Origin of the sequence: Pandoraea sp. NPDC090278 (genome assembly GCF_044772185.1) — a bacterium.
Classification (GTDB): domain Bacteria; phylum Pseudomonadota; class Gammaproteobacteria; order Burkholderiales; family Burkholderiaceae; genus Pandoraea.
Genome location: NZ_JBIVYJ010000004.1, coordinates 1 through 112783, shown reverse-complemented (window position 1 = coordinate 112783; position 112783 = coordinate 1). Strand labels below are relative to the sequence as shown.

The window sequence follows — 112783 nt, the reverse complement described above, 5'->3', positions numbered from 1 at the left end:
CATGGGCAGCAATACCTTGGAGGTCGGTGCGAGCGGACTGAACGAAACGTACAGCGGCGGCGTGATGGGCACCGGTAGTCTGGTGAAAATGGGGACTGGCGTCGAGACGATGACCGGATCGAACACCTTCACCGGTGGTACCGTCGTACAGGCGGGAACGCTCGCGCTTGGCGGGGCTGGCACGCTTTCCCCCATCGGCGCAGTCACGCTACAGAACGCGGGCGCAACACTCGACATTTCCGGCGCAAATGGCAATCGCGCGATCGGCGCGCTGACTGCACAGGCGGGTACCAACGTCACGCTCGGGAGCAATACGCTGACGTTCGGCGATGCGTCGAGCCACACCGTGAGCGGTACGATCAGCGGCACGGGCGGCATCGTCAAGCAAGGCAGCGGCGCGCAAACGCTCCTCGGTCAGCAGCAGTTCACCGGCACGACCACCATCGCGGACGGCACGCTCTCGCTCGGCGCAACCGGTCAGTTAGCCAACGGGGCGAACGTCGCGATCACAGGCGCCAACGCCACATTCGACATCTCGGCAGCGGGTAATCAAACGCTCGCGACGCTGGCAGGTACAGGTGGCACTGTGAACGTCGGTGGCAATACGTTGACGTTCGGAGACGCAACCAATCAGACGCTTGGCGCGGGCTTCGCAGGCACCGGCGGCATCGTCAAAGCCGGTGCGGGTACGCAGACGTTGACGGGACAAAGTACTTTCACCGGTGGCATCGACGTGGCGGGTGGCACGCTGGCGCTGGGAGCGGGTGGCGCGCTTGGCGGCGCGAACGACGTCACGCTTGCAGGCGGCACCGCGCTCGATCTCTCCGGCGCAACGGCACCGGTCACCGTCCGGGGACTGGATGGTGCCGCCAACACCACGGTCTCGCTCGGCGGGCAATCGCTCACGCTGGGGGGCACCGCGAACAACGCTTTCGACGGCAGCATCACCGGCACCGGCGGCATCACGAAGCAAGGGAGCGGCACGGTGACGCTTGGCGGGAACAACACGTTCTCAGGGCAAACAACCGTGTCAGGCGGCACGCTGAAGCTCGGCGCCTCCGGACGTCTCGGCAATACCTCCGGCATCTCACTTGGCAACGCTGGCGCCACGCTCGACGCATCCGCCACGATAGCCCCCCTCGTGCTTGCAACACTCAACGGTGGCACTGGCACACAGGTCATTCTCGGCAGCGGCGGACTCACGACGGGCGACACAGGCAGCCACGTCTTCAATGGCATGTTGTCCGGCGCGGGCGCGCTGATCAAGAACGGGAGTGGTTCGCTGTCGTTAGGAGCGGCCAATACGTTCACCGGCGGCACGACGTTGAACGCTGGCACGCTAACTGTCGGCAACAACGCTTCGCTCGGCACCGGCGGCCTTGCCGTCAACGGGAGTGGCGCACTCAACGCAAGTGCTCCGGCGACGCTCGCGAACGGCATCACACTCAACAACGGATCGACACTGTCTGTCGGCGGCACGGCCCCGCTAACACTTGGTGGAAACATTTCCGGTAACGGCGGGTTGTCGCTGAACAACCCGCAGGGCATCACGCTCGGCGGCACGAATACCTTCACGGGCGGCACGACGGTGAATGGCGGTGGCGTCACGCTCACGTCGCCTGGCGGGTTGGGCGTCGGCGGGCTGACCGTGGCACAGGGCGGCGTGACCACGCAAGGCATCAACGTCACACTGCCGTCGCTGAACGGCACAACACAAGGCGGGCTCACGATTAATGGCGGTTCGGTGTCGGTGGCGTCGGGCAATTTCCCCGGCAGCGTTTCCGGCACGGGCGGTCTCACGAAGACCGGCGGTGGCACGCTCACGCTGGGAGCGCAAAATCCGCTGTCGGGACCGACGACCGTCACGGGCGGTACGCTGAGTATCGGTGGACTGCCCAACTCCCCGGTCACCGTCCAGACAGGGGCCACGCTGACGACACCCGCACCGGCCAGCGCCGGTGGCTCCGGAGCAGGCGCACAGACCGGTCCCCTGACAGGCGCGAGCGGGAGTCAGATCGTGGTCAGTGCGCCGGGGTCGACGCTTAGCGTCGGTGGCAACCTCACGCTACCGCCGGGATCGACGTTGCAGGTCAACGCGGCCCCCGGTACCGCGCCGAGTCAGGTCAGCACCACGGGTAGTGCCACGGTCGGTGGCAGTAACCTCGTCGTCAATGCGGCACCGGGCACGCAACCGGCCGATGCATCGGGGGCCGTCATCGTGTCGGCGACGGGCGGCGTCGCCGGGCAATTCGCATCGACGTCCACCAACCTCCTCTACCTCACGCCACAGGTCAGCTATACGCCGACGTCCGTGTTGCTGACGTTCGCGCCAAACGGCACGCCGCTGCCCGCCGGGGCCGTCACGCCGAATCAGCGCGCGGTGGCCGCTGCGGTCGCATCGCTGGGCACGGGCAGCGCGACCTATCAGGCCGCACTCGGTCTGACGGCCGCCACCGCGCCCGCCGCATTCGAAAGCCTCGACGGGAGTCTGCACGCCTCGGTGGCGTCGATGTTGCTCAACCAGTCGCAAATTGCACGCGACGCGGTCTCACAGCGATTGCGCGAGAGTCTCTCGCTTGCACTGGAGTGTGACGCCGCGCAACCGAGCAACGAGCCCACGCGCACCAACATGACGTCACCGAATCAGAGCGACGATTGCCGCTCGCAACCTCGCGCGACACAGGCGTGGGCATCCGTCTACGGCAATGACGGGCAGATGCGTAACCGCGCCGTCAGCGATGGTGGCTCGGGCGCAGCGACTCTGCATCGCCGTGGCATGGGTGTGCTCGCCGGGGTGGATGCGCCCTTCGCCGACGCATGGCGCGCTGGCATGTTCGGCGGACTCGGTCACAGCACGTTCAACACGGGTGGCGCCGCTTCGGGCAACAGCAACGACGCGCAGATCGGCGCTTACGTGAATCGGCGCTTCGGACGTCTGGGTGCCACGGTCGGCGGTGCATATGGCTGGCAGCAGATCAGCGCGCAACGCGCCATCGCCATCGGTCCCATCGCACAGACGGCGCGTGCAACATACAACGCCGCTGTGTGGCAGGTGTTCGGCGAGGCGGCGTGGCGTCTCGATGCCGGGCGCGTCAGTGTCGAGCCCTTCGCAAACGTGGCTTACGCACGCGTACGCACCGACGCCTTCGACGAATCCGGCAGCATTGCCGGGCTCCATGCCGACGAACAGTCGCACGGCGTCACATTCTCCACCGCAGGCCTGCGTGGTGAGATCCTCTTCGCCACGGGGACCGGGTTTGCGGCATCGGGACGCTTACGATTGTCGGCCGGGTGGCGTCACGCTTACGGCGCGAACACGCCGGACATGCAACTGGCGTTCTCGGGGACGTCGGCGGCCTTCACCGTGGGGGGCGTGCCGATTGCCCGTGACGCAGCGGTCGTCAGCGCCGGTATCGATGCTTTCGTCAGCGATGGCGTCACGCTCGGCGTGAGCTATTCGGGGCAGTTCGGCGGCAAGGTCAGCGACAACTCGGTGTACGGCAACGTCAACTGGCGCTTCTGATGTGCGCTGGGATGGGGACTCGCCTGTAACGACGGCGTCCGGTAAGCTCCGAAGTATTGCGCGCCCGCTCAGCGCGAGCGGCGCGCGCTCACTCGATCAGCCCCGGAGGCCGTCCCCCATGCCGTCCTACAACATTCGCTTTAAGCGCGTCTACGACGCCCCCGACGCTGCCGACGGCCAGCGTGTTCTCGCCGACCGTCTCTGGCCGCGCGGGTTGGCCAAGGCCAAGGCGCAGATCGACTTTTGGGCAAAGGACGTCACGCCGAGCACACCGCTGCGCAAGTGGTTTCACGAGCATCCCGAGGCGTTCGCGGCGTTCCGCACGCGCTTCCTCGAAGAGCTTTCAGCGCTGGATGCCGACCACAACGCGATGCTCACCGAGTTGCGCACGCGTCTGACCGAAGGTCCGGTCACATTACTCACGGCCGCACATCGACTGGAAGACGACGAAGCACATACGCATCTTCACGTCCTCCGTGACTTTCTTGAGTCGCATTGAGAACCGACGAAGTTCGATAAATAAAACGCCATATCGCGGTGTGGCACGGCATTCCGCTGCTTAAAACGACACGACGCGTCGTCGGTCCCCCTGAAACCCGCATGACGCCTCGCTTCACCCGTCAACGGCACGAGCCGCACCGGAATTTGCTATAAACGCAGAAAGCGACACCTGCTACATCGTCTGCGCTTTACCTCAGTACCCCCGTGCTGCACCTCTTACCGTACCTCGTTCGCTTACTCTCGTTGCCGCGACGGCAACGTCATGCCTCATGCTCGTTCCACTGATAGTTGCCTGCGCGCTGTTCATGGAGAACATGGATTCCACCGTGTTGTCCACCTCCTTGCCGTTGATCGCGAAAGATCTCGGCGAGAGCCCGATCACGCTCAAGCTCGCCCTCACGACGTACCTCATCAGCCTCGCGGTCTTCATTCCGATCAGTGGCTGGATCGCCGATCGCTTCGGCACGCGTAACGTCTTTCGCACCGCCATCGGCGTGTTCGTCGTCGGCTCCATCTGCTGCGGCATCTCGACCAACTTGCCGGAACTGGTGATTGCGCGCTTTGTGCAAGGCATGGGCGGCGCGATGATGGTGCCCGTGGGACGACTCGCACTGCTCAAGTCCGTGGAGAAGCGCGACATGGTGCGCGCGCTCAACTACCTCACGATCCCGGCGCTGGTCGGCCCGGTGCTCGGTCCGCCGCTCGGCGGCTTCATCACGACGTACTGGCACTGGCGCTGGATCTTCTTCATCAACATCCCCATCGGCGTGCTCGGTTTCGTCCTCGCGACGAAATTCATTCCCGATCTGTACGAAGACGAAGTGCCGCCGCTCGACGTCAAGGGCTTCCTGCTCTCGGGCTTCGGTTTGTCGATCCTGATGTTGGGTCTGTCGACCATCGGCCGTCACCTGATTCCGACGCCGCTCGCCCTCGGACTGGTCGCCTTCGGCGCGGCGCTGATCGTCGCGTATCTGCGTCACGCGAAAGGGATTGCGCATCCGTTGTTGCGGCTCGATCTCTTTCGCATCCCCACGTTCCGCGCGGGTGTCGGTGGCGGCACGCTGTTTCGCATCGGCGTAGGTGCGACGCCGTTTCTCTTGCCGTTGATGCTGCAACTCGGCTTCGGCATGACGCCGCTGGAGTCGGGCGCGCTGACCTTCATCTCTGCGGCCGGTGCGATGTTCATGAAGACGCTCTCGCTGCGCATTCTTCAGCGCTGGGGGTTCCGCCGTGTGCTGATGACGAACGCAGTCATTGCGGCAGCGACCATCGGCGGGTATGGACTCTTCACCGACCAGACGTCGCATCTGGTCATTCTCGGCACGCTACTGTTCGGCGGTTGCTTCCGCTCGCTGCAATTCACGAGTCTGAATGCAATTTCCTACGCCGACGTGCCGGGGCATCGCATGAGTCAGGCGACGAGTCTCGCCAGCGTCGCACAACAAGTGTCGCTCACGCTCGGGATTACGATTGGCGCGGCCGTGTTGCAGACGTCGTCGTGGCTGCATGGGCGCGATCATGTGACGAATGTCGACTTCCCGTGGGCGTTCCTCGTCGTCGGCCTGATCGCCGTCAGCTCGACGATTTCGATTGCACGGCTTTCGCGCGATGCGGGCAGCGAGTTGGCGCAGCGCACCTGATACGTTTCACGCGCGAAAAAAAGCCCGAGACATCGCGTCCCGGGCTTTTTCTTTTGTGCGATGTGCCGCCTCTGGCGACACGGACTTCATCAACGCAACTTCAACGCCCGAATCCGCAGTAACGCGATCATGCTGATCACCGCCGCGCCCATCAGGTAGAAACTCGGCGCGAGTTTGCTGCCGGTGACCTGTATCAGCCAGGTGATGATGAACGGAGCAAAGCCGCCGAAGATCGTGACCGCCAGGTTGTAAGCGATCGACATACCCGTCGTACGGGTTTGCGTCGGGAACAACTCGCTGAGCAGTGCAGGCATGCCGCCGTAGTACGCCACGCTCACCAGTCCGATACCGATCTGCATGGCCATCATGGTGCCGAACGTGGCATGAAGGTCGAGCACGTAAAACGCTGGCCAGGAAAGCAGCAGGATCACCACGGCGGCACCGAGCATCATGCCCGTGCGTCCGTGCTTATCCGACAGGTGCCCCACGATCGGCGCGCCCACTGTCTGAATCACGCCGGTGGCGATGATGGCCGTAAAGACCGTCGACGCCGAAACACCGAGCTGCTTGACGGCATACGTCGGCATGAACAGGATCAAGTAGGCCGAAACGGTGGCAAGCACGACCACGCCGATAGCGAGCAACAGGCGTTCCTTCTGGCTCGAGAACGTATCGGCCAGCGGCGATTGCGTGGTCTCGGCCGCCACGAACTCGGGCGTCTCGTCCATGTGTGTGCGGATGTAATACGCGACGGGGCCGATCATCAAGCCGAACAGGAATGGGATACGCCATCCCCAGCTTTGCATCTGGGCATCGCTCAGACTGCTCGTGAGCACGGCCCCGAAGACCGATGCCAGCAAGGTCGTCATGCCCTGACTCGACGACTGCCAGCTCGCATAGAAGCCTCGCCGCGACGGCGCCTGCTCCGCGAGAAACGCTGTGGCACTGCCGTACTCCCCACCGGCTGAAAAGCCCTGGATCATCCGCGCGAGCACCAGACCGATCGGCGCAAGCACGCCAATGGACGCATAGGTCGGCATCAGGCCGATGATGAGTGTGCCCGCCATCATCAACGTGATCGACAACGTGAGTGCGGCCTTGCGGCCAGCCTTGTCGGCATAAACGCCGAGCACGATCGCGCCGAGCGGGCGCATGAAGAACGACACGCCAAACGTACCCAGCGTGAGCAGCAGCGACACGGTCGAGTCGCCCGCCGGAAAAAACAGCCTGGAGATCGTGACGGCGAAAAAGCCGTAGACGACGAGGTCGAACCATTCGAGGGCATTGCCGATGGTGGCGGCCGCGATGACCCGCCACGCAGGCGTGGCCGGTTTCGCATCGGCCGACATTGCGAGAGACGCATTGTTCATTGCGATTCCTTGAAGTGCAGAAGACTTGCCGAATCGAGGGCGACGCGACACCCGCAAGATGCCGCGCCAACCCAATGGATCATCAACCACGCGAGACGATGCGTGACGACGTACGTGCACCCGAAAGCGGGCGCAGCATCACGTCGCCGACAGCCCGCAAAGCGCCTGAAGCACGGCAACCCGGCTTTGGCCGAGCACCATGCCCTTCCACACGTCGTGATCGCAATAGAACGCGCCGCGCACACGCCGACGCAACGCCGTCGCGACGTCGGTCGGCGCATCCGGATGCGCGCGCAGCCAGGCTTCGCCGCGCAACGCGCCGACGACGGCCTCGAACGGCTGCGTGCCGTACTCCATCGCCATCAGGGTCGGGCGCGATTCGGGGCAACACGTGTAGATCGTCGAGGCAAGCTGGCCCGTCACGTCCACCAATGCCGACGTGCCCGCAAACGGCACCGCGATGTCCGCGCCCCACCATTGCCGGGCGCGATCGACTTCCTGCTCGTTGCGCCGACCCGCGAAGATCTTCTCGCCGTGTCCCTGCGGCCCGAGTCCGGTGTGGTAGTCGATCCAACCGATGTCGGCGAAGCTCGCGGCCTGCGTGCGCAGGACATGCGAGACAGTCTGCAACGAACGGCTTTGTGCCTGACCGCCGTAGAACAGGCCACTGGCGTGCGTGTATTGCCCGCTGGAAACCGCGTTGCGAAAACGTTGTTCGCCGTGACGTTCGATGTACTCGGCGATGGCGCGCTCGTTCTGCGGCGTGGGCGGCCATTCGGTCGGCACGAGCCAGTCGTGAACATCGGCATAGTCGGCGTTGACCGGTAGCGGTTGCGCGCCAAAGGCCTGCGCGTTGCGATTCAGGTCGATGTTGTCTTCGTTCGTTCGACTCCCCCACGAAAAGCCATACGGATTCACCGCGTGGATCAGCAACAGGGCCACACCGGCCTCGGCCGCGCGTGCGAGCATCGGCGCGTCGTCAAGCAACGCCACCTGGCAACCCGAGCCGCAATGCCCCTCGGCGCCGTGCGTGGCCGATGTCAGGATCAGCAGGCGGCGGGCGTTCGGCGGCGCGATCATCGCCACGTCGGTCGACAAGGCTTCGCCCTGCGCGCCAGTGGCGTCGACAGGGTACGAATCGATCTGGTCGGTGCGCCGTCGTGCTGCGCTCAGAAAACGCTCACGCGCCTCGGCGTAGGTCGAAGAAAAGTAACGCTCGGTGTCTTGCGATGTCGTCATCCCCATCCTCCTTGCCCGCACACCGGCCTGGCCGGTGCAGGTATCGGTTGTTGTCGTGACTCGTCTGCGTCGCCGTACCGTGCCACCGTAGAGGGCGGCACGTGACACGTCGGCAGACGGGTTACGGGGATCTTATCGCTGCGCCCCTATACCTAAAAGATAAGAAATATATTCTGGATATCAGCATTTCTTATCGCGTGGGTCGGACGAATCAGCGGGAGGTGAACGTCATGCGCAGCCGTCTCAGACGTCGGCCGCCGTGAGACTCGCCGCCGCTTCCGCGAGGCAGTTCATCAGACAGCGCGCCGCCGGCGTGGGCTGCGACCCTGGCCGTGTCGCGAGCGTCAGCCACGCCATCGGCAGCGGTTCGGCGGGGTGAAACAGGCTCAGGTTCGCGATGCGCTGACGCCGGTCGAGCACCACGCGCGAGAAGATCCCGAGCGCGTCGGAGTTCTCCATGATGCTCAACGCCGTCACGATCGAGCGACACGAGATCACGTCTTGCGGTGGGTTCAGGCGATAGTCCCGGAACACGCGACTCAGATAGTCGGTCGCACTGTCGCCAATGCCCGGCACGAGCCACAGGCTGTCACGCAATTCCGCAATCGACTTCGCGCCGCGCAGCGGATGCCGCTTGCGACCGACCACGACCAGTTGCATGGGCAGCAGAACAGTGCGCTCGAATCCGTCGGCGGCACCGCCTTCGAGTTCGGTCAACACGGCGAAGTCGAGACGCCCGGCTTCCAACTGGTCTTGCGTGTGGGGCGGAGCAGACTCGCTGATCGTGAGTTCGACGCGTGGCATGCGCTCGCGAAAGCGCTGCAACGCCGACGGAAACAGCGACAGCGCTGCGGTCGACGATATTGCGATGTTCAGGCTGCCGCCCGCACCGTCGCGCATCTGGTCGAGCTCATCTTGCGCCTTGCGCGCTTCCTCGAGAATCAGATGGGCGCGTTTGAGCAATGCCTGACCGAACGGCGTGAGTTCGATGCCCTTGCTGCCGCGATGCAGCAAGTGCGTATCGACGTTGCGCTCGAGCTCGCGCATGATGCGTGTGACCGCTGGCTGAGACAGACCGAGCACGCGCGCTGCGCTGCGAATGCTTTGCTGCTGGGCAACGATGGTGAAGGCGTGCAGATGCTGAAGGTTCATGCGGGCGTCTCGCGCGAACGTCGACCGGTGTTGGCTACCGGCCGACGCATCGTCTCTGTTTTGTTTCTGTTTTCCTGAGCGGCATCGAGATGCCGGTGATCAGGAAATGATATCGCGAGACGCGCGAGTCCCCGTTGTCTGTTGCACGCCGGTCGGGATCAGGCCGACACCGTTTCGCCCTCACGACGCGTGAGCTTCGGGCCGACGCCCGGCTTGACCTGCAGCATGGCGAACACGCCGACCGCCGTGGCGACGGCCGTGGCAATGAACATCGACGAATAGCCATACTTGGCCGACAGAATCCCGGCGAGCGTGGGGGCAAGCACCGAGGCAATGTTCGCGATGAAGTGCATCAGACCGCTGAACGTGCCCACGCGCGTGGGTGCCGTGTCGATCACCACCGCCCAGTAAACCGAGTTCGGCAGGGCATTCAACGCGTTGCCGAGCGTCATCAGCGCGATCACGGCCCACACGCTTTGTGCCTGCGACACCAGCAGGAAACACAGCGTCGTGCAGGTCAGCGCGGCAGCCGCGAACCAGCTACGCGCGATCACCAACTTGCCGGTCTTGCGATACAGCCAGTCCGAGATTCGACCGCCGAGCAGCACCGTCACACACGCGCCCGTCCACGGAATCATGCCGATATACCAGAGCGACGACAGCGTGAAATGAAATTCGTCGGCAAGATACTTCGGCGTCCACGTCAGCAGCATGAAGTTCACGTAGATGAAAGCAAAGTAACCGATCGAGTTGAACACCAGCGTCTTGCTCTTGAAGAAGCTCCACCACGGCATATCGCTCGCGGCGGCAGCGGCGGAAGTGTTCTGTGCCGGACGACCCGCCTGAATCAGCGCCACTTCAGCCTCGTTCACGCGCGGGTTGTCTTCGGGGCGATTCGTGTAGACGCGTGCGAACAGCGCAATCAGCACGAAACCCGCAATGCCGAGCACGACATACATCGTGCGCCAGCTATCGGTCAGCAACAGCAGGCCGACGGCCACCGGTGCCGTGAGCAGCGCGCCCAGCGGCGTGCTCAACAGGCCGATCGACACCGCGAAGCCGCGCTCCGACGGCGACGCCCATGTGGACATCGTCTTGTTGATGATCGAGTAGGCCGGTCCCTCGGCGAAACCGAACAGCACACGAATCGTGGCGAACCCGGTCAGTGCCGAGCCACCAAACACCGCGATCCCGATGTCGCCCGCCCAGATCATGGCAATGGCGAACGCCGACCATGCGATACCGGCAATCACCCATACCTTCTTGGCGCCCAGACGGTCCGCCAGTGCCCCGCCGAAGAGAGCCCCGAACATGTAGCCGTAGCCGAAATAGCCGAGCACGGCACCCCAGCCCGCGCGGTCGAAGCCGTATTCGGCCGTGATCTGCCCGGCGGAATACGAAATGGCGCCGCGGTCGATGTAGTTCACCAGGGCAATCACCACGATCAGTGCGAATACGGCGAACCGGTATCGCGTCGCTCCAGCGGCCGGATGGCCCACCGTTGTTGGTTGCATGACGTCTCCTCGATTTTGGATCTGTGCGAAGCACTCGATGCCCTTCGCAAACGATTGTCGATTATATATAATGCACAATGCATATCAACTGAAATCAAAAAACCCAGCCTCCACCATGTCCAATTCGCTTCCCGTGGTTGCCGTCGCCTCGCTTGGCGGCACGATCAGCATGACGCCCTCCGACGCCGCAGGCGGCGTCGTCCCCACGCTAGACGCCACGCAACTGGCGCGCTCAGTACCCGGCTTGTCGGAGGTCGCGACGATCACGACGGCATCGATTCGTCAGCTTCCCAGCGCGTCGCTGCGCTACGACGATCTGATGGAGGTCCTTGCCTGGGCCGAGCAACAGATCGCGGCGGGCGCCGTCGGTGTGGTGCTCACCCAGGGCACCGACACGCTGGAGGAGACGGCATTCCTGCTGGACTTGTTCTGGAAGCTGCCCGCACCGTTGATCCTGACCGGCGCGATGCGCGCGCCGCAGGCGGCCGGTGCCGACGGTCCGGCCAATTTGCTGTCGGCCGTGCGTACGGCGATCCATCCCGACAGTGCAGGCCGGGGCGTGTTGGTGGTGATGAACGACACGGCGCACTATGCACGCTGGGTCAGCAAGGGCGATTCGCTGGCGGTTCAGGCTTTCGTGTCGCTCGACGGCGGCGTTGCTGCGCGCCTGGTGGAAGGTCGTCCGACGTTTTTCCACGCCGCCCCGATGCGTGCGCAGCCGTTGGCACGACCGGTCCGTGCGTGGCCGAAGGTGGCTTTGGTGAGCGCCGTGCTGGGTGACGAGGGTGAGCTTGCCGAACTCGCAGTGCAAGCGGGTTATGAGGCCGTGGTGATCGCGGCGCAGGGCGCGGGCCACGTGTCGTTCGGCTTCGCCGAGCGTATCGGCGAGTTGACGCAAAAGGTCCCGGTGGTGATCGCAAGCCGAGCATCGGGTGGCTCGACGGCGTCGCAAACTTACGGTTACGTGGGGGCGGAAATCGATCTGGTCCGACGTGGGGCGGTGATGTCCGGCTGGCTCTCGGGACTCAAGTCACGGCTGCTCGTGACGGCGCTCCTTGCCTCGGGCGTGGCGCCCGGCGCCGTGACGGAGGCCCTGACGAATTGGAGTAAACTCACGCGTCGATAATCCTCACACCACACAGCTTTGAAAAGCACGTCCTCCGCTTCTGCCAGCGTGTCCGGTACGTCTGGCCGCCGCCGTCTCACGGCATATCAATATGCCATCGAGACACTGCGTACCGAGATTCTGCAAGGCAAGCTCAAGGCGGGCGACCGCCTGCGGCAGGACGACCTCGCGCGCCGTCTGGAGATGTCGACCACGCCGGTGCGCGAAGCACTGCGCACGCTCGTCTCCGAGGGGCTGGTGTTCTTCGACGTTCACCGCGGCGCGGTGGTGCGCGGTCTGACGGTCGACGACGTCAACGAGCTCTACCGATTGCGCAAGACGCTCGAACCGATGATGGCCGAGCAGGCGATGGCCACGATCAGCGAAGCGGACATTGCGCACGCGCAGGCGCTTCACGCGGAAATGCTCGCCACGCAGGATGTCGCCAAATGGACCGAGCTGAATCAGGCGTTTCATGCGGCACTGTGGGCATCGCAGGACGAGTCCCGCCTGGCGCATCTCATCAAGACGCTACGCGATGCGTCCGGCCCTTACATTGCGCTGTCGCTGTATATGCGGCCCGTGCACGTCGAGGTCAGTAATCACGAGCACCAGCAGATGCTCGACGAGTACCGTGCACGCGACGTGGCCGCCGCCAGGCGGCATACGGAAGATCACCTCGACGCCACGCTGCGCATCATCGTCAAGGCCATCGAGCAGAGCGAAGCCGAAGCGGCCGCCAACGACTGATCGCCTCGTCCGCGGCCAGGCATCGCCTGCGGCGGTGCCGCCCCGTGTTTTTGAACTGGCCGCTTAGCGGAAGATCACCGTCTTGTGGCCGTTCAGCAGAATGCGGTGCTCGGCGTGAAAGCGCACGGCGCGCGCGAGTGCGACACATTCCACGTCGCGACCGATGGCGGTCAGTTGCTCAGGGTCCATCGTGTGGTCGACGCGCTCGACTTCCTGCTCGATGATCGGACCTTCGTCGAGATCGGACGTCACATAGTGCGCCGTCGCCCCGATCAGCTTCACGCCACGGTCGAACGCCTGATAGTACGGCTTCGCGCCCTTGAAGCTCGGCAGGAACGAATGGTGGATGTTGATGGCGCGGCCCGCCAGCTTCTTGCACAGGTCGCTGGAGAGCACCTGCATGTAACGGGCCAGCACCACCAGATCGATGTTGTTGTCTTCGACCAGCGCGAACACCTTGGCTTCCTGCGCAGCCTTCGACTCGGGCGTCGAGTTCATGAGCGGCAGATAGTGGAACGGGATGTTGTAGCTCGCCGCCAGTTGGTAGAAATCCTTGTGGTTCGAGACGATCACCGGGATTTCGACGTTGAGCTGGCCGGTCTTGTAGCGGAACAGCAGGTCGTTCAGGCAGTGGCCGATCTTCGACACCATCAGCATGACGCGCGGCTTGATCGACGCGTCGACCAGTTCCCATTCCATCTCGAACTGCTCGGCCAGCGGTGCAAAGTCACGCTGGAGCGACGCCAGATCGGTCTGGCCCGGCAGTTGCTGAAAATGCACGCGCATGAAGAAGCCGCCCGTGAAGCGATCGTTGAACTGCGCCGAGTCGAGAATGTTGCCGCCGCGCTCGACCAGGAAACCGGCCACCGTGTGGACGATGCCGGGACGGTCCGGGCAGGACAACTTCAGAATGTAGCTATTTTCGATCGGTGCCATGATTGCTCCTGGGCAAAGGCTTGCAATGAGCGTTGCAGTGTTGAAATTCGGTAATTCGTCGATTCGGTCGATGCGGTCGATTCGATATCGGCAGGACGCGCACTCGGCATCCGGCGCATGTCGACGCGGGCTTACTCGTCCGCTGGCTTGAACAACGCCTCGATACCGGCGCAGTCCTTCACGCGAATCGCGCCCTCGCGCAGCAGGAAGTCGAGGCTCGCGAGGCTTGCATCGACCGTCATCTTGCCGCGCGCGATCACGTCGCGTACGTCGCCCGCCGAGCACAGCCAGTGCGCGCTTGCCTCGCCGTCCTGATTCTCGGGAACGAACCCGCGCGGCAGCGCAAGATCGTAGACGAAAATCTGCTCGGACTGCACGCCTTCGGGAATTTCCGCGAGGATGTGCAGCGTACGGCCCGGACGCGCTTCGTTGGCCAGATGCGCCGGAATACCCGCTTCTTCCCAGCACTCCTTGACCAGCGTATCGCCCACACCAATGCCGTTACCGATGCCGCCCGCCGACAGGTTGTCGAGACAGCCCGGATCGGTGGCCTTGAGCACGCTGCGGCGCGCGATCCACATCTTCGGCGCTTCGCCGACGAAGCGAGCGGGCACGTAGCCGTTCACATGCACGGCAAACGTGCGCGTGCCGAAAAAACGGGAGGCGGCGCGTTCGATCCACGCCAGCGGTGTGTCGTACAGACGCTGACGGATCGCGTAATGCTCGTTGCGCCAGCCGGTGATACGCCCCTCGGCGGCGAGGGCTTCGATCACGGGCGCCAGCGCCGCCGTGCGGGCTTCGCACGTATCGTGACGCGGATGAATGCGCACGGCGAGCGAGCTGATCTCGAACACGTCAGGCCAGCGGCACAGCGACTCGACGTCGCTACGGCGAATCCATCCAAAACGCTGCGAGCCGATCACGAGCGGCAGATGCGCTCGGTCGTCGAAGCGGCGCGCCGCCGCAATACAAGCAAAAGACATACGTCAGAGACCGGACGCGCGCCAGGCGTTGGCGCGCGAAATCGAGGCAAAAGCGGCATTTTACAGAAGCGGCGACGAGTTCGCCCGAAGCGCGGGTGATGAGTGGCGTTCAGCCCTTCACCCGCTCCCCCTTCGGGTCGTAAAGCGCGCGCAGTTGCACCCGCGCGTCGAGCAGCTCGCCCGCGAGATCGACCTGATAACGACCGGCCTCGATGTACTCGGTGGACACCGGGCCGTCCGGGTTCGTCAGATAGGCGAGGCCCACGGGCGCATCGATGGTGTGGCCGAAGGCCGCCGAGGAGATGAACCCGACAGGCTGACCGTCACGCAGCACCGCTTCGCCGCCCCACAGCATCTTGTCGCTCGCCCCGTCGAGCGCGACGCTGACGAGCCGACGGCGCACGCCTTTCGACTTCGCCAGTTCGACGGCGGTGCGTCCCGTGAAGGCGATGTCGCTCGCGAGCTTGCAGGCGAACGTCAAACCCGCTTCAACCGGGTTCGCATCCGGCGTCAGTTCGCGTCCCCATGCGCGATAGCCCTTCTCGATGCGCAACGAATCGATAGCGTAGTAGCCCGCGTCCTTCAACCCGAACGCGACGCCCGCCGCATGCAACGTCTCGTAGACGCCGACCGCGAATTCGACCGGCACGTACAGTTCCCAGCCGAGTTCGCCCACGTAGGTCAAACGTGTCGCGCGCACCGTCGCGTAGCCGAGATCGATCTCGCGGCTCGTGCCGAACGGGAACACCTCGTTGGAGAAATCGGCTTTGGATACCTGCTGCAACAACGCACGCGAGTTCGGTCCCATCAGTGCGAGCACGGCGTACTGGCCGGTGACGTCGACCACGGTGCAGCGCGGATCGTCGGGCAGGCTGGCAATGCGTCGCTCCAGATAGTCCATGTCGCGTGTGGTCTGCGCGGAGCCCGTGACCATCAGATACTGGTCCGGCGCGAGGCGCGTGAGCGTGAAGTCCGATTCGTAGCCGCCACGCTCGTTGAGCATCGCGGTGTAGACCGTGCGCCCCGGGGCAACGGCGACGTCATTACTGCACAACGTCTGCAACACGCGTTCGGCGTCACGCCCCTTGATCAGCAGCTTCGAGAACGAACTCATGTCGAACAGCGCCACGGCGTCGCGGCACGCATGATGCTCTGCCGCACTCCATGTGTGCCAGTTCTGCTGACCGAAGCTGTACTCGATGCTCGCCTGTTCGGGCGACGGTGCAAAGAAGTTCGGCCGCTCCCATCCCATCTTGCTGCCGAAGCACGCGCCCTTCGCGAGCAATGTTGCGTACAGCGGCGAGCGCCGGAACGGACGCGCCGTATCGAGTTCGCGATTCGGCCACGGCATCGCGTAATGCAGGCCCAGCGTTTCCTTCACGCGATCGTGCAGCCATGTGTCGTTGCCGTTAAAGCCCGCGAAGCGGCGGATGTCGACCGGCCAGAGATCCATCGTCGGCTCGCCCGCCACGATCCACTCGGCGAGCGCCATCCCTGCGCCACCGGCCGACGCAATGCCCATCGAATTGAAGCCCGCGCCGACATAGAAATTCCGAAGCTCGGGCGCTTCGCCGAGGATGAAATTGTTGTCCGGCGTGAAGGATTCCGGCCCGTTGTAGAACTGGCGGATCTGCGCCGTCTCCAGCGCGGGCACGCGAATGAGCGCGTTCTCCATGAGGATCTCGAACTGGTCCCAGTCGTCGGGCAATAACTGGAATTCGAAATTCTCGGGAATGCCGTTCATGCCCCACGGCTTGGCGTTCGGCTCGAACCCGCCCATCACGAGACCGCCGACCTCTTCCTTGAAGTAGATGTAGCCGTCGGGATCGCGCATGACCGGCAGATCGGTGTGCACGCCCGGGATACGGTCGGTGACGATGTAGTAATGCTCGGCGGAATGCAACGGCACGGTCACGCCGCACATGCGCCCCACGGCCTTGGCCCACTGACCGGCACAGTTGACGACGATCTCGGCGTCGATGCGTCCGTGCTCGCCGTCCTTGTTCTGCCACGACACCCCCGTCGCCGTACGAACGCCGTTGGGCGACGCCGTGTGAATCTGCGTGATGCGCGTGTTCTCCGCGATGCGCACGCCACGGCTGCGCGCCCCGCGTGCGAGTGCTTGAGTCAGGTCGGTCGGGTTGGCCTTGCCGTCGCCGGGCAGCCACACGGCGCCCACGAGATCGTCGGTCCGCATGACCGGCCAGAGTTCGCCCGCTTCGCGCGGCGAGATCACGTCGCATTGCACGCCGTAGGCGCGCGCTACGGCCGCTGTGCGCTTGAGCTGCGTCATGCGCTCGGCACTACGCGCGACCGACAACGAACCGCACTGCTTCCATCCCGAGCCAAGCCCGGTTTCCGCTTCCAGTTCGCTGTAGAGCTTCGTGGAATAGCGGATGAGTTTCGTCATGCTCTCCTGCGAACGTAATTGCCCCACCAGCCCGGCGGCATGCCATGTGGTGCCGCACGACAATTGCCCCTGCTCCAGCAACACGACATCGGTCCAGCCAAGCTTGGCCAGATGATAGGCAACGGAACAGCCGACGATCCCGCCGCCGACGATGACGACACGGGCATGAGTGGGCAAGGCTGAAGGCATGAATGGACTCCGGAAAGACTTGCACCGGCCAACGCCGGGCAATGACATGAGCGATGACGCGAGACTATCGAAACCTCAAAATCATTGCAATAATTTGCAACAATACAACACACAATACAACATAAAATCAACGGACACATTGACGACATCAACGCCGCATTCAGACGTGCAACTTGTGTTCGGTGGTCATTTGCGCAAAAATATACGCCGTATAAATAATGACGAACCACGCCATGACGACAGCTCATGCATTCATCGCCACCAGCCTTGACGGTTTCATCGCCCGGCCCGATGGCGACATCGACTGGTAATTGCAACGAGACGACCCCGCCGAGGACCACGGCTACGCCGCCTTCATCGCCGACAAGGACGCGATCGTGATGGGGCGCGGTACGTACGAGAAGGTGCTGACGATGGGCCCCTGGGCCTACGATCTGCCCGTGACGGTGCTGTCGACGCAACTGGCGAATACGCCGGTACCCGATGCGCTCAAGGGAAAAGTGCGCTTCTCCGACCTGTCACCCGGGGCGCTGATGCAGGCGTTGGCACGAGAAAACGTGAGCCGGATCTATGTCGACGGTGGAAAGGTGGTGCAGTCGTATTTGCGCGAGGGACTGCTCGCGGACATCGTCGTCACGACGGTGCCGGTGCTGATCGGTGCAGGCAAACCGCTGTTCGGCGCATTGTCGGATGACGTCGACTTGCAGTTGATCGACAGCCAGCGCTTTGCGTCGGGATTGGTGCAATCCACTTATCGGGTCGTGGCGTGAGACGGCCGCGTGGAAGGCCCGCACAGGGCACAGGGGTCACGCGAGACGCTATCCTGACAACGGCGCTCGCACTGCTCGACGAGAGCGAAAATGGTGGAAAGGGACTGAGCATGCGCGCGCTGGCCAGTCGGCTCGGCGTCACGCCCATGAGTCTTTACCATCACGTCGAGGATTACGCCGGGTTGGTACGCGCGTTGTCGGACGCGGTGTACGCCGACGTGCTCAGAGACATCGACGCGGGCCTCGCGTGTCACGAGGAAGTGCGCGAAATTCTGGTCCGGTATCACGCGGCCGTGCGTCGCCATCCGCAACTGACGCTCGCGATCTTCGCCACACCCGAGGCATTTGCCGGTGTGACGCGCGAGATCACCGACCGTCTGACCGGGCTGCTGCAAACCATGACGACGGAACCGCTCCTTTGGCGAGACATTCTGATCGATCATGCGCATGGCAGTGGCCTGCCCTTTGCGCGCGACGACGACGCGCCCGCCGTGCCGCCACCGGACGATGGCGACTATCGGCGAGCGCTCGACTGTCTGTTGTCAGCGCTGGGGCCGCGACGTCAATAGGGCGAGCAGCGTATCGCCCGCCGCTTCGAGTGCGCCGTCGTTATCGACGACTGAGAGCGGAATACCTTCGGGTGGCGTCCATGCCACGCTGTGCGCGACACGCTTGTCGAGCGCGTCGCCGGATTCGCGGCCACGCTTCGCCAGACGTTGCGCCCGCACTTCCGGGTCGACGCGAATCTCCACCAGATGCAGACGTTCGGCATAGCGTGCGACGACCTGTGCGAGAAATGCACGCGAGCCATTCACCACGACATTCGCGCCCGCGTGCATCCACGCATCGATTTCGACGCCGATGCCGTAGCGGTAATCGTGGCTTTCCCAGTCGAGTGCAAAGCAACCGAGCGAATGCCGCGCCGAAAATTCGGCGTGCGACAACGCGATGTGGTTCTCCCCCTCCGAGGGCGGACGCGTGATGTAACGATGCGCGAAGCACACCGGCGAACGGGGGGACGACGCGTGATCGAGCTTCGCTCGTGCGTACGCCAGCAACGAGTCCTTGCCCGCACCGGACGGCCCCATCACGTAAAACAGACGTGCGTGATTCATGCAGCTTCCCTGAAGGCAAAACGTTCGAACATGACGAAGGGCTCGTCCGGTGTCGGTTGCACGAAGACGGCGAGACTGTCGACGCGCATCGGCCCGAGTGCCTGCACGCGCGGCTGCCACCAGTCGGTGATGACCGTGGCGTCGCCCGCCGTCACGCGGTCGGAGAGCGTGACGTGAAAACGGAATTCGTCGAACACGTACGGATATCCCCACTGCGCCAGCCACTCGCGCTGACGCGACGTTAGCAGATGCGGATTTCGTTTGGCCAGTTCGGTGTCGTTCATCGGTGCACGCAGCGCGTCGAACGCCTGCACGCAATCGGCCGCCAGCGCATTCACCGCCTTCTCGTCGGAGGTGCCAGCCTTCGGACGCAACGCGACGAAGCCGGGCGACTTGCCGTTGTCGGTGCCGATCACGTCGGTATGGACCGTCAGATCGAACGGCACATGACGCGCCGCCACCGCCGCCGCAATGCCCGACAGATCGCTCAGTCGCGCCTCCGGTGCAAGCCGCATCGGGGCTTTGAGCGTGGCATGCAATCCATAGCGTCGCGGATCGACGGTGAGGTCGTGCAGCGAACGCGACAAGCCCTCCACCGTCGGCGCATGAAGCACGCGCGCGGCGATCGCATCGCGCCCGAGCCAGCGGCTGCCTTCGTGCCACCAGCAAGAGCCGGACGGCGGTGCGTAGTAGATCGCAAAACGCGCTACCGACAAGTCGAGTTGCTGTTGTTGCTGCTGCTGTTGCTGTACTTGGTTCATTCTGTCGCCCCCTGCACTACAAGCTGCATACGGTCTGCCGGGAAGTAGGCAATGCCGTATTTGATCGGCTTGCCTGCTTCGTCCACATCCGTACTTTCTACGCTTAGCACAGGCTGCTGACGGTTAATCCCAAGGTGGCGGGCAATGTCCGCGTCGGGCATGCGTGCGCCGATGCGACTCTCCAGACGCGTGTAGTCCTTCACGCCAAAGATAGCGAGCGTGGTGCTGATCGACTCGTGCTCTGCGAACACATCCGGAAAGTCGGGAAAGCGCGACGCCGGAAACCAGTTCTCGCTATACGCGAGCGGCAGTTCGATGCCTTGTGGATCGAGACTGCGCCGCGCCAGCTCCAGCCGATAGACCGGTGCGCCCGCACGCAGTCCGAGCGCGTGCGCGACGCTGCCTTCGGCCTTGAGCCTGTGCGCGGAAATGATCTGCTGCGCGGTCTTCAGATTGTTCTGCGACAGGTTCTCGGTAAAGCGCGTGCGGCGTCCGATCACATAACCGATGGCGGCCGCCTGCACGAAGGTGCCGCGTCCATGTTCGACGTTCACGAGCCCTTGCTCTGCCAGACCGAGAATCGCGCGGCGCACCGTGTGACGGTTCACACCAAAGCGCTGCGCGAGGTCCGTCTCGCTCGGCAGACGGTCGTCCGGCGAGCCTTCGCCATAACGACGCTCGCCGATTTCCGTTGCCAGAATCTGCGCGATCTGCCGCCAGACCGCAACACCGCCGCCACGTTCGAGTTGTGCTGTCATCAAATTGACACCCCGGAAAGTTGTAATGAGGCCGCGAGCAGTACCCCATCTGAAGTTATTGCGATCATACACACGTCTATACGACTAGACAATTATGCCAATCACATCTCCCGACACACCCCGTGACGAGGACGGCGCCGCCCCGCAGGAACAGGCGGACCGCGCCCGGTGGCTTGCGTTGTTTGCGCGTGCCACACGCGACGAACTCGACGACGCCATCGCCCGTTGCCCCGACGCCCCGCAATTCATCTGGCTGCGCGCCCCGCAGACCGGCCTCGTGCTGGTGCAGGGACGCGTTGGCGGCAGCGGCGACCGCTTCAACCTCGGCGAGACGACCGTCACGCGTTGCACGCTGCGCCAGCAGGACGGCGTGGTTGGCACCGGCTACGTGCTGGGTCGCGACGCAGAGCGCGCCGTGCGCGTGGCGCGTCTGGACGCCCTGATGCAAATGCCGCAGCACCGTGGCGTGCTTGCCGCCGGTCCGCTCGCGGCGATCTCTCAACGTCTGGCTGCCACCGCAGCACAGAACGACGCCGACGTGGCCGCCAGCCGCGTCGAGTTCTTCACCATGGTCCGGGAGGCCTGAATGTTGACGGCAACCATGCCCGACTGGTCGGAATTGCAACCCGGGTTCGACGATCCGGTTCACGACGCTCAAGGCGTCTTCCGCGCAGTGCTCGATGCGCTCGCCCGCCCCGGCCAGTTGCGCCAGGTCGGTCAGCGTCTTGGTCATAGCGACGAAGCCAGCGTTGCCGCGCGCGCCACGCTGCTCGCGCTGGCCGACGCCACGACGCCCGTCTGGCTCCAATCGCCGCTCGGTGAAGTGGCCAGCGCCCTGCGCTTTCACACAGGTGCACCGCTGCTCAGCGGCGAAGCAGATCTTGCACAGGCGCAATTCGCGTTGCTCACCGATCCCGCCAGTTGCCCGGCGCTTGAGCGCTTCGCCTTCGGCACGGCCGAATCGCCGGAGCACAGCGCCACGCTGATCGTCGATGTTTCGACGTTGAACGTCGGTCACACCAGCGAAGGACTGCACCTGCGTCTGCGCGGCCCGGGCATTCAGACGCACGCGGACGTCACCGTCGGTGGTCTGGACACCGCCTTCTGGCAGGCGCGCGCCGCACTCGCACCGCGCTTTCCCGCCGGTCTCGACCTGTTGATCGCCGCTGGCGACACGGTGCTCGGGCTGCCGCGCACCACGCATGTGGAGGTTTGCTGATGTACGTCGCAGTCAAAGGTGGCGAGCGCGCCATCGAACAATCCTGGGACCTGCTCGCCCGCGCGCGACGTGGCAATCCCGACATCCCCGCGCTCACCGTCACGCAAATTCGCGAACAGATGCGTCTCGCAGTCTCGCGCGTGATGAGCGAAGGCGCGTTGTACGACGAGACGCTCGCAGCGCTGGCCATCAAGCAGGCCTCGGGCGATCTGGTCGAAGCGATCTTCCTGCTGCGTGCGTATCGCACGACGTTGCCGCGTCTGGGCACCACGAAGCCGATCGATACAGCGTCGATGCGTCTGTCGCGCCGCATCTCGGCTACGTTCAAGGACGTGCCCGGTGGTCAGGTGCTCGGGGCAACGTACGACTACACGCAGCGTCTGCTGGACTTCGCGTTGCTTGCCGAAGGTGAAACGTCCGACGCACCGCTCGCTGGCGAACTTCGCACGAACGCCGCACCGGCCGCAGCGCCGCAGACATCCACCGCCGCCGATATCCCGGACGTGCCGCCCATCGCGGCCACCACGCGTGTCACCGACATCATGAAGCGCGACGGTCTGCTCGAACCACTGAACACCGACGGCGCCGACCCCGAGCCGCACGACCTCGTGCACTCGCCGCTCTTCACGCCAGCGTCGCGCACGGCGCGATTGCAAAATCTCGCACGCGGCGACGAAGGCTTCCTGCTCGCGCTCGGCTATTCCACACAGCGCGGCTACGGCAACGATCACCCGTTCGCGGGCGAAATCCGTCTGGGTCAGGTGTCCATCGAGATCGAACCGGAAGAACTCGGCTTCGCCATCGACATCGGCGAGATCGCAGTGACGGAGTGCCAGATGGTCACGCAGTTCGGTGGCAATCAGGACACTCCGCCGCAGTTCACGCAGGGCTACGGACTGGCATTCGGCCACAACGAGCGCAAGGCGATGGCCATGTCGCTCGTCGACCGCGCACTGCGCACGAACGAACTGGGCGACGAAGCCACCTCGCCCGCGCAGCAACAGGAATTCGTGCTTTATCACAGCGACAACGTCGAGGCGTCGGGCTTCGTGCAGCACTTGAAGCTGCCGCACTACGTCGACTTCCAGGCAGAGCTGGAACTGGTGCGCCGCCTGCGCGCCGAGCACGCCGCGAAATACGCTACATCCGGCACGCAAGCGAGCGACGACGCCACCGCCCCTGCCGCTCAGAACTCTCAGGAGGCAGCATGAACGACGCCGCCACGTTGCAAGACACCGCTCAACCGTCTGCGGCCAGCGCCGCCACGGCCGACGGCTACAACTTCGCGTTCCTCGACGAACACACCAAGCGCATGATCCGTCGCAGCCTGCTCAAGGCTGTAGCCATTCCCGGCTATCAGGTGCCGTTCGGCAGCCGTGAAATGCCGCTACCGTATGGCTGGGGCACGGGCGGCATTCAGGTCAGCGCCGCCGTGATCGGGGCCGACGACACGCTCAAGGTCATCGATCAGGGCGCGGACGACACGACCAACGCCGTGAACATCCGTCGCTTCTTTGCGCGCACAGCCGGTGTCGCCACCACGACGAAGACGTCGGAGGCGACCGTTATCCAGACGCGTCACCGCATTCCCGAAGTCTCGCTGCACGACGGCCAGATCCTCGTGTTTCAGGTGCCGATGCCCGAACCGATGTTCCGTCTGGAGCCGCGCATCGTTGAATCGCGCAAGCTGCATGCGCTCGGCGAATACGGCCTGATGCGCGTGCGCCTTTACGAAGACATCGTGCGTCACGGCGCGATCGCGACGACTTACGACTACCCGGTCATCGTCAACGGGCGCTATCTGATGTCGCCCTCCCCGATTCCGAAATTCGATAACCCCAAGCTGCATATGAATCCGGCGCTGCAACTCTTCGGTGCGGGACGCGAACGACGTCTGTACGCGATTCCGCCGTACACGTCAGTCGAGAGTCTCGACTTTGACGACCACCCGTTCGAAATCCAGAAGTGGGACGCGCATTGCGCGCTGTGCGGCGCAACCGACAGCTTCCTCGACGAAGTCATCACCGACGACGAAGGCACGCGCATGTACGTGTGTTCGGACAGCGACTACTGCGGAAACCGCTCGTCCGCAAACATGGCAGATGTGGCGCACGCCGCGAAGGAGCGCGCATGAACGCCGTGATTGATTCCGTGCAACCGGTCGAGCGCAATGTCGCGGCACTGGACGAACCGCTGCTGCGCGTAGCGGGACTGGGCAAGCACTACGGGGATCGCGTCGGCTGCGCCGACGTCGGCTTCGATCTGTGGCCGGGCGAAGTGGTCTGCGTCGTCGGCGAGTCCGGCTCGGGCAAGTCGACATTGCTTAACGCGCTGGCCCTGCGTCACGAGATCGACGCCGGATCGCTCCACTATCGCGGCACCGACGGCGTGCTGCACGACCTGAGCGCGCTGGACGAAGCGCACAAGCGTCGTCTGCTGCGCACCGAGTGGGGGTTCGTCGAGCAAAACCCGCGTGACGGGCTGCGCATGAACGTGTCGGCGGGCGGCAACATCGGCGACCGTCTGATGGCCGTCGGTGCGCGTCACTTTGGGGATATCCGCGAGAAGGCGCGTCACTGGATGGCGCAGGTCGAACTCGATCCGGCGCGCGTGGACGAAATGCCCGGCGCGTTCTCCGGCGGTATGCAGCAGCGTCTGCAAATCGCCCGCAACCTCGTGACCGAGCCGCGTCTCGTGTTCATGGACGAGCCGACCGCCGGTCTCGACGTGTCGGTGCAGGCGCGTCTTCTGGACCTGCTGCGCTCGCTCGTGGAACGCCTTCATCTTGCCGCCATCATCGTCACGCACGATATCGGGGTGGCGCGACTCATCGCGCATCGCCTGATCGTCATGCAGGCGGGGCGCGTGGTCGAAGCCGGGCTGACCGATCAGGTCCTCGACGACCCGCAACATCCTTACACCCAATTGCTGGTTTCCTCGGTACTGCCCGTATGAACTCCGGAACGAACCTTACTACGTCTGCAACGTCGCTCAGCGGCGCGGCACTTACGCTGGGCACGCGCGAAGGCGACGTCATGCTGCGCGCACAAGGTCTGCACAAGACCTTCCGTCTGCACGCACAGGGCGGTGCGGCAATTCCGGCACTCGAAGGTGTCGACCTCACGGTGCGACGCGGCGAATGCGTGGCGCTCGTCGGCCCTTCGGGCTCGGGCAAAAGCACGCTGCTGCGTTGCCTGTACGGCAACTATCTGGCGGGCGAAGGCCGTATCGAGATCCGTCACGACGCAGGTCAGGGCGAACACTGGGTCGATCTGACGACCGCGACCGCCCGCGAAGTGCTCTCCGTGCGACGCACCACGCTCGGCTACGTCAGCCAGTTTCTGCGGGTGATTCCGCGCGTCACCACGCTCGACATCGTGGCGGAGCCGCTGCGACGTCTGGGTCATGGCGACGCCGACGCCGCCGGTCGTGCGCGCGATCTGCTGGCGCGTCTGAACATCCCCGAGCGCCTCTGGTCGCTCGCCCCGGCGACGTTCTCCGGCGGCGAACAGCAGCGCATCAACATCGCGCGCGGGCTGATCGCCGCCGCACCGGTGCTGCTGCTCGACGAGCCGACGGCGTCGCTCGACGCACAGAACCGCGCCGTGGTCTCGCAACTGATTACCGAAGCCCGTGCAGCGGGGAGCGCCATCGTGGGCATCTTCCACGACGAGGCGACCCGCGACGAAGTGGCGACGCGAACGCTCGCCATGCGTCCGGTGCTTCGTCCCGCACATTGATCCCCCGGAGTCTGTCCATGCTTATCAAGAACGCTCGCATCGTCACGCCCGACACGACCTTCACCGGCGTGGTCGAGGTCCGCGAGGGTCTCATCCACGCGGTGGAAGAAGGAACGACGCAGTCCGCTGAAGCCGTCGACTGGGAAGGCGATTATCTGGTGCCGGGGCTTGTCGAGTTGCATACCGACAATCTGGAGAAGCACCTCGCACCGCGTCCCGGCGTGTACTGGAACACGCACGCTGCGTTTGCGATTCACGACGCACAGGTCGCCGCCGCCGGTATCACGACGGTGTTCGACTCGCTGGTCATCGGCGAGCGCGATGCATCGGGTCTGCGCAGCCGCAAGCTGCAAGCCGAGTGCGGTCAGGCGCTGCTCGACACCATCGAAGCGGGGCTGTTCCGTGCGGACCACTTCCTGCATCTGCGCTGCGAAATCGCGACGCAAGACGCCGCCGACACGTTTGCCGACATGTGCGATCACCCGTTGCTGCGTCTCGTGTCGGTGATGGATCACACGCCGGGTCAGCGTCAGTGGCACGACCCGGTGCTGCACCGTCAGTATCACGAGCGCAACGGCAAGGTGCCGGACGCGCAATGGGAAGCCATGCTGGCCGATCTGCGTGCGCAGCAAGAGATGTATGCGATTCCGCATCGCCGCACGATTGTGGAGATGAGCCGTGCACGCGGCTTGCCGCTCGCAAGCCACGACGACACCTCGCTCGAACACGTGGAAGAAGCGCAGCGCGACGGTGTGGCGCTGTCGGAATTTCCGACGACGCTGGTCGCCGCGCGTGCAGCGCACGACAAGGCGATTGGCGTGATCATGGGGGCACCGAACGTGGTGCGTGGCGGTTCACACTCGGGCAACGTGGCGGCGGCGGAGCTGGCACGTGAAGACGTGCTGGACATCCTGTCGTCGGACTATGTTCCGGCGAGCCTGCTGCAAGCCGCGTTCCAGTTGCATAACGATCACGCCGACTGCGGCTGGACGCTCTCGAAGGCCATGCGCACGGTGTCGTGGAATCCGGCGCAGTCGGCCGGTCTGACGGATCGTGGCGGCATCAAGCCGGGCCTGCGTGCCGATATGGTGCGCGTGGCCGTGCGCCCCGGCATGCCGCCGATTCCGCGCGAGACGTTCATGGTGGGACAGCGGATCGCCTGATGGCGAATCGGTTGCACCATTGAGAAAGGCCGCTAACGCGGCCTTTTTCTTTATGTGACGTGTGCGACCCCCTCAACAAGAAAGGGCGCCGAAGCGCCCTTTCTCTTTTCCACAGCGTCCACACTGCGTACCGCGTACAGCTACTGCACCAACATAAGTTTCGACAGATCAGTCCGATCCGTCAGATCACCATCTTGCGCACGCGGGCCGAGAAGACGTCGATACACGTCACCACGATCACCATGATCACCATCACTGCGCACGTCTGGGCGTACTGGAAGCTTCGAATCACTTCGTAGAGCACCACACCGATGCCGCCTGCGCCCACCATCCCGACCACCGACGCCGAACGCACGTTCGACTCGAAGCGGTACAGCGTGTACGAGATCCACAGCGGCATGACCTGCGGCAGCACACCGTACAGGATTTCGTCGATGGCGCGAGCGCCCGTCGCACGCACGCCTTCCACCGGACGCGGGTCGATCGCTTCGACCGCCTCGGCGAACAGCTTCGAGAGCGTGCCCGTCGTGTGCACCCACAGCGCGAGCACACCGGCGAAGGGGCCAAGACCCACCGCCACGATGAAGAGCATCGCGAAAACCATTTCGTTAATCGCGCGGCACGCGTCCAGCACCCGACGCACCGGCTGATACACCCACACCGGCACCATGTTCGACGCCGAGAGCAAACCCATCGGAATCGAGCAGATGACAGCGAGTGCCGTGCCCCACACCGCGATGTGAATCGTCACGAGCATCTCGTTGACGTATACGCGCCAGTCGCGGAAGTCGGGCGGGAAGAAATCGTGCGCGAACTGGCTCATGTTGCCGGAATCGCGAATCAGATCGAGCGGACGCATGTCGGCGCCGCTCCACGACCACACCAGGACCAGAAAGAAGATGCCCCAACTGATCAGGGACAGCCAAGAACGCTTGGGCGGCTCGCCCGGCAGGCGGCCATTGGCAGTGATTGATGCGCTGGTGTTCATGTCGAGTACCACGTGTCATACCGGCGCTGCTGCCACCGGCGAAATTTCGGACCGCTGAGGAGATGGCAAACCCGGCTCCCGGGTCCGCCATCGCTTGAATCGTTTTGCTTCGACCTGCGCGTCTTCCATCGTGACGAACGACGCGCAGGTCGGTTGCTACCTACCGCTTACTTCGTCTTGTTCAGCTCTTTGTCGAGTGCCGCCAGCTTGCCGTCGAGTTCGGCCAGTTGCGTCTTCTTCTTGGCGGCGTCGATGTTGGCGTCCGACTCAAGCTGCACCTTCTGCTTGAACAGTTCGAGCTGACGAATCGGCAGCAGCTGAGCATCCGACGACGCGCGGAAACCGCCGTAGTTGTAGATGTTCTTCAGCACTTCCTTCTCGTGTGCGTCCTTGCCGTAGGAGAGGAAGAAGTCGCGGATCTTCTTCTTCGTGCCGTCCGGCAAGTCCTTGCGCCACAGCAGCGGATCCGACGGAATCAGCGGCGACTTCCAGATCACGTGCACCAGCTTGGCCTTCTCCGGCTGCGTGGCTTCGAGCTTGTTCAGCTCTTCGGTGTTGTTCGTCGCAACGTCGACCTGATTGTTGATCACAGCCATCAGGTTCGCGCCGTGGTTCGAGCTACGTGCGGTCTTGAAGTACGTGCGCGGGTCGATGTTGTTCTTCGCGAACACGTAGTAGCCCGGCACCAGCGTGCCCGACGTCGACGTCGGGTCGCCCAGACCGAAGTTGATCTTCTTGCCGTTCTTGATCACGTCGTCGAGCGTCTTGTACGGGCTCGATGCATTCGAGATCAGCAGCGAGTAGTAGCCCTCGGTGCCGTCGGCGTACATGATCTTGGCGAAGACTTCGCCTTGCGAGCGATCAACGGCTTCCATCGCGCCCTTGTTGCCCATCCATGCGAGCTGCACTTTGTTGAAGCGCATGCCTTCGATCACGCCGGCGTAGTCGGTGGCGAAGAACGGGGTCACCTTGATGCCCGTTTGCTTCTCCATATCGTCGATCAGCGGCTGCCAGCGTTGGCGCAGGGCTGCGCTGGAATCCGTCGAGATGATGCCGAAGTTGATTTCCTGCGCGTTTGCCGCCGCTACCGAGGCGAACATGGCCGCGCCGGCCAGCAGGGTTTTCCACAGTTTCATGAGAGCAAGCTCCTGGTCAGATAGGACTTAAGTGAGGCTTAGGGACATCGAGGTGAGGAATGGGGCTTCCGCGTCGGCCGGCTTCGCTTCGCCGTTCGCCGGGGATTCGGAATCTTCCGAGTTTTCGTTCAGCAGTTCGCCTGCTTGCACGCCATACAGACGGCGCAGCAGGTCCGGCGTGAGCGCCGAGGACGGGCCGTCGTACACCACACGGCCCTGATGCAGCGCCACCGTGCGCACGCAGTAGCGCATGGCAACGTCCACCTGGTGCAGCGAGACGACCACCGTCAGTTTGTGATCGCGGTTCATGCGCGCGAGCATGTCCATGACCTTGCGCGCCGATTCCGGATCGAGCGACGCAATCGGCTCGTCCGCGAGAATGATCTTGGCGCCCTGCACAAGCGTGCGCGCGAGAGCTGCGCGCTGTTGCTGACCGCCCGAGAGCGTGCTGGCACGCTGGAAGGCAAAGTCGGCGATGCCCACTTCCGCCAGTGCCGTGAGGGCGGCCTGACGCTCGGCCGTCGTGAAGCGGAACATCAGGCTGCGCCACAGCGGCACGCGGGCCAGCAGCCCCGTGAGCACGTTGGTGATGACCGGCAGGCGGCCCACCAGATTGAATTGCTGGAAGACGAAGCCGATGTCGCGGCGAATCTGACGCACTTCGCGCACGATGCGGCCGTCGCGCTGGATCGGACGACCCAGAATCTCGATGCTGCCCGGCTGCTGGTCGGCAGGCACGAAGCCCGCGATGTGACGCATCAGCGTCGACTTGCCCGAGCCGGAGGCCCCGATCAGGGCGATCATTTCGCCCGGCATGACTTTGAGCGCCACTTCGTCGAGGGCACGGCGGCTCCCGAAGGTCTTGGTCAGTCGCTCGATTCGAATCGCTTCGTCCACGGTTCACCTGTGAGTCAGTTCGCCGGTCGGCCCCGATGCTCTGTGACTTGCGACGTCCCCCGGGGAGGAGACGTCGTCCGCATCGCTCGACTAGCTGTTTTGTGGCAATTTGTGCCAAAAGTGAACGCAGTCTAAAAAGCCCGGATGACAAGACAGTGACAATCGATCAGCTTTTTTTCGTACGGCCAAAACCCTTATATGTTCAATGGCTTGGCAACGTTTTCGGGGCGATGCAACGTGTCGGAGAAAAGCTGACTACGTCAGGATGGGTGACATGATGCGGGGACGCTGCCGCAGCCGCGCGGCAACTTTGTCTACATATTTTTGGCATCCTGACGAACACGTATCGACAGGAAAAACCACCGCATAAGGCCGTGCGACAAGCCCCTCGCGGCGCGTTTGGCGGGAAAGATTTTCAGGGAGCGAAACGGATCTTGGCGACGTGTGGCGTGCTGTGGCGACCTAAGGCACACGTGTGCAAGCACGCGCGGCGACGTGCGACTAAGTGACGGGACGAGAGAGAAAGATGACCGGTCCCGGGCGGACCGGTCGTCGTCAGGCGATGAGCAGTTCCGGGCCGCGCGCGCGAAGCTGGGCCAGCATACTCTTGTGCGGGGCAGCGTCGCTGATGAGGTAGCGGGCCGCTTCGAAATGACGGATACGCACAGGCGTCACGCGACCGAACTTGGTGTGGTCCGCGACGACAGCCGACACGTTCGCACACAACAGCATGCGTGCGCGCAGTTCGGCCGCAGCGCGGTTGAAATCGGTGATGCCGCCATCTTCGGTCACGCCACCCACCCCGATGAACGCGAAGTCGGCGTGATATTGCGAGATCTGGTTGATGGCGTCCCAGCCCTGCACGGCGTCTTCGTTGTCCTGCAACTCGCCGCCGAGCAGCGTCACGCGGTTGTCGTGATGGCGTCCGAGCAGGCGCGCGATCTGCCAGTCGTTGGTGTAGATGCGCAGACGGTGCTTGGAGAGCAGCGCCTGTGCGACAGCGCGCGTAGTCGTGCCGTAGTCGATGATGACCGACGCGCCGTCGGGCACCAGCTCTGCGGCGCGCACGCCGATGGCGCGCTTGCCGACTGCGTTGACGTTCTCACGTAGCGTCCAGTCGGGCTCACTCCGATCGGCGGCCAGCGCGCCGCCGTGGGTCATGAGCAGCAGACCGCGCGCGGCGAGCGTGTTGAGGTCGCGTCGCACGGTCTCGCGCGAGACACCCAGCTCCCGCACCAGATCGCTGATCGCCAGCGCCCCGGTCTTGGCAAGTTGTTCGAGCACGTATTGTTGGCGTTGTTCGGCGAGCATGATCGAGCAATATCAGTTGGACTACGAATGACGGGACGACGTCCACGAAGCTGCGAACGTCACGTGTCGTGCATTACCCCTGTAACGCGACACGCAATCCCAGACCGATGAAGATCGCGCCAGCCACGCGATCGAGCCAGCGCCCCACCCCCGGACGGCGCTTGAGCCACGTCCCCAGCACGCCCGCGAACCAGCCGTAGGCACTGAACACGACGATGGTCTGCGCCATGAACACGAGGCCGAGCAGCACCATCTGCCAGCCCGGATGGGCAGCGTCGGCGCTCACGAATTGCGGCAGGAAGACGAGAAAGAACAGCGTGACCTTCGGGTTGAGCATGTTCGCAAACACGCTCTGGCGGAAGACGGCACCGAGCGACTGCGGTTCGGTGTCGTTCGCCAGCGTCAACGCACCACGCGCACGCAGCGCCTTGATGCCGATCCAGATGAGATAGGCCGCACCGAGCAGCTTGATCGTCTCGAACGCCCACGGCGACGAGCGCAACACGGCCGCGAGGCCCACTGCCGCAATCGTCGTGTGGAAAAGGCAGCCGAAGGTGAAACCGGCCGCAGCGGCCAGTCCCGCGCGGCGGCCCTGCGCGATGCCGCGTGCGATGACCTGCATGTTGTCGGGCCCGGGCGCAAGCGTGATAGCCACCGAGGTCAGCAGGAACAGCCAGAGATTGGGCATCGGTGCGTCCGGGTCGGAGAGTCAGAAATCGGTCGGTGCGCTTATTGCGCTTCGTACGCTTAGTGCCCTTCGAACGAGCACAGCAGGAAGAGGTCCAGACCAGCATCGCGAATCAGCTTCGATCCGCCCAGCTCCGGCAGGTCGACGATGGCAGCACCCTCGATGACCGTCGCGCCGAGGCGCTCCAGCAGCTTCTTACCGGCGAGCATCGTGCCGCCCGTGGCGACCAGATCGTCGATCAGCAGCACGCGGTCGCCGGGACCGCAGGCGTCGGCATGAATCTCGACCGTCGCACTGCCGTATTCCAGCTCGTACTCTTCGGCAACCGTCTGATAAGGCAGCTTGCCCTTCTTGCGAATGGGGATGAAGCCGATGTTCAGCTCGTACGCGAGGATCGAGCCGAGAATGAAGCCGCGCGCATCGAGGCCCGCAATATAGTCGGGGCGTTGCGCCATGTAGCGATGCACGAACACATCGATGAGCACCCGCAAGGTACGCGGGTTCTTGAGCAACGGGGTGATGTCGCGGAACTGCACGCCGGGTGCCGGCCAATCCGGCACGGTGCGGATCTGGCTTTTGATGTAGGCGGCAGGGGACTCGTCGATCTGCACGGGGATCCTTCTTTCGGTACTGATAGGGAACACGCCACATTATGCCAAAAAGGCCCGGGCTCCCTGTGACGGTCCGACTTTGCGTGCAGTTTGTCGCTCTACTCGTGCCCCAGCAGCCGCGTCTCCGCTGCGACCAGCTTATCGGGCAGGCCGCGCAGCACCACGATGTCCTCGGCCATCAGACGCGTCTCCGCCACCGGCTCCACCCCGCGAATGCCGTGCCGACGGATCGCCGTCACCGTCACCCCGAGTTTGTCCAGCCGAAGCTCGCCGAGCGTGCGGCCCACCGCCGATGCATTGAGGGTGAGCGGCACCGATTGCAGGCGTACCTGCTCGCGCTCGCCGCCTTCATCCTCGTCGTCCAGCCCGTGGAAGTAGCCGCGTAACAGGCTATAGCGCTCGTTACGTGCCTGTGCCACGCGGCGCAACACCCGGCGCATCGGCACGCCCATGAGCACCAGCGCATGCGAGGCGAGCATCAGGCTGCCCTCCACGATTTCCGGGACGACTTCGGTGGCCCCGGCAGCGATGAGGTCGTCGATATGTGTGTCGTCGACCGTGCGAACGACCACGGGCAGCGTCGGCTCCAGCGCCTGCACCTGTGCGAGTACCTTGAGCGCCGCGGGGGTACTGTCGTACGTCACCACAATGCCCGCCGCCCGGTGAATCCCTGCCGCGACGAGCGCTTCGCGCCGTGCCGCATCGCCGAACACCACGGTCTCGCCGGAGCTGGCGGCCTCCATCACGCGGTCGGGGTCGAGGTCGAGCGCCACGTAACCGATGCCCTCCTGCTCCAGCATGCGCGCCAGGTTCTGACCGCATCGGCCGTATCCACAGATGATCACATGCCCCGACGTCTTGATGCTCTGCGTCGCGATCTTGGTCATCTGCAACGACTGCATCATCCATTCGTTGGCGACGAAGCGCAGCGCAATGCGGTCGGCGTTGATGATGAGGAACGGCGCGCACAGCATCGAGAGCAGCATCCCGGCGAGCACCGCCTGCGACAGCGACGGGTCGAGCAGACTCCGGTCGATCACGAGATTGAGCAGCACGAAGCCGAATTCGCCCGCTTGCGCCAGCCCCAGCCCGGTGCGGATCGCCGTGCCCGGCGGGCTGCCGAACAGACGCGCCAGCCCCGCGATGAGCGTGAATTTGACGATCAGCGGACCGATGAAGAACAACAACACGAGCAACGGCTGCTTGAGCACGATTTCCGGATTTAGCAGCATGCCGGTCGTGATGAAGAACAGCCCGAGCAGCACGTCGCGGAACGGCTTGATGTCGTCTTCCACCTGATGGCGGAACGGCGTCTCAGCGATCAGCATGCCCGCGATGAACGCGCCCAGCGCCATCGACAGGCCCAGATGCTCGGTGATGTAGGCCAGACCCAGCGTGAGCAACAGCAGGTTGAGCATGAAGAGCTCTTGCGAGCGTCGCGCGGCCACGATGTGGAACCAGCGCCCGACAAGCTTCTGCCCGATCCACAGCAACAACGCCAGTGCGCCGGTGATCTTGAGCGCCGCCAGCGAGAGCGCCAGCACCAGCGCCTTCGAGTTACCGCCGAGCGCGGAGATCACGATCAGCAACGGCACCACGGCCAGATCCTGGAACAGCAGCACGCCCATGATGTTGCGGCCGTGCTCCGTCTCCAGTTCGAGCCGTTCGGCAAGCATCTTGGTGACGATGGCCGTCGAAGACATGGCCAGCGCGCCGCCCAGCGCCACCGAGGCCTGCCATGAGAACGACCAGAACAGGTTGACGAGTGCGCCGATGCCGACGGCGACGAGCAACGTCCCCAGCACCTGTGAGACGCCGAGTCCGAGCACCACCCGCCTCATGCTCTTTAGCTTGGGCAATGAGAATTCGATGCCGATGGAGAACATCAGGAAGACGACGCCGAACTCTGCGAGGTACTGCACGCGCTGTGAATCGGCCGCCAGTCCCAGCGCATGCGGGCCGATGACGATGCCCACGCTGAGATAGCCCAGCATCGGCGGCAGATGGAGCATGCGAAACAGCACCACCCCGACGCAGGCGGCAAACAACAATACGAGAGTGAGTTCGAGCGGCGATGCCATCAGCTAGGGTCGGTTTCCTGAGTGATTCCGGGTGAGCGGGGTGCGTTGTCTTGCCAATGTCATGCAAGGGCCGTGCCAGCGTACGTCCGGGCGGCGGCCCCGGGAGAGGAAACCCGACCGGTTCGGGCGATGTCCCGAATGGCGCTGGGCGGGGCGCGGGGCCAGACGTGGCGCGGCTGTCCTTCGACGCCACGTCCGTTTTGATATACTCCGCGCATGATAGCGAAAATCAATCCAGGCCGGGCACTAGAGGTCGCCCGGGAGGTGTTGCGCACTGAAGCCGACGCCATCGAACGCGTGTCCGCGCACCTCGACGACAGCTTCTTCGAAGCGGTCTCGCTGCTGCTTGCCTGCCGCGGGCGCGTCGTCGTCACCGGGATGGGCAAGTCCGGCCACATCGGCCGCAAACTCGCCGCCACGTTCGCCAGCACCGGCACCCCCGCATTCTTCGTTCACCCGGCAGAAGCCAGCCACGGCGATTTGGGCATGATCACGGCCGACGACGTCGTCGTCGCCCTGTCCAACTCCGGCGAAACGGGCGAGCTCGTCAGCATCCTGCCGATGATCAAGCGCATTGGCGCGAAGCTCATCGCCATGACCGGCAACGCCGCATCGAGCCTTGGCCGTCTGTCCGACGTGCATCTCGACGCGCACGTCGAGAAGGAAGCTTGCCCGCTGGGCCTCGCGCCCACCGCCAGCACCACGGCCGCCCTCGCCCTCGGCGACGCGCTCGCCGTCACGCTGCTCGACGCACGCGGCTTCGGCGCAGAAGACTTCGCCCGCTCGCATCCGGGTGGTGCACTGGGCCGCCGACTGCTGACCTTCGTGCGCGATGTCATGCGTACCGGCGACGCCGTGCCGCGCGTGCGCTCCGACGCCAATCTCTCCGACGCCCTGATCGAGATGACCGCCAAGGGTCTCGGCATGACCGCCATCGTGGATGCCGACGATCGCGTCGTCGGTATCTTTACGGACGGCGACTTGCGTCGTTTGTTCAAGCGTACACTCGATTTCACCTCGCTGAAGCTGGCCGACGTGATGAAGGCCGATCCGCGCACCATCGATCCGGACAAGCTCGCCGCAGAAGCCGCCGAACTGATGGAACGTTTCGGCATCATGCAGTTGCTCGTGACGGAAAACGGTCGCCTGGTCGGCGCGCTGAACGTCCACGACCTGTTCGCCGCCAAGGTCGTGTGAGTTGTCTGCCCAGAGCCGTCTGCCAATGAGTCATCCGAGTCAAACGAATCCCCCCAACGCCTCCGGCATCGTCCCCTTCGACGCAGCGGCCGCCACGCTTCGCGCGGCGCGTCTGCGCGTCATGGTGTTCGACGTCGACGGCGTGCTGACCGACGGCGGCCTGCGCTACGGCCCGGCCGGCGAAGTCATCAAGACCTTCGATTCGCTCGACGGCCACGGACTGAAGCTGCTCGGTGAAGCGGGCATCGTCACCGCCATCATCACGGGACGCCAGTCGGATATCGTCGCCAAGCGCGCGGCGGATCTGCGTGTCGCACACGTCTATCAGGGCGTGCACGACAAGCGCACCGCGTTTGAAGACCTGTGTGCCAAAGTGGGCGTGACGGCCGACGTCTGCGGACATATCGGCGACGACTGGCCCGACCTGCCCGTGCTCACGCGCGTGGGCTTCGCCGCCTGCCCGGCCAATGCGCATGTCGAAGTGAAGACACGCTGTCACTGGATCGCGAGTACGCGCGGCGGCGAAGGGGCCGCACGCGAGTTGTGCGACTTCATCTTGCGCGCGCAGGGGCGTTACGACGCCCTGCTCGCCGAAGCCATCGCCTGACGCGCCGGGAGAGTCGATCCACTCATGGCCATCCAACGCGTCTCGCCCGCTTCGCTGATCGCGATCGCCGTCCTGGCAAGCCTTGCGGCTGGCACGTACTGGCTCGTGCAGCGCACGCTGCCGTCTGACGCCGACCGCGCGCCGTACGTGAAGCAGCACATCGCCGATTACTACGCCGACGACATGGTGATTTCCATGCTCGCGCCCAACGGCGTGACGCAGTACCGCGTCAACGCCGTCCACATGACGCACTTCGAAGACGACCAGACCACGGCCATGACGATGCCGGCCGTGCGCGCCTTCACGCCGGATCAGCCCGAAGTGACCGCCACGAGCAAGCGCGGCACGCTCAACGCAGATATGTCGATCGTCGATCTGTACGACGACGCGGTCGTGGTGCGTCAGCCGGGGCCGCGCGACCCCGAAATGCGTGCGCTGTCCCAGCACTTCCAGGTGCTGGTGAACGAAGACATCGTGCGCACCGAGCAGCCGGTGCAGCTGTTCCGCGGGTCGTCCGTGATGTATGGCGACGGCATGATTTTCAATAACATCTCGCGCGCCGTACAATTGCTCGGCAATGTTCACGGCACGATCCAGCCGGCGGAACTGGGCGCCAAGCGCCCGCCGCCGTCCGGCCAGTCCGCAGCGCCCACCGCTCCACGCGCGCCATCTCAGACTCCACAGGGCCCCAAAACCCCATGACCGATCGCCTTTCACTGCGACCCGCCTCTGTATCGCTGCGTGCGCTTCGCGCGCTGGCCGCCGCCTTCGCCGTCCTTGGCGCACTGGCCGCACCGCTGGCTCACGCGGAACGCGCCGACCGCGACAAGCCGCTCAATATCGAGTCGGATCACATGAGCTATGACGACCTCAAGCAGGTCAACATCTTCACCGGCAACGTGACGATGACCAAGGGGACGATTCTCCTGAAGGCCGATCGCGTCGAAGTGACTCAGGATCCGGAGGGCTATCAGTACGCCACGGCTTACTACAAGCCGGGCGGCCCGCTCGCCTACATGCGTCAGAAGCGCGACGGCATGGACGAGTACATCGACGGCTGGGGCCAAACCATCTATTACAACGGCAAGACCGAAGTCGCCACGCTCACCACGCAGGCCACGCTCAAGCGTCTGGCCGGTGGCACCAAGGTGCTCGACGAGATTCACGGCAGCGTGATCACGTACGACACCTACAATGAGGTCTACACCGCCAACAGCGGCGCCGATCAGGTCAACCCCAACAATCCGAACGGCCGCGTGCGCGCCACGCTCGCACCGCGCAACGCCACGGGCGCACAGGCGCCGGCGCCGGGCGCTGCCAGCAAGCCGGTCGCCGCGCCCAAGGGCGACCTGCCGCCGCTGTCGCCTTCCAAGAACATCGGGAATCCGCGTGAGTAATTCTGCCAATAGCAACGCCTCGACCATCAACCCGGGCGCCGGCCCGGTGGGCAAGCCCAGCGCGCTCGTCGTGCGCTCGCTCAAGAAGCAGTACGGCGCGCGTACCGTCGTCAAGGACGTGTCGCTCGACGTGAAGAGCGGCGAGGTCGTGGGTCTGCTCGGCCCGAACGGCGCGGGCAAGACAACGTCGTTCTACATGATCGTGGGACTGGTGCCTGCCGACGATGGTGAAATCCAGCTCGACGGCAACCTCATCAGCGAACTGCCGATCCACGAACGCGCCCGCATGGGTGTCTCGTATCTGCCGCAGGAAGCCTCGGTGTTCCGCAAGCTCACGGTCGAAGACAACATTCGCGCCGTGCTCGAATTGCAGGTCGATGCGCAGGGCAAGCCCCTCAAGCGCGACGAAATCGAACGCCGCATTGAAGCCCTGCTCGACGAGCTTCAGGTCGGCCATCTGCGCGAGAATCCGGCGATGTCGCTCTCGGGCGGCGAGCGTCGTCGCGTGGAAATCGCGCGCGCTCTGGCCACACAGCCGCGTTTTATTTTGCTCGACGAACCATTCGCGGGCGTCGACCCGATCGCTGTGCTGGAAATTCAGCGAATCGTGCGCTTTCTCAAGGACCGAGGCATCGGTGTCCTGATTACCGACCACAACGTGCGCGAGACGCTGGGTATCTGCGATCACGCATACATCATCAGCGAAGGCTCGGTGCTCGCCGCCGGCACGCCTGACCAGATCGTTGCCGACGAAAGCGTCCGCCGCGTCTATCTGGGCGAAAATTTCCGGATGTAAAGCAGATTTTTCGCATGTAAACCCTGCCTCCGATAGGAGTCAGGGACGGTTCCGTTGGCGTGACAAAGCCTCTACAATGAAGGCGAGACCGCTATGAAACCGACTCTTCAACTCCGCACCTCTCAGCACCTGACCCTCACGCCCCAGTTGCAGCAATCGATCCGGTTGTTGCAACTGTCGACGCTCGAACTTCAGCAGGAAGTCGAGCACGCCCTCACCCAGAACCCGATGCTCGAACGCGAGGACGATTGGCTCGCCGGTTCGGTACGTGTAGGCACGGACGGGTCGCTGCGCAACGAGCGGAGTTCGTCGTCGAGCAGTTCGAACGACAACGGCCCCGAAGCCGCCAACGGTCACGACGAAGCGCGTGAACTCGACGGCGAGGCCCGCTTCGACGACAACGCGTCGGATAACGGCAGCGACTGGAGCCTGAACGACTTCGCCCGCTCCGGCAGCGCATCGGACGACGACGACAATGCGCGTCCTCAGTTGCACGTCGACCATCCCAATCTCCGCGAACATCTGCTGGCCCAGTTGCGCCTGACCAAGGCTGCGCCGCGCGACCGCGCGCTGGTGGAGTTCCTGATCGAATCGCTGGACGAGGACGGCTACCTCGGCAGCCTGCTCGACGAGATTCAGGCTGAAATGCCCGAAGAGCTGGCGCTCGAAACGGAAGAGATCAACGCGGCGCTGGCGCTGCTGCAAAGCTTCGACCCGGCGGGCGTGGGTGCCCGGAGCCCGGCCGAATGCCTGCGTCTGCAGCTCCAGCGACTGCCCGCAAGCGGCGTACGTACCCTCTCGCTGCGCATCGTCACCGATCACCTGGAACTGCTGGCCGCGCGCGATTACACGCGTCTGCGTCGCCTGCTGGGTGTCGGCGAAGACGGCCTGCGCGCCGCGCATCAGCTGATTCGCTCGCTGGACCCCTTCCCGGGTGCAGCGTACGGTGCGCCTCAGGCCGACTACGTCGTGCCGGACGTGCTGGTACGCAAGCAGGGGAGCGGCTGGACGGCGGAGCTGAATCCGGAAGTGATGCCGCGTCTGCGCATCAACGAGATGTATGCGCGCATTCTCCGAAATAACCGGAACGATCCGGGAACCGGCAACCTCCAACAGCAGTTGCAGGAAGCGCGCTGGCTGATCAAGAACATTCAGCAACGCTTCGACACGATCCTGCGGGTCGCGCAGGCGATTGTCGAGCGTCAAAAGAACTTCTTCACGCATGGCGAAATCGGCATGCGGCCCTTGGTTTTACGCGAGATTGCTGATACGCTGGGTTTACATGAATCCACGATTTCACGGGTGACAACGAGTAAGTACATGCTCACTCCATTTGGAACCTTTGAGCTTAAGTACTTCTTCGGATCACACGTGGCAACGGAAGCCGGAGGCGCTGCGTCATCGACCGCTATCCGCGCACTCATCAAGCAACTCATAGGAGCAGAAGACCCGCAGAGCCCCCTTTCCGATAGCCGTATCGCGGAACTGCTGGCAGAGCAAGGTTTTGTGGTGGCGCGGCGCACTGTCGCGAAGTACCGCGAGGCCATGCGAATCCCCGCAGTGAACTTGCGCAAATCTTTGTAGGACAGTCCTGGTGCGCCATGTTGGCCGCTGGGGCATAACGCCGCAGTGCGACATTGCGTCACGTCAATGGCTCGCACCCTCGCTAGCCAGCGTCAACGTTGACGCGGCCTGCACTTCGGCATTTCAGCAAGGAGAGCAGCTATGAATCTGAAGATCAGTGGACACCATCTCGAACTCACGCCTTCGCTGCGCGAATTTGTCGTCAACAAGCTCGATCGAGTGTTGAGGCATTTCGACCAGCTAATTGGCGCCGAGGTGATCCTCTCTGTCGACAAAACCAAGGAGAAGAGCGGACGCCAGATCGCGAGCGTCACGGTGTTTCTCAAGGGCAAAGAAATTTTCGTCGAGAAGTGTGACGAGAATATGTACACCGCCATCGACAAGCTGATCGACATGCTCGACCGCAAGGTAGTGCAGTACAAGGATAAGGTTCAGGATCACGGTCGCGAGGCCATCAAGCACCACGAACTTCCTCCTGAGGCGGAACCGCTGCAATAGCATCGTTCAGGCGTGGTAATCGCACTGGCTGATACCGACGAAAACCCGCAAGGAACCACCCGAGCGCATATCCGTCTGTTGTAAGTCTGGCATCACCCACCGCGGGGCCGTTGAACGGCCCCTTTTGTATGGTTCGTCCCACTTCCGTGACTTGCCGCGAGCGCGGCGGCGAGTGGTCTATAATGCGAGGTCAATCGGGGGTTGGAGGGCGACTAAGCGTTCGCCCGCATTACAAGATGAACCGTTTAGCCAAACTCATACTCGAGTCCAACATCCTGCTTGGACTGTCCGTTACCAGCAAGAAGCGCCTGTTCGAACAGGTCGGCCTCCTCTTCGAGAACAACGCCGGGCTTTCGCGCGCTGTGGTGACCGACAATCTGTTCGCCCGCGAGCGTCTCGGCTCGACGGGGCTTGGCGAAGGCGTGGCGATTCCGCATGGACGCATCAAGGGCCTGAAGGTCCCGGCCGCCGCGTTCATCCGCCTGGAAGAGGCCATTCCGTTCGAAGCGCCCGACGGTCAGCCCGTCTCCCTCCTGTTCGTGTTGCTGGTGCCCGAGCAGGCGACGCAGCAGCACCTCGAAATCCTGTCCGAAATTGCCCAGTTGCTCTCGGACCCGGAGATGCGCAGTATCCTGATCAACGCGCCCAGCGCCAAGGATGTCCATACCGCGCTGACGAACTGGAAGCCCTGAGTCGTCCCGAGTCGTCTGCGCACCGGTACGAATCGCCGCGAACACACACGAATTCCGTAGCTCCCACACCCAACCGAACGAGGCGACGCGGTGGAACTGACCGGCATCAACGCGCAAAGCATTTTCGACGACAACGCCGCGACGTTGCGTCTGTCGTGGCTCACGGGCCATGAAGGTTGGGAGCGCGGCTTCACGCCGGAGAGCGTGGCCACGGCCACCTCCAGCGCTGACCTCGTGGGCCACTTGAACCTCATCCACCCGAACCGGATTCAGGTGCTCGGCGAAGCCGAGCTGCGCTACTACCAGCGTCTCACGGACGAAAACCGCAAGCGTCACATGGGCGAAGTCATCGCGCTGGAACCGCCGTTCCTCGTGGTGGCAGACGGCCTCGAAGCGCCGCCCGATCTGGTGCTCCGCTGTACACGCTCCTCCACCCCGCTGTTCACCACGCCGCTGTCGACGGCCTCCGTCATCGACAGCCTGCGTCTGTACATTTCTCGTGTTTTCGCACCGCGTTGCACGATGCACGGCGTTTTCATCGACATTCTGGGCATGGGCGTGCTGCTCACCGGCGACTCCGGTCTCGGCAAGAGCGAACTCGGTCTGGAACTGATCAGCCGTGGACACGGCCTGGTGGCCGACGATGCGGTCGATTTCGTGCGTCTCGGGCCGGATTTCGTCGAAGGCCGCTGCCCGCCGCTGCTGCAAAACCTGTTGGAAGTGCGCGGTCTCGGTCTGCTCGACATCAAGACCATCTTCGGTGAAACGGCGGTGCGCCGGAAGATGAAGCTCAAGCTGATCGTGCAGCTGGTGCGCCGTCCCGATGGCGAATTCCAGCGTCTGCCGCTCGAAGCGCAGACGGTGGACGTGCTGGGCCTGCCGATCAACAAGGTGATTCTGCAAGTGGCCGCCGGGCGAAACCTCGCCGTGTTGGTCGAAGCGGCCGTGCGCAACACGATTCTGCAACTGCGCGGGATCGATACGCTCAAGGACTTCATGGAGCGTCAGCGCCAGGCCATGCAGGACCCGGACGGCATGCAGGGCAAATTGCTCTGAGCGTCGTCAATTCGCGCATCGTCGGCCCGAAATCGCCGAATCCGCCGAAACCTTCCGGGTATACCGCTACTTTTGCGTTTTTCTGTCAACGCCGCGCGATTGCGGCGCGTTTTCTAACATGTTGTAATCGCAACGCGGTTCATCCCCGTGCCCGTGCGTCACGACCTTTTGGAGAGACGATCATGAAAAAAGCACTCGCTGCACTGCTTCTGGTATCCCCGCTGCTCGCATCGCCCGTGTTCGCTCAAACGGCCGCCGCCCCGGCATCTGCCCCCAAGGCGACCAACTCCCAACAAGACAAGATGAAGGCTTGCAACTCGCAAGCGACCGGCAAGACGGGTGACGACCGCAAGGCCTTCATGAAGCAGTGTCTGTCCGCAGGTGGCGCCGCACCGGCCGCCAAGCAGACGCAGCAGGAAAAGATGAAGACCTGCAACACGCAAGCCAGCGGCAAGAAGGGCGACGATCGCAAGGCATTCATGAAGTCGTGCCTGTCGAACGCTCCGGCAGCCTAAGTTTTACGCCGGGCGCTTACGCCCGACGAGCCTGACGGCGCCCCACGCGGGCGCCGTTTTCGTTTGCAGTTCGGGATATCTCGAAAATGCAGCGAAAGCGGCAGGAACGCCCTCGTTTTTGTCCACGCGACACCCGTACGACACAATCGCTTACCATGATGGCTGTATTCGGGAAATGTCATGAAGATCGTACTGATTACCGGCGTCTCCGGCTCGGGCAAATCGCTCGCCCTGAACGTCCTCGAGGATGCGGGTTACTACTGCGTCGACAATCTGCCGTCGCGCTTTTTGCCTGAACTCGCCGTCTACCTCGGAACACAGCACTACACCCGCCTCGCGGTCGCCATCGACGCGCGCAGCGGCGGCTCGCTCGCCGATCTGCCGCCGATCATTGGCGGCCTGCGCCGTTTTGGCCATGACGTCCGCGTGCTGTTCCTCAATGCGACCACGCAAACGCTGGTGCAACGCTTCTCGGAGACGCGCCGCCGTCACCCGCTTTCGTCGGCGGGCGACGACACGCTCTCGGCCACCGGCTCGCTCGTCGAAGCCATCGAGAAAGAGCGTGAGATGCTCAGCAGCGTCACCGAGCTGGGTCACCAGATCGACACCAGCAACCTGCGCGCGAGTGCACTGCGCCGCTGGATTCGCGAATTCGTCCAGCACGATCAGACCGGCCTCACGCTGATGTTCGAATCGTTCGGATTCAAACATGGCGTGCCGCTCGACGCCGACCTCGTCTTCGATGTCCGCTCGCTGCCCAATCCGTATTACGACGTGCAATTGCGCCCGCTGACCGGACGCGATCAGCCCGTCATTGATTTCCTGTCCGCCATTCCCGAAGTGGACGAGATGATCAACGACATCGCCGCCTATCTGCAAAAGTGGTTGCCGAGCTACATGCGCGACAACCGTAGCTATCTGACGGTCGCCATCGGATGTACCGGCGGGCAACACCGCTCCGTGTTCATCTCCGAGACGCTCGGCGCGCGCTTTCGCGACGAAGCGAGCGTGCTCGTGCGTCATCGCGAACTCGCCCCCATCGACACGAAGTGAAGGGTCGTCGACTCGCTCAGGCGGGCAGCGACAACTGACCGTCGCTCACGCCGTGCAGCGACAGCGCGTCGGCAATCTTGCGAATCGGTGACGGCAACCCGGCGGCCGCGACACCCTTCCCATCCAGCCATGCACGGTTTGCGTCGTTGATCGATGTTGCCGCTGTCGCTGATGATGCGGACAGCGTCACCATCCACGGTCGCAAATGCAGTTTGAAGTGCGTGAAGACGTGCGTGAGGCCATGCAGCGGCATGAGCGACTGCACCGCGCCAACCTTCGCGCCCAGTGCCGCCGCGTGCCCCGTCAGACGCTCGCGCAGTAACGCGTCGTCGGCGTCGCGCGCGTCGGTTGGCGGTGTGAGTTCCGGCAGACTCCACAGTCCACCCCAGATACCGCTGTCGGGACGTCGCTCGAACAACACGCGATCGCCCACGCGGACGACCAGCACGTCGACGTAGCGCTCCGGCTGCGCCTTTTTCGGCTTGGAAGTCGGCAATGTGCGCTCGCGTCCCGTCGCATGCGCGACGCAATCGCTGTCGAACGGGCACTCGCCGCAGCGTGGCTTGCCGCGAGCGCACAGCGTGGCCCCGAGGTCCATCATCCCTTGCGTGTAGGCTGGCAAGTCGCTTTGCGGCAACAGCGATTCCGCCAGCGTCCACATCTCTCGCTCGATCTTCGGCGTGCCCGGGAAGCCTTCGATACCGAACACGCGCGCGAGCACCCGTTTGACGTTGCCGTCGAGGATGGCGGCGTGTGCGTCGTACGCGAATGCGGCAATCGCCGCCGCAGTGGATCGGCCGATACCCGGCAGCGTGGCGAGCGTTTCGGGGTCTGATGGGAAACGTCCGCCGTGGGTCTCGACGACGACCTGCGCGCAGCGATGCAGGTTGCGCGCGCGCGAGTAATAGCCTAGGCCGCTCCACAGCGCCATCACATCGTCTTGCGGTGCGCTGGCGAGCGCGGCGACGTCAGGGAAGCGTTCGAGAAAGCGGCCGTAATACGGAATCACCGTGGCGACCTGCGTCTGCTGAAGCATGATCTCGGACAGCCAGATCCGGTAGGCGTCGCGTGTGTTCTGCCACGGCAGATCGTGACGGCCGTGTTCGGCCTGCCAGGCGATCAGACGCTGGGCGAAAGTGTCCGCGAGCGTGCCCGCAGTGATGTCGTTGGGGGCGTCTTTCATAGCGTTTTGGGGGAAGCTTTAATTTATTTCTGGCATTTTGGGCAGAAGAACGTGGAGCGCTGTCCTTGCACGATCTGCCGGATCGTCGTGCCACACACGCGACACGGCTGACCCGCACGATCGTAGACGAAATACTCCTGCTGGAAATAGCCGCTCTGGCCGTCGCTGCCGACGAAGTCTCGCAACGTGCTGCCGCCCTTCTCGATCGCTGCGGCGAGCACCGTCTTGACGGCTTGCGCAAGCTTCTCGGCACGCGGTCGCGACAGCTTGCCCGCTGCCATGCGGGGATGGATGCCTGCACGGAACAGGCTCTCCGAAGCGTAGATATTGCCCACCCCCACGACGATGCTGCCCGCGAGCAGCGCCTGCTTGATCGAGACGGTGCGCCCGCGCGTGCCCGCGTAAAGCCACGCGCCGTCGAAGTCGTCGGTCAGCGGCTCGACGCCGAGGCTGGCGAGCAGCGGATGCAGCAGCACATCACCCGACGTACGCGGATGGAAGAGGACTGCCCCAAAGCGGCGCGGGTCACGATAGCGCAGCGCGCAACGTTCGAAGACGAGGTCGATATGGTCGTGGACGCCCGCGCTCGGCAGCGACTGCGGTTCCGGCATGACGCGCAACGTCCCGGTCATGCCCAGATGCACGAGCAACCAGCCGGGCGCGTATTCGAGCAGCAGGTACTTGCCGCGACGGGTAACGCCGATGAGCGTTTCGCCGCGCAGGAGGGCGTCGAGCCCGTCGGGTACCGGCCAGCGCAACGACCCGTTGCGCACGTCGATGCGCGCGATACGCGTGCCAGCTACGTGCGGCGCGATACCGCGGCGGGTGACTTCGACTTCTGGGAGTTCAGGCATGCCTGCGAACGTTTGCTGAGGATTTAGACTCTATTGTATCGGGCGCGCTACAATCGCTCGAAACCTGCCGTGGATCCCTATGCCGAACACCCGACTCCAGTCCATTCCCACCGCTAACCGTACTGCGGAAGCCGTGGCACCCGTGGTTTTGCGCCTGCGCGGCGCCCTGGCTCGCGGGGCCTGGGCCGGAGCCACGGCGCTTGGCGTGACATGCGCCAGCGCAATCATGGCATTCCTGCCATCTTCGAACGCTTTCGCCCAATCCGGACCGGCGGCGCAGACTGCGCCCAAAGCGCCTGCCGCGCCCGCCAGTGCACCGACCGCCGCACCCGCCAAGGCCAGCGCACCGGGTGCCGCGAGCGGCGCGGATGCAGACGTCGACACTGAAGACGTCGCACCGAACGCGAACGTCCCGCGCGAGAAGCTGCCGAACGTTGCGCTCAGCAGCGAGATCGTCTTCGAAGTGATGGCCGCCGAATTGAGCCTGCAACAAGGCAATCTGGCCCCCGCTTTCAATACCTACGTCGCCCTCGCCAACCGCACGAAGGATCCGCGCATGGCGCGTCGCGCGGTCGAGATCGCGCTCGGCGCACGCCAGCTTGGCGACGCCCTGATTGCCGCCAAGCTGTGGCATCAACTCGACCCGTCGTGGCGTCCCGCGACCCAACTGCTGGCCAGCCTTGAAGTCGGTACCGGCCATCTTGCCGAAGCCGAACCGCTGCTGGTCGACGAACTGAACAAGGTGCCCGAAGCGCGTCGCGGTCAGGCCATTCTCGAATTACAGCAGATGATCGCCCGCAGTCCGGAGCGCGCCACCGGCATCGATTCGCTCAAGCGCATGCTGGCGAACGACATGCAGCGTCCGGAAGCGCAACTGGCCATCGCCCGTTCGCAGTTGGACGCAGGCGACACCGCCGGTGCTCGCACGTCGCTCGAAACCGCGCTCAAGCTCAAACCCGATTACGAAGCTGCCGCCCTGCTCTACGGTCAGATGGGCCCGGCGGAGCGCACCGGCGCAATTGCCAGTCTGAAGTCGTTCCTCGACCGGAATCCGAACGCCAAGGAAGCCCGCTTCGCCTACGCCAAGCTGCTGCTCGCCGACAATCAGCTCGATGCGGCGCAAAAGCAATTCGAAACGCTGGAAAAGCGTTACCCGCATGAGTTGTCGACGTTGATGGCGCTGGCGCTGCTGAACCTGCACGCCAACCATCCGGAACAGGCCGAACAGTATTTGCAGAAGTACGCGTCGGAAGCCGAGCAGCAGAACACCGACGGCGCGCAGGCATACGTCTACCTCGCGCAGATTGCGCAGGACCGCAAGGACTACCCGGCTGCCGACAAGTGGCTCTCGAAGATTCGCGAAGACAGCAACGCCTACCTGCCTGCGCAGATCGGCCGTGCGCAGTTGCTGGCCGATCAGGGCAAGCTCGACGAAGGCCGCGCGCTGTTGCATGGCATCAAGTCGAGCGACCCGCGTGAGCAACTTGCGCTCAAGCGTGCCGAGTCGGATCTGCTGGTCAAATCCAAGCGTTATGACGATGCGGAGAAGCTGCTCGCCGTCGAAGTCAAAAACAATCCGGACGATGCCGACCTGCTTTATCAGTACGGCATGGTGGCCGAACTGAACAAGCACTACGACGTGATGGAAAAGGCGATGCGTCGCGTGATGACGTCGCAGCCGGATAACGCGCAGGCGTACAACGCACTGGGCTACTCGCTCACGGAGCGCAATACACGCCTGCCGGAAGCGCTCAAACTGCTGCAAAAGGCGTCGTCGCTCTCGCCGGAAGATCCGTACATCATGGACAGCCTCGGCTGGGTGAAGTACCGCCTTGGCGACAAGTCGCAGGCACTCGAACTGCTGCGCCGTGCATACGGCATTCAGGCGCAGGCGGAAATCGGCGCGCATCTGGGCGAAGTGCTGTGGGAGTCGGGTCAGCAAGACGAAGCGCGCAAGACCTGGCGCGAAGCGCTCAAGCTCGATGGCGACGACGACACGCTGCGCTCGACGATGAAGCGTTACAACGTCGCACCGTAATGATCGTAATGACGTTAGTGCGTATGTTCGAAAAGTCTCAAATTGCGTCGCGCCCGGTGACACGCCGCGCCGACGCATCGAAGTTCGTTCGTGCAGCCGCCCTCGTGGTGGCCTGCACGGCGAGCGTCATCGCAACAGGCTGTGCCAGCCTCGCGCCGCCAACACCCGTTGAGCCGACCGCGGGCACAACTGTCGAACACTATCGCGGCCGCTTCTCAGTGCGCTACGAGCAGAACGGCGAAGCACGCAACACGTACGGCAATTTCGATTGGCAGCAGAACGGCGAGAACGCCACCGTCCAGTTGCTCGACCCGCTGGGGCAGACGCAAGCGATCGTGCGCGAAAATCCGCGAAGTGCCTCGCTGGAACTGCCGGGCAAGGCACCGCTCACCGGGCCTCGCCTCGAAGATGTGATGCACGACGCGCTCGGCTTCGCGCTGCCGGTGGGTGGTCTGCGTTACTGGCTGCGCATGCAGAGCGCACCGGGGTCGCAAGCGAACATCGAACGCGACCCGCAGACGCAGCGTCCCACCCATCTGAAACAGGATGGCTGGACCATCGACTATCAGGCGTATTTCGACGGCACACCGTTGCGCGTCAAACGCGTCGATCTGTCGCGCGATCTCGACGGCTCTCCGCTCGCCGTGCGACTCGTGATCGACGAATAAGCCCGCACCCTGTGCCAGCCCCCCCCCTTCACAGTCTTCCGTTTTTGCCTCGCCATGTACGAAATCCTGCGTGACTGCCCGGCCCCGGCCAAGTTGAACCTGTTCCTGCACATCGTCGGACAACGGCCGAATGGGTATCACGAACTGCAAACCGTCTTTCAACTGATCGACTGGGCCGACACGCTGCATTTCGAGCGCCGCGACGACGGACAGATCGTTCACACGAACCCGCTGCCCGGTGTGCCGCCGGAGACCGATCTGACGGTGCGCGCGGCGCGCCTGCTGCAAGAACACTGTGGCGTGCGCTTCGGCGTGGATATCGGCATCGAGAAGCGTCTGCCGGCCGGTGGCGGCATTGGCGGCGGCAGTTCGGACGCGGCGACGACCCTGCTCGCGCTCAACCGCATGTGGCAGCTCGATCTGCCGCGCGAAACCCTCCAGACACTCGCCCTGAAACTCGGTGCGGACGTGCCGTTTTTCGTTTTCGGCCGCAATGCCTTCGCAGAAGGCCTCGGCGAAGAACTGCAGGCCGTGGATCTGCCGCAGCGCCACTTCCTCGTGGTGAACCCGCGCGTGCACGTCGCGACCAACAAAATATTTACGGATCCCCTGTTGACAAGGGATTCGAAGATCGTCACAATGGCGTTCTTTCTTGAGCACGCCAACAAAAACGTGTTCGAAACGGATGAAGTTTTCCGTAACGACATGCAGGCGGTTGTCACTCGAGAATACGCGGAAGTCGCTGCTGTGATTGACTGGTTCAGAACCTTCACCACAGCACGCATGACGGGATCCGGCGCTAGCGTGTTTGGTGTATTCGATACGAAAGCAGATGCGGAAGCGGCATGTAAGCGATTGCCAGAGCGCTGGATAGGTCAAGTGACCACTAGCCTGGCCGAACATCCAATGTTCGCCTTCGCGTAAAAGGGTTTTACTTTGTTGCGTTTCCTACAACGCAGCGAAGGCATCGGTTAGTGTAGGGGAGTCGCCAAGTTGGTTAAGGCACCGGATTTTGATTCCGGCATACGAGGGTTCGAGTCCTTCCTCCCCTGCCAATTTCTTCTGTCGTAAAGTCTCAGCATCCAAACGTCCCGCAGGTAGCCAGATGAGTAGTGATAACCTGATGGTATTCACCGGGAACGCCAACCCCGCCTTGGCCCAAGCGGTCGTCGATACTCTCGGTATCCCTCTCGGCAAAGCCATGGCCAGCCGGTTCTCGGATGGTGAGATTCAGGTCGAAATTCAGGAAAACGTGCGCGGCAAGGACGTCTTCGTCCTCCAGTCGACGTGCGCTCCGACCAACGACAATCTGATGGAACTGATGATCATGGTCGACGCGCTCAAGCGCGCTTCTGCCGGCCGGATCACCGCTGCCATTCCGTATTTCGGCTATGCCCGTCAGGATCGTCGCCCCCGCTCGGCGCGCGTGGCGATCTCGGCGAAGGTCGTAGCCAACATGCTGCAAATCGCAGGCGTCGAACGCATCATCACGATGGACCTGCACGCCGACCAGATTCAGGGCTTCTTCGATATCCCGGTCGACAACATCTACGCTTCGCCGCTGCTGCTGCAAGACGTGCGTGCGCAGAACCATGAAAACCTGCTGGTGGTGTCGCCGGACGTCGGCGGCGTGGTTCGTGCCCGTGCCCTCGCCAAGCAGCTGCATTGCGATCTGGCCATCATCGACAAGCGTCGTCCGAAGGCCAACGTCGCTGAAGTGATGAACATCATCGGTGAAGTCGAAGGCCGTACCTGCGTCATTATGGATGACATGGTCGACACCGCCGGTACGCTGTGCAAAGCCGCACAAGTGCTGAAGGAACGTGGCGCGAAAAAGGTGTATGCCTACTGTACGCACCCGGTGCTTTCGGGCGGTGCCGCAGCGCGCATCAACGCCTCGGAGCTGGATGAAGTGGTCGTCACCGACACGATCCCGCTGCGCGATGACTCGAAGGGCGGCAAGATTCGCCAGCTGAGCTGCGCGAACCTGCTGGCCGAGACGTTCTCGCGTATCCGTCGCGGCGACTCGGTGATGTCGCTGTTCGCGGAATAAGCGTTCGGTAAAATTTTGCGACGGCGCCTGTGTGGCGCCGTTGTTATGTCGGCGGGGAGCCTATCCCCGCCTTTGTCGTTCCTGAAACCCGTGTTTTTTGGCGGGAATTTCAGGAAGAAATCGCTGCCTGGTCGCGGGCAGTTCAAGGAGTTGTTATGAAAGTCGTCGCTTTTGAGCGTAATCTGCAAGGTACGGGTGCGAGCCGCCGCCTGCGCAATGCCGGTAAGACCGCAGGCATCGTGTACGGTGGTGAAGCTGCTCCGCAACTGATCGAACTCGATCACAACGCGCTGTGGCACGCCCTGCGTAAAGAAGCTTTCCACTCGTCGATTCTCGAGCTGGAAGTCGCCGGCAAGACCGAACAAGTGCTGCTGCGCGATGTGCAGTACCACCCGTTCAAGCAACTGGTTCTGCACGTTGACTTCCAACGTGTCGACGCGAACAAGCCGATCCACGTCAAGGTGCCCCTGCACTTCCTGGGCGCAGAAAACGCCCCGGCCGTGAAGCTGGCTTCGAACGTGATCAGCCACACGCTGAACGACCTGGACGTTAGCTGCCTGCCGGGCAAGCTGCCGGAATTCCTGGAAGTCGACCTGTCGACGCTGGAAGCCGGTAAGACGGTTCACGCTAAGGACGTCAAGCTGCCCGCCGGCGTGACCCTGACGCTGCACGTCGAGCAAGAAAACCCGGTGGTCGCACAAGCCGTGCAACCGGCTGGCGCTGCTGCTGACGAAGCTGCTGCTTCGGCTGAAGGCGAAACGCCGGCTGCCTAAGCCTCGTTCGCCAGCATTCAGCGGCGACGCTGGACGCAAGACCCGCCGCGATGTCATGTCCGGCGGGTTTTTTTATGGCGGTACGCATGTCACCATGACGCGTACCAAGATCCTGATACCGAAATGATCAAGTTGATCGTAGGGCTCGGCAATCCGGGCGCCGAATACACTGCGACGCGTCACAACGCGGGGTTCTGGTTCGTCGACGCGCTGGCGCAGCAATGCGGCGCATCGCTCACCAGCCAGAAGAACTTCCACGGCTTCGCCGCACGTACACGCGTGGCCGGTCAGGAAGTGTGGCTGCTGGAGCCGCAAACCTTCATGAACCGCTCGGGGCAGTCGGTCGTCGCACTCGCTCGCTTCTACAAGATTTTGCCGGACGAGATCCTCGTCGTGCATGACGAACTCGATCTGTTGCCCGGCACCGTCAAGCTCAAGCGGGGCGGTGGCAGCGGTGGCCACAACGGCCTCAAGGATATTGCCGCGCATCTGACGACGCCCGAATTCTGGCGCCTGCGTCTGGGCATCGGACATCCCCGCACGCTGCAACCGGCCGGAAGCCAGCAGCAAGTCGCGGACTTCGTGCTCAAGCCGCCGCGCAAGGAAGAGCAGGAACAGATCGACGACGCCATGTCGCGATCGCTCGACATCGTCGACCTGGTCGTCAAGGGTGAGATGGAAAAGGCGATGATGCGTCTGCACGCAACGCCGGGAAAGTGATCCGGCGGGTGAGATCTGGAATCGTGGGCGAAGCAGGATGAGCGGTCAGGTGCCGCTCATGCCGCGCCCGCCACTCAGGCCGACTTGGCCGCTTGCAGATGGGTGTACTTCTCCAGCAGTTGGGTGGGCGTCTCGACATGCTCCGGATTGATGGGAATGCACTCCACCGGACACACCTGCACACACTGCGGTTCGTCGAAGTGTCCGACACACTCCGTGCATTTGTTCGGATCGATCTCATAGATCTCGACCCCCATCGAAATTGCGTCGTTCGGGCACTCAGGCTCGCACACGTCGCAATTGATGCATTCGTCGGTAATCATCAGTGCCACTGTTGACTCGCTTTCCTCTGGCCGTTCATTGACTTGCGTGAACCCCGGCGAACGGCAGCCGTGACGGTTCCTGGAACAATTCCTCAATTATACGAAAGTTAGCAGGTGTCCACTTGCTGTGGCCGCGCCGGATGCCCGGATGTCGTCCCGCGCCTCGTGATGCACCTCGCGTCATGCACCGGTTCGTCCACCGACCGGCTCACTTTGGTGCACAACGCACCGCCGCGCGGAATGCACTAGCGCACGCTAGTCTCGCGCATTGCTCCGTTTCGACTCCACGGCTATCCCCAGCAACGCTCCCGACCGTCTGGCACGGTTAGTGCTTTATCACTGAGCACCACTGGTCGTACCAGTTCGACCGCTGCGACCTGCGCGCGTTATCGCGTGCGCAAGCCCCTTTCACGTCATCGTCGTTGCCTAACGCCAAGGAGTTCGAGTCATGCCTGCGTTCCTTCATCAAGCCGGTCGCCGCCGGATGCTGCAAGCAGTTGTCGTTGCGTCGCTGGGAGGTCTCGCAGGCCTCGCCCATGCCGATGCCCTCCAGACCATTGCCAAGAACGGCGTCATCCGCATTGCCATCCCGCAGGACTTCCCGCCGTTCGGCTCGATCGGTACCGACCTCAAGGTGCACGGCTACGACATCGACATGGCGGAGCTGATCGGCAAGGAGATCGGCGCGAAGGTCGAACTCGTACCGGTCATCAGCACGAACCGCATCGCGTATCTGACGACAGGCAAGGTCGACGTTGTCATTTCCTCCCTCGGCAAGAACGCCGAACGCGAGAAGGCCATCGATTTCACGAAGGCGTACGCGCCATTCCCGAAGAGCGTCTATGGTCCGCAAGACATTGCGATCAAGGTGCCCGCCGACCTCGCCAACAAGACCATCGCGGTGACGCGCGGCTCGACGGAAGACCTCGCACTGACCGCTGTCGCCCCGCCGAGCGCGAACATCAAGCGATACGAGGACAACAACGCGACGGCGGCGTCGTATCTCGCAGGTCAGGTTCAGCTCGTGACGCTGGGCAACATCGTGGCGAACGCCGTGCGCGAGAAGAGCAAACAGCGCGCCTTCGATCTGAAATTCCCGGTTGAAGAAACGCCCTGCTACATCGGTGTGGGCAAAGGTGAAACGGCGATGGTGGCGAAGCTCAATGCGATCATCGACAAGGCGAAGGCCGATGGTCGGTTGAATGCGATGTCCGTCAAATGGATGCAGGCGCCGTTGCCGAAGGGCTTCTGATGCCCGTCGCGGACGAATGCCCGATCGGACAGTCGCTTCGATTCGCGACCTGAATCGCGACCTGAATCGCGGCCTGAACCCGCGCCGCGATGCGCCGCTTAAGTCATCGGACTTAAGTAATTGCGCTTAAACATGTGCGCAACAAAAAACCCCGCAGTGTCGAAACACGCTGCGGGGTTTTTGCTGACGTCGCGCGAAGCAACCGATAGCGACGTACGCCTGCTTAGCTCTTCGGCGTCATCTCGCCGACTTTCGTGACCAGCCACTTTTCGACGGACGGGAACACGAACTTGCTGACATCGCCGCCCAGTTGGGCGATCTCGCGCACGATGGTGCCCGAGATGAACTGGTATTGGTCGGACGGCGTCATGAACATCGTCTCGACGTCGGGCAGCAGGTAGCGGTTCATACCCGCCATCTGGAATTCGTACTCGAAGTCGGACACGGCGCGCAGCCCGCGCACGATCACGCGCGCCTGATGCTTACGCACGAAGTCCTTAAGCAGGCCGGAGAAGCCTTCGACGCTCACGTTCGGATAGTGACCGAGCACTTCGCGCGCGATGTCGATCCGCTCTTCGAGCGAAAAGAACGGCTTCTTGTTTCGGCTGTCGGCCACTCCGACCACGAGCTTGTCGAAGATGCCCGCCGCACGGCGGACCAGATCCTCATGGCCTCGGGTCAACGGGTCGAACGTCCCCGGATAGATCGCCACTACCATGCCAACGTCTCCTCGCGGCTGGGGACCGCTGCTGCGTACTTATTCATTGTGGTCTCTAGGTTTTCGGAATCGATTCAAGCAAATGATAATGCACCGCTCCGGCTTTCGCCCGGCGCAAGCACACGAGGCCCAGCTCGGCGAGCGCATCGTCCTCCAGGGGGACGTCCGACTCGGCATAGATCACGCCGTTCGGTGCGAGCAGGCGGGCGGCAGGCGCCAGCAGATCGTTCAACCAACCACTCGCGAACGGCGGATCGAGGAAAATGACATCGAAAACCCCGGGCGAGAGTGTGGTTATCAGGCGTCTGGCGTCCGCCTGGACGATCTCGATCTGTTTGGCGTCGAGTTTGGCCTGATTGGCGCGCAACTGACGAATCGCAGGTGTGGCGGACTCGACCAGCAACACGCGCTGCGCGCCGCGCGAAGCGGCTTCGAAGCCGAGCGCACCGCTGCCTGCGAAGGCGTCGAGGCACTGCATGCCCGTCAGGTCCTGTCCGAGCCAGTTGAACAGCGTCTCCCGCACACGATCGGGGGTCGGCCGCAGACCGTCGCCCGACGGCACCGGCAGCGGCGTGCGCTTCCACTGACCGCCGATGATGCGGACCTGCTGCGGCGCGCCGCGCGCCACGTTACCTGCACCGGACTTCATGGCGTCCTCCGCAATACGGCTTGACTGGGGGCACCGCTGACGGTGGAAAAATGGGGTCGCGCGCGTCGTTGCGCACGCAGAGAATCCAAAATCATGACAATTCACGCTACATTGTTGAGGCGAAACATACCACATCGCCCGCGCCTTATGCCCTAAAGGCCATGCCCCATAAGGGATGGCGGCGCCCGGCCACGTGACAGGAGACCGCAGATCCGCCATGACCGATGCCGCCATCGAGGTAACCGAGCTCTGCAAGGCCTATGACGGCCGCCCCGTGGTCGATCACCTCTCGCTGCGCGTCGCACCGGGCGAGTGCTTCGGCCTGCTGGGCCCCAACGGCGCGGGCAAGACGACGACGTTACGCATGCTGCTGGGCCTTGTCACGCCCGACGCTGGCGAGATCCGACTCGGTGGCCTGCCCGTCCCGAAGCTCGCACCGGAAGCCCGACGCCGCGTCGGCGTCGTACCGCAGTTCGACAATCTGGACCCCGACTTCACGGTGCGCGAAAACCTGGCGGTCTTCGGACGTTATTTCGGACTCGCCTCGGCCGATATCAAGGAACGCGTTCCCGCGCTGCTGGCGTTCGCCCGTCTCGAATCGAAGGCGAATGCCCGCGTCGCCCAGCTCTCGGGCGGCATGAAGCGACGCCTCACGCTCGCCCGTGCCCTCATCAACAATCCTGACGTGCTCGTGCTCGATGAGCCAACGACCGGGCTCGATCCGCAGGCTCGGCATCTGATCTGGGAGCGGCTGAAATCGCTGATGAACGAAGGCAAGACGATTCTGCTCACCACCCACTTCATGGAGGAAGCCGAGCGTCTGTGCCATCGACTGTGCGTGATCGACGCCGGACGCAAGATCGCCGAAGGCACGCCACCGGAACTCGTGGCGCGCGAAATCGGGTGCGATGTGGTGGAAGTCTTCGGCGACGTCCCACACGCCCTCCTCGCCAGCCTTGCCCCGTTCGCCGAGCGCATCGAAACCAGCGGCGAAACCCACTTCTGTTACGTTCGCGACGCCACACCGGTCGTAAATGCCTTGCAGGACCAGCCGGGGGTGCGGTATCTGCATCGTCGGGCAAATCTGGAGGATGTCTTTCTCAAGCTCACGGGACGGGAGATGCGCGATGACTGAGCAGCACATGACGCCAGATGCGCCTCGCTACCTGCCGGGCGTCACGCCGTGGATGGGTGTTTGGCGACGCAACTTCCTCGTCTGGCGCAAGCTCGCGATTGCTTCGATGTTCGGCAATCTCGCAGACCCGATGATCTACCTCTTCGGTCTGGGTTTCGGGCTGGGCATGATGGTCGGCAATGTCGACGGCACGTCATACATCGCGTTTCTCGCAGCGGGCACCGTCGGCTCCAGCGTGATGTTTTCTGCGAGCTTCGAGTCGATGTATTCGGGCTTCTCACGCATGCATGTGCAACGCACCTGGGAAGCGCTGATGCATACCCCGCTGACGCTGGGCGACATCGTGCTCGGCGAGGTCGTCTGGGCCGCCAGCAAAGCCGTGCTCTCGGGCGTTGCGATCCTGCTCGTGGCGAGCGTGCTCGGCTACGCGCGCATCGACAGTCTCGCTGTGGTCCTGCCAGCCGTTTTGCTCGCGGGACTCGCGTTCGCCAGTCTGGCGATGGTGATGACGGCACTCGCGCCGAGCTACGACTTCTTCATGTTCTACCAGACACTCGTGATGACGCCGATGTTGCTGCTCTCCGGCGTGTTCTTCCCGTTGTCGCAACTCCCGGCGGCGGCGCGTCATGTGACGGAGTGGCTACCGCTCGCGCACGCCGTCGCGCTGATTCGCCCCGCCATGCTGGGGCGTGCCATCGACATGCCGTGGCTGCATGTGGGCGCACTTGTCGTCTACACCATCGTGGGTTTCTCCGTCGCGCTTGTGCTGCTGCGTCGCCGGATACTTCGATAGCGTTCGCGAGCAGGTCCGGCACGTCGGCCGCAAAGCAAAACGGCACCGGAGAATCCCGGTGCCGTTTTTTTGAGACGTGATCAGACATGCGAACTACACGCCGTCGTCACTTCACAGGCTTGCTCGCTGTCGGCGTAGCGCTCGGTGCGGTAGCGCCTGCGCTCGCTGCGCCGAACACATCACTGGGTCCGACGACGACAGTCACGAGACGATCAGGCTGCACGTGACGCGCAAATGCGTCCTTCACCTGCGCCGCCGTCACGGCCTCGACCTTGGCGGTCCACGTGTCGAGGTAGTCGAGCGGCAGGTTGTAGAAGCCGATGGCCGCCACGTTCGCCAGCAGCTTACGGTTGCTGTCCAGACGCAGCGGGAAACCGTTGGTCAGGTTGTCCTTCGCTGCCTGCATTTCCTCGGCGGTGGGGCCGTCCTGAACGAATCGGGCCAGCGTCTCACGCACGACCTTGAGTGCCTCGGGCGCTTGTTCGCGACGCGTCTGCAAGTTGATCTCGAACGGACCCTCCTGCAACTGCGGCACGAAGCCACTGGATACGCCATACGTCAGACCGCGCTTCTCACGCACTTCCGCCGTCAGACGCGACACGAAGCCGCCGCCGCCCAGCACGTAGTTCCCCACGAGCAACGGGAAGTAGTCGGGATCGCTGCGCGCCATCGACGCCTGCCCGGTCGCAATATGCGCCTGCTCGGCCGGATGCGGCAAATCGATCTGCACAGCGCTGCGCAGCGCCGCCACCGGCGGCATCGTGGGCGGCGTAACGCCAGCGGGCATCGCGTCCGTCAACTGGGCGACCAGCTTCTCGGCCTGCGCGCGGTCGATGTCGCCAACAATGGAGACGACCGCCCGTTTCGGGCTGTACATATCGCGATAGAAACGCATCAGATCGTCGCGCTTCACAGCATTCACGCTTGCCACCGTCGGCGTTACGCCATACGGGTGGCTGCCGTAGATCGCGCTGCGAAACGCCTTCTCGACAATCGCCTCGGGCTTCGTATCCGACTCGGCAATCGCCGACGACAGACGTGCCGTCTCGCGCTTGAGCACGACATCGGGGAACGTGGGATGTTGCAGGAATTGCGCCAGCGTACTCACGGCCGCATCACGCTCGGCCGCCGACGATAGCGTGCGGATGGTGACGGTCGCGGCGTCGCGTCCGGCGCTCGTCGCTTCCATCGCGCCCACGTCGGCGAAGCGGTCGGCAATCTGCGCCTCGCTCAGCGCGGGACGCCCGCCTGCGGCCGCCGCGCCAGCGTCGAGCAACCCGGCCGTCAGCAACGCCAGCCCCGACTTGCCCTTCGGATCGTAGCGGCTGCCCGCATCGAAATCGATGTTCACGTCGATCATCGGGATCGAGCGGCTCTCGACCAGCATCACCTTGGCACCGGACGGCGCGACCCAGGTCTGGATCGGCAGTGCGGCGCTGGCCGTGAGCGGCAGACCGGCCGCCAGCGCGCCAGCGGCTGCGCAAGCCATGACACCCGTTCGCGCGGGCACGGAGAACGCACGCAGCAGTGCGGAAATTTTCATCATCGTGTGTGGCCCTCTCAGCGCATGTTCTTCAGGTCTTGCGCCCCTTGGGCGCGGCGCTTGCGTGTCGCCTCGTCGATCGGCTGCGGCACGAGCGTGGCAACCGTCAGCGATTCGTCGCCGAAGTACTTGCCCGCCACCGCCTGCACCTGCGCGGGCGTGACTGCCTTCACCTTTTCAAGCATGCGATCGATCTGACGCCACGAAATGCCCGACATCTCGTTCAGCCCGATTTCCATCGCCTGACCGAACACCGAGTCGCGCTTGTAGATCTGCGACGCCACCACCTGCGCCTTCACGCGCTTGAGCTCGGCCTCCGTCACACCGTGTGCCGCGATGTCGGCGATCTGCGCACGCAAGGCCTTCTCGATCTGCTCCGGCGTTTTCCCCTGCGCAGGCGTCGCGTCCATGATGAAGAACTGCGGGCCGCGGCCTACGCCGTCGTAGCTCGCGCCGACATCGTTCGCAATGCGCTGCTCTCGCACCAGACGGCTCGTCAGACGCGCGTTGCCATACCCGTCGAGCACGGCGGAGAGCACCTGCAATGCGTAGACGTCGTCGTCCTTCTCGACATCGTTCAGACGCGGCGCACGCCACGCGAGCATGACGTTCGGGTTCTCGGCCGGTGCTTTCACGAACACGCGGCGCACGCCCATCTGCGCCGGTTCGTTTTGCGGGCGGCGTTCCGGCAGCGTGTGCGACTTGATCGGGCCGTAGTACTTCTCGGCAAGCGCCTTGACCTGCGCGGGATCGACGTCGCCGCTCACCACGACCACGGCATTGTTCGGCGCATACCAGCGCTCGTACCAGTCACGCGTGTCCTGCACGGTCATGTGCTGGAGATCGTCCATCCAGCCGACGATCGGGCGACGATACGGATTCGCGACGAGCGCGGTGGCCATCAGTTGCTCATAGAGCAGTGCGCGCGGCTGGTCGTCCGTGCGCAGACGACGCTCCTCCATCACCACCTGAATCTCTTTCGCGAACTCATCGGCGGAGAGCGTCAGATTCGCCATGCGATCGGCTTCGAGACGCATCATTTCCGGCAGACGCGACTTCTCCGTCTGCTCGAAGTAACCGGTATAGTCCTTGCTGGTGAAAGCGTTCTCACGACCGCCGAGGGCGGCGACCTGACGGGAGAACTGGCCCGCGCCGACGGTCTTGGTGCCCTTGAACATCATGTGCTCAAGCGCGTGGGCGACGCCGGTGGTGCCGTTGAACTCGTCGAGCGACCCGGCGCGATACCAGACCACATGGGCGACCGTCGGTGCCCGGTGGTCTTCGCGCACGATCAGCCGCAGACCGTTCGAGAGCGTGAATTCCGAAGTGTTATCCGTTGTCTTGCTGCCGCCGGTGTCAGCGGCGTGGCCCAGGCTCATCACACCGGCCAAGGCCAGTCCGGCCAAGGCGTGTCGCCAGCGCATGGTTCCCGTCATGGATCCCCTTTCGCCCATCATGGACGTCGATTCGCGTCTGATAAAATACGTCGCATTTCCCGCGTCGGAAACAACGACCTGCCCATTGTAGGGGGTTTTGTGCGACGCGAATGGCAGGACAATTCATAGTCGCACGCCGATAGCGCGCCCCCACGTCGAGTTCCTCACCCCATGTTCAGTTTCTTCAAGCGCTTCAAGTCGGGCGGCAACAAGGCCGCCGAAACGAGCCCCGCACCGACCGAATCGCCCGAATCCGAAGCGTCTTCCGCAGCGACGCAGCAACCGGAAAGCCCGCAGGCACCTGTCACGCCCGTCGCGCCTGTTGCGCCTGTTGCACCGGCCGCTCCCGTCGCTACGCCGCAGGCGTCCACAAGCCAGCCGACGACGGTCCAATCTGCCGCACCGGCACCGGTTACGCCGCCCGCCCCCGCAGCTGCGCCGACGCAAGCAGTTCAGCCCGCTCAACCGGCCGTCAGTGCTGCCGAAAATTCGGCGCATTCCGAGCCGGCACGGGTCAATGTCCCAACGGCACGCACGCCGGTTGCGGCTGCACCGACGCCTGCCCCTCAGCCGACACCGGTCGAGCCCGTCATTCAAACCGCGGCCGTTGAACCTGCTGAACCTGCTGAACCTGCTGAACCTGCTGAACCCGTCGAACTCGTTGAGCCCGTCACCCCGGCAGCCCCGCCGCCCGCCCCGGTCGTCGTGAAGGACGCGCAAGGCGAAGCCATCGGCGAAATCGTCTCAGCTCCGGCCCCTGAACCGGCCGCCAAGCGTTCGTGGCTCACGCGCCTGAAGGCCGGGCTGTCGAAGACGAGCTCAGGCATCACGAGCATCTTCGTCGGAGTAAAAGTCGACGAGAACCTGTTCCAAGAGCTCGAAGACGCCCTCCTGATGAGCGACGCAGGTGTAGACGCCACGACCTATCTGATCGACGCCCTGCGCAAGAAGGTCAAGGCCGAGCGTCTGACCGAGGGCGAACAGGTCAAGCGCGCGCTGCACGACCTGCTCGTCGACCTGCTGCAACCGCTCGAACAGAGTCTCGTGCTGGGCCGCGAAGCGCCGATGGTCGTGATGATCGCGGGCGTGAACGGTGCTGGGAAGACGACCAGCATCGGCAAGCTCGCCAAGCACTTCCAGCACTACGGCCAGTCCGTGCTGCTGGCAGCGGGCGATACGTTCCGCGCGGCAGCCCGCGAGCAACTGGCGATCTGGGGCGAACGCAACAACGTCGCCGTCGTCGCGCAGGAAAGCGGCGATCCGGCAGCCGTCGTGTTCGACGCTGTGAGCGCCGCCCGCGCCCGCAAGATCGACATCGTGATGGCGGACACGGCAGGCCGTCTGCCCACGCAGTTGCATTTGATGGAAGAGCTCAAGAAGATCAAGCGTGTGCTGGGCAAGGCGGCCGACGGCGCGCCGCACGAAGTGCTGCTCGTCATCGACGCCAACACCGGCCAGAACGCGCTCACGCAGGTCAAGGCATTCGACGACGCCCTCCAGCTCACCGGTCTCATCGTGACCAAGCTCGACGGCACGGCCAAGGGCGGCATTCTGGCAGCCATCGCCCGTCAGCGTCCGGTCCCGGTGTACTTCATCGGCGTGGGCGAGAAGGTGGAAGACCTGCAACCGTTCTCGGCCCGCGAGTTCGCCGACGCCCTGCTGGGGTAAGCGCGAACAACACCGCGAAGCCAACGCATCAAAACAAACGGCCCGCACACTCACGTGGCGGGCCGTTTGCTTTTCGTCTGCGGAAAGACGTTACATCTGCTGAGCGACGAGCCCTGCGCAGAGCCCCCACATCATGAGGCCGACAACGCCGTCGAGAATCTGCCACGCGCGGGCACGCGAGAAGAGTGGTGCGAGCAAACGTGCGCCGTAACCGAGCGCCGTGAACCAGAGGATGGACGCGATCATCGCGCCACCCGCGAACCACATGTTGCCCGGCGACGGCTCGCGTGCGCCGATGCCGCCAAGCAGGATCACCGTGTCGAGATAGACGTGCGGGTTGAGCAGCGAAAGCATCAGCACGAGGCCGATGGCGCGTTGCCACGACATCTCCTGCGTCGCCGCGCGGCTACCGTCCGCCTGCAAGGCCCCTGCACCGCGAAACGCTGCGCGCCATGCGCGCAAGCCGTAGAGGAACAGGAACGCCGCGCCACCCCACGTCACGATCGTGATGAAGCGGGGATAAGCGGCAATCAGGCCGCCCATGCCCGCCACGCCCGCCGCGATCAGCGTCATGTCGCAGATCGCGCAGACCGTCACGACGATGCCTACGTGACGTCGCAAAATCCCCTGACGCAAGACGAACGCATTCTGCGCGCCAATTGCCATGATGAGGCTGGCGCCAAGCGCCATGCCCCGCCAGAAAGCCGGATCGATCATCGTGAGACTTACTCGGCGTCCGGTTGTGCTTCGGGTGCGGCGCGCTGGAACGCTTCGAGCGTCTGGCAATGCGCGTGGATGGCGGAGATACGCGGGAATTGCGTCATGTCGACCTTGAAGCGATTGGCGTTGTAGATCTGCGGCACGAGGCAGCAATCGGCCAGCGTCGGCGTATCGCCAACGACGAACTTGCCCGGCGACGTCTGTGCCGCGAGACGCGCTTCAAGCGCCTTGAACCCTTCCACGATCCAGTGCACGTACCAAGCGTTCTTCTGCTCTTCCGTCACGCCCATGTCGTGCTTGAGGAAACGCAGCACGCGCAGGTTGTCGATCGGGTGGATGTCGGCCGCGATGTCCAGCGCCAGTGCGCGGACCTGCGCACGCGTGGCCGGGTCGGACGGCAGCAGCGCGGGCGTGGGATGCACGTCTTCCAGATATTCGATGATGGCGAGCGACTGATGAATATTGACGTCGCCGTCGATGAACGTCGGCACCAGCGCATTGGCGTTGAGCGCTCGGTAGGCTGGCTTGAGATGTTCACCACCGTCGCGCACGAGATGCACCGGCACGATGTCGTAGTCGAGTCCCTTGAGGTTCAGGGCGATACGCACTCGGTAGGCCGCAGAACTGCGGAAATAGCTGTACAGCGTGAGCGTGGACATGGGGCTGACCTCGAAATCGAAAATGCGGGAAAAGCGGTAATTGGGGGAGACGCGGCGACCAGGGATCGTGAGAATCCGAGGGGGCCGCAAGCGCGCCCGAACACGAGATGGTACTGCAAGCGCTGGCCCCGATGACACCTGATTGCGTATGATGGATAGCGACTCTCCCACGAACCAGAAGCCGCATTCCACAGATAGCCGCGTCATGACCTCTGCCGCCCCCTTTGCCTGCGCCCCGCTGCTCAAGATCATCGCCCGTGGTGCGAAAGGCGCACGCGCGCTGAGCGCGGACGAAACTCGCACGCTGTTCGACGCCATCCTCGCCGACCGGGTCTCGCCCGCCGAGCTGGGCGGCGTACTGATCGCGTACCGCATCAAGGGCGAGACGCCCGTGGAACTGCGCGCCATGCTCGACGCCGCGCACGCCACGTTCACCCCGCTCGTCGCCCCGGCCGACGCCCCGCCGCCCGTGCTGCTGCCGAGCTACAACGGCGCGCGCAAACAACCGAACCTCACACCATTGCTGGCGCTGCTGCTCGCGCGCGACGGCATCCCGGTGCTGGTGCACGGACAACATCACAGCGGCGCGAATCGCGTCGGCACACAGGCGATCTTCGCGGAACTCGGTCATCCCGCGAGCCAATCGGCCGCCGAGGCGGAGGAAGCCCTGCGCACTCGCCGCGTCGCCTATCTGCCGATTGCGGCGTTGTCGCCTGCGCTGGAACGACTCCTGGAGATGCGTGCGGCACTCGGCGTGCGCAATTCCGGGCACACCGTCGTCAAGCTTTTGCAGCCCTTCGCCGGACCGGCGCTGCGGCTCGTGAACTACACACACCCGGAGTACCGGGAAACGCTGAGCGAGATGTTTGCCGACGCGACCAATAGCGCCGCCCCCGGCGTGCTGCTCGCACGCGGCACGGAAGGCGAACCGGTCGCGGATGCCCGTCGGCAGGCGGCGATAGATGGGTTTTCGGATGGGGCGTTCCGGTCGTGGCAGGAAGCGGAAGAAGGGGCTACCGGCGCACCGCCGTCCCTACCCGCAGCCGACGCCCCCGCCACTGCGCGTTGGATCGAAGCGGTGCTCGCCGGAGAGATGCCAGTGCCCGCCCCCATCGCCCGTCAGGTCGAAGTGATCCGTCAGACCATCGGACTAAGCGCGTCATCGACGCATTGAAACGAAATACGCACGCAACGTCGGATAACTCGCGCAAATTTCGTCACAAAATCGAAATGTCACCGAGAAATACGATATTTCCGGAACATTTCATCCCGAAACACATCAAATCTTCTGTTTTGGAGAGGACGCCCGGAGAGTACCGGGCGGGTCAGTCGGCCGACGCCATGCGGGTGGCCTGCCAGGAGATGACGAGCCACGCTTCGGCCAGCAGCTTGTGCACGGCCGTGTAGGTCATTTGCGACGCGAGCGAACCGGTCGCGGTTTCCAGTTCGACCTTGAGCTTGCCGGTGACGACCACCGTGTCGCCGAACTGGCGGAGTTCCTGCGCTTTCGGGTCAACGTCGATGTCGAGGTAACGGCGGCGGCCGGAGCTGATCGCGTCGAGAAACTCGCGCTTGGTCTCGCGTTTGCCATTCGAATGCACGTAGAACAGATCGTCCGCGAGGAGCTTTTCCAGCTCATCGACATCGCCTTCGATCATCGCTTCGAAGCGGGCCGATTCGAGTTGTCGTACCGCGTCAATGTGCTTTCCCGCCATGCTGACCTCCCATCCTTCGCCATCACTTTACGCTCGTGGCTTGGGTTGCAATTTACACCATCCGAGTCACGTTTGCGCCAGTGACTTCTCCCGTTTGACGGGGGGTGCTGGAAAACCCCAAGAAGCCGGAAACTTCCCGTCCGGTAAGGGTTCTAACGTCTTTAGCACTCATCGAAAGAGAGTGCTAAAATGCTTTCCCAGAGGCTAACCAGGAGTCCACCACTTGAGTACTGCCGCCAACAAGCATCCGACGACGCCGGCCACCGGCACGGCGCCGAATTCGCGTGCCCTCGCACTTGCCCCGTCGGCGCTGATGCTGCCGGGCAGTCTGGGCAATATCGACAGCTACATTCAGGCTGTCCATCGCATTCCCCTGCTCACCGCCGAGGAAGAGCAGTCGCTCGCCAAGCGTCTGCGTGAAAACGACGATCTCGAAGCCGCCCGCCAGCTCGTGCTTTCGCACCTGCGTCTGGTGGTCTCGATCGCGCGTAATTACCTCGGTTACGGTCTGCCGCACGCCGACCTGATTCAGGAAGGCAATATCGGCCTGATGAAGGCCGTCAAACGCTTCGATCCCACACAGGGTGTCCGGCTCGTGTCGTACGCCATGCACTGGATCAAGGCCGAGATTCACGAATACGTGCTGAAGAACTGGCGCACGGTCAAGGTCGCCACGACCAAGGCTCAGCGTAAGCTGTTCTTCAATCTGCGTAGCCAGAAGCAAGGCTTGCAGGCCTTCACGCCGGAAGAGATCGATCAGGTAGCACGCGATCTGAACGTCAAGCGTGAAGACGTCATCGAGATGGAAACGCGCATGTCGGGCGGCGATATCGCCCTCGAAGGTCACAGCGACGACGGCGACAGCGCGAGCTTCGCCCCGATCGCCTATCTGGCCGACTCCCATCAGGAGCCGACCGCCGTGATCGCCGCACGCGAGCGTGACCATCTGCAGAGCGACGGTCTGCAAACGGCGCTTGGCCGTCTCGACCCGCGCAGCCGCCGCATCATCGAAGCGCGCTGGTTGTCGGTCGCCGACGACGGCAGCGGTGGTGCCACGCTGCACGAACTGGCAGACGAATTCGGCGTCTCCGCCGAGCGTATCCGTCAGATCGAAGTAGCCGCTATGAAGAAGATGAAAGGCGCGTTGCAAGCCTACGCGTAATACCGGGATCGGGTGTCGAAGGCAGCGACAAATTGCCACACGACACTGCGATCCCCAAGTCGACGGAACATCGCCGACCGCCAAGCCCCGTGAAGCCCCGAGAGGTTCGCGGGGCTTTTTTATTGGACTTCGAAAGTTCATCCGCCATCTGATCGCGACTTGATGCATCGCAAGGTCCGCAACTGAGCCCGTCGATAGAATCGGCTCGTACGTAGCCATGCTGCGTGCGAAGGACGGCCCGGGGGCCGTTCGCCGCGCCGGACCCTTGTCTCGAATCCGCTTCTCATCTGCCGTTGCTCGCATTGGCAGATCCGCATCGAACCAGCGTCATCTGCGTGTCATCCGCCCCCGTGCGCTGCGGTTTGACATTTTCAAGCGATAAGGCAAAATGCGCCGAAAGTCGACGCTGTTCCCAACAACACGACTTTCGACGCCAGGAGCCGTCACGGATGGACACCCACTCTCCTAGCAGTCTGAAGCCTCACGCCACGGCCTCACCGGCAGCATCGGCCGCAGCGGTCCCGGCGCAGCCGACACCGGCAGCCACGGGCATCGTCGCCTGGACGATCCGGCGCTGGCGCACCCGCCCTTCCCGTTTTGCCCTCGAAATCCTAATCGTTCTCGCGATCAAGGTAGTACTCCTGTTCATTCTGAAGCACGCGTTCTTCGACGCTCCGATGGCCAAGCACATGCAATTGCCGCCGGACGTCGTGGCCCGCGCCCTGATAGGGCCGCAGGCCGTCGAAGCGCAGTCCCCCACCAAAAATCAAGGTGTCCGCCATGATCAGTAGCGAAGTCGTCGACCTCTCGCGCTTGCAGTTCGCCATAACGGCGCTGTATCACTTTCTGTTCGTCCCGCTCACACTGGGCCTGTCGTGGCTGCTCGTCATCATGGAATCGGTCTATGTGATGACCGGCAAGCAGATCTACAAGGACATGACCCAGTTCTGGGGCAAGCTCTTCCTGATCAACTTCGCGATGGGCGTGACCACGGGTCTCACGCTCGAATTCCAGTTCGGCACCAACTGGGCCTACTACTCGCATTACGTCGGCGACATCTTCGGTGTGCCACTCGCAATCGAAGGGTTGATGGCCTTCTTCCTGGAAGCCACGTTCGTCGGCCTGTTCTTCTTCGGATGGAACAAGCTCTCGCGCATCGGCCACCTCGCCACCACCTTCGCGGTGGCCCTCGGCTCGAACCTCTCGGCGCTGTGGATTCTCGTGGCCAACGGCTGGATGAATAATCCGATCGGGGCACACTTCAACTACGAGACCATGCGCATGGAGCTGAGCAGCATCTGGGAAGTGGTGTTCAACCCGGTCGCTCAGGTGAAGTTCGTGCACACGCTCTCGGCCGGTTATGTGACCGCCGCCATGTTCGTGCTCGGCATCTCTGCGTGGTACCTGCTCAAGCGTCGCGACGTGCCGTTCGCGCTACGCTCGTTCGCGGTCGCAGCGGGTTTCGGTCTGGCGTCCACGCTGTCCGTCATCGTGCTGGGCGACGAATCAGGTTACACCACGGGTGAAGTGCAGAAGGTGAAGCTCGCGGCCATCGAAGCGGAATGGGAGACGGCCAAGCCGCCCGCATCGTTCACGCTCTTCGGCTTCCCGAACCAGAAGGAACAACGCACCGACTACGCGGTGAAGATTCCCTGGGCGATGGGGCTGATCGCCACGCGCTCGGTCGACACGCCGGTCATCGGCCTCACGCAATTGCGCGACGAGCATAAGGACAACATCAAGCGCGGCATGATCGCGTTCGCAGCGCTCGAAAAGCTGCGCGGCGGCGATACGTCGCCAGCGGTGCGCGCCGAGTTCGACAAGTACAAGGACGACCTCGGCTACGGCCTGTTGCTCAAGAAGTACACGCCGAACGTCGTCGACGCCACGCCGGAACAGATCCTGATGGCGGCCAACGACACGATCCCGCCGGTCGCGCCCGTGTTCTGGTCGTTCCGCATCATGGTCGGCCTCGGCTTCCTGTTCCTCTTCACGTTCCTGTGGGCGTTCTGGCTGTGCGCACGACGCCGTCTGCTCAAGCCGCGTTCGGCGTGGTTCCTGCGCTGGTGCGTGTGGGCGATTCCGCTGCCGTGGCTCGCCGCCGAGTTCGGTTGGATCGTCGCCGAAATGGGACGTCAGCCGTGGACCATCGCCGGTATTCTGCCAACGCATCTCTCCACGTCGTCGCTGTCTGCCACCGATCTGTACATGAGTCTCGCGGGCTTCATCATCTTCTACACCGCGCTGCTCATCATTGAGATGTTCCTGATGGTGAAGTACGTCAAGCTCGGCCCGTCGTCGCTGCACACCGGCCGCTATCACTTCGAGACGGAAGGGTCGAGCGGGGCTGCGATTGCGAGCGACCGTCCGGCAACTTCGGTCTGATCGTCAGGGAGACACACATCATGATGATCGATTACACCGTACTCAAGCTGATCTGGTGGGTGCTCGTCGGCGTGCTGCTGATCGGCTTCGCCTTCTTCGACGGCTTCGACATGGGCACCGGCACGCTGCTGCCCTTCCTCGGCAAGACCGACGCGGAACGACGCGTCATCATCAACACCGTCGCCCCCACATGGGAAGGCAACCAGGTGTGGTTCGTGACGGCAGGCGGTGCGATGTTCGCCGCGTGGCCGCTCGTCTACGCCGCGGCCTTCTCGGGGCTGTACTGGGCGCTGCTGCTGGTGCTCTTCGCGCTGTTCCTGCGACCGGTCGGCTTCGACTACCGCAACAAGTTGCCGAGCGCACGCTGGCGCAACTCGTGGGATTGGGCGTTGTTCGTCGGCAGCACGGTGCCGTCGCTGGTGTTCGGCGTCGCCTTTGGCAACCTGCTGCTCGGCCTGCCGTTCTCGTTCGACAACACCTTGCGCTCGACCTACACCGGTTCGTTCTGGGCCCTGCTCAACCCGTTCGCGCTGCTGTGCGGACTGGTCAGCCTGCTGATGCTGGTCACGCACGGTGCCGCGCACCTTCGCATGAAGGCCGATCCGCTTGTGGCCGAGCGCGCCGGACGCATCATGCGTCTCACTGCACTGGGCACGCTACTGCTGTTCCTCGTAGCCGGGGTGCTGGTCGCCACGCACGTCGACGGCTTCGCCATCACGCAGATGGCGGCCACCGACGCACCGGCTAACCCGCTGATGAAGCAAGTCACTACCGGCCCGGGCTTGTGGCTCACGAACTATCACACCTACCCGTGGATGATTGCGGCACCGGTCGTCGCCTGTCTGTGTGCGTTGCTCGCCGCCCTGCTCGCCACGAGCCGTGCGTATGCGTGGACGTTCGTCGTCACCGGGCTGATGATCGCGGGCATCATCCTGACCGCCGGTTTCTCGATGTTCCCGTTCGTCATGCCGTCGGCCACTGCGCCGGGCAGCAGCCTCACGGTCTGGGACGCCACATCGAGCCAGCTCACGCTGCAAATCATGCTGATCGCCGTAATCGTCTTCCTGCCCATCATCCTGCTCTACACCGGCTGGGTGTACCGCGTGATCCGTGGCCGCGTGACGATCGAGACGGTCAACGACAACCCGCACACGATGTACTGATCAAGGAGTCGCGACATGTGGTACTTCTCTTGGATTCTCGGCCTTGGCCTCGCGCTCGCGTTCGGCATCATCAACGTGATGTGGTTCGAAGCGCACGACGACCTCGAACGTCGCAGTCAGGAAGGGTAGTTGAGCCTGACGACGCCGAGCCGTCATAGGTCGGCGTCAAAGTGAATGTAGAAACGAAAATCGCGCCTCCAGGGGCGCGATTTTTTATGCGGTGAGATCCTGCGACGGATCGAAGCCTTAGCTCAGCAACGTCTTCAGGTCCTTGGCCATTGCATCGACCGGCTCGTCCGGACGCATGAACAGGCGCAATTGCCCGTTCGGATCGAAGACGTAAATGCCAGCGGTGTGGTCGATGGTGTAGTTGTTGGGCGTCGACCCTTCCACCTTGTTGACCACCACGCGGAACGACTTGGTGACTTCCTTGAGCGCGGCGTCATCCGCAGGACGCAGCCCCACGAACGCCGGATTGAACGCTGGCACGTACTGGCCCATCAGCTCGGCCGAATCGCGCTGCGGATCGACCGTCACGAACAACACCTGCACACGTTGGGCATCGTCCGCACCGAGCTTCTGCATCACCTGATTGAGTTCCGCCATCGTGGTCGGGCAAACGTCCGGGCAATGCGTGTAGCCGAAGAACATCACCACAGCCTTACCCTTGTAATCGGCGAGCGTGCGCGTCTTGCCCTGCGGGTCCTGCAACGAGAAGTCCTTGGCGAATTCCTTGTTGCCGGTGATATCGAGGCTCGTGAACGTCGGCCCTTCTTTACCGCAGGCGGCGAGAAGCACCGTCAGCCCCATCAGCAACATCGCACGGCGCAACCAGATGACAGCAAGATTCATGAACGAATGACCCCAGAACGTATGGAAAAAACGCCTTCGGAAAACACAACAGGCGCGCCGGCGAAGAATACCGTAACGCGCCTGTCGTCGTGACTCAGCCTGTGACGGGCAAAGGCCCCGGAGGTTCAGCCCAGCAGGTAGATCTGCACGTAATGGTCGACCAGCAGCGCCGCGAACAGCAGCGAGAGGTAGACGATCGAATAGCGGAACATCGAGCGCGAGAGCTCATCGGAATACTTGCGCCACAGCTTGACCGCGTAACCGAGGAAGATGCCCGAGAGCACGACCGCTGACACGAGATACAGATAGCCGCTCATGCGATGCGCGAACGGCAGCAGCGACACGGCAAACAGCACGACGCTGTACAACAGGATCTGTAGACGCGTGTACTTCTCGCCGTGCGTGATCGGCAGCATCGGTAGCCCCGAATTCACGTAATCCTGACGGCGGTAGAGCGCGAGCGCCCAGAAGTGCGGCGGCGTCCAGACGAAGATGATGAGCACCAGAATCCACGCGTCGGCAGGCACTGCGCCGGTCGCAGCGGCCCAGCCGAGGGCCGGGGGCATGGCACCGGCCGCGCCGCCGATCACGATGTTCTGCGGCGTCGAGGGCTTGAGGATGATGGTGTAGATGAGCGCGTAGCCGACGAACGTGCCGAGCGTCAGCCACATCGTCAGGGGATTCGTGAACGTATAGAGCACCACCATGCCCGCAGCACCCAGAATCGTCGAGAAGACGATGATCTGCCACGGCGCGATCTCGCCGCGTGCCGACGGACGCCACGCAGTGCGGCGCATAAGCGCGTCGACGCGTTGCTCGATCAGGCAGTTCACGGCGAAGGCCGATCCGGCGAGCAGCCAGATACCGATGGTGCCGCCGATCAGCACCTGCCACGGCACCATGCCGCGCGTGGACAGGAACATGCCGATCACGGCACAGAAGACGGCGAGCTGCGTCACGCGGGGCTTGGTCAGCGCCCAGTATTGCGCGATACGGCTAGCCGGCGGATGGGGAAGGGTCGTGCTTTTCATACACTCTGAAGGCAATGCGCTACGCCGGGCCAGACGGGGCGCCGAGCGGTGCGGCAGCCGGCTCCGCTGCGGAGAAAGGCTTCTGGCGGGCCGGGACGTCTGCCTGATCTATCAGGCTGGCCGCAATGGGCGCCGCTGCGACTAGGCGGGCGGCGCGAATGCGGTAGTTTAACATGACAAGCAAAAGCAGCAGGACCGCCGCGCCGCCGTTGTGGGCGATGGCATTGAGCAGCGGCCATTGGAAAACGATGTTCGACAATCCGGTCGCGAATTGCACGAGCACCAGTAGAAATACCAGAATCGAGAGCTTTCTGAGCGCGGCATGACGTCGCAGGCGGCTCGCCAGCCACGCCAGATACAGCACCACGACCACGGCAAACGTCCGGTGCACCCAGTGGATCGCCACGAGCGCATCCATCGGAATCACCTCGCCACCGGCCGTCTTGCCCAGTTCTCGCCATAGCTTGAACCCGTTGTGGAAGTCCATCGACGGAATCCACTGACCCTGACACGTCGGGAAGTCAGTGCATGCCAATACAGCGTAGTTGGTGCTTACCCATCCGCCAAGGGCAATCTGGAAGACGAGCAACGCCAGCCCGATCAGCGCCGCCCACCGCCAGCGCAAGGCCCCGGCATCAGCCGCTACGCTGGCCAGCGGCATCTGCCGACATGCCAGCCATGCCAGCGACCCGAGCAAAGTGAGCGCCAACATCAAATGGATGGAGACGATCACCGGTTGCAGCTTCATCGTGACGGTCCACGCCCCGAACGCGCCCTGCACACACACAAGCACCAGCAGCCACGTGGCTAGCCACGGCGATTGCTTCAGCTCGCGGCGCTTCACCCATGCCATCACCATCAGGGTGATGATCAGCACGCCCACGGACATCGCGAAATACCGGTGGATCATCTCGATCCACGCCTTGACGAAGGTCACCGGGCCGCTAGGCAGCATCAACTGCGCGGCGTGGATGTCCGCATGCGCGGCGAACGGCGACGACGTGCCGTAGCATCCCGGCCAGTCGGGGCATCCGAGACCGGAATCCGTCAGACGCGTAAAGCCGCCGAACATGATCAGGTCGAGCGTGAGAAAGGTCGTCACCCAGGCCAGTTTGCGGTACTTGTTCGCGTCGCGGCGCAGCAGCACCCAGCCGAGCGGCAGCACCGCGATACACAGGCCGATGAAGCCCAGTTCCAGAAGGTAAAGCATCGGTTTTACGTCAGTTCTTCAATATGTCCGGGGCGCACGTGCGCCCCGGGGCCATTCGTTTCAATCATCGCGCGAGGGACATTCCCTCACCCCATCAACCCGTCCCCGACCACTTCAACAGTCGCGACAGATCGCTCTTGATCTTGCCCGGATCGGCGTTCTTCGGGAACGCCATCATCAGATTGCCCAGTGGGTCGACCAGATAGATGTGATCGCGCAGGCCTGTGCCGTCCTGCGTCGGCAGCCACGAGGCGAGTGCGACGGGATCGGCACGCAGACGGCGCGTATCGGGATAGGCATCGTCGATCTGTTGCGACACCTTCGAGGCGTCCGTCACCAGCCACAGCGTTTCCACCCGCGTGCGCTCGTTGCCCTGCAAGACGCGGATCTGCCGCATGTAGAACAGCTTGCTGACGCAGTTCTCATCACACGTGGCCGTGTCGGCGCTGATCATGAGCCATTTGCCCTTGAGCGACGACAGCGGCAGGTTCTCGCCCGTTTCGTCGTCGTGCACGACGAGCGCAGGCAACGGACGCTGCGGCTCGATCAGCTTGCCGTAGGCGGACGTGCCGCCCTGCGGCTTGAACACGAAATACATCAGATACGCCGCTACCGCAGGCGCGGCGCACACCACGAAGAGCAGCACGAGCATGCGCCTCGCGCGGCGTCGTTGCACCGGGTCGACGGCAGGACTTCCACTGCGATCCGTACTCACATTTGCACTCATGTTCGCCTTATGCGCGTCTTATGCCCGCGTGAATTTGTTGGTCACCGTCGCCATACGACGGCCGCGCCGATACGCCAGACGCAGTCCCAGCAGCGCCAGAATCAGCGACATGCCGAACCACTGCGCCATATAACCATAGTTGCGATCCGCGCCGCTTGCCGGTTGCGGCCAGTCGCGCAGCAGGTGATCGCCCGTGTCGTTCGTCTGCATGATGACGAACGGTTGCAGCGGCAGCGACGTCTCACGCGCATATGCCGCAACGTCGAGATTCTGACGAATCGACAGCCCCGCCGCCGAGCCGCCATGCCCCAGTTCAAAGGCGCGCGACGGGTCGGGCATGGCCAGGCCTTCGACCGTAATATCGCCCGCTGGCGTCGCATACGGCATGATCGACGCGCGGTCGCGCAGGTCGCGCGGCAGCCACCCTCGATTGACGAGCACCACGTGATCGGGCGCGACTTGCAACGCCATCACCACATAGAAGCCGGGCAGCTCGTTGCGCGGACGGTTATCGAGATACACCACGCGATTACGCAGGAACCGGCCCGTGACGCGCACGCGCCGATGGCCCACGTCGTCCAGCGAATAGGCCTGTGCGCCAAGCGCGATGACCGGTGCGCGCTCCGCCTGCTCGATCTGCGCCTGACGCGCCAGACGTAGTTGCGCACGCTGGTACTGCCACACGCCGAGTGCGGCGGTGAGCATCACGCCCAGCAGTATCAGCACGGTCGGCACAGGCCGCATGCCGCGCAAGAGAGTTTTCAACACGTACGTTCCTTGTCCGGCTGCCGCCCGATGTTGCGCAACACGGGCTGTCCACACTGCATTGCAGCGTGCCAGCGCGTGTGCGTTGCCCGATAATGACGAATTCCCGTCATCGGACAGATCATGCGCATCATCGTTGCCATCGCCTTCGTCCTGATTCTCGGCAGTCTGGCGTCCGCATTGTTTTTCATGATGCGGGACAAGGGCCGATCGAACCGCACCGTGCAATCGCTGATGGTGCGCGTCGGCCTGTCGGTGACGCTGTTTCTGCTCATCCTGTTCGCCAACTGGATGGGCTGGATTCACAGCACGGGCATACGATACTGAGTCCCGCGCCGGGCACCTGCGGCAAATCGCCGCACCCCATCCCTGCCACGCTGCTTTACGCCGAATAACCTTTACCGACATTCACCTCGGTGGCGCAATGCCGTCACCACCGGTGTCGCGACGTTCGTGCGACATAAGGCCGCATCCAAATGGAAACGCCGCCGGAATCCGGCGGCGTCCCCTAAGCATGTTCCCGTGCCGACGTCAGAGCCAGTAGACGACGACGTACAACCCCAGCCACACGACGTCCACAAAGTGCCAGTACCAGGCGGCGCCTTCGAAACCGAAGTGATGATCCGGCGTGAAGTGGCCCTTCATCAAGCGCACCAGCATCACGGAGAGCATGATCGCGCCCAGCATCACGTGGAAGCCGTGGAAGCCCGTGAGCAGGAAGAAGGTCGAACCGTACACGCCCGAGGTCAGCTTGAGGTTCAGTTCGGTGTAGGCGTGGTGATATTCGTACGCCTGGAAGCCGAGGAACACGAAGCCGAGCACGACGGTAGCGAACAGCCAGAAGATCGCGCTGCCACGATGGTTCGCACGCAATGCGTGGTGCGAGATCGTGAGCGTGACGCCCGAGGTCAGCAGCAGTGCCGTGTTGAGCGTCGGGATCGGCCACGGACCCATCGTCTCAAATGCATCGACCACGCCAGCCGGGCCGGCGTTCGGCCACACGGCGCTGAAGTCGGGCCACAGCAGCTTGTTATCAAGGTCGCCGAGCCACGGCATGGCCAGCGCACGCGCGTAGAACAGCGCGCCGAAGAATGCCGCGAAGAACATCACTTCGGAGAAGATGAACCAGCTCATGCCCCAACGATAGGACACGTCGATACGCTTGCTGTACAGGCCGCCCTCGGACTCGGCGATCGAGTCGCCGAACCAGCTGCGCAGCACCCACAGCACCCACAGCAGACCGGCCAGCGCCGTCCACGGGGCCCACGATTGTCCGTTGACCCACGCTGCGGCTGAGCCGAGCACCACCAGCAGGCCGACACTGCAGCTCACCGGGTGACGCGAGGGGGCCGGCACGAAGTAGTACGGCGCCGTTTGGTGTTGACCACTCATTCTTATCTCTCCAGGCTTGGTTCTCTTTGTCTGTACCAATCACGTCGCGAGCCGGATGGCGAGCTTCGCCAGAAACACCAGCGCCACAACGAACAGGATGCCCCCGATCAACCCCGCCACGATCAGATGCACAGGGTTGAGCTGTGCCATGTCGCGGTCGTGATCACGTCCCTTGCGCACACCGAAAAACGACCAGAACACCGCACCGATGGTCTGGAAGAAAGACAGCTTGCGCCGGGTCGCCTCCTTCAGGTCATCCATTCCCGCCCTTGCCTCCCTCTATCGTTCCTGCTCCCGCGCTCACCTCGCCAACCTGGGAACCCGTCGGGGCGTCCGCACGTTGACCGGCGTCGTTCTTGCCTAGATCGAAAAAAGTATAGGACAGCGTGATCGTATTCACATCTTTGGGCAGCTTCGTGTCGACCACGAACACCACCGGAAACTCTTTGGCCTCTCCGGCCCTGAGCGTTTGCTGCGTGAAGCAGAAACACTCGATCTTCTTGAAGTAGCTCGCCGCCTGTGCGGGCGCATAGCTAGGAATCGCCTGCGCGCGAACTTCATGCGGTTGCTGATTCGCCACTTCGTATTCGATGGTCGCAATCTCGCCCGGGTGCACCGTCAGACTGCTCTTCGCCGGTTTGAAGCGCAGCGGTCCCTGCGCATTGGCGTCGAACTCGACGGTGATCGTGCGGCTCTCGTCGACCTGCGAATTGCGTGCACTGATCTCGGTCGTGCGATCGCCCAACTGGTTGATGCCCACGAGATCGCAGAACGCGCGGTAGAACGGCACCATCGCGTACCCGAATCCGAACATCACCGCGACCAGCAGCAAGAGCTTGCTGAAGGTGCGCACGTTGAGGCGTCGCATACCAGCCATCAGATACCGCCTAACAATTTGGTCTTGATCATCACGCCGATGAAGAACACCAGCACCACCGAGCCGAGAATCAGCCCGGTGCGCAGGTTTCTCGCCCGCTGTTCAGGACTGAGTGCCATGTTCAATGCACCTTCGGCGGCGTCTCGAACGTGTGGAACGGCGCCGGGCTCGGCACGGTCCACTCCAGCCCTTCCGCACCGTCCCACGGCTTGGCTTCAGCCGCCGGACCACCACGCCACGTCGGAATCGCAACCCAGAACAGGAAGTACACCTGCATCAGGCCGAAACCGAACGCGCCGATGGTCGCGATCTGGTTGAAGTCCGTGAACTGTGCCGGGTAATCGGCGTAGCGACGCGGCATGCCTGCCAGCCCCAGGAAGTGCATCGGGAAGAACGTCACGTTAAACGTGATGAGCGAGCCCCAGAAGTGGAACTTGCCACGCCATTCGTTGTACATATGGCCCGTCCACTTCGGCACCCAGTAATAGAACCCGGCGAATAGTGCGAAGAGCGAGCCGGCCACTAACACATAGTGGAAGTGCGCCACCACGTAGTAAGTACCGTGCATCTGAATGTCGAGCGGGGCGAGCGAGAGAATCAGGCCCGTGAAGCCGCCCATCGTGAACACGAAGAGGAAGCCGACGGAGAAGAGCATCGGCGTCTCGAACGTGAGCGAGCCCTTCCACATCGTGGCGACCCAGTTGAAGACCTTCACGCCCGTGGGCACGGAGATCAGCATCGTCGCGTACATGAAGAACAGCTGGCCGGTGACCGGCATGCCCGTCACGAACATGTGGTGCGCCCACACCATGAACGACAGAATCGCGATCGACGCCGTGGCATACACCATCGAGCTATAGCCGAACAACGGCTTGCGCGAGAACGCCGGAATCACCTGCGACACGATCCCGAACGCGGGCAGAATCATGATGTACACCTCCGGGTGTCCGAAGAACCAGAAGATGTGTTGATACATGACCGGGTCGCCGCCGCCCGCTGCGTTGAAGAACGACGTACCGAAGTGACGGTCCGTGAGCAGCATCGTGATCGCGCCTGCGAGCACCGGCATCACAGCGATGAGCAGGTAGGCGGTGATGAGCCACGTCCACACGAACATCGGCATCTTCATCAGCGTCATGCCCGGTGCGCGCATGTTCAGGATCGTGACGATGATGTTGATAGCGCCCATGATCGACGACGCGCCCAGAATGTGCGCCCCGAAGATCGCCAGATCCTGGCCCGGCCCCATCTGCACCGACAGCGGTGCGTACATCGTCCAGCCTGCTGCGGTCGCACCGCCCGGCACGAGGAACGACGAGATCAGCAGCAGACCGCCTACCGGCAGCAGCCAGAAGCTGAAGTTGTTCATGCGTGCGAACGCCATGTCCGACGCACCGATTTGCAGCGGGATCATCCAGTTCGCGAATCCCACGAACGCCGGCATGATCGCGCCGAAAATCATCACCAGCCCGTGCATGGTGGTGAGCTGGTTGAAGAACTCCGGACGAATGAACTGCAAGCCCGGCGAGAACAATTCCGCACGGATCATCAACGCCATCACGCCGCCCGAGAGCAGCATGACGAACGAGAAGATCATGTACATCGTGCCGATGTCCTTGTGATTCGTCGCGAACAGCCAGCGACGCCATCCGTGCGGATGGTCGTGCGCGTGATCGTCGTGACCCGCCACGTGATCGTGAGCGATGGAACTCATACCCAATCTCCTTGCTTCGAACTGGTCGAACGACTTAACTGTTCTTCGCTGCGTCGGCCGCAGCACCGGCGGCATTCGCCGACTTGTTGCCGCGTGCTTCGCGCACCTGTGCCGGCTGAATCACGTCGCCGGTCTTGTTGCTCCACGAGTTGCGCTCGAACGTGATGACGGCCGCAAGCTCCACATCGTTCAGATGCGACCAGTTCGGCATCGCATTCTTGCCATGCAGCACGATGCTGATGTGATCGGCCACCGGGCCCGTGACGATCTTGCCGCCGTCGAGCGCCGGGAACGCACCGCCACCCTTGCCGTTCGGCTGGTGGCACACCGCGCAATTCGAGGCGTAGACCTTCTGGCCGCGCTCCATCAATTCCTGCACGGTGTAGGTCTTGTTCGGGTCGTCTGCCGAGGCCGCCATCTGCTTCTTCTGCGTGTCGACCCACTTGTTGTAATCGTCTTCCGAGACCACCTTCACCACGACCGGCATGAACGCGTGTTCCTTGCCGCACAACTCGGTACAGAAGCCACGGTACTCGCCGACCTTCTCCGCCTTGAACCAGGTGTCGCGCACGAAGCCCGGAATGGCGTCTTGCTTGATACCGAAGGCAGGCACGTAGAATGAGTGGATGACGTCGTTGGCCGTGGTGATCAGACGCACCTTCTTGTTGACCGGCACGACCATCGGGTTGTCGACTTCCTGCAGGTACGTGTTGCTCTTCGGCTCGGTGCCGTCGATCTGGCTGCGCGGCGTGGTGAGCGTCGAGAGGAACTTGATGCCCTCGCCTTCGCCCTTCAGGTAGTCGTAACCCCACTTCCACTGATAGCCGGTCACCTTGATGGTGATGTCGGCGTTGGTGGTGTCCTTCATGGCCACGACGGTCTTCGTGGCGGGCAACGCCATCAGAATCACGATGATGAACGGCACGACCGTCCAGATCACCTCGACCGTGGTGCTTTCATGGAAATTCGCCGGCTGATGGCCTTTGGATTTGCGGTGCTTGATGATCGAGTAGAACATCACGCCGAACACAGCAATGAAGATCACCAGACAGATGATCAGCATCATGGTGTGCAGGCTGTGAAGCTCTTCTGCGAGTTTCGTGACCGGCGGCTGGAAGTTGAGCTCGTTGACGGCCGGTCCCCCCGGCATGTCTGTGACGCCCGCCGCGATGGCCGGAGCGCCGGCGAGCAGTGAGGCGCCCGCAAGGAAAGCCGCCAAGGCGTGTTTCGTTTTTTTCATAGCTTCCTTACCCAAAATTACCATCCAAATCCTCCCTGGCGGTCGCCCGAGATCGTCTCCATCTCTCTCAGGCCTGTTGGGCAAGACAACGGCGCAGCTCGCGCGCAAACGTTTCGCGGCGATGCGGCGCAAGATAGGCACCGACAGTGACCGAGCGGCTACCCGAGCGCAAGACAATGCGCATTCGCGGCGGCTTCTCGATGTCGATGCGTACCCAGCGGGGATTGAACTCGAACTGCGTCAACCTCTGTGCTGAACGTTGCTCGACCACAAGGCTCACGGGCGACAACCGAATGACCTCGTAATCTGTGGCATGCCGGGCATGAATGACGAACGCAACACCCACCACGAGCAAGTCCAGGCCTGTGAACGGCAAGACCAACCACCCACCGCGCCACGCCGCAATCAAGGCAACACCCAGTGAGACGGCGGCCAACGACAGGTAGAACAGGACAAACTGGCGCGGCGATATCGCGCAGTTGCGCTTATGCGTCCATTCCTTCATCGCCGAACCGTTTCCGGTCTCGGAAGAAGAGGCTGCGAGCATCGCCGTCACCCGTGGGGCATTTTGGGTCTTTCATGTCCGACGGCCGGGAACTAGTTGCGTCCGGGCCGCGACAAACTGCCGCATTATAGAACGCGCATTCTCGAAGCGACAACATTGATACCGAGTATTTGGCGCGCCATAGCATCCTCCTGAACTCATTGATGCAAAAGGGAAATCCGGTTAATCCCCTAGCCAGAAATCCCAACGGCCGAGCGACTACGGGATACTCCCTATGCGTCGCACGTTTGACACATTGCAACACGCGGCGACTCGTTGCGGTGTCCTGAATACCCGACCAACCGGCACACGCGAACGACACGTCAGCGCCTCGTCACTGCATCGTCTTCATATCAATGGCTTCGTTGCGATGCGGGATTCGTCCGATATCCATCAACAGTAGACGCTGCGCCGGATTTCGCGTGCGACGTTATGTCGCGCCCTCCCCTAAGACCTCGATACTGTGGCGACACCGCGTCATCATGGGACTTTGCTCGGAGCTTTCATCCGGTGTCGCTTTGACATCCTGCCGCCATCGCGGCATCGCGACTCACGGACCACGCACGTTGCAGCGAAGCCCGGTGCGCACTGCCATCAGACGCATGCTACAAGCGAAACATGTTCCCTACATCGCTTTACCATGCGAGCCACGCGCCCTCTCTCTCCCCGCTCGTTTGCCGACGGTCTGAGCGCCCTGCAAGACGCCACCGGCTTCGACGTCCTTCACACGCTGCTCCCTTCACTTTGCAGCGCGCTCGGCCAGCGCTACTTCAGCTATCGCAGTCACTTCGCATTGCCCGATGGGCGCTTCGCAACACCGCGCTTCGGCAATCTGCCACGTGTGTGGCAGCAGCGTTATGACGCACAACGCTACGACACCGTCGACCCAGTCCTCTCGCTCGCTGCCCGGCAACTGACACCCGTGGAATGGACGGCCGGGTTGTACGTGTCGCCCGAGGCCCGACAATTGCTCGACGAACAACGTGCCGCCGGATTGCGCTTCGGCATCACGTATCCGGTCTTCACACCGTCGGGGGCATCGGGCACATTGAGTCTGTCGTCACCGAGACGCCCTGCGCATTGCCTTCGCCCATCGGCACCGCATCACGCACAAACTCAGGGGCGCCATGAGGCTCGCTGCTATGCGCGGCCAACGCATGACGTCGGCGATTCGGGCGCACATGTGTGGGCGTCGCATGCTGGCGTCGTGCTTGCGGCCCATGTGCATGAAGCCGTGTGGCGCATCGTTCAGTGCGATGCGGCGCGTCGCTGCGCGCCAACACTGACGCCGCGCGAACGCGAGTGCTTGAGATGGGTAGCGCGCGGCAAGACATCGTGGGAAATCGGTCGAATCCTCACGCTCTCCGAACATGGCGTCGTCTTCCATCTGCGCAGCGCCATGCGCAAGTTCGACGTATCGAGCCGCCATCGTGCGGCGAAGATGGCAAGCGACTACGGACTCCTCGACGATGTCGCGTTGCCCCCGCCCCCAAAGGTCGAGGAGATCACTTTCGCGACGCAAGATCGGCAAGCGTCTTGTAGCGTGTCAACGTGAAAGTATCCGTCGCGGCATTCACGAACGAGCCACCGCCAAGACGCCCCACCGGACTGAGGGCATGCAAGTCAACATGATAGGTGACGGGATCGAGTAGCGCGTCGTCTACGTGCGCGGCTATCACGGTGCCGAGCACGACCCATCCGCCACCAGGTGCAGCGCTAATCTCGATGATGTCGCGCACCTCGCATTCGAAGGCGACGGATGCCTCCCGAACGCGCGGGGGCCGCACACGCGAAGACGGTACCGGCGTCATGCCCGTGAGGTCGAATTCCGACTCGCCGGGCGGCAAGGGCGCAGCCGAGAGATTCACGGCATCGATGCACGAAGTGCTCGCCACGTTCACGACGAACTCCGGCACCGCTTCGATGTTGAGTAGCGTGTCCTTCTTTCGCCTTGGCTGCGGCGGCACCACCGGACAGAACAGCACCGTCATCGGCACACAGCACACGCCCATGAAGTACGCGTACGGCGCAAGGTTCAATCGCCCCAGCGCATCGACCGTACTCACCCATGCAATCGGACGCGGGAGAATCGTGCTCATCATGAAGTTGTAGATGCGCGCTTCGTCCAGCGCCGCCGGATCCAGTTCCATTGGGTCTCCTTACACGGATGCATTTGGTGACGCGTGACGCGTGACGCGTACGTTGCGAGGACGATCATGCGTCGCTCGGCACCTCGCCCGCGAGTCGAACGATGTCGTTCGCGCATCCCCATGACAAGGTGAAGCCGCCACCTCCGTGTCCATAGTTGTGCAGTAAGCGCGCGTGACGCTCGTCCCGGACAACACGCGGTGAACGACGCACCGGACGAAACCCGACGCGCGCATCGATGACTCGCAGGGCCGCAACGCCCTCGCAAAGTCGTGTGCAGCGATGAACGATGTCATCGATCTGCCGTTGCCCGATGACCGTGGACGTCAGGTCGGGTTCTGCCGTACCGCCGAGTACGATGTCGTCGTCGCGCTCGACGATGTACGTCGGTGCGAAAGAATCCGAATCATCGATGAAACATCCTTGCACAGCGTCGTCACGGGTGGCACGTAACACAACGGCACGCGACAACGACAAGGCGTTGTCGCCGAACTGGCGGCTGCCGTAGCCGCAGCAATTCACTACGATCTCCACCTCGTCGAGCAATACAGTGGGATCCTCGATGCGACGTGGCACGAACCGCCCGCCAAGCTCAAGGAACATGTTCATCAGATAACGCAGGTAGGTCGCGGTGACGGCGACGGGCACGTCCATGCGGTACGCGCAGGCGAAGCGCGATGGCACCCGCTCCGGCGGTACCCGACACAGGCCGCTGGCGCATTCCGCCCACCAGGGCATGCCAGCATCGCGTCGAAAATATTCGGTCAGTGGCCTCATGCTCACCCCGGACGACGCATCCGACGACAAGCGACGCATCGCGGCATACGTGTGCCGCGCGCGAGCGAGATAAACGAGATCCGGGGCCTGATAGAACGGGTGCCAGATCGCCGCCGCCAGCGCCGACGTCGTTTGCGATGGCCCCTCAGCCGCGAAGATGGCGACGCGACACCCTGCGAGCGACATCGCCACGGCCGTCGTCAGGCCGCTCACGCCCGCGCCTATGACAATGACGTCCACACCCGACATCGCACTCATGGGCAGGCCCCACGATGCAACGGACCGTAGTCGCCGGGCACATGCCCCTCCGGCGGCACAGCCAATGTGCAAGTCGGCGGCTGGGTTACGCCATCGAAGCATTGCGGTGACTTCAGTCCGCTGCCAGTACCAAGCAACACCACTTCCGCCCCCGTCTGGATACATCCGCTGGCGAGACCCGCTTGCAACGCGGCGTAGCCTGCCGCCGTCGACGGTTCATACCAAAGACCGAAACGCTGCGCGAGCGTGCGCGACGCGGCAGCGATGCACTCGTCGTTCACCACCACACAGGTGCCGCGTGTGGCTCGAAGGGCGTGCAGCGCCGCAAAGTGGTCGCGCGGTCGGCTGACCGAGAGACTGTCGGCCACCGTATTCGGCGTCACGGCAGTGGGCGACATCGGCAACGCCACGGTCTCGTCGTGCGTCGTCCAGTCACGCGCGATGCTGTCGGCGCTTTTGGCCTGCGCGGCCATCAGACGCGGAATCGCCGAAGTGATACCCAGCGCAAACAGGTCGAGAAATCCCGCAGCGATGCCTGACAGAATATTGCCGTCGCCCGTCGGCACGACGACCCAGTCGGGGACATGCCACGCCATCGCTTCGGCAATCTCATAAGCACACGTCTTCTTGCCCTCGTGCGTGAACGGATTCACGCCGGTGTTCCGACAACACACCAGCGCGTCGTCGGCCATGCGTTCGGCAATCTCAAAGGCGTCGTCATAGGTGCCTCCGATCTCGCAGACGTTCGCGCCGTACGCCCGAATCTGCGCGAGCTTCGCGAAGGGCGTACTGGCGGGCACCACGACTGTTGCCGCCATTGCCTGTGCGGCGGCGATGCACGCAAGCGACGCCCCGGCGTTGCCGGTCGAGGCCGTCACCGCCCCCTTGCATCCGGCGCGTTTTGCGACGGCCAGCACCAGCTCGGTGGCCCGGTCCTTGAGCGAGCCGCTGGGATTGCGCGCTTCGTCCTTGATCCGAAGCCGGACGCCACCGTCGTCCCCGCAATCGATCAGGGGGGTTCCGCCGACAGGCAGCCGACTGCCCCAATGCGCTTCGACGGGCAACAAGGCACCGTACCGCCACATGCCCTCCGTTTCACTTTCCAGGAACGTCGTCACGATATCCATCGCCGACGGCGAGTCCGCATCCGCCTTGCGCTGGATTCGCAAGTTCTGACCACACACGTGGCATCGGTAGCGAATCGCCCCCCACGTCTGCGGGGTCGCGCAGCGCACGCAGGTATAGCGATAAGAGAACGACGGCATCACGTCAGACTCCCCGGATTCAACAGATGCGCCATCACGGCGTTTTGCGCATGCAGTCGGTTGGCCGCTTGTTGGAACACCCACGACGCCGGGCCTTCCACGACGTCATCCGACACCTCCTGCCCCCGGTCCACTGGCAAGCAATGGAGATAGCCAGCATTCGGCGCAGCCAGCCGCATGATGTCTGCGTTCACGCACCAGTCGCGACGCCGTTCGAACGCCGAGTGCATCCCGGCTTCGTCGACGCCCTCTCCCGAGTGCTGCGGCAAGTGATTGAGGCTGCACCACGACTTGGCGTAGACGGCGTGCGCGTCGGTTACACCATCGCGCAAATCATGCGTCACGCGAATCCGCGCCCCCGTCTGCCCGGCGAATTGCGCGGCGGCCGCCATGACATGAGAGTCGAGTGCAAACGGCGGTGGATAGGCGAGCGTCACATCCATCCCGGTTTTGACGGCGGCGAGCAACAGACTTTGCGGCACCGCCACAGGTTTATGCCAACTTCCCGAGTAAGCCCAACTGATGCACAGCTTGCGCCCGGTGAGTCCGCCCAGTTGCTCACGGAGCGTCATCACATCCGCGAGCGCCTGACACGGATGAAACCGGTCGCACTCCATGTTGATAACCGGCACCTGACTCCACTCGGCGAACGCCGCAAGATGCCGATGCGCCGCGCCGTATACCCAGCCTGCGGGCGCGCCGTACATGCGAATCGCTATCGCGTCACCGTAGGACGACAACACGCGCGCGACGTCGGCCACACGCTCCGTCGTGTAGGGGATCTCCGCGTCAGGAAGCGCTGGCGTGTAAATCCCCGTGTGCGGATCGAGGACGATGGCGTTCCCTCCCAATCTCGCCAGGCCAGTCTGGAAGCTGCTGCGCGTGCGCAGCGATGCGTTGTAGAACAGAAAGTAGATCGTCCTGTCACGAAGCGCTCCCTCGGTATGCAGGGGATATCGACGCTTGAACAACAGCGCCGCACTCAGCAACGCCCGGTAGTCCGGGGCACTCATCGTCAAATCGGGCGCAAGCCAATGACACGTCACATGTCCCTCCCAATCGCCTTCCATCACCGTGATTCAGCCGAGATTCAACCTTCGCATTCGCGTTGCGCGGACTGCGCGCTCAAGCCCTCCCGCGCCACACCATCAAGGTGGCCGCCACCGGCTCGCCTGTTGTGCAAACCGTTCTGCGCATGACAGTCCCAGGCGTTCGAAAAGACGACGAGGCACCCGCGCGGCCTCCATCATCTGCACGCCGACCGCCAACGGATCGACGCTCTCCAGCAGCACCTGATCGGCCTCGATGTCGCTGAGCCCAATGGCGCAGAGATGTTCGCGCCACGTCGCGATCTCGGGCGCGAGAAACGCCATCATCAGTTCCGGCAACAGTTGATCGAGGCATTCGCGCTCATCGATCGAAAGCTCAGGCACCCACTCGCTCGCGAAACGAACGAACGCTGCCTGATGCCGCATCTCATCGGCACCGTGCTCCGACAACAAGGTGTGCACCGGCGGGTAAATCTCGTCGCCTGCGCCCGCCTGACGCAACGTTCCGGTAATCAGCGTCTCCGTCACGGTCGCAGCGGCAATGCTTGCGATGCCCGAATACGCTGGCGAAACCGATTCGCACAACGCCATTACCCGCGCGACGCCCCGAGAGTTCCCCTTCTCCATGACGTGCCCCGTCGCGCGCAACATCTGCAAACGGAAGCGCTCCATCATCCAGGTGTGAAAGCCTTCGTCCGTGTAGATCGCCAGTAAATCGTCGCGACTCACCGCCGTGATGTCATCCCTATCGAGCATCTGCTCAATGGCCCGGTTGACGATGAACAGTTCGACCCGCTCCGTTTTATTCAGATAGTCCCCGAGACGCAGTGCACTCAACCGCTGCCGCGCCGCCTGACCCAGCGCGCAGACCAACGGATGCGTCGCGTACGGCATGAGCGACACATTGAAAAACAGATGCCCAGGCAGCAACGGCGGAAACGGCAACTCGGTAGTACAGCGAGTGACTGCCGCAACGTCTCGCCAGGGTTTCGGCTCGAATGCAGATGCACCGTGTCCGCCGGATCCACCATATGCGCCGATGCCGGTCTGCTTATGCGTCATGAGGCATCGATGACGCGGCGGGTGCTATTGGATGCGGTGCCAGCGGCACGAGACTGGCGCGTTCAGGCCCGAGCCCGAGTCCAGCCAAAGGTGCCCCGATGTGACGCTCGACGAAGTCGACAAAGCCGTGCATCGTGGCATCCAGCGTCCCTTCACGTGCCTGATCGAGCGATTGCGCCGTCAGCCCGGGATAGATCACCACATCCGGCATGGCATCCGTTGTCAGGACATCGCGATGCACCCGCATCGGCACGCCTTGATACGTCGACTTTGCGTAGTGCGCGAGACAGTCCACCTTGTTGAGATACACGCAGTCCACGGCGTGCGTTCGGATGACGTCTCTCAACTGAGCGAGATCGAGCATGCCGATACGCCGCGGCCGCCCCGTGCCCGTTCCGTACTCCGCTGTGAGCATGCGAAGCGCCGTACCCACGTCGAATGGATCGCTGGAGCGAAGCAACGTGTCGACGGAGAAACATGACTGCTCTTCGGCTTTTCCGATGCGGGACTGCGACGCAGCGTGGCAGTACTGTGCTGAGCGCTCGCCGCCAAGCTCCGAAGGAAATGGCCCGCGCCCTACGCGCGACATGATGGCTTTGGCCACACCAATCGTTTGCCTGTGGTACTTCGGCGAAAGATCGCCCCCCACATACGCGTAGGCTGGCACCGTGTGGCTCGATGTGACATAGGGCTGACTTCCCTCGACCACGTCGAGCAATACCGACTGCGCGCCTTCAAACAACACGCTCGCGCCCGCCCTGACACGATTCGTGAGCCATCCACGATTCACTTGGATGTACGGCCGCAAAGACGCTGCCACCCGGGGCAAGTCCCTTAAGAGATCGGACATTTCGGCCATCCACGGCGAGGTGCCGCCTTCCGCGTTGACCATGCGCGTGAAGATGTTCCGCATCGAACCCACGGCATCGGATTCGTTCGCGATCAGGTCGCCGAGCATCAGATTGACGCGCATATCGTTGCGAACCCGCAAGGCGCGGTCTGCGTAGCACGGGCCGATACCGTTACCGGTCGTGCCAATCGTGTCGCCATTGCGTCGATCCATCGCAATGTGATGCGGCTGTACCAATGCCGCACGCGCACTGATGTGAAGTCTCCCTTCGAGGGCGATACCCATCTCGCGCAGTTGACCAATCTCATCCGCCAACTTCCACGGATTGATGGCACAACCCGACCCGATATACAGCGTGGTATGAGGATGAAATACACCGGACGGCAATTGCTTTAGCGCGATGCGTCCTTGCGGTGTGTCGATGGTGTGGCCCGCATTGGCCCCACCGTTGAAGCGGGCAATCACGTCGTACCCCGGTGCGAGTGCGTCGATGATTTTCGCCTTGCCCTCGTCGCCGTATTGCAGCCCGACGAGGACGTCTGCGAACCCTTCGGCAGCGAGCGAAGCGTGTTGATCCGTTGATGATGAGGAGCTTGAGGAAGCGGTAGAAGCTGTGGTCATGCGCGGTACAAGTCAAAGAAAAAGCGGGGGACGGGCGCCTGCTCGGCAGCCAGGCACTCGTAGACCCAGCGACCGACGGCAATGTCGAGAATGCCAAGTCCGAAAGGAGAAAACACGATGGGCCGATTACGTATCGGCGGCTCACCGCCGCATAGCAAGTGCGGCAGTGATGTCGTGACGAAGCGTCGATGGCCCGTCGCGATTTCGGTGAGATGAAGCGATGTCGAGGCGCGCAAGCAATGGTCGATATCGTCGACCACGTTGTGCGACGCCATGACAATCGATGGCGCAAGATCCCGCAACGAGAGATGCAGCACGATGGGACAGTGAGCAAACCATCTGGGATCTTCAATATGCGGGGACGCCGCCGTGGTCGTTAAAACGATCACGTCCGATTCGCGTATCGCGACTTCCAGCGACGCTTCGGCGCGAGCGTTCAACCCGATTTGCGTTTCGATTCGACTCGCAAGCGACTCGGCATATCCGACGTTGAGGTCATGAACCATGACTTCGCCGATGTTCAGCCCTGCCAGTGGCAAACACCCGGCGACATGACGGGCAATCACTCCCGCCCCGATGTACGCCACACGCCGAGGACGGGTTGCGTCGTCGCGCGCGAGACATCGAAGCGCGCTGATGGCACTCGCCGCCGTGCGTGCCGCGCTGATGATGCTCGCTTCCATGCAGGCTATCGGGTATCCCGTCACCGCATCGTTGAGGATCAGTACCGCAGACGCCCTCGGCATGCCGCGCTCGATGTTCTCCGGGAAACTCGAAATCCATTTGATACCGGTCACGCTCTCGCGGTCTTCGCCACGTCCGCGAATGTGCGCCGGCAACGCGATGATGCGATTGCGTTGCGCGTCTGGAAACCGGAGGAACTGGCTTTCCGGATTCACGGTATGGCCTTCGTGATGCGCGCGATACGCAGCTTCGACGGTGTCGAGAATGGCGCGCTTTCCGTGGCGAACGGCGGTGTCGATCTGCTCGCCCGTGAACACGCGGAATTGCGGAATGGGGCGTGCGTTCATGACAGCGACGGTGCTACGGTTTCGATGGAGGCGGCGGTAGTGCCGAAAACGTCGGATACGTCGGATACGCCAGATATGCCCGGCATGTCGCCGAAGCACGCTGCGGCCCAGTCACCGTCGTAAAGCGTGTCGAGATACTTGTCGCCCATGTCGGGCGCGATGGCGACGACGGTATCGCTCGCCGCAATGTCTGCTTTCGAAGCCTGAACGGCATGAAGCACGCTTCCCGTCGACCCGCCAGCCAGTAGCCCTTGTCTAGCCAGCATGTGGCACATGCGCAATGTGTCGGATTCGAAAACATGGACGATGGCGTCAGGCGGCTCCGAGTCCGAAAGCTCGCTGAGCGGTGGCCTGCAACTGGTGCCAAGTCCCGGAATAAAGCGCGGCCCGGGCGGACCACCGAACGTGACGGACCCCACTGCGTCGACGGCGATCACGCGCGTTCGCAATCGATGTGCGCGGACATAGTGAAGACAGCCCATCAACGTGCCGGTTGTCCCGGCACCGACGAAGAGGTGATCGACGTCCGGATAGGCCGAGAAGATTTCCGGCGCTGTCCACCGGAAGTGCGCGCGCCAGTTGGCGGGATTCGCATACTGATTGACCCAGACGCACTGCGGATCGCGCGCGACCTGCTCCCGAATCCACGCGATGCGCGTCGCAAGATAGCCGCCCTGTGCGTCGCGGCGATCGACGCGCACGACACGTGCGCCGACGGCCTGCATCGCCCGGATGGCCTGCCGTGACGTGTTGGGATCTGTCACGCACGTGAATCGGTAGCCGCGATTGGCGCAGACCATCGCCAGCGCTACACCGAGATTTCCCGATGAAGACTCTACGATTTGACTGCCGGGGCGAATCCGATGCGTGGTTTCAAGGTCGTCGATCAGTTGCAGCGCCGTCTTGAGCTTGACGGAACCTGCGGCGTTAAACCCTTCCAGCTTCAGGTGAACGGTGGCCGCACACAAGCCATCGATGGCCGTGAAGACGGGAACGGTCGGGCGAAGGAACTCGCCATCGATACGAAGCGCATTCGACGTGCCTGCATGACGCGCCCCGTCGCCTTGCGCACGTTCGACGCCTTGCCGTACCGATAACGTTTCGTGTTGAAAGTCCACCGCCCACCTCCCGAGTATTCGCCCGCAAGCAACGCTTGTGCGTGAGAGGACGCAAGGAGGGATGTCTTCTGTGTCCTGCGCTCAATCACGCCGTGAAGCGTCATTTAAGCGAACCGGACGAGCGCAGAACACCTGCAAAGTCGTGTAGGACGCAGGCTGCGGCGGTGCATCGCGCGATGTATCACGCGGGGTGATGCAAGGGAGGGGGAGATGCTTCGGCATCGGCGGAACACCGCCGATGCCACGCTGGCGAAGGAGAGGAAAAAGCGCTTAGCGAGGACGGCCGCCGCGACCGATATCCTGAAGACGCACGACGGCATTGCCTGCGGCATCGGTCTTCTCGGGGATCTTCCAGGCGTGACCGTAGACGAGTTCGAACGTCAGTGCGATGGTGCCGTCGGGGCCACGCTGACGCTCCAGCGCCGCTCGCAATGCCGCAAGTCGCGCCCGCCCCGTCAATCCCTGGCGACGCTCGGGCTGAGGATTCACCCCAAGCAGACGAACGTCGCGCAGCAAGGTATCGGGCGATTCGAACGTCAGTGTCAGACGCTCCATGTCGGTCACAGGCGTATCGAACCCGCTCGCCACCATCATGTCGCCCAGATCGTGCATGTCCGTCGGTTCCAATGCGTGCGGAAGGCCATCGACTTCCGCCCACGCGGCGCGCAACTCGCGCAATGTGTCGGGACCGTAAGCCGAGAACATCAGCAATCCGTCCGTCGTCAGCACGCGGTGCCACTCGGGGATCACACGATGCGGTTCACGGTACCAGTGGAGCGCAAGGTTCGACCACACGAGATCGAAGGCACGCGACGCAAACGGCAGCGCAGCGAAATCGGCCTGAACGACCCCATACGGAGGAGCGCTGCGCAGCAGACGCCGCCAACCGGATGTCGCGCCAGCTGCCGCAGCAGCCTTCGCCATGCCGAACGAGGCGTCGAGGCCCACACGGTACGCATCGGGATATCGTTCGCCGAAGCTCTGCAGATCGCCGCCCGTGCCGCAGCCTGCATCCAGGACACGCTTAGGTTTGAGCTTGATGTAATCAAGTCGGCTCGCGAGTCGCGACGCCACTTCCCGCATCAGGAAATCGGCGTCCTGCCAGTTCGACGCGCGACGGTCGAAAGCAGTGCGCAAAAAGCGTGCGGAGAACGCAGAGGACGGGTTTTGGGGAGCGTCGGAAGGCTTCATGGGACAGGCGAAAAGGCGAGTCGGCAGTATACTCGCTGCTGTCTGAACGCATCGGACACGCCCGCACCACTGCGCACCACGCGCCTGTTAGATCGCCGGTATCGATCCATCACCCTCTGCTTTTCATCTCGGATATTCGCCGTGCCCATCCTCTCCTCGCTCCTCCTGACGCCGACTCGGCTAGCGAGCGGGTTGCTGCGCATTGCGTTGCCCGACCATTGCGCGATTTGTCGGCGACGCGCGCTGAGGCAGATCTGCGACGCTTGCGCAACGGCATTCGATGCGTGCCAAACCGACGCCAGACCACGCTGCGCACGATGTGCTGTCGGTTTGCTCTCGCCAGTGTTGGCCTTGGACGGAACGGTTGCACCAACGACGGAAGATGCGACAATTTGTCGCACCCCAACATCCTCCCTCTGCGGACAATGCCTGCAAGACCGGCCCGCGTTCGACGCCACACTGACGCTCGCAGACTACGTTCCGCCGCTCGATATGCTGATGATTCGTCTGAAATACCGCGGCGCCCTGCCGCTCGCACGGGAATTCGGCGAACGCCTCGGCGATGCCTTGAGAGATGTCGTCCCGGCAAGCCTAGATCGGGACACGGTACCGCTCGTTGTGCCCGTGCCTCTGGCACCCTCGCGGTTGGCCTCGCGCGGCTTCAATCAGGCATGGGAGTTGGCGCGCGTTGCGGCGCGGCGGGCACGTCTTCCTGCCAACGTCGGGATGCTTCATCGAGAGCGAACGACACTGGCACAGCGTCGCTTGTCGCGTGACGCACGCCAGCGCAATCTGCGTGACGTCTTTGTCGCCAGCGAGCGCATCGAAGGCCGTCACGTCGTACTGATCGACGACGTGATGACCACCGGCGCCACCTGCGACGCTGCGGCCGCCGCGCTCAAGCGTGCGGGTGCCGCACACGTCCTCGCAGCGGTGGTGTTGCGCACGCCGCCCTCGGCTCACTCAATTAATTAGCCCCACACTCATGTTCAACGTCGTTCTCGTCTCGCCCGAAATCCCGCCGAACACCGGCAACGTCATCCGTCTGTGCGCCAATACGGGTGCCCGGCTGCATCTGATCGAACCGCTCGGATTTCCGCTCGACGACGCCCGCATGCGACGCGCCGGGCTCGACTATCACGAGTACGCCGAGATGAAGGTGCATCGGGATTGGGCCGCGTTTCTCGCCGCCGAAGCGCCGGACCCGGCGCGCATGTTCGCACTGACCACACGCGGATCGCGCCCCTTCGGCGAGTTGTCGTTTGCGCCGGGCGACTGGTTCGTCTTCGGCTCCGAAACACGGGGACTCGACCCGGACCTGCTCGACACGTTTGCCATGACGCAACGTGTGCGTCTGCCGATGCGTCCCGGCAACCGGAGTCTCAATCTCTCGAATACCGTCGCCGTCGTCGTTTTCGAGGCGTGGCGTCAGCAGGATTACGCTGGCGGATCCTGATTCTCGAGTTCGCGCCGGTACAGCGCGAACATCGCTGCGTCGAAGCAGACGAATTCAACGTGTTCGATGCCAGGGAAATGGGGCAGCGCGTCGCTCACGGTGAAGACGGCAAGCGGCACCGCAAGCTCCGGCGGGTAGCCGTAGACGCCACAGCTGATCGCGGGGAACGCCACGCTCCGACACCCTTGCTCGGCCGCCAGACGCAAGCTTTCGCGATAGCAACTCGCGAGTTGCGCGGGTTCGTCGTCCGCGCCGCCGTGCCAGACCGGGCCGACCGTGTGAATCACGAACTTTGCCTTGAGACGAAAACCCGGCGTGAGCTTCGCCTGCCCGGTCGGGCAACCGTGAAGCATGCGGCAGGCTTCCAGAAGCTCCGGGCCTGCGGCGCGGTGAATCGCACCGTCAACGCCACCGCCGCCCAGCAGCGATTCGTTCGCGGCATTGACGATGGCATCGAGCGGGGATTGCGTGATGTCGCCCTGCGACGCGTGCAGGTGACGATGAGGAAGGGCAACTTGCGACATGGGCATCTCTCCCTTGTAGCGAGCGCCGACGGCCAACGGCCGTGGCAGGGAAACGACCTTCCGGCGGTTCGCCGTCAGACGAACGACCGGAAAGTCCGGCAAAACTTCGATGTGCAGCGAAAGCTGCGCTCAGTCCTGCGAGGCGTCGTCTTCGCGCTCTGCGCGGGCGTCGCGACGTAACAACGCTTCCACGGCTGCACGCGCGGGAAGCCCGTCGAACAGCGTCGCACAAACGGCGTCCGTAATCGGCATTTCGACGCCATGCGCACGAGCAAGATCGCGCACTGCTCGCGCACATCGTACGCCTTCGGCAACATGGCCCAACGAGGCCAACACCTCATCCAGCGACTTGCCCGACGCAAGCTGTAATCCGACAGTGCGGTTACGTGACAGATCGCCGGTAGCGGTCAGAATCAGGTCGCCCATGCCAGTCAGCCCCATGAACGTCTCGGGCTTGCCGCCCAGCGCAACGCCCAGCCGGGTCATTTCAGCCAGACCGCGCGTGATCAGCGCCGCGCGGGCGTTGAGCCCCAAACCCAGCCCATCGCTCACGCCTGTCGCAATCGCGAGTACGTTTTTTACGGCCCCGCCGACTTCGACGCCGACGAGATCGTCACTCGAATAAATGCGCAACGCGCCGAAGTGGCAGGCCGCGATCGTCAATTCGCAAAGGGACGGGACAGCGCTCGCAATCGTCAGCGCGGCGGGCAAGCCTTTGGCGACTTCACGCGCAAAACTGGGACCGGAGAGCGAACCGCCAGCAACGGCAGGAAAAACGTCCGACACAATCTGGTGCGGCAGCAGGCCTGTATCCGCTTCAAAACCCTTGCACAGCCAGATCAGGTTTTTCGGCGCATCCGTGGCTTTGGCCATATGCCCGGCCAGTGCGCGCAACCCAGCGACCGGGACGGCGGCTACGCACAATGCGTGATCGCCTGAGCCATGCGCCATCACCGTCTCGAAATCGCTTTCGAAACGCAGACGAGGAGATAAGGGGGAACCGGGGAGGTAAGCGGAATTCTCGTGCGTGGCGGCCAGTTGCTTCACGAGCGCGGCGTCGCGCGCCCACAAGACGACGTCATGGCGTGTTGCCATGTGACTCGCCATCGCGGTGCCCCAGGCACCTGCACCGAATACGGCAATTTTCATGTGGGAATCTCGACGCAGCGGCCGGTCAGCGTGTACCGGCCACGGCGTCGAAGCAGCGCAAGCGCTTAGTGGGTCTGAGCGGACGAGCCGTCAGGCATCACGATGCCCGGGGCCGGCGTCTCGCCGTTGGCCGCTTGCTGCTCGGCCAGTTGTGCCAGACGTTGCTCGTAGAGCGCCTGGAAGTTCACTTCCGCCAGATGGATCGGCTGGAAACCAGCGCGGCTGATGGTGTCGGCCACATTGGCGCGCAGGTACGGGTAGACGATCGTCGGGCAGGCGATGCCGATGAGCGGATCGAGCTGCTCGACCGGCACATTGCGGATTTCGAAAATCCCGGCTTGCTTACCTTCGACCAGGAACGCGACCTTGTCCTTGATCTTGGCCGTCACCGTGGCGATCACGGCGACTTCGAAGATTTCCTCGGCCAGGCGCTCGGCGGCGACGTCCAACTGCACTTCAACGGTCGGCATCTCCTGCTCGAGGAAGATCGCGGGCGAATTCGGCTGCTCGAGCGACAGATCTTTCAGGTAGGCGCGCTGGATGCTGAAAAACGGCTGATTCTGGTCGGACATTTCGTTTCCTTGGAATTGAGACAGCCGCGCAATCACGCGGCTGGGCGACTATTTTGCAGGCGGTATCAGGCAGCTTGCAAGAGCGGAACGAGACCACCGGCACGATCGAGTGCCGACAGATCGTCGTAACCGCCAATATGACGCTCGTCGATGTAAATTTGCGGTACGGTGCGACGCCCCGTGCGCGACATCATTTCCTCGCGACGAGCCGGCTCCTTGTCGATCAGGATCTTCTCGATCTCCTGAACACCGCGCTGACGCAGCAGGCGCTCGGCCATCTGGCAATACGGGCACACTTGCGTGCTGTACATCACGATCTTCGGCATGACTGCAACTCCTTGATTACTTGATCACCGGCAAACCGGCTTCCTGCCAGGCGGCAACACCGCCCTGAAGGCTGAACGCCTCAGCATAACCAAGATTGCGAAGGAGCGTCTGAGCGCGCGCCGAGCGTTGGCCGCTCTTGCAGACGATCAGAACCGGAGCCGCCTTGTTCTTGATGACGCCCGCGACCTTTTGCTCCACGTCGTCGAGCGGCACGTTACGTGCAGACGGCAGGTGGCCAGCGGCAAATTCCTCAGCCGTGCGCACGTCGAGCACCACGGCGCCCTTACGGTTGATGAGCTGGGTTGCTTCCACGGTCGACAGACCGCGACCGCCGCGCTTGAATACCGGCCAGGCCAGCATGCCGCCCGAAACGAGGGCGATGGCGATCAGCGCGAGGTTGGTGTAATCGGCAAAGAACTTCACAAACCACCTGAAAAATATCAAAAGAATCCGATCATTATAAAATAATCCGTGATTGCGCCGACGGGTCTCGTTGCCAATCGTTGCGCCGGGCGTCGGCGGCTCCCTTTGCGAAGCCCCGAATGTCACCGCGAAGTGACGCCAAACCCTTACCGGGCGTGGCTCCGCCCGACGCGACGAACTGCCCCGCCCCCTCGGCTGCCCCCGCTTTCCTACTCTGACTGAAGTTTGCTTATGTACAAGCTCGTTCTTATCCGCCACGGCGAATCGACGTGGAACAAAGAAAACCGCTTCACGGGATGGGTCGACGTCGACCTGACCGAAAAGGGCGTCGCCGAAGCCAGCCAGGCCGGTAATCTGCTCGCCGAAGCCGGTTTCAAATTCGATCTCGCCTACACCTCGGTGCTCAAGCGCGCTATCCGCACGCTCTGGCACGTGCAGGACGCAATGGACCAGATGTGGATTCCGGTGGTGCACAGCTGGCGTCTGAACGAGCGTCACTACGGTGCGCTCGCTGGCCTGAACAAGGCTGAGACGGCCGCGAAGTACGGCGACGATCAGGTCCACGTGTGGCGTCGCAGCTACGACACGCCGCCGCCGCCGCTGGCCGCAGATGACGAACGCAGCTCGTACAACGATCCGCGTTACGCCAAGCTCAAGCGTGAAGAGATTCCGCTCACCGAGTGCCTGAAGGACACCGTGGCGCGCGTGCTGCCGCTGTGGAACGAGTCGATCGCTCCGGCTGTGCGTGCGGGCAAGCAAGTGCTGGTCGCCGCGCATGGCAACTCGCTGCGCGCCCTCATCAAGCACCTCGACAATATTTCGGACGACGACATCGCTGGCCTGAACATCCCGAACGGCACGCCGCTCGTGTATGAACTGGACGCCGATCTCAAGCCGATCCGTCATTACTATCTGGGCGATCAGGACAAGATCGCCGGCGCACTGGCTGCCGTCGCTGCGCAAGGCAAGTCGAAGTAAGTCTCAGCTAACGTGCTGACAGTTGCGATGCTCGCTTTCGGGCGAGCGTCGCAGCCCACTCCCTGGCATTCCCGCCATCTTCCCGCCATCTCGCTTCACGCGCCTTCGCTTCAAACACACCACACAGCCGGTCTTCGCGATCCCCGAAATCTCCGATCTCTCGGGGGAATCCCTACGCTTTGCTATGCATTTTCCCAAGCGCGCGTCGGCATCCGTAATACGCGGTAACACGATTTCCGCGCGCTTCTTGCGTCTACACGCAGTCAGGCGCCCCTTGGCGCAGGCACGTCCCATCGGCGAAAGCGACACACTATCGGGCGACGTTCGACGAAATTCGCCGTGCAACATCGCCTGGAACGGAACTTTTCGTAGAACCACTCAGGAAAAGTCCCTGTCGAATGGGCAATGTCCCGCCTGCGGGCAAACGGTTATACTTCGCCAAAGTGCGCGCGCCCATTGGCGTGCGCCCCAAAATTCCGGGAATTCCACGCCTATATGCGCCAAACCCTCAAACACATCGGCCTGATCGTGCTGGGCCTCGCGACCGGTGCGGCTGCCACCCTCGCGTTCTCGCAGGCATCCGCCCAAAGCGCTACCACGCCGTTGCCGCTCGAACAGCTCCGTCTGCTGGCTGAAGTGTTCGGCCAGATCAAGCGTGAATATGTCCAGCCGGTCGACGACAAGAAGTTGCTGACCGCTGCTATCAAGGGGATGGTGTCGAGCCTCGATCCGCATTCGTCGTATCTCGACAAGGAAGAATACAAAGAGCTCCAGGAACAGACGCGTGGCCGCTTCGCAGGTCTCGGCATCGAGATCTCGCAGGAAGACGGCCTCGTGAAGGTCATCTCCCCGATCGAAGACAGCCCGGCGTTCAAGGCTGGCCTGAAGCCGGGCGACCTGATCACCCGCATCGACGACAAGCCCGTGCGTGGCATGACGCTCGATCAGGCGGTCAAGCGCATGCGCGGCGCCCCGGGCAGCAAGGTCACGCTGACGATCTTCCGCAAGTCGGAAGAGCGCACGTTCCCGGTCTCGATCGTGCGTGCCGAGATTCGCGTCCAGAGCATCAAGGGCAAGCTGCTCGAACCTGGTATCGGTTACGTGCGCATCACCAGCTTCCAGGAACGCACCGTGCCGGACCTGGCCAAGAAGCTCCAGGAACTGGCCAAGGACCAGCCGCTCAAGGGCCTGATCCTTGACCTGCGTAACAACGGCGGCGGCATTCTCCAGTCGGCTGTCGGCGTGTCCGCTGCGTTCCTGAAGGAAGGCGCGGTGGTCGTGTCGACCAACGGTCAGATCGAAGACGCCAAGCAGACGTACAAGGCGACCTTTGACAACTACCGTCTGTCGGCCAGCCCGGAAGATCCGCTCAAGGGTGAAGCGCCGATCTGGAAGACGGTGCCGATGGTCGTGCTGGTGAACGCTTACTCGGCGTCCGCCTCGGAAATCGTGGCCGGCGCACTGCAAGATTCGAAGCGCGCCATCATCATGGGCAAGACGACGTTCGGTAAGGGCTCGGTCCAGACCGTGCGCCAGATGGGCCCGGACACGGCACTGCGTCTGACCACGGCGTACTACTACACGCCGAGCGGCCGCTCGATCCAGTCCATCGGTATCAAGCCGGACGTGCCGGTCGACCAGAATCCGAAGGGCGATCCGGACGACGTGCTGGTCACGCGCGAAATCGATTACCAGAACCACCTGCACAACACGCAAACGCCTGACGAGCAGAAGGAAATCGACGCACGCGAAGCCCGCCGTCTGGAAGAACTGCGCCGCCTCGAAGAAGAGAACGCGAAGAAGACACCGGAAGAACGTAAGAAGGAACGCGAAGAACGTCTGCCGGATCTGGGCAGTGCCGACGACTTCATGCTCCAGCAGGCCGTCCACCAGATCAAGGGCGAGCCGGTCCAGCGCACGAAGTCGCGCCTCGAAGCCAACGCCGGCCCGCTGCCGAAGGACGCCTCGAAGGCTGCTGCACCGGCCGCCGGTGCCAAGACGGATCCGAAGACGGACACCGTCGTGCCGGCCAAGCCTGCGGACAAGAAATAAGCAACGGCTTTACACTACAAACCGTGCCCGCGAAAGCCGGCACGGTTTTTTTATCCCTTCCCGTTTTGCGATGAACGACGATCAGCTGCTGCGTTACTCCCGCCATATCCTGCTCGACGAACTCGGTATCGAGGGTCAGGAGCGCCTGCTTGCCGCGCACGCGGTCATCGTCGGCGCAGGTGGTCTCGGCTCACCCGCAGCGCTCTATCTGGCGGCATCGGGCGTCGGACGCATCACGCTGATCGACGACGACATCGTCGATCTCACCAACCTGCAACGCCAGATTCTTCACGATACGCAGAGCGTCGGACAGCCGAAGGTTGAATCCGGTCGCGAACGGATCGCGCGTATCAACCCGGGTGTGGTCGTCGACGTCATCAACGAACGCGTGGACGAAGCCCGCCTGACGACACTCGCGCGCGGTGCCACTGTCGTGCTCGACGGCTCGGACAACTTCGCGACACGTCACGCGGTCAACCGCGCCTGCGTCGCTGCCGGTGTGCCGTTGGTCTCGGGCGCAGCATTGCGCTTCGACGGACAGATCAGCGTGTTCGACGTGCGCAACGACGCGTCGCCCTGCTATGAATGCATCTTCCCGGCGGACGAGCCGTTCCCCGAGCAAGCCTGCGCCACGATGGGCGTGCTCGCACCGCTCGTCGGCATCATCGGCAGCATGCAGGCCGCCGAGGCGATCAAGCTGATCACCGGCATCGGCACGCCGCTCGTGGGCCGTCTTCAGATGCTCGATGGCCGCAAGATGAGTTGGCACACCATGCATTGCGCCCGCAATCCGGAATGTAAGGTCTGCGGACAGCGCCACTGAGTGCTTGGGGAATGGCTGAGGCCGCGTCCGGCGTCGTCCTAAATTTCAGCCGCGCACCGCCCCAACGAACAGCGAAAAAGCAAAAGCGGACGCTTCCTCACGGGAGCGTCCGCTTTTGCTTTTTGCGACGAACGTCGACCGAATCAAGCCACGGCAAGTCTCGCCAGCGCTGCCTGCATTTCCTCGGGCTCGGTCGCGGCGAGCAGTTCCTGCACCGGCCGCTCGAGATCCGGCAGATGCGCGCGCAGAATCTCCTGCTTGACCTGAAGCAACTGGCTCGGGTGCATCGAAAATTCGCGCAACCCCATGCCGAGCAACAAGCGCGTCGCCGTCGGATCCCCCGCCATTTCGCCGCAGACGGCAACGGGCACGCCGAAGGCGTGTGCCTCGCGAATCGTCATGGCGATGAGGCGCAGGACCGCCGGGTGCAGCGGATCGTAAAGATGCGCGACCGCATTGTCGGCGCGGTCGATCGCCAGCGTGTACTGAATCAGGTCGTTCGTGCCGATGGACAGGAAGTCGAGTCGCTTCAGGAACATGGGCACCGTGAGCGCGGCGGCGGGCACCTCGATCATCGCGCCGAGCTTCACGTTCGGGTCGTAGAGCAGACCGGCGGCGTCGAGTTGCGCTTTCGCTTCGCGCACGAGTTCGAGCGTCTGATCGATTTCCTGCGCGTGGGCCAGCATCGGGAAAAGAATCTGCACCTTGCCGAACGCCGATGCCCGCAGAATCGCGCGCAGTTGCGTGAGGAACATACGCGGCTCCGACAGACTCCAGCGAATCGCGCGCAGTCCCAACGCCGGGTTCGGCGCGGTTTCGTACGTCTCGTGGCTGTCGAGCGGCTTGTCGGCCCCCACGTCGATGGTCCGGATCGTGAGCGGCAGACCGTGCATCGTCTCCACAGCGCGCTTGTACGCCTCGAACTGCGCCTCTTCTTCCGGCGCTTCCTCCTCGTTCATGAAGAGGAACTCGGTGCGGAACAACCCGACACCGACAGCGCCCGCATCGACGGCCGTCTTGGCGTCTTCCGGCAATTCGATGTTGGCGAACAGCTCGATGGGCGTGCCGTCGATGGTTTGTGCCGGTGAGTGCTTCAGACGCTGCAGGCGACGCTCTTCCAGCGCACGCTCGCTTTGCCGGTAGCTGTACTCTTCGAGCACGATCGGCGCCGGGTCGACGATGACGATGCCGTGATCGCCATCGATGATGATGATGTCGTCCTGCTTGACGAGCAGGCTCGCCTGCGCCACGCCGACCGCAGCCGGAATACCGAGACTGCGGGCCACGATGGCAGTATGCGACGTCTTGCCGCCGAGGTCCGTCACGAACCCCTTGAACGTCTGCGACTTGAATTGCAGCATGTCCGCCGGGGCGATGTCGCGGGCCACGACGATCATGTCGTCGCGTGGCGTCTCGGCCACGACGTGGCGAATGCCGGGCGCGCCAGCCAGTGCCTTGAGCACACGCTCCGTCACCTGTTCGATGTCGGCGCGACGCTCACGCAGATACTCGTCTTCGATGTCCTCGAAGCGCGCAACGAGCACTTCGAGTTGCGTCGTCAGCGCCCACTCCGCGTTGTAGCGACGCTCGCGAATGAGTTTGACGACGGCGTCGACCAGCAGCGTGTCGTTCAGAATCAGGGAGTGAACGTCAAGAAACGCGCCCATCTCGCCGGGCGCGTCATCGGGCAGTTCTTCCTTGAGGGTGTCGAGTTCCTGCTGGACAGTCGCCTGAGCGCTTTGGAAGCGCGCGACTTCGTCTTCGATCTGGCTGGGATCGAGCAGGTAGTGCGGGACATCGAGCGTGGCGGGCGCAAGCAAATAAGCGCGTCCGATCGCGATGCCGCGGGAAACGGGAATGCCGTGCAGGGTGAAAGACAAGGAAGTCTCCCCAGTTCAGAGGCGGTGATTCGACCGAATTCTGTATGTATTACTGCCCTCGGGACAGCGAGCGGCGGTGCGGCGACAGCACGGCCTGCATAATGCCGGTGTGCTGCAAGATGCGGCGCGCCTGCCGACGCCACATCACTTCCGCAGTGCCTTATTCCCCTTCGCCGAACTTGTTCGCGATGAGTTCGAGGATTTCCTTCATGGCCTGAGCCTCATCCGAGCCTTCGGTCTCGACTTCCACCGTCGAGCCGATGCCGGCCGCCAGCATCATGACGCCCATGATGCTCTTCGCGTTGATACGCCGACCGTTCCGGGTCAGCCAGACCTCACTCTGAAATTTCGCCGCCAGTTGCGTCAGCTTTGCGGATGCCCGGGCATGCAAGCCCAATTTATTTACGATCGTCGTTTCTTGTCGAAGCATGTTTCAGTGTGACCTAGTGTGTGTGGCCGGCGCACCCGCGCCGACTTCCAGAATACCTTTAGATCCGCCCGAAAGCACCTTCTCCGCCAGCGTATCGAGCGGCACAGAGCGGTAGCACACCGCTTTGATGAGCATCGACAGGTTGACCCCCGCGAGCACGCGCACTTTGGGCCCCACCAGTTGTGCCGCCACATTCGACGGCGTCGCGCCGAACAAGTCGGTGAGGACCAGCACGCCGTTCTCTTCGCGCAATTGCGCGAGGCGTTCCTTTGCGACGTCTACGAGCGCCGCCGTGTCCTGGTCGGGGACCACGTCGATCGCGCCGATGCGCGACGGACAACCGCCGTAGATGTGCGAAACGCACTCGCGAAGAGCCGAAGCCAGCGGTGCGTGGGCAATGATCAGAATTCCAGCCATGATGCTAGGCACGCCGGGCGCCGCGGGTGTTCGGGATACAAACACAACGACGAACGCGAACCTGTCGATTTTGGGATTCTTATTTTAGCAGGCGCGCCAAAATCCCGAATTAACCCTGAAATTTCATCGGGTTAGGGACCGTCCCAAGCGGGTTCTCCGCAGGGCCGGTCCAAATAGCGCAAGTTTTGTGCGGCAATTCCGCACGTCGCCGCGCGTTGCCACGATCCGGATGTCTCAGACCGCCAGTTCCAGTGCGTCGATGAACATCTTCGGCACGTCGAAACCGGTCTGGTCGGTGATTTCCTGGAAGCACGTCGGACTCGTGACGTTCACTTCCGTGAGGTAATTGCCAATGACGTCGAGCCCCACCAGCAGCAGGCCACGTTGCCAAAGGATCGGCGCCAGCGTCTCGGCGATCTCGCGATCGCGTGCCGTCAGGTCGCGCGCTTCGCCCAAGCCACCGGCCGCAAGGTTGCCGCGCACTTCCGTGCCTTGCGGAATACGGGCGAGCGAATGCGGCACCACCTTTCCGCCGATCACCAGGACGCGCTTGTCACCCAGCTTGATGTCGGGAATGAAACGCTGCGCCATCACCGAACGCGCGCCGTTCTCGCTGAGCATTTCGATGACCGAGCCGAGGTTGCGCTCGTCCGGGCCGATTCGGAATACGCCCGTGCCGCCCATACCGTCGAGCGGCTTATAGATGACGTCGCTATGTTCGACGTGAAAAGCGCGCAGACGTGCGACGTCGCGCGTGACCAGCGTCGGTGCGACGAACTGGCCGAATTCGGCAATCGCCAGCTTTTCTGAATGATCGCGAATCGCGCTCGGCTTGTTGAACACACGAGCGCCAGCGCGCTCGGCAATCTCAAGCAGCCACGTGGAGTTGATGTACTCCATGTCGAACGGCGGATCCTTGCGCATGATCACCGCATCGAACTTGGTGAGCGCCTCCACGCGCGTATCGACAACTTCGTACCAGACGTCGGCGTCGCCCGTCAGACGAATTTCCTTCACCCGCGCATCGACCGTAGCGCCTTGCCATGCCATCTCGTGCGGCTCGCACGCAAAAATGCGGTGCCCGCGACGTGCGCCCTCGCGCATCATCGAGAACGTGGTGTCCTTGTAGATCTTGAACTGGTCGAGCGGGTCGGCAATAAAGAGAATCTGCATCGATCGGCGGGAGTCTTGGGGGTTCGGATGCACACACCGCAAGCTGCGGCGACAGGCGTCTATTCTAGCCGAGGCGTCGTTTTGCCGCTGCGCAGTCCGTGGAGCAGCGACGCGTCGCGCACCGGGTCCAGCCTTGCCCGCATGAGCGACAGATGCGTCTTGAGCGTCTGCACGCCAATCGCGCATGCTTCGCGTGTTTGCGTACGCGACTGCCCTGCCAGCAAGCGCATCGCGATCTCCCGCTGCACGGGCGTCAGCGCCGTGTCCCACAACCGCGCCAATAGGCGGATGACGGGTGGCACGGCGAGATGCAGGGAGATGCGCACGCGCTCCGTGGCGCGCCCGCCCATGCCGCAGAGATGGGTGGCGTGCAGATGCAATATGCCGCCCGGCACCGGCAACGTCGTACCGATTTGCGCCCCCGAGATGGCCGCGCCGGACATGCCGCAGGGGTTCAGCGTCAACTCGTCTGCGAGCCGCTGGCATGCCTGCACGACCATGCAGGCGTCGGGCCATGCTCGCCCCGGCACCAGTTGCCAGACGCGGCGCATGAGCGTCAACGCACCAGGATCGGCCCACTCGGGCTGACGCCGGTGCCACACGAGCGTGCCCGATACGTCGACACAGACGTCCCCCACCCCCTCCTGCATCGCCTGCCCCTCGATGGCGGGCAGCATCGCACTCGCAAGCGGCGGGAGCGGGGGGAGCGGCGGGAAATGCGGACGCACCGGTGCGTTGGCAAACTCGGCCGCCACCGTCTCGAACGCTGCGACTTCTCGCGTGCTGAACGCCGATCGCGTCCGGCTGCGCGAGACGAGTAGCCGTAACGCGCCGAGGGGAGGCATCTGTCCTGTCGGACTAGCACCATCGCCCCCGTGGGGAAGCGTCGGTGGCAAGCATTCGTCGGCCGCCTGACTCGCGGGCAACAGATAGGCGTCGAGCACATCGCCATCGGCCAAACAGGCGTCAAGCGCCGGGGGACGGTGAAGATGGCTCGGCAACGACGACCGTCCCGCCGCGCCGGAACGCTTCCGCGCGTGCCCGAACAGCACGCCACCGTGGTTCGGGGACGGAATCGGCATCGTCCAACCGCACGACGCCAACCGCTCACACGCCGATATCGGTGCTTGCGGGGCGTACCCGCACGTGACGTTTGCGCCCCCCGACGAATCGCCCACCGGACTCACGCCGTCTGGCGCATGACACCAGAGCGCGGCAACGCTGTCGGCCGAGAGCCCCACGCGCAACGTCTCCAGCCACAACGGCAAGTAGCCGAGCGTGGGAATCGGCAATTGATGCATTTGGCGAAGGCACGCGCGTAAGTCCCCCTGCACTCCCATGCGTCTCCCAATCAAAGTTGATTCCGGGGAAATTTCCTATTCCACATGAACACAGACGGACATCCCCCATTCGGGGGATGTTTGTTGCGTCAAACGGTCGCATCATCGCTCCATTGCTGACGCGAACCGGAACGGATCGGCACAGTACACCGATCCAGGAAGTAAAGGGGATGCGCAGGGAGCCAGTTTGCGGGGTGAACCGCCCAGGGAAGCCCCGATTTCCGGTCGTTGCATGAGGCGACCGGTAAATGTGACGCCCGGCTAGTCGGGGGGCCAGCCGGGCGTCTTTTTCTTTTCGCCTCTCAGGACGAGAGGCGTCTGAGACCACCGTCAAGCGGACGTCGTCTCACGTCAAATTCAGAAACTTCTCAAAGCGACGCCGAAACCCACCGAAACCGATAGTGCGCGGCAAGTTGTCACTCGCCGCGCGACGTGCCGCATTGCGCGACACCGGCTGGGATCGATCAATACGTTTCGGGATCCGGATCGGTACGTTCCAGTTCGACCGACGCCGCCAGCAGCGCCAGACGTGCCACCACACCGTACATATAGAAGCGATTCGGCGGTGCCGCACCCGGCTTCGCGTGGACATCCGGCAGCGCGGTATGCTCGAACGCGAGCGGCACGAAGTGCATGCCGGGGGCGTTGAGGTTTTCGTCGGTGCCGCGCCCGGTATGGACACGGTAGAAGCCGCCCACCACGTAGCGATCGATCATGTAGACGACCGGTTCCGCGACCGCTTCGTTGATGCGCTCGAACGTGTAGACGCCTTCCTGCACGATGAAGTCGTGCACTTCGAGCCCCTCCTTCACCACGCTCATCTTGGTGCGCTCGCGGCGATTCAGGTTTTTGAGCTCAGTGGCGTCGCGCACCATCATCACGCCCATGCCGTCCGTCCCGGCATCGGCCTTGATGACGACGAAAGGCTTCTCGGTGATCCCGTACTCGCGATACTTCTTGTTGATCTTCTTAAGTACGGCGTCGACGGTATCGGCAAGCTTCTCCACACCGACGCCTTCGTCGAAATCGACGCCCTCGCACTTCGCGAAGTACGGATTGAGCATCCATTGATCGACGTCGATCATCTTGGCGAATTTCTTGACGATATCGTCGTAGGCCGAAAAGTGCTGGCTCTTGCGACGCACCGCCCAGCCTGCGTGCAACGGCGGCAGCAGATATTGCTCGTGCAGATTTTCGAGAATCGGCGGAATGCCAGCCGACAAGTCGTTATTGAGCAGAATCGAGCAGGGATCGAAGTTCTTGAGCCCCAGACGGCGTGGCGTGCGCTCCAGCGGCTCGATCACGACGTGCTGCCCGTCGGGCAACTCGATGGTCGTCGGCTCGGTGATGTCGTCCGACACACTGCCCAGACGCACATTCAGTCCGGCGTGACGCATGATCGTCGACAGCCGCGCAATGTTCTGCAAATAGAACGAGTTCCGCGTATGGCGTTCGGGGATCAGCAACAGGTTCTTCGCATCGGGGCAAATCTTCTCGATGGCGGCCATCGCGGCCTGCACAGCGAGCGGCAACACTTCGGGTGCCAGATTATTGAAGCCACCGGGGAAGAGATTGGTATCGACAGGAGCAAGCTTGAAGCCAGCATTTCGCAGGTCGACCGAACAGTAGAACGGCGGCGTGTGTTCCTGCCACTCAAGCCGGAACCAGCGCTCGATGGCGGGCGTCGCATCGAGGATCTTCTTTTCCAGGTCGAGCAAGGGGCCTTTCAGGGCCGTGACGAGATGCGGAACCATGCTTCTCTCATATCCAGATGGAATATCGATTGTAGAGCATACGCTCAGCGCCCCCGCCCTTCGCCATGCCCCGGGAAGGGGCACCGGGACGCGGGGCTAGCCACCCAGGAACACCGTCTCGATCAGACGACGATTTCCGGCGTACGAGCACGCGTCGACAACGTCTAGGGGGAGCGCGGCGCGATGCCGCGGTGAGAAGACATGGGGGCAAAACCGAAAATCACAAGCGCGAGGACGATTTCCGGCCGCGCCGAAAAAAAACGGGCACCGCCTGGGTGCCCGCGCAATGCCGGGGCCGGCTGTCCGACCGGCTTCCGGCAACTCCTCTCGCGTCGCCCGGGACGGGCCGTCTGGCCGACGTCAGCGAGTCCTTGCCGACTCGCTGACGTTCCCGGGTTTTCCCCGGACGGAAGCCGGGGCTAAACGGTGCGATGAGACAGATGTAATTCAGGCGAAGTCAGTTGCCTGAGGTGTTGCCTCGGTTGTCGCTTCAGTTGTGATAGGCCGATTCGCCGTGCGAGGTGATGTCCAGACCTTCACGCTCTTCGTCTTCCGGCACACGCAGACCCAGCACGATGTCGGCGATCTTGAAGGCGATGAAGGCGACGACCCCCGACCACACGAGCGTGGTCAGCACGCCCTGGAACTGAATCCAGACTTGCCCGGCAATCGAGTAATCCGGTGCCACCTTGTTGGCGACATAGTCGTAGATCCCCGTGCCGCCGAGCGACGGCGAAGCGAACACGCCCGTCAGAATCGCGCCGAGCATACCGCCCACGCCGTGCACGCCGAACACGTCGAGCGCATCGTCGGCCTTGAGCAGGCGCTTCAGACCGTTCACGCCCCACAGGCAAATCAGACCTGCGAGCAACCCAAGCACGATGGAGCCCATCGGACCGACGAAACCTGCTGCCGGCGTCACCGCCACCAGACCGGCCACGGCACCCGACGCACCACCCAGCATCGACGGCTTACCCTTGCCGATCCACTCACCGGCCGTCCACGAAAGCGTGGCAGCGGCGGTAGCGAGCAACGTATTGACGAAGGCAAGTGCAGCACCGCCGTTCGCTTCCAGACCCGAACCGGCGTTAAAACCGAACCAGCCGAACCAGAGCAGCGAAGCGCCGATCATCGTCATCGTGAGCGAGTGCGGCTTGAAGGCTTCCTTACCGAAACCGACGCGCTTGCCGACCATGTACGAGCCCACAAGCCCCGCGATAGCCGCGTTGATGTGCACCACGGTGCCGCCAGCGTAGTCGAGCGCGCCCTTCTGGAACAGCCAGCCCGCGTGTGCGTTGGCCGCATCAGCCGCTGCCGCGTCGATGTAGGCATCCGGACCGGCCCAGAACCAGACCATGTGCGCCATCGGCAGGTACGAGAACGTGAACCAGATGACGGTGAACAGCAGCACGGCCGAGAACTTGGCGCGTTCCGCGAAAGCACCGACGATCAGCGCGCAGGTAATCGCGGCGAACGCAGCCTGGAACGCCATGTACGCATACTCCGGCACATTCACGCCCTTACTGAACGTGGCCGCCACCGAGTCCGGCGTCATTCCCTTGAGGAACAAGCGATCGAAGCCGCCGAAGAACGCCCCGCCTTCGGTGAACGCGATGCTATAGCCGTAGATCGCCCAGAGCACGACCACCAGCGAGAAGATGATGAAACACTGCATCAGCACGGAGAGCATGTTCTTCGAGCGGACCAGACCGCCGTAGAACAGGCCCAGACCGGGCAACGTCATGAGAATCACGAACGCGGTGCAGGTCAGCAACCAGGCCGTGTCGCCCTTGTTCGGCGGCACGGGCGCAGCCGCAGGAGCGGCGGGTGCTGCGGCTTGTGCCGCAGGTGCCGGTGCGGCCGCTGGCGTTGCGGCAGCCGCTGCAGGAGCGGGTGCTGCGGATTCCGAAGCGGCGACAGGCGCCGAAGCGTCCTGGGCCAGTGCGGCGCTGGCGCCGAGGCCCACGACACCCGTGAAGGCGGCGGCGAGCAGGAGTTTGGCAAGTAGTTTTTTCATGATTGTTGTCTCTTATGTGGGACCTTTACAGCGCGTCTTCGCCGGTCTCTCCAGTACGGATACGGACCACGTGCTCGACGTTGGACACGAAAATCTTGCCGTCGCCGATCTTGCCGGTACGGGCCGCCTGCTCGATGGCGTCGATCGCCTGATCGAGCAAGGCGTCGCCGATTACCGCCTCGATCTTCACCTTCGGCAGAAAGTCGACGACGTACTCTGCGCCCCGATACAGTTCGGTATGGCCCTTCTGGCGGCCGAAGCCTTTGACTTCGGTCACCGTAATCCCTGCCACGCCGATGTTCGAGAGGGCTTCACGCACCTCGTCGAGCTTGAAGGGTTTCACAATTGCGGTAATCAGCTTCATGATGAGTCGCTCCTTAGAATGTCTTCGACAACCCTACGACGACCGTCGCCTTGGAAAGCACTTTGCCGGAATTCGCGGCGGTGTAGTACTTCTCGTCGGCGTTCGTATCGACGTAGGAAACCGACACGCTGAAGTTCTTGCCCAGATCCTTCGACAGGCCGATCTTCCAGTCGGTGTAGCTTGCGGCGCTGAAGTTGTGCACCCACTGGTGACCTACGTGCCCCACGGCCGAGAGACCCCAGAAGCCGATGTCGTAGGTGCCCGTCAGATCGAGGTAGCCGCTGTTGGTCGTGTCCTGACCATCAGGGCTCGTCAGACCGAACAGACGGGTCATCGAGTGCGAATACTTCAGCGTTACGGTTTTCCAGCCCACGGCGGCATACAACTCGAACGTATGCGGACGTGCGTAAAACTGGCCGGACGGATAAGTGCCCGGGTAGTAGTACTGCAGACCACCGAAATCGATGGTCCAGTCGGGAATGATTTCCTTCTTCCATCCACCGTAGAAATCCATCTCGATGGGTGCGCTGACGGCGGAATTACCGTCCGAAATCCAGCTGATGTTCGACGCCCACACACCGGCGTACAGCCCGGACTCGTGCGCAATATCGAAACCACCCTGGATCGCCGGACGCTTGGCCGTTTGCGAAATGCCGCGGAAGCGGTAATCCGAGAACAGACCGACGTTGGCGGTAATCGTCAGCGGTTCGGCGGCAGCCGCAGCTGCGTCGGCCGGAGGTGCTGCGGGTGCTGCTGCCGGTGCGGCGCCCTCAGCGGCCGCTTGCGCAAATACGCCGGCAGACGCCGTCATTGCACCAAAGAACACAAAGCCAGCCATCGCAGTTGACACTTTTCTCATCACTTTCCCCTTAAGTTGACGTTTCACGTCTTAGTACAGCGTGCGGCAGGTTCTGAACTGGGTAGAGCAACTCCCGTGCCAGGTCCTTCGGCCGCGTATGCTGCGACGCGCAAGATACGAATTTCGGGATAAAAAATTGGCAAAATTCCGGGGGACGTGAGGCGCGCAAACGACAGGCCAGGAACAACAAAGCGCGGTAAATCGTGTCAAAAGCGCATGCGGCGGGCGCTGGCCGGGCCGCTTGGGTGGCTGGGCGCAAAAAACGGTGTTAGAGTTGCGCCAACATTGAGAGGCCGGGCTGGAATGCACCACGTTGCACCGGTCTGGCTGGCACGACGAAGCACGTTGACGGTGCAAGCACCACATCGGTGCAAGGAAACGACGAGAGGAAGGCTTATGAAACCGAACGAGATCCTGCAAGACATGCAAGCCAAGGTGAGCGAGATGCTCAAGCAATCGCCCGCCAAGGATATCGAGCGCAACGTCAAAAGCCTGCTGGGCCAGGGCTTCACCAAACTCGATCTGGTGACGCGCGAGGAATTCGACGTGCAGGCACAAGTGCTCGCTCGCACACGCGAAAAGCTCGAAGCGCTGGAAAAGCGCGTGGCCGAGCTCGAAGGCCAGCGCAGCGAAGCGCAAGACTGACGATCCGAAGGGGCGCGAAAGCGCCCCTTGTTACATGGGGACGCGCCTGCTCGTGCGCGCGTTGCCCGCTCCGTCCTCGCGAATCTCACACATTCGCAAATCACTATCGGAATTGTCTTAACTGACTGACGGGCAATTCCGGACACCCTTCGCCTTCCTCCCCAAAACGCTCCGCCGTCGCGCATTTGCGCGGATATGGCATTGCGCATTGCCATGCTCAAGGGCGACCATCGACGACATCGGGGCAACACGTCTGGCGCGTTGCCATTTGAAATCGGCGCGATCTGCGCCGTCGGAGGGGATGTCATGTCTTTGGCAGTGGTGAGCAGCCGCGCGATCACGGGGATGTCGGCGCGTCCGGTGACGGTCGAGGTGCATCTGGCGAACGGCTTGCCGGGCCTGTCGCTGGTGGGTCTGCCCGATACCGAAGTGAAGGAAAGCCGGGAGCGGGTGCGCTCGGCGTTGCAGAACAGCCGGTTCGAATTCCCCGCGCGACGCATCACAATCAATCTAGCCCCCGCCGATCTTCCGAAGGCGTCTGGATGCTTCGATCTGCCGATTGCGCTCGGCATTCTGGCGGCGAGCGGTCAGTTGCCGGAGGCCGGTCTGCGCACGCACGAGTTCGCGGGAGAGCTGTCGCTGACCGGCGAGTTGCGCCCGATTCGCGGCGGGCTGGCGATGGCGAGCGCGATGGCGTCGGAGCCATCGTCACGCGCACTGGTGCTTCCTGCCGGGAGCGCGCAGGAAGCGGCGCTGGTGGAAGACGCCACGGTCTATGGCGCGCGCACATTGCTCGACGTTTGCGCCCACCTCGCGGAGCCGGATGTCGCGATACCTCTGCGTCGTGCCGTCGTGACGGGATCGCCTGACGACGCACCCTATTACGCGACCTCCGACACGACAGCCTTCGACAGCGACGAGGACCGCTCAGAAATGCGCAATGTTGCGTGTGTTGAGACACGCGGCGCAGCGCCCCCGGATAGCGACATTGCCGACATGATCGATATCAAGGGACAGGAGCATGCCAAACGAGCGCTGGAGGTGGCGGCGGCGGGCGGCCATCATCTTTTGCTTTACGGTCCCCCCGGTACGGGCAAATCGATGTTGGCGACGCGGCTCTCCGGACTGTTGCCGCCTCTGACCAAATCCCAGGCCGTGGAGGCGGCAACGCTCGCGAGTCTGAGCGCACGGGGCTTTGAAATGCGACATTGGGGGCGCCGTCCTTTTCGCGCACCACATCACACAGCTTCGGCAGCAGCGCTTGTGGGGGGCGGAAGTACACCGCGTCCCGGAGAGATCAGTCTGGCGCATCGCGGCGTACTGTTCCTAGACGAACTGCCTTTTAGGTGTTGCGTATCTGTCTGTCGCTTTAAGCAATACGCCGCAGACTCTCGCCCGAAGATTGGATCTCGGAGACATTGATGCCGGTTGGAACGAATCAGAAATTCATATTGGTCACAGGATCGCCCCATAGTTTCAGTCATCTATCCAGTCCGATACAGATCGCTTACGAACCTTCGGGCCACTCATCAAGATCGGCTCACCCGGATTGAAAAGTGATGCAGAGATTCGGAACCGCCGTCCAGTAATTATCATCATCAAAATCCCGCGTATGTTTTGCCAAAACGGCGGCTCAAGATCTGAGGATATGGGATACCCAGGGGGATGCTTTCTCCGCTCAAGGTAATCCCCGAGCCACTTTGCGCCCCACAACGAAGCTCCCATAGCACCGACCCCAATTGGGACCGACAGCCATCTTGACTGCGAATCGAGCTCGAGAAGTGCGGCAAAACCGTGCTGGCTGACCAAGACGGCAGCGCAAAGCAAGCCGAACGGGAGTGCACCTAGCACCATTATCAACGCCCAAGCAGCCAATATCCTCTCGCCGGCAGTAGCGCGCGCTTCGCGCCCGGTCAGGTCAACCGGTCGAGTTTGCCCAAGAACTCGTGCACAGACCTTAATCGATACGTGTGGATCCCTTGCCGAATAAATCATCGAGATCATGAAGTCGTCCCCTGGGTTGAGTCCAGGAAACTGAAGACGAGCGACCGTTCCACCACTGAGCAAGTCAACTCCGCAAATAACGCCCTCTACTTTCGAAAAGCTAGTTGCCTCCAAGATCCTGGCACCTACACCGAACTGAAGCTCAATAGGAAAATCATGAGGGATATCCTGCGGGTAGACTGTTTCACCGCCTCGATTCCAGAGTCGAACTGGCAATTAAAAATAAATCTATGGTCCTCCCCATTTTTGCAACCCTGATTCTCGATGTCGTTGTTGGCTTGCGTAAATCTATTCGGCGTCGTTGTAGGGACTGCTCCCC

The 112783-nt window shown here is 63.1% G+C and carries 109 protein-coding genes, 1 tRNA gene and 3 pseudogenes (1 of these 113 cut by a window edge); 51 read left to right on the top strand and 62 right to left on the bottom strand.

The window, feature by feature from the left end:
* From ACIQWO_RS15670 to ACIQWO_RS15660, 3 genes are all read left to right on the top strand, one after another.
* Window positions 1-3523, top strand: the 3' end of a protein-coding gene (locus ACIQWO_RS15670; RefSeq protein WP_402825671.1) for an autotransporter-associated beta strand repeat-containing protein. The gene continues 6392 nt to the left of window position 1, outside the view; the window shows 3523 of its 9915 coding nt (coding positions 6393-9915); its start codon lies off the left edge, out of view; the stop codon is at window positions 3521-3523.
* Between the two features lie 118 nt (window positions 3524-3641).
* The gene (locus tag ACIQWO_RS15665) at window positions 3642-4022 is read left to right on the top strand and encodes a DUF488 domain-containing protein (RefSeq protein WP_402825668.1); all 381 of its coding nucleotides are present in this window, start codon (window positions 3642-3644) and stop codon (window positions 4020-4022) included.
* 271 nt (window positions 4023-4293) lie between these two features.
* Window positions 4294-5664 carry an MFS transporter gene (locus tag ACIQWO_RS15660; RefSeq protein ID WP_402825665.1) on the top strand — a complete coding sequence of 457 codons (1371 nt, stop codon included), beginning with the start codon at window positions 4294-4296 and terminating at the stop codon, window positions 5662-5664.
* Between the two features lie 89 nt (window positions 5665-5753).
* Here ACIQWO_RS15660 and ACIQWO_RS15655 read toward each other — a convergent pair whose 3' ends face one another.
* From ACIQWO_RS15655 to ACIQWO_RS15640, 4 genes are all read right to left on the bottom strand, one after another.
* Window positions 5754-7034 carry an MFS transporter gene (locus ACIQWO_RS15655; protein ID WP_402825662.1) on the bottom strand — a complete coding sequence of 427 codons (1281 nt, stop codon included), beginning with the start codon at window positions 7032-7034 and terminating at the stop codon, window positions 5754-5756.
* A gap of 138 nt (window positions 7035-7172) precedes the next feature.
* Window positions 7173-8273, bottom strand: a complete 1101-nt coding sequence (locus ACIQWO_RS15650; protein ID WP_402825659.1) for a M14 family metallopeptidase — start codon at window positions 8271-8273, stop codon at window positions 7173-7175.
* Window positions 8274-8516: 243 nt separating this feature from the next.
* The gene (locus ACIQWO_RS15645) at window positions 8517-9425 is read right to left on the bottom strand and encodes a LysR family transcriptional regulator (protein WP_402825656.1); all 909 of its coding nucleotides are present in this window, start codon (window positions 9423-9425) and stop codon (window positions 8517-8519) included.
* Window positions 9426-9583: 158 nt separating this feature from the next.
* Window positions 9584-10939, bottom strand: a complete 1356-nt coding sequence (locus ACIQWO_RS15640; protein ID WP_402825653.1) for an MFS transporter — start codon at window positions 10937-10939, stop codon at window positions 9584-9586.
* 115 nt (window positions 10940-11054) lie between these two features.
* On the opposite strand from ACIQWO_RS15640, the gene ACIQWO_RS15635 reads away from it, so the two are divergent.
* Both ACIQWO_RS15635 and ACIQWO_RS15630 read left to right on the top strand, forming a co-directional pair.
* Window positions 11055-12065: an asparaginase gene (locus ACIQWO_RS15635; RefSeq protein ID WP_402825650.1), complete on the top strand. Its 1011-nt coding sequence runs from the start codon at window positions 11055-11057 to the stop codon at window positions 12063-12065.
* 48 nt (window positions 12066-12113) lie between these two features.
* The gene (locus ACIQWO_RS15630; RefSeq protein WP_402825647.1) at window positions 12114-12794 is read left to right on the top strand and encodes a GntR family transcriptional regulator; all 681 of its coding nucleotides are present in this window, start codon (window positions 12114-12116) and stop codon (window positions 12792-12794) included.
* Between the two features lie 63 nt (window positions 12795-12857).
* Here ACIQWO_RS15630 and purU read toward each other — a convergent pair whose 3' ends face one another.
* The 3 genes from purU to ACIQWO_RS15615 form a co-directional block, all read right to left on the bottom strand.
* Complete coding sequence (gene purU, locus ACIQWO_RS15625) at window positions 12858-13730, bottom strand: formyltetrahydrofolate deformylase (protein WP_402825644.1); 873 nt, start codon at window positions 13728-13730, stop codon at window positions 12858-12860.
* 131 nt (window positions 13731-13861) lie between these two features.
* Window positions 13862-14713, bottom strand: coding sequence for a DUF4743 domain-containing protein (locus ACIQWO_RS15620; RefSeq protein WP_402825641.1), 852 nt, complete (start codon window positions 14711-14713; stop codon window positions 13862-13864).
* A gap of 109 nt (window positions 14714-14822) precedes the next feature.
* Entirely contained in the window at window positions 14823-17312 is a 2490-nt protein-coding gene (locus tag ACIQWO_RS15615; RefSeq protein ID WP_402825638.1) for an FAD-dependent oxidoreductase, read from the bottom strand.
* A 233-nt stretch (window positions 17313-17545) separates the two neighbouring features.
* Between ACIQWO_RS15615 and ACIQWO_RS15610 the strand changes: the two are divergent.
* Together ACIQWO_RS15610 and ACIQWO_RS15605 are read left to right on the top strand one after the other, a co-directional pair.
* Window positions 17546-18082: pseudogene (locus tag ACIQWO_RS15610) on the top strand (dihydrofolate reductase family protein).
* 110 nt (window positions 18083-18192) lie between these two features.
* The gene (locus ACIQWO_RS15605; RefSeq protein WP_402825635.1) at window positions 18193-18651 is read left to right on the top strand and encodes a TetR/AcrR family transcriptional regulator; all 459 of its coding nucleotides are present in this window, start codon (window positions 18193-18195) and stop codon (window positions 18649-18651) included.
* Here ACIQWO_RS15605 and phnN read toward each other — a convergent pair.
* From phnN to phnF, 3 genes are read right to left on the bottom strand one after another with little or no spacing between them, the layout of a single operon-like run.
* Window positions 18625-19197, bottom strand: a complete 573-nt coding sequence (phnN, locus tag ACIQWO_RS15600; protein WP_402825632.1) for a phosphonate metabolism protein/1,5-bisphosphokinase (PRPP-forming) PhnN — start codon at window positions 19195-19197, stop codon at window positions 18625-18627. The two genes, ACIQWO_RS15605 and phnN, sit on opposite strands and share 27 nt — an antisense overlap.
* Window positions 19194-19958 carry a DUF1045 domain-containing protein gene (locus ACIQWO_RS15595; RefSeq protein WP_402825629.1) on the bottom strand — a complete coding sequence of 255 codons (765 nt, stop codon included), beginning with the start codon at window positions 19956-19958 and terminating at the stop codon, window positions 19194-19196. The genes phnN and ACIQWO_RS15595 overlap by 4 nt, the downstream gene beginning before the upstream one ends.
* Window positions 19955-20716, bottom strand: coding sequence for a phosphonate metabolism transcriptional regulator PhnF (phnF, locus tag ACIQWO_RS15590; protein WP_402825626.1), 762 nt, complete (start codon window positions 20714-20716; stop codon window positions 19955-19957). The genes ACIQWO_RS15595 and phnF overlap by 4 nt, the downstream gene beginning before the upstream one ends.
* Before the next feature lie 94 nt (window positions 20717-20810).
* On the opposite strand from phnF, the gene phnG reads away from it, so the two are divergent.
* From phnG to ACIQWO_RS15555, 7 genes are all read left to right on the top strand, one after another.
* Window positions 20811-21302, top strand: a complete 492-nt coding sequence (phnG, locus tag ACIQWO_RS15585) for a phosphonate C-P lyase system protein PhnG (protein WP_402825623.1) — start codon at window positions 20811-20813, stop codon at window positions 21300-21302.
* Complete coding sequence (gene phnH, locus ACIQWO_RS15580) at window positions 21303-21935, top strand: phosphonate C-P lyase system protein PhnH (RefSeq protein WP_402825620.1); 633 nt, start codon at window positions 21303-21305, stop codon at window positions 21933-21935. It begins immediately after the preceding gene.
* Window positions 21935-23146: a carbon-phosphorus lyase complex subunit PhnI gene (locus ACIQWO_RS15575; RefSeq protein WP_402825617.1), complete on the top strand. Its 1212-nt coding sequence runs from the start codon at window positions 21935-21937 to the stop codon at window positions 23144-23146. The genes phnH and ACIQWO_RS15575 overlap by 1 nt, the downstream gene beginning before the upstream one ends.
* Window positions 23143-24069 carry an alpha-D-ribose 1-methylphosphonate 5-phosphate C-P-lyase PhnJ gene (locus ACIQWO_RS15570; protein ID WP_402825614.1) on the top strand — a complete coding sequence of 309 codons (927 nt, stop codon included), beginning with the start codon at window positions 23143-23145 and terminating at the stop codon, window positions 24067-24069. Before ACIQWO_RS15575 ends, ACIQWO_RS15570 begins: the two co-directional genes overlap by 4 nt.
* Window positions 24066-24890 carry a phosphonate C-P lyase system protein PhnK gene (gene phnK / locus ACIQWO_RS15565; protein ID WP_402825611.1) on the top strand — a complete coding sequence of 275 codons (825 nt, stop codon included), beginning with the start codon at window positions 24066-24068 and terminating at the stop codon, window positions 24888-24890. Before ACIQWO_RS15570 ends, phnK begins: the two co-directional genes overlap by 4 nt.
* 80 nt (window positions 24891-24970) lie before the next feature.
* Window positions 24971-25675 (top strand): phosphonate C-P lyase system protein PhnL, encoded by a 705-nt coding sequence (gene phnL / locus ACIQWO_RS15560; protein ID WP_052253167.1) that lies wholly within the window; start codon window positions 24971-24973, stop codon window positions 25673-25675.
* A 17-nt stretch (window positions 25676-25692) separates the two neighbouring features.
* Window positions 25693-26838 carry an alpha-D-ribose 1-methylphosphonate 5-triphosphate diphosphatase gene (locus tag ACIQWO_RS15555; protein WP_402825608.1) on the top strand — a complete coding sequence of 382 codons (1146 nt, stop codon included), beginning with the start codon at window positions 25693-25695 and terminating at the stop codon, window positions 26836-26838.
* Window positions 26839-27019: 181 nt separating this feature from the next.
* On the opposite strand, the gene phnE is transcribed toward ACIQWO_RS15555, so the two are convergent.
* From phnE to ACIQWO_RS15520, 7 genes are all read right to left on the bottom strand, one after another.
* Complete coding sequence (phnE, locus tag ACIQWO_RS15550) at window positions 27020-27826, bottom strand: phosphonate ABC transporter, permease protein PhnE (protein ID WP_402825605.1); 807 nt, start codon at window positions 27824-27826, stop codon at window positions 27020-27022.
* A 167-nt stretch (window positions 27827-27993) separates the two neighbouring features.
* The gene (gene phnD / locus ACIQWO_RS15545) at window positions 27994-28962 is read right to left on the bottom strand and encodes a phosphonate ABC transporter substrate-binding protein (protein ID WP_402825602.1); all 969 of its coding nucleotides are present in this window, start codon (window positions 28960-28962) and stop codon (window positions 27994-27996) included.
* Window positions 28963-28989: 27 nt separating this feature from the next.
* Window positions 28990-29859 carry a phosphonate ABC transporter ATP-binding protein gene (phnC, locus tag ACIQWO_RS15540; RefSeq protein ID WP_402825599.1) on the bottom strand — a complete coding sequence of 290 codons (870 nt, stop codon included), beginning with the start codon at window positions 29857-29859 and terminating at the stop codon, window positions 28990-28992.
* Window positions 29860-30414: 555 nt separating this feature from the next.
* A complete protein-coding gene (locus ACIQWO_RS15535) occupies window positions 30415-31170 on the bottom strand; it encodes a DeoR/GlpR family DNA-binding transcription regulator (RefSeq protein ID WP_039395533.1) in 756 nt (251 codons plus the stop codon).
* A gap of 73 nt (window positions 31171-31243) precedes the next feature.
* A complete protein-coding gene (locus ACIQWO_RS15530) occupies window positions 31244-31858 on the bottom strand; it encodes a LysE family translocator (RefSeq protein WP_402825595.1) in 615 nt (204 codons plus the stop codon).
* Between the two features lie 59 nt (window positions 31859-31917).
* Complete coding sequence (locus ACIQWO_RS15525; RefSeq protein ID WP_084009576.1) at window positions 31918-32469, bottom strand: adenine phosphoribosyltransferase; 552 nt, start codon at window positions 32467-32469, stop codon at window positions 31918-31920.
* A 98-nt stretch (window positions 32470-32567) separates the two neighbouring features.
* Window positions 32568-34550: a cation:proton antiporter gene (locus tag ACIQWO_RS15520; protein ID WP_402825591.1), complete on the bottom strand. Its 1983-nt coding sequence runs from the start codon at window positions 34548-34550 to the stop codon at window positions 32568-32570.
* Window positions 34551-34766: 216 nt separating this feature from the next.
* Between ACIQWO_RS15520 and ACIQWO_RS15515 the strand changes: the two genes are divergently transcribed.
* From ACIQWO_RS15515 to rapZ, 11 genes are all read left to right on the top strand, one after another.
* Window positions 34767-35747, top strand: coding sequence for an SIS domain-containing protein (locus ACIQWO_RS15515; RefSeq protein WP_039395525.1), 981 nt, complete (start codon window positions 34767-34769; stop codon window positions 35745-35747).
* A gap of 121 nt (window positions 35748-35868) precedes the next feature.
* Window positions 35869-36354, top strand: a complete 486-nt coding sequence (locus tag ACIQWO_RS15510) for an HAD family hydrolase (RefSeq protein WP_052253166.1) — start codon at window positions 35869-35871, stop codon at window positions 36352-36354.
* Between the two features lie 24 nt (window positions 36355-36378).
* A complete protein-coding gene (lptC, locus tag ACIQWO_RS15505; protein ID WP_402825587.1) occupies window positions 36379-37056 on the top strand; it encodes an LPS export ABC transporter periplasmic protein LptC in 678 nt (225 codons plus the stop codon).
* Complete coding sequence (gene lptA, locus ACIQWO_RS15500; RefSeq protein ID WP_402825584.1) at window positions 37053-37751, top strand: lipopolysaccharide transport periplasmic protein LptA; 699 nt, start codon at window positions 37053-37055, stop codon at window positions 37749-37751. Before lptC ends, lptA begins: the two co-directional genes overlap by 4 nt.
* A 25-nt stretch (window positions 37752-37776) precedes the next feature.
* Complete coding sequence (gene lptB / locus ACIQWO_RS15495) at window positions 37777-38547, top strand: LPS export ABC transporter ATP-binding protein (RefSeq protein WP_046293335.1); 771 nt, start codon at window positions 37777-37779, stop codon at window positions 38545-38547.
* A gap of 93 nt (window positions 38548-38640) precedes the next feature.
* Entirely contained in the window at window positions 38641-40131 is a 1491-nt protein-coding gene (locus ACIQWO_RS15490) for an RNA polymerase factor sigma-54 (RefSeq protein ID WP_402825581.1), read from the top strand.
* 141 nt (window positions 40132-40272) lie between these two features.
* A complete protein-coding gene (gene hpf / locus ACIQWO_RS15485; protein ID WP_402825578.1) occupies window positions 40273-40629 on the top strand; it encodes a ribosome hibernation-promoting factor, HPF/YfiA family in 357 nt (118 codons plus the stop codon).
* 236 nt (window positions 40630-40865) lie between these two features.
* Window positions 40866-41321, top strand: coding sequence for a PTS IIA-like nitrogen regulatory protein PtsN (gene ptsN / locus ACIQWO_RS15480; protein ID WP_150575389.1), 456 nt, complete (start codon window positions 40866-40868; stop codon window positions 41319-41321).
* Between the two features lie 90 nt (window positions 41322-41411).
* Entirely contained in the window at window positions 41412-42377 is a 966-nt protein-coding gene (gene hprK / locus ACIQWO_RS15475; RefSeq protein ID WP_039395509.1) for an HPr(Ser) kinase/phosphatase, read from the top strand.
* Window positions 42378-42559: 182 nt separating this feature from the next.
* Entirely contained in the window at window positions 42560-42892 is a 333-nt protein-coding gene (locus ACIQWO_RS15470; protein WP_402825573.1) for a PsiF family protein, read from the top strand.
* A 180-nt stretch (window positions 42893-43072) separates the two neighbouring features.
* On the top strand, window positions 43073-43945 hold the full coding sequence (rapZ, locus tag ACIQWO_RS15465; protein ID WP_402825570.1) for an RNase adapter RapZ: 873 nt from the start codon (window positions 43073-43075) through the stop codon (window positions 43943-43945).
* Between the two features lie 16 nt (window positions 43946-43961).
* Here rapZ and mutY read toward each other — a convergent pair whose 3' ends face one another.
* Together mutY and mutM are read right to left on the bottom strand one after the other, a co-directional pair.
* Window positions 43962-45128 carry an A/G-specific adenine glycosylase gene (gene mutY, locus ACIQWO_RS15460; RefSeq protein WP_402825567.1) on the bottom strand — a complete coding sequence of 389 codons (1167 nt, stop codon included), beginning with the start codon at window positions 45126-45128 and terminating at the stop codon, window positions 43962-43964.
* A 23-nt stretch (window positions 45129-45151) separates the two neighbouring features.
* Window positions 45152-45982, bottom strand: coding sequence for a bifunctional DNA-formamidopyrimidine glycosylase/DNA-(apurinic or apyrimidinic site) lyase (gene mutM / locus ACIQWO_RS15455; protein ID WP_402825564.1), 831 nt, complete (start codon window positions 45980-45982; stop codon window positions 45152-45154).
* Window positions 45983-46208: 226 nt separating this feature from the next.
* On the opposite strand from mutM, the gene ACIQWO_RS15450 reads away from it, so the two are divergent.
* The 7 genes from ACIQWO_RS15450 (at window position 46209) to pth (ending at window position 52234) form a co-directional block, all read left to right on the top strand.
* Window positions 46209-48020 (top strand): tetratricopeptide repeat protein, encoded by a 1812-nt coding sequence (locus ACIQWO_RS15450; protein ID WP_402825561.1) that lies wholly within the window; start codon window positions 46209-46211, stop codon window positions 48018-48020.
* A 23-nt stretch (window positions 48021-48043) separates the two neighbouring features.
* A complete protein-coding gene (locus ACIQWO_RS15445; RefSeq protein WP_402825558.1) occupies window positions 48044-48688 on the top strand; it encodes an outer membrane lipoprotein LolB in 645 nt (214 codons plus the stop codon).
* A 54-nt stretch (window positions 48689-48742) separates the two neighbouring features.
* A complete protein-coding gene (ispE, locus tag ACIQWO_RS15440) occupies window positions 48743-49612 on the top strand; it encodes a 4-(cytidine 5'-diphospho)-2-C-methyl-D-erythritol kinase (RefSeq protein ID WP_402825555.1) in 870 nt (289 codons plus the stop codon).
* 54 nt (window positions 49613-49666) lie between these two features.
* Window positions 49667-49743: transfer RNA gene (locus ACIQWO_RS15435), tRNA-Gln, on the top strand.
* Window positions 49744-49793: 50 nt separating this feature from the next.
* On the top strand, window positions 49794-50741 hold the full coding sequence (locus tag ACIQWO_RS15430) for a ribose-phosphate pyrophosphokinase (RefSeq protein ID WP_039395490.1): 948 nt from the start codon (window positions 49794-49796) through the stop codon (window positions 50739-50741).
* Window positions 50742-50896: 155 nt separating this feature from the next.
* Entirely contained in the window at window positions 50897-51514 is a 618-nt protein-coding gene (locus ACIQWO_RS15425; RefSeq protein WP_150575381.1) for a 50S ribosomal protein L25/general stress protein Ctc, read from the top strand.
* 123 nt (window positions 51515-51637) lie between these two features.
* Window positions 51638-52234 carry an aminoacyl-tRNA hydrolase gene (pth, locus tag ACIQWO_RS15420; RefSeq protein WP_402825550.1) on the top strand — a complete coding sequence of 199 codons (597 nt, stop codon included), beginning with the start codon at window positions 51638-51640 and terminating at the stop codon, window positions 52232-52234.
* A gap of 74 nt (window positions 52235-52308) precedes the next feature.
* Here the strand turns inward: pth and ACIQWO_RS15415 are convergent, their stop codons facing one another.
* Window positions 52309-52566 (bottom strand): YfhL family 4Fe-4S dicluster ferredoxin, encoded by a 258-nt coding sequence (locus tag ACIQWO_RS15415; RefSeq protein ID WP_039395480.1) that lies wholly within the window; start codon window positions 52564-52566, stop codon window positions 52309-52311.
* A 475-nt stretch (window positions 52567-53041) separates the two neighbouring features.
* Here ACIQWO_RS15415 and ACIQWO_RS15410 point away from each other — a divergent pair, with 475 nt between their 5' ends.
* Window positions 53042-53809 carry a transporter substrate-binding domain-containing protein gene (locus tag ACIQWO_RS15410; RefSeq protein WP_402826831.1) on the top strand — a complete coding sequence of 256 codons (768 nt, stop codon included), beginning with the start codon at window positions 53042-53044 and terminating at the stop codon, window positions 53807-53809.
* Between the two features lie 223 nt (window positions 53810-54032).
* Here ACIQWO_RS15410 and coaD read toward each other — a convergent pair whose 3' ends face one another.
* Window positions 54033-54527, bottom strand: coding sequence for a pantetheine-phosphate adenylyltransferase (gene coaD / locus ACIQWO_RS15405; protein ID WP_150575378.1), 495 nt, complete (start codon window positions 54525-54527; stop codon window positions 54033-54035).
* 55 nt (window positions 54528-54582) lie between these two features.
* On the bottom strand, window positions 54583-55176 hold the full coding sequence (gene rsmD / locus ACIQWO_RS15400) for a 16S rRNA (guanine(966)-N(2))-methyltransferase RsmD (protein ID WP_402825545.1): 594 nt from the start codon (window positions 55174-55176) through the stop codon (window positions 54583-54585).
* 217 nt (window positions 55177-55393) lie between these two features.
* Here rsmD and nodI point away from each other — a divergent pair, with 217 nt between their 5' ends.
* Together nodI and ACIQWO_RS15390 are read left to right on the top strand one after the other, a co-directional pair.
* Window positions 55394-56311 (top strand): nodulation factor ABC transporter ATP-binding protein NodI, encoded by a 918-nt coding sequence (nodI, locus tag ACIQWO_RS15395; RefSeq protein ID WP_402825542.1) that lies wholly within the window; start codon window positions 55394-55396, stop codon window positions 56309-56311.
* Window positions 56304-57104, top strand: coding sequence for an ABC transporter permease (locus ACIQWO_RS15390; RefSeq protein ID WP_402825539.1), 801 nt, complete (start codon window positions 56304-56306; stop codon window positions 57102-57104). The genes nodI and ACIQWO_RS15390 overlap by 8 nt, the downstream gene beginning before the upstream one ends.
* Window positions 57105-57210: 106 nt before the next feature.
* Here ACIQWO_RS15390 and ACIQWO_RS15385 read toward each other — a convergent pair whose 3' ends face one another.
* Both ACIQWO_RS15385 and ACIQWO_RS15380 read right to left on the bottom strand, forming a co-directional pair.
* A complete protein-coding gene (locus ACIQWO_RS15385) occupies window positions 57211-58650 on the bottom strand; it encodes a M16 family metallopeptidase (RefSeq protein WP_402825536.1) in 1440 nt (479 codons plus the stop codon).
* 14 nt (window positions 58651-58664) lie between these two features.
* The gene (locus ACIQWO_RS15380) at window positions 58665-60083 is read right to left on the bottom strand and encodes a pitrilysin family protein (protein ID WP_150736632.1); all 1419 of its coding nucleotides are present in this window, start codon (window positions 60081-60083) and stop codon (window positions 58665-58667) included.
* A gap of 171 nt (window positions 60084-60254) precedes the next feature.
* Between ACIQWO_RS15380 and ftsY the strand changes: the two genes are divergently transcribed.
* Window positions 60255-61751 (top strand): signal recognition particle-docking protein FtsY, encoded by a 1497-nt coding sequence (gene ftsY / locus ACIQWO_RS15375; protein WP_402825531.1) that lies wholly within the window; start codon window positions 60255-60257, stop codon window positions 61749-61751.
* A gap of 90 nt (window positions 61752-61841) precedes the next feature.
* Here ftsY and ACIQWO_RS15370 read toward each other — a convergent pair whose 3' ends face one another.
* Window positions 61842-62468 (bottom strand): LysE/ArgO family amino acid transporter, encoded by a 627-nt coding sequence (locus ACIQWO_RS15370; protein ID WP_402825528.1) that lies wholly within the window; start codon window positions 62466-62468, stop codon window positions 61842-61844.
* An 8-nt stretch (window positions 62469-62476) separates the two neighbouring features.
* Entirely contained in the window at window positions 62477-63130 is a 654-nt protein-coding gene (gene maiA / locus ACIQWO_RS15365) for a maleylacetoacetate isomerase (protein WP_402825525.1), read from the bottom strand.
* Between the two features lie 205 nt (window positions 63131-63335).
* Between maiA and ybiB the strand changes: the two genes are divergently transcribed.
* The gene (ybiB, locus tag ACIQWO_RS15360) at window positions 63336-64304 is read left to right on the top strand and encodes a DNA-binding protein YbiB (RefSeq protein WP_402825522.1); all 969 of its coding nucleotides are present in this window, start codon (window positions 63336-63338) and stop codon (window positions 64302-64304) included.
* A 151-nt stretch (window positions 64305-64455) separates the two neighbouring features.
* Here ybiB and ACIQWO_RS15355 read toward each other — a convergent pair whose 3' ends face one another.
* Entirely contained in the window at window positions 64456-64845 is a 390-nt protein-coding gene (locus tag ACIQWO_RS15355) for a nuclear transport factor 2 family protein (protein WP_039395446.1), read from the bottom strand.
* 313 nt (window positions 64846-65158) lie between these two features.
* Between ACIQWO_RS15355 and rpoH the strand changes: the two genes are divergently transcribed.
* The 5 genes from rpoH (at window position 65159) to cydX (ending at window position 69684) form a co-directional block, all read left to right on the top strand.
* Complete coding sequence (gene rpoH / locus ACIQWO_RS15350; protein WP_224786753.1) at window positions 65159-66007, top strand: RNA polymerase sigma factor RpoH; 849 nt, start codon at window positions 65159-65161, stop codon at window positions 66005-66007.
* A gap of 449 nt (window positions 66008-66456) precedes the next feature.
* Complete coding sequence (gene cydP / locus ACIQWO_RS15345) at window positions 66457-66798, top strand: cytochrome oxidase putative small subunit CydP (protein ID WP_402825518.1); 342 nt, start codon at window positions 66457-66459, stop codon at window positions 66796-66798.
* Window positions 66788-68392 (top strand): cytochrome ubiquinol oxidase subunit I, encoded by a 1605-nt coding sequence (locus ACIQWO_RS15340; protein ID WP_150736627.1) that lies wholly within the window; start codon window positions 66788-66790, stop codon window positions 68390-68392. The genes cydP and ACIQWO_RS15340 overlap by 11 nt, the downstream gene beginning before the upstream one ends.
* Before the next feature lie 26 nt (window positions 68393-68418).
* Window positions 68419-69555, top strand: a complete 1137-nt coding sequence (gene cydB, locus ACIQWO_RS15335; protein WP_402826827.1) for a cytochrome d ubiquinol oxidase subunit II — start codon at window positions 68419-68421, stop codon at window positions 69553-69555.
* 15 nt (window positions 69556-69570) lie between these two features.
* On the top strand, window positions 69571-69684 hold the full coding sequence (gene cydX, locus ACIQWO_RS15330) for a cytochrome bd-I oxidase subunit CydX (protein ID WP_402825514.1): 114 nt from the start codon (window positions 69571-69573) through the stop codon (window positions 69682-69684).
* Window positions 69685-69801: 117 nt separating this feature from the next.
* Here cydX and ACIQWO_RS15325 read toward each other — a convergent pair whose 3' ends face one another.
* The 5 genes from ACIQWO_RS15325 to ACIQWO_RS15305 all read right to left on the bottom strand — a co-directional run bounded on the left by ACIQWO_RS15325 (window position 69802) and on the right by ACIQWO_RS15305 (window position 74119).
* The gene (locus tag ACIQWO_RS15325; RefSeq protein ID WP_150575368.1) at window positions 69802-70407 is read right to left on the bottom strand and encodes an SCO family protein; all 606 of its coding nucleotides are present in this window, start codon (window positions 70405-70407) and stop codon (window positions 69802-69804) included.
* A gap of 125 nt (window positions 70408-70532) precedes the next feature.
* Window positions 70533-71438 carry a heme o synthase gene (cyoE, locus tag ACIQWO_RS15320; RefSeq protein ID WP_150661057.1) on the bottom strand — a complete coding sequence of 302 codons (906 nt, stop codon included), beginning with the start codon at window positions 71436-71438 and terminating at the stop codon, window positions 70533-70535.
* A gap of 19 nt (window positions 71439-71457) precedes the next feature.
* Window positions 71458-72648, bottom strand: coding sequence for a heme A synthase (locus tag ACIQWO_RS15315; RefSeq protein WP_402825509.1), 1191 nt, complete (start codon window positions 72646-72648; stop codon window positions 71458-71460).
* Between the two features lie 94 nt (window positions 72649-72742).
* Entirely contained in the window at window positions 72743-73375 is a 633-nt protein-coding gene (locus ACIQWO_RS15310; protein ID WP_402825506.1) for an SCO family protein, read from the bottom strand.
* A gap of 18 nt (window positions 73376-73393) precedes the next feature.
* A complete protein-coding gene (locus ACIQWO_RS15305; RefSeq protein ID WP_402826824.1) occupies window positions 73394-74119 on the bottom strand; it encodes an SURF1 family protein in 726 nt (241 codons plus the stop codon).
* A 144-nt stretch (window positions 74120-74263) separates the two neighbouring features.
* Between ACIQWO_RS15305 and ACIQWO_RS15300 the strand changes: the two genes are divergently transcribed.
* Window positions 74264-74467, top strand: a complete 204-nt coding sequence (locus tag ACIQWO_RS15300; protein WP_039395424.1) for a twin transmembrane helix small protein — start codon at window positions 74264-74266, stop codon at window positions 74465-74467.
* A 204-nt stretch (window positions 74468-74671) separates the two neighbouring features.
* On the opposite strand, the gene ACIQWO_RS15295 is transcribed toward ACIQWO_RS15300, so the two are convergent.
* From ACIQWO_RS15295 to ACIQWO_RS15265, 7 genes and pseudogenes are all read right to left on the bottom strand, one after another.
* A complete protein-coding gene (locus ACIQWO_RS15295) occupies window positions 74672-75532 on the bottom strand; it encodes a cytochrome c oxidase subunit 3 (protein ID WP_402825503.1) in 861 nt (286 codons plus the stop codon).
* Window positions 75533-75571: 39 nt separating this feature from the next.
* Window positions 75572-75793, bottom strand: coding sequence for a DUF2970 domain-containing protein (locus ACIQWO_RS15290; RefSeq protein ID WP_150661054.1), 222 nt, complete (start codon window positions 75791-75793; stop codon window positions 75572-75574).
* Window positions 75786-76409, bottom strand: a complete 624-nt coding sequence (locus tag ACIQWO_RS15285; protein WP_402825498.1) for a cytochrome c oxidase assembly protein — start codon at window positions 76407-76409, stop codon at window positions 75786-75788. Before ACIQWO_RS15285 ends, ACIQWO_RS15290 begins: the two co-directional genes overlap by 8 nt.
* Complete coding sequence (locus tag ACIQWO_RS15280; RefSeq protein ID WP_211279338.1) at window positions 76409-76528, bottom strand: cytochrome oxidase small assembly protein; 120 nt, start codon at window positions 76526-76528, stop codon at window positions 76409-76411. The genes ACIQWO_RS15285 and ACIQWO_RS15280 overlap by 1 nt, the downstream gene beginning before the upstream one ends.
* A gap of 2 nt (window positions 76529-76530) precedes the next feature.
* Entirely contained in the window at window positions 76531-78123 is a 1593-nt protein-coding gene (gene ctaD / locus ACIQWO_RS15275) for a cytochrome c oxidase subunit I (RefSeq protein ID WP_402825493.1), read from the bottom strand.
* A gap of 46 nt (window positions 78124-78169) precedes the next feature.
* Window positions 78170-79387: pseudogene (gene coxB, locus ACIQWO_RS15270) on the bottom strand (cytochrome c oxidase subunit II); the annotation flags it as partial.
* A gap of 43 nt (window positions 79388-79430) precedes the next feature.
* Window positions 79431-79910 (bottom strand): DUF2244 domain-containing protein, encoded by a 480-nt coding sequence (locus ACIQWO_RS15265; protein WP_150664138.1) that lies wholly within the window; start codon window positions 79908-79910, stop codon window positions 79431-79433.
* Window positions 79911-80547: 637 nt separating this feature from the next.
* On the opposite strand from ACIQWO_RS15265, the gene ACIQWO_RS15260 reads away from it, so the two are divergent.
* On the top strand, window positions 80548-81462 hold the full coding sequence (locus ACIQWO_RS15260) for an autoinducer binding domain-containing protein (protein ID WP_402825489.1): 915 nt from the start codon (window positions 80548-80550) through the stop codon (window positions 81460-81462).
* Here ACIQWO_RS15260 and ACIQWO_RS15255 read toward each other — a convergent pair.
* From ACIQWO_RS15255 to ACIQWO_RS15215, 9 genes are all read right to left on the bottom strand, one after another.
* Entirely contained in the window at window positions 81413-82057 is a 645-nt protein-coding gene (locus ACIQWO_RS15255) for a flavin reductase family protein (RefSeq protein WP_402825486.1), read from the bottom strand. The genes ACIQWO_RS15260 and ACIQWO_RS15255 overlap by 50 nt on opposite strands.
* 64 nt (window positions 82058-82121) lie before the next feature.
* Window positions 82122-83090: an FAD-dependent oxidoreductase gene (locus tag ACIQWO_RS15250; RefSeq protein ID WP_402825483.1), complete on the bottom strand. Its 969-nt coding sequence runs from the start codon at window positions 83088-83090 to the stop codon at window positions 82122-82124.
* Window positions 83087-84355, bottom strand: coding sequence for a pyridoxal-phosphate dependent enzyme (locus ACIQWO_RS15245; RefSeq protein WP_402825480.1), 1269 nt, complete (start codon window positions 84353-84355; stop codon window positions 83087-83089). The genes ACIQWO_RS15250 and ACIQWO_RS15245 overlap by 4 nt, the downstream gene beginning before the upstream one ends.
* Window positions 84355-85368, bottom strand: coding sequence for an ornithine carbamoyltransferase (locus ACIQWO_RS15240; RefSeq protein ID WP_402825477.1), 1014 nt, complete (start codon window positions 85366-85368; stop codon window positions 84355-84357). The genes ACIQWO_RS15245 and ACIQWO_RS15240 overlap by 1 nt, the downstream gene beginning before the upstream one ends.
* A 135-nt stretch (window positions 85369-85503) precedes the next feature.
* Complete coding sequence (locus tag ACIQWO_RS15235) at window positions 85504-86466, bottom strand: diiron oxygenase (RefSeq protein WP_402825474.1); 963 nt, start codon at window positions 86464-86466, stop codon at window positions 85504-85506.
* Complete coding sequence (locus ACIQWO_RS15230; RefSeq protein ID WP_402825471.1) at window positions 86456-87937, bottom strand: adenylosuccinate synthetase; 1482 nt, start codon at window positions 87935-87937, stop codon at window positions 86456-86458. The genes ACIQWO_RS15235 and ACIQWO_RS15230 overlap by 11 nt, the downstream gene beginning before the upstream one ends.
* Window positions 87934-88968, bottom strand: a complete 1035-nt coding sequence (gene sbnB, locus ACIQWO_RS15225) for a 2,3-diaminopropionate biosynthesis protein SbnB (protein WP_402825468.1) — start codon at window positions 88966-88968, stop codon at window positions 87934-87936. Before sbnB ends, ACIQWO_RS15230 begins: the two co-directional genes overlap by 4 nt.
* Window positions 88965-90086: a 2,3-diaminopropionate biosynthesis protein SbnA gene (sbnA, locus tag ACIQWO_RS15220; RefSeq protein ID WP_402825466.1), complete on the bottom strand. Its 1122-nt coding sequence runs from the start codon at window positions 90084-90086 to the stop codon at window positions 88965-88967. Before sbnA ends, sbnB begins: the two co-directional genes overlap by 4 nt.
* A gap of 270 nt (window positions 90087-90356) precedes the next feature.
* Window positions 90357-91277 (bottom strand): methyltransferase domain-containing protein, encoded by a 921-nt coding sequence (locus tag ACIQWO_RS15215; protein WP_402825463.1) that lies wholly within the window; start codon window positions 91275-91277, stop codon window positions 90357-90359.
* Window positions 91278-91775: 498 nt separating this feature from the next.
* Here ACIQWO_RS15215 and ACIQWO_RS15210 point away from each other — a divergent pair, with 498 nt between their 5' ends.
* Together ACIQWO_RS15210 and trmL are read left to right on the top strand one after the other, a co-directional pair.
* Entirely contained in the window at window positions 91776-92252 is a 477-nt protein-coding gene (locus tag ACIQWO_RS15210) for a ComF family protein (RefSeq protein WP_402825460.1), read from the top strand.
* 10 nt (window positions 92253-92262) lie between these two features.
* A complete protein-coding gene (trmL, locus tag ACIQWO_RS15205) occupies window positions 92263-92733 on the top strand; it encodes a tRNA (uridine(34)/cytosine(34)/5-carboxymethylaminomethyluridine(34)-2'-O)-methyltransferase TrmL (protein WP_150808017.1) in 471 nt (156 codons plus the stop codon).
* Here the strand turns inward: trmL and ACIQWO_RS15200 are convergent.
* From ACIQWO_RS15200 to ACIQWO_RS15180, 5 genes are all read right to left on the bottom strand, one after another.
* Window positions 92715-93257, bottom strand: a complete 543-nt coding sequence (locus ACIQWO_RS15200) for an O-acetyl-ADP-ribose deacetylase (RefSeq protein ID WP_402825456.1) — start codon at window positions 93255-93257, stop codon at window positions 92715-92717. The two genes, trmL and ACIQWO_RS15200, sit on opposite strands and share 19 nt — an antisense overlap.
* A 129-nt stretch (window positions 93258-93386) precedes the next feature.
* Window positions 93387-94406, bottom strand: a complete 1020-nt coding sequence (locus ACIQWO_RS15195) for an NAD(P)H-dependent glycerol-3-phosphate dehydrogenase (RefSeq protein ID WP_402825453.1) — start codon at window positions 94404-94406, stop codon at window positions 93387-93389.
* A gap of 65 nt (window positions 94407-94471) precedes the next feature.
* On the bottom strand, window positions 94472-94978 hold the full coding sequence (gene secB / locus ACIQWO_RS15190) for a protein-export chaperone SecB (protein WP_039395381.1): 507 nt from the start codon (window positions 94976-94978) through the stop codon (window positions 94472-94474).
* Between the two features lie 65 nt (window positions 94979-95043).
* Entirely contained in the window at window positions 95044-95304 is a 261-nt protein-coding gene (gene grxC / locus ACIQWO_RS15185; RefSeq protein WP_039395378.1) for a glutaredoxin 3, read from the bottom strand.
* A gap of 16 nt (window positions 95305-95320) precedes the next feature.
* Window positions 95321-95728 (bottom strand): rhodanese-like domain-containing protein, encoded by a 408-nt coding sequence (locus ACIQWO_RS15180; protein ID WP_039395376.1) that lies wholly within the window; start codon window positions 95726-95728, stop codon window positions 95321-95323.
* Window positions 95729-95959: 231 nt separating this feature from the next.
* On the opposite strand from ACIQWO_RS15180, the gene gpmA reads away from it, so the two are divergent.
* From gpmA to ACIQWO_RS15165, 3 genes are all read left to right on the top strand, one after another.
* Window positions 95960-96706, top strand: coding sequence for a 2,3-diphosphoglycerate-dependent phosphoglycerate mutase (gene gpmA / locus ACIQWO_RS15175; protein WP_039395373.1), 747 nt, complete (start codon window positions 95960-95962; stop codon window positions 96704-96706).
* A 495-nt stretch (window positions 96707-97201) separates the two neighbouring features.
* Window positions 97202-98758, top strand: a complete 1557-nt coding sequence (locus ACIQWO_RS15170) for a S41 family peptidase (protein ID WP_402825448.1) — start codon at window positions 97202-97204, stop codon at window positions 98756-98758.
* A 70-nt stretch (window positions 98759-98828) separates the two neighbouring features.
* Window positions 98829-99581: a HesA/MoeB/ThiF family protein gene (locus ACIQWO_RS15165; protein ID WP_402825445.1), complete on the top strand. Its 753-nt coding sequence runs from the start codon at window positions 98829-98831 to the stop codon at window positions 99579-99581.
* Between the two features lie 143 nt (window positions 99582-99724).
* On the opposite strand, the gene ptsP is transcribed toward ACIQWO_RS15165, so the two are convergent.
* The 9 genes from ptsP to ACIQWO_RS15120 form a co-directional block, all read right to left on the bottom strand.
* Window positions 99725-101461, bottom strand: coding sequence for a phosphoenolpyruvate--protein phosphotransferase (gene ptsP, locus ACIQWO_RS15160; protein WP_402825442.1), 1737 nt, complete (start codon window positions 101459-101461; stop codon window positions 99725-99727).
* Between the two features lie 160 nt (window positions 101462-101621).
* Window positions 101622-101891 carry an HPr family phosphocarrier protein gene (locus tag ACIQWO_RS15155; RefSeq protein ID WP_039395361.1) on the bottom strand — a complete coding sequence of 90 codons (270 nt, stop codon included), beginning with the start codon at window positions 101889-101891 and terminating at the stop codon, window positions 101622-101624.
* Window positions 101892-101894: 3 nt separating this feature from the next.
* Window positions 101895-102308: a PTS sugar transporter subunit IIA gene (locus tag ACIQWO_RS15150; protein ID WP_402825438.1), complete on the bottom strand. Its 414-nt coding sequence runs from the start codon at window positions 102306-102308 to the stop codon at window positions 101895-101897.
* A 234-nt stretch (window positions 102309-102542) separates the two neighbouring features.
* Entirely contained in the window at window positions 102543-103481 is a 939-nt protein-coding gene (gshB, locus tag ACIQWO_RS15145) for a glutathione synthase (RefSeq protein WP_402825435.1), read from the bottom strand.
* A gap of 59 nt (window positions 103482-103540) precedes the next feature.
* On the bottom strand, window positions 103541-104782 hold the full coding sequence (locus ACIQWO_RS15140; protein ID WP_402825432.1) for a helix-turn-helix transcriptional regulator: 1242 nt from the start codon (window positions 104780-104782) through the stop codon (window positions 103541-103543).
* A gap of 503 nt (window positions 104783-105285) precedes the next feature.
* On the bottom strand, window positions 105286-106575 hold the full coding sequence (gene gshA / locus ACIQWO_RS15135; RefSeq protein ID WP_402825429.1) for a glutamate--cysteine ligase: 1290 nt from the start codon (window positions 106573-106575) through the stop codon (window positions 105286-105288).
* A gap of 490 nt (window positions 106576-107065) precedes the next feature.
* Window positions 107066-108592, bottom strand: a complete 1527-nt coding sequence (gene amt, locus ACIQWO_RS15130; protein ID WP_402825426.1) for an ammonium transporter — start codon at window positions 108590-108592, stop codon at window positions 107066-107068.
* Window positions 108593-108617: 25 nt separating this feature from the next.
* Window positions 108618-108956: a P-II family nitrogen regulator gene (locus ACIQWO_RS15125; RefSeq protein WP_010804740.1), complete on the bottom strand. Its 339-nt coding sequence runs from the start codon at window positions 108954-108956 to the stop codon at window positions 108618-108620.
* A 13-nt stretch (window positions 108957-108969) separates the two neighbouring features.
* A complete protein-coding gene (locus tag ACIQWO_RS15120) occupies window positions 108970-109815 on the bottom strand; it encodes a TorF family putative porin (protein WP_402825415.1) in 846 nt (281 codons plus the stop codon).
* A 396-nt stretch (window positions 109816-110211) separates the two neighbouring features.
* Between ACIQWO_RS15120 and ACIQWO_RS15115 the strand changes: the two genes are divergently transcribed.
* Window positions 110212-110460, top strand: a complete 249-nt coding sequence (locus ACIQWO_RS15115; protein ID WP_046290617.1) for an accessory factor UbiK family protein — start codon at window positions 110212-110214, stop codon at window positions 110458-110460.
* 306 nt (window positions 110461-110766) lie between these two features.
* Window positions 110767-111801: pseudogene (locus tag ACIQWO_RS15110) on the top strand (YifB family Mg chelatase-like AAA ATPase); the annotation flags it as partial.
* Window positions 111802-112783: the final 982 nt, after the last annotated feature.

What these genes read in the sequence shown, in the direction of transcription:
- ACIQWO_RS15215 (WP_402825463.1), bottom strand. Translation starts at nt 91,277, where the DNA reads ATGAAGCCTTCCGACGCTCCCCAAAACCCGTCCTCTGCGTTCTCCGCA.
- ACIQWO_RS15140 (WP_402825432.1), bottom strand. Translation starts at nt 104,782, where the DNA reads ATGCATCAATTGCCGATTCCCACGCTCGGCTACTTGCCGTTGTGGCTG.
- ACIQWO_RS15355 (WP_039395446.1), bottom strand. Translation starts at nt 64,845, where the DNA reads ATGGCGGGAAAGCACATTGACGCGGTACGACAACTCGAATCGGCCCGC.
- ACIQWO_RS15445 (WP_402825558.1), top strand. Translation starts at nt 48,044, where the DNA reads ATGTTCGAAAAGTCTCAAATTGCGTCGCGCCCGGTGACACGCCGCGCC.
- ACIQWO_RS15235 (WP_402825474.1), bottom strand. Translation starts at nt 86,466, where the DNA reads ATGACGCATAAGCAGACCGGCATCGGCGCATATGGTGGATCCGGCGGA.
- ACIQWO_RS15410 (WP_402826831.1), top strand. Translation starts at nt 53,042, where the DNA reads ATGCTGCAAGCAGTTGTCGTTGCGTCGCTGGGAGGTCTCGCAGGCCTC.
- mutY (WP_402825567.1), bottom strand. Translation starts at nt 45,128, where the DNA reads ATGAAAGACGCCCCCAACGACATCACTGCGGGCACGCTCGCGGACACT.
- pth (WP_402825550.1), top strand. Translation starts at nt 51,638, where the DNA reads ATGATCAAGTTGATCGTAGGGCTCGGCAATCCGGGCGCCGAATACACT.
- ACIQWO_RS15165 (WP_402825445.1), top strand. Translation starts at nt 98,829, where the DNA reads ATGAACGACGATCAGCTGCTGCGTTACTCCCGCCATATCCTGCTCGAC.
- ACIQWO_RS15595 (WP_402825629.1), bottom strand. Translation starts at nt 19,958, where the DNA reads ATGAACCAAGTACAGCAACAGCAGCAGCAACAACAGCAACTCGACTTG.
- sbnB (WP_402825468.1), bottom strand. Translation starts at nt 88,968, where the DNA reads ATGAACGCACGCCCCATTCCGCAATTCCGCGTGTTCACGGGCGAGCAG.
- rsmD (WP_402825545.1), bottom strand. Translation starts at nt 55,176, where the DNA reads ATGAAGTCCGGTGCAGGTAACGTGGCGCGCGGCGCGCCGCAGCAGGTC.
- hpf (WP_402825578.1), top strand. Translation starts at nt 40,273, where the DNA reads ATGAATCTGAAGATCAGTGGACACCATCTCGAACTCACGCCTTCGCTG.
- ispE (WP_402825555.1), top strand. Translation starts at nt 48,743, where the DNA reads ATGTACGAAATCCTGCGTGACTGCCCGGCCCCGGCCAAGTTGAACCTG.
- phnD (WP_402825602.1), bottom strand. Translation starts at nt 28,962, where the DNA reads ATGAAACTGTGGAAAACCCTGCTGGCCGGCGCGGCCATGTTCGCCTCG.
- ACIQWO_RS15285 (WP_402825498.1), bottom strand. Translation starts at nt 76,409, where the DNA reads ATGGCTGGTATGCGACGCCTCAACGTGCGCACCTTCAGCAAGCTCTTG.
- mutM (WP_402825564.1), bottom strand. Translation starts at nt 45,982, where the DNA reads ATGCCTGAACTCCCAGAAGTCGAAGTCACCCGCCGCGGTATCGCGCCG.
- secB (WP_039395381.1), bottom strand. Translation starts at nt 94,978, where the DNA reads ATGTCCGACCAGAATCAGCCGTTTTTCAGCATCCAGCGCGCCTACCTG.
- ptsN (WP_150575389.1), top strand. Translation starts at nt 40,866, where the DNA reads ATGAACCGTTTAGCCAAACTCATACTCGAGTCCAACATCCTGCTTGGA.
- rpoH (WP_224786753.1), top strand. Translation starts at nt 65,159, where the DNA reads ATGCTGCCGGGCAGTCTGGGCAATATCGACAGCTACATTCAGGCTGTC.
- ACIQWO_RS15370 (WP_402825528.1), bottom strand. Translation starts at nt 62,468, where the DNA reads ATGATCGATCCGGCTTTCTGGCGGGGCATGGCGCTTGGCGCCAGCCTC.
- ACIQWO_RS15640 (WP_402825653.1), bottom strand. Translation starts at nt 10,939, where the DNA reads ATGCAACCAACAACGGTGGGCCATCCGGCCGCTGGAGCGACGCGATAC.
- ACIQWO_RS15115 (WP_046290617.1), top strand. Translation starts at nt 110,212, where the DNA reads ATGAAACCGAACGAGATCCTGCAAGACATGCAAGCCAAGGTGAGCGAG.
- ACIQWO_RS15450 (WP_402825561.1), top strand. Translation starts at nt 46,209, where the DNA reads ATGGCATTCCTGCCATCTTCGAACGCTTTCGCCCAATCCGGACCGGCG.
- ACIQWO_RS15210 (WP_402825460.1), top strand. Translation starts at nt 91,776, where the DNA reads ATGATTCGTCTGAAATACCGCGGCGCCCTGCCGCTCGCACGGGAATTC.
- ACIQWO_RS15655 (WP_402825662.1), bottom strand. Translation starts at nt 7,034, where the DNA reads ATGAACAATGCGTCTCTCGCAATGTCGGCCGATGCGAAACCGGCCACG.
- ACIQWO_RS15555 (WP_402825608.1), top strand. Translation starts at nt 25,693, where the DNA reads ATGCTTATCAAGAACGCTCGCATCGTCACGCCCGACACGACCTTCACC.
- ACIQWO_RS15150 (WP_402825438.1), bottom strand. Translation starts at nt 102,308, where the DNA reads ATGGCTGGAATTCTGATCATTGCCCACGCACCGCTGGCTTCGGCTCTT.
- cydX (WP_402825514.1), top strand. Translation starts at nt 69,571, where the DNA reads ATGTGGTACTTCTCTTGGATTCTCGGCCTTGGCCTCGCGCTCGCGTTC.
- ACIQWO_RS15635 (WP_402825650.1), top strand. Translation starts at nt 11,055, where the DNA reads ATGTCCAATTCGCTTCCCGTGGTTGCCGTCGCCTCGCTTGGCGGCACG.
- phnK (WP_402825611.1), top strand. Translation starts at nt 24,066, where the DNA reads ATGAACGCCGTGATTGATTCCGTGCAACCGGTCGAGCGCAATGTCGCG.
- ACIQWO_RS15120 (WP_402825415.1), bottom strand. Translation starts at nt 109,815, where the DNA reads ATGAGAAAAGTGTCAACTGCGATGGCTGGCTTTGTGTTCTTTGGTGCA.
- ACIQWO_RS15340 (WP_150736627.1), top strand. Translation starts at nt 66,788, where the DNA reads ATGATCAGTAGCGAAGTCGTCGACCTCTCGCGCTTGCAGTTCGCCATA.
- ACIQWO_RS15665 (WP_402825668.1), top strand. Translation starts at nt 3,642, where the DNA reads ATGCCGTCCTACAACATTCGCTTTAAGCGCGTCTACGACGCCCCCGAC.
- ACIQWO_RS15200 (WP_402825456.1), bottom strand. Translation starts at nt 93,257, where the DNA reads ATGTCGCAAGTTGCCCTTCCTCATCGTCACCTGCACGCGTCGCAGGGC.
- ACIQWO_RS15660 (WP_402825665.1), top strand. Translation starts at nt 4,294, where the DNA reads ATGCTCGTTCCACTGATAGTTGCCTGCGCGCTGTTCATGGAGAACATG.
- gpmA (WP_039395373.1), top strand. Translation starts at nt 95,960, where the DNA reads ATGTACAAGCTCGTTCTTATCCGCCACGGCGAATCGACGTGGAACAAA.
- ACIQWO_RS15170 (WP_402825448.1), top strand. Translation starts at nt 97,202, where the DNA reads ATGCGCCAAACCCTCAAACACATCGGCCTGATCGTGCTGGGCCTCGCG.
- grxC (WP_039395378.1), bottom strand. Translation starts at nt 95,304, where the DNA reads ATGCCGAAGATCGTGATGTACAGCACGCAAGTGTGCCCGTATTGCCAG.
- cydP (WP_402825518.1), top strand. Translation starts at nt 66,457, where the DNA reads ATGGACACCCACTCTCCTAGCAGTCTGAAGCCTCACGCCACGGCCTCA.
- ACIQWO_RS15605 (WP_402825635.1), top strand. Translation starts at nt 18,193, where the DNA reads ATGCGCGCGCTGGCCAGTCGGCTCGGCGTCACGCCCATGAGTCTTTAC.
- phnL (WP_052253167.1), top strand. Translation starts at nt 24,971, where the DNA reads ATGCTGCGCGCACAAGGTCTGCACAAGACCTTCCGTCTGCACGCACAG.
- phnG (WP_402825623.1), top strand. Translation starts at nt 20,811, where the DNA reads ATGCCAATCACATCTCCCGACACACCCCGTGACGAGGACGGCGCCGCC.
- ACIQWO_RS15245 (WP_402825480.1), bottom strand. Translation starts at nt 84,355, where the DNA reads ATGCCGTCGTTCTCTTATCGCTATACCTGCGTGCGCTGCGCGACCCCG.
- ACIQWO_RS15535 (WP_039395533.1), bottom strand. Translation starts at nt 31,170, where the DNA reads ATGCTCGCCGAACAACGCCAACAATACGTGCTCGAACAACTTGCCAAG.
- gshB (WP_402825435.1), bottom strand. Translation starts at nt 103,481, where the DNA reads ATGCAGATTCTCTTTATTGCCGACCCGCTCGACCAGTTCAAGATCTAC.
- ACIQWO_RS15390 (WP_402825539.1), top strand. Translation starts at nt 56,304, where the DNA reads ATGACTGAGCAGCACATGACGCCAGATGCGCCTCGCTACCTGCCGGGC.
- lptC (WP_402825587.1), top strand. Translation starts at nt 36,379, where the DNA reads ATGGCCATCCAACGCGTCTCGCCCGCTTCGCTGATCGCGATCGCCGTC.
- coaD (WP_150575378.1), bottom strand. Translation starts at nt 54,527, where the DNA reads ATGGTAGTGGCGATCTATCCGGGGACGTTCGACCCGTTGACCCGAGGC.
- ybiB (WP_402825522.1), top strand. Translation starts at nt 63,336, where the DNA reads ATGACCTCTGCCGCCCCCTTTGCCTGCGCCCCGCTGCTCAAGATCATC.
- amt (WP_402825426.1), bottom strand. Translation starts at nt 108,592, where the DNA reads ATGAAAAAACTACTTGCCAAACTCCTGCTCGCCGCCGCCTTCACGGGT.
- ACIQWO_RS15310 (WP_402825506.1), bottom strand. Translation starts at nt 73,375, where the DNA reads ATGAGTGCAAATGTGAGTACGGATCGCAGTGGAAGTCCTGCCGTCGAC.
- ACIQWO_RS15290 (WP_150661054.1), bottom strand. Translation starts at nt 75,793, where the DNA reads ATGGATGACCTGAAGGAGGCGACCCGGCGCAAGCTGTCTTTCTTCCAG.
- ACIQWO_RS15510 (WP_052253166.1), top strand. Translation starts at nt 35,869, where the DNA reads ATGGTGTTCGACGTCGACGGCGTGCTGACCGACGGCGGCCTGCGCTAC.
- ACIQWO_RS15470 (WP_402825573.1), top strand. Translation starts at nt 42,560, where the DNA reads ATGAAAAAAGCACTCGCTGCACTGCTTCTGGTATCCCCGCTGCTCGCA.
- ACIQWO_RS15620 (WP_402825641.1), bottom strand. Translation starts at nt 14,713, where the DNA reads ATGTCTTTTGCTTGTATTGCGGCGGCGCGCCGCTTCGACGACCGAGCG.
- ACIQWO_RS15260 (WP_402825489.1), top strand. Translation starts at nt 80,548, where the DNA reads ATGCGAGCCACGCGCCCTCTCTCTCCCCGCTCGTTTGCCGACGGTCTG.
- ACIQWO_RS15300 (WP_039395424.1), top strand. Translation starts at nt 74,264, where the DNA reads ATGCGCATCATCGTTGCCATCGCCTTCGTCCTGATTCTCGGCAGTCTG.
- ACIQWO_RS15650 (WP_402825659.1), bottom strand. Translation starts at nt 8,273, where the DNA reads ATGACGACATCGCAAGACACCGAGCGTTACTTTTCTTCGACCTACGCC.
- ftsY (WP_402825531.1), top strand. Translation starts at nt 60,255, where the DNA reads ATGTTCAGTTTCTTCAAGCGCTTCAAGTCGGGCGGCAACAAGGCCGCC.
- ACIQWO_RS15250 (WP_402825483.1), bottom strand. Translation starts at nt 83,090, where the DNA reads ATGAGTGCGATGTCGGGTGTGGACGTCATTGTCATAGGCGCGGGCGTG.
- ACIQWO_RS15325 (WP_150575368.1), bottom strand. Translation starts at nt 70,407, where the DNA reads ATGAATCTTGCTGTCATCTGGTTGCGCCGTGCGATGTTGCTGATGGGG.
- ACIQWO_RS15645 (WP_402825656.1), bottom strand. Translation starts at nt 9,425, where the DNA reads ATGAACCTTCAGCATCTGCACGCCTTCACCATCGTTGCCCAGCAGCAA.
- purU (WP_402825644.1), bottom strand. Translation starts at nt 13,730, where the DNA reads ATGGCACCGATCGAAAATAGCTACATTCTGAAGTTGTCCTGCCCGGAC.
- phnH (WP_402825620.1), top strand. Translation starts at nt 21,303, where the DNA reads ATGTTGACGGCAACCATGCCCGACTGGTCGGAATTGCAACCCGGGTTC.
- ACIQWO_RS15430 (WP_039395490.1), top strand. Translation starts at nt 49,794, where the DNA reads ATGAGTAGTGATAACCTGATGGTATTCACCGGGAACGCCAACCCCGCC.
- maiA (WP_402825525.1), bottom strand. Translation starts at nt 63,130, where the DNA reads ATGTCCACGCTCACGCTGTACAGCTATTTCCGCAGTTCTGCGGCCTAC.
- ACIQWO_RS15520 (WP_402825591.1), bottom strand. Translation starts at nt 34,550, where the DNA reads ATGGCATCGCCGCTCGAACTCACTCTCGTATTGTTGTTTGCCGCCTGC.
- ACIQWO_RS15265 (WP_150664138.1), bottom strand. Translation starts at nt 79,910, where the DNA reads ATGCTCGCAGCCTCTTCTTCCGAGACCGGAAACGGTTCGGCGATGAAG.
- ACIQWO_RS15195 (WP_402825453.1), bottom strand. Translation starts at nt 94,406, where the DNA reads ATGAAAATTGCCGTATTCGGTGCAGGTGCCTGGGGCACCGCGATGGCG.
- ACIQWO_RS15570 (WP_402825614.1), top strand. Translation starts at nt 23,143, where the DNA reads ATGAACGACGCCGCCACGTTGCAAGACACCGCTCAACCGTCTGCGGCC.
- ACIQWO_RS15380 (WP_150736632.1), bottom strand. Translation starts at nt 60,083, where the DNA reads ATGACGGGAACCATGCGCTGGCGACACGCCTTGGCCGGACTGGCCTTG.
- phnF (WP_402825626.1), bottom strand. Translation starts at nt 20,716, where the DNA reads ATGACAGCACAACTCGAACGTGGCGGCGGTGTTGCGGTCTGGCGGCAG.
- phnN (WP_402825632.1), bottom strand. Translation starts at nt 19,197, where the DNA reads ATGAATCACGCACGTCTGTTTTACGTGATGGGGCCGTCCGGTGCGGGC.
- ACIQWO_RS15425 (WP_150575381.1), top strand. Translation starts at nt 50,897, where the DNA reads ATGAAAGTCGTCGCTTTTGAGCGTAATCTGCAAGGTACGGGTGCGAGC.
- ACIQWO_RS15125 (WP_010804740.1), bottom strand. Translation starts at nt 108,956, where the DNA reads ATGAAGCTGATTACCGCAATTGTGAAACCCTTCAAGCTCGACGAGGTG.
- ACIQWO_RS15230 (WP_402825471.1), bottom strand. Translation starts at nt 87,937, where the DNA reads ATGACCACAGCTTCTACCGCTTCCTCAAGCTCCTCATCATCAACGGAT.
- ACIQWO_RS15155 (WP_039395361.1), bottom strand. Translation starts at nt 101,891, where the DNA reads ATGCTTCGACAAGAAACGACGATCGTAAATAAATTGGGCTTGCATGCC.
- cyoE (WP_150661057.1), bottom strand. Translation starts at nt 71,438, where the DNA reads ATGAAAAGCACGACCCTTCCCCATCCGCCGGCTAGCCGTATCGCGCAA.
- ctaD (WP_402825493.1), bottom strand. Translation starts at nt 78,123, where the DNA reads ATGAGTTCCATCGCTCACGATCACGTGGCGGGTCACGACGATCACGCG.
- nodI (WP_402825542.1), top strand. Translation starts at nt 55,394, where the DNA reads ATGACCGATGCCGCCATCGAGGTAACCGAGCTCTGCAAGGCCTATGAC.
- ACIQWO_RS15280 (WP_211279338.1), bottom strand. Translation starts at nt 76,528, where the DNA reads ATGGCACTCAGTCCTGAACAGCGGGCGAGAAACCTGCGCACCGGGCTG.
- ACIQWO_RS15615 (WP_402825638.1), bottom strand. Translation starts at nt 17,312, where the DNA reads ATGCCTTCAGCCTTGCCCACTCATGCCCGTGTCGTCATCGTCGGCGGC.
- ACIQWO_RS15385 (WP_402825536.1), bottom strand. Translation starts at nt 58,650, where the DNA reads ATGATGAAAATTTCCGCACTGCTGCGTGCGTTCTCCGTGCCCGCGCGA.
- ACIQWO_RS15575 (WP_402825617.1), top strand. Translation starts at nt 21,935, where the DNA reads ATGTACGTCGCAGTCAAAGGTGGCGAGCGCGCCATCGAACAATCCTGG.
- ACIQWO_RS15305 (WP_402826824.1), bottom strand. Translation starts at nt 74,119, where the DNA reads ATGCGGCCTGTGCCGACCGTGCTGATACTGCTGGGCGTGATGCTCACC.
- rapZ (WP_402825570.1), top strand. Translation starts at nt 43,073, where the DNA reads ATGAAGATCGTACTGATTACCGGCGTCTCCGGCTCGGGCAAATCGCTC.
- gshA (WP_402825429.1), bottom strand. Translation starts at nt 106,575, where the DNA reads ATGGTTCCGCATCTCGTCACGGCCCTGAAAGGCCCCTTGCTCGACCTG.
- ACIQWO_RS15515 (WP_039395525.1), top strand. Translation starts at nt 34,767, where the DNA reads ATGATAGCGAAAATCAATCCAGGCCGGGCACTAGAGGTCGCCCGGGAG.
- trmL (WP_150808017.1), top strand. Translation starts at nt 92,263, where the DNA reads ATGTTCAACGTCGTTCTCGTCTCGCCCGAAATCCCGCCGAACACCGGC.
- ACIQWO_RS15295 (WP_402825503.1), bottom strand. Translation starts at nt 75,532, where the DNA reads ATGAGTGGTCAACACCAAACGGCGCCGTACTACTTCGTGCCGGCCCCC.
- ACIQWO_RS15530 (WP_402825595.1), bottom strand. Translation starts at nt 31,858, where the DNA reads ATGCCCAATCTCTGGCTGTTCCTGCTGACCTCGGTGGCTATCACGCTT.
- lptA (WP_402825584.1), top strand. Translation starts at nt 37,053, where the DNA reads ATGACCGATCGCCTTTCACTGCGACCCGCCTCTGTATCGCTGCGTGCG.
- ACIQWO_RS15240 (WP_402825477.1), bottom strand. Translation starts at nt 85,368, where the DNA reads ATGAGTGCCCCGGACTACCGGGCGTTGCTGAGTGCGGCGCTGTTGTTC.
- ACIQWO_RS15490 (WP_402825581.1), top strand. Translation starts at nt 38,641, where the DNA reads ATGAAACCGACTCTTCAACTCCGCACCTCTCAGCACCTGACCCTCACG.
- ACIQWO_RS15315 (WP_402825509.1), bottom strand. Translation starts at nt 72,648, where the DNA reads ATGCTTTACCTTCTGGAACTGGGCTTCATCGGCCTGTGTATCGCGGTG.
- phnE (WP_402825605.1), bottom strand. Translation starts at nt 27,826, where the DNA reads ATGAACACCAGCGCATCAATCACTGCCAATGGCCGCCTGCCGGGCGAG.
- ACIQWO_RS15255 (WP_402825486.1), bottom strand. Translation starts at nt 82,057, where the DNA reads ATGGAACTGGATCCGGCGGCGCTGGACGAAGCGCGCATCTACAACTTC.